Origin of the sequence: Stenotrophomonas africana (assembly GCF_013004645.1) — a bacterium.
GTDB classification, from domain to species: domain Bacteria; phylum Pseudomonadota; class Gammaproteobacteria; order Xanthomonadales; family Xanthomonadaceae; genus Stenotrophomonas; species Stenotrophomonas africana.
Genome location: NZ_JABEME010000006.1, coordinates 57672 through 169298, shown reverse-complemented (window position 1 = coordinate 169298; position 111627 = coordinate 57672). Strand labels below are relative to the sequence as shown.

111 protein-coding genes and 1 tRNA gene (1 of these 112 cut by a window edge) are annotated in these 111627 nt (G+C 65.0%); 52 read left to right on the top strand and 60 right to left on the bottom strand.

Going from position 1 to position 111627, the window contains the following annotated elements:
- The 17 genes from HLA98_RS12605 to hisS form a co-directional block, all read right to left on the bottom strand.
- Positions 1 to 240, bottom strand: partial view of a TonB-dependent receptor plug domain-containing protein gene (locus HLA98_RS12605; protein WP_057500683.1) — the 5' end (the start) only. It extends 2718 nt beyond the left edge of the window; 240 of the gene's 2958 nt are visible here — the first part of the coding sequence; it begins with the start codon at positions 238 to 240; its stop codon lies off the left edge, out of view.
- A 407-nt stretch (positions 241 to 647) separates the two neighbouring features.
- On the bottom strand, positions 648 to 1385 hold the full coding sequence (locus tag HLA98_RS12600; RefSeq protein ID WP_057500684.1) for a copper homeostasis protein CutC: 738 nt from the start codon (positions 1383 to 1385) through the stop codon (positions 648 to 650).
- Positions 1382 to 2380: a glycosylasparaginase gene (locus HLA98_RS12595; protein WP_057500685.1), complete on the bottom strand. Its 999-nt coding sequence runs from the start codon at positions 2378 to 2380 to the stop codon at positions 1382 to 1384. Before HLA98_RS12595 ends, HLA98_RS12600 begins: the two co-directional genes overlap by 4 nt.
- A 51-nt stretch (positions 2381 to 2431) precedes the next feature.
- A complete protein-coding gene (locus HLA98_RS12590; RefSeq protein ID WP_057500686.1) occupies positions 2432 to 3454 on the bottom strand; it encodes a glucokinase in 1023 nt (340 codons plus the stop codon).
- Between the two features lie 84 nt (positions 3455 to 3538).
- Entirely contained in the window at positions 3539 to 3823 is a 285-nt protein-coding gene (locus tag HLA98_RS12585; RefSeq protein ID WP_005409434.1) for a hypothetical protein, read from the bottom strand.
- A gap of 35 nt (positions 3824 to 3858) precedes the next feature.
- Positions 3859 to 5448 (bottom strand): calcineurin-like phosphoesterase C-terminal domain-containing protein, encoded by a 1590-nt coding sequence (locus tag HLA98_RS12580; protein WP_057500687.1) that lies wholly within the window; start codon positions 5446 to 5448, stop codon positions 3859 to 3861.
- Between the two features lie 97 nt (positions 5449 to 5545).
- Positions 5546 to 6166 (bottom strand): bifunctional phosphoribosyl-AMP cyclohydrolase/phosphoribosyl-ATP diphosphatase HisIE, encoded by a 621-nt coding sequence (gene hisIE, locus HLA98_RS12575; RefSeq protein ID WP_057500688.1) that lies wholly within the window; start codon positions 6164 to 6166, stop codon positions 5546 to 5548.
- Entirely contained in the window at positions 6156 to 6932 is a 777-nt protein-coding gene (hisF, locus tag HLA98_RS12570; protein ID WP_057500689.1) for an imidazole glycerol phosphate synthase subunit HisF, read from the bottom strand. Before hisF ends, hisIE begins: the two co-directional genes overlap by 11 nt.
- On the bottom strand, positions 6926 to 7660 hold the full coding sequence (gene hisA / locus HLA98_RS12565; RefSeq protein ID WP_057500690.1) for a 1-(5-phosphoribosyl)-5-[(5-phosphoribosylamino)methylideneamino]imidazole-4-carboxamide isomerase: 735 nt from the start codon (positions 7658 to 7660) through the stop codon (positions 6926 to 6928). The genes hisF and hisA overlap by 7 nt, the downstream gene beginning before the upstream one ends.
- A complete protein-coding gene (gene hisH / locus HLA98_RS12560) occupies positions 7657 to 8259 on the bottom strand; it encodes an imidazole glycerol phosphate synthase subunit HisH (RefSeq protein ID WP_057500691.1) in 603 nt (200 codons plus the stop codon). Before hisH ends, hisA begins: the two co-directional genes overlap by 4 nt.
- Positions 8256 to 9329, bottom strand: a complete 1074-nt coding sequence (gene hisB / locus HLA98_RS12555) for a bifunctional histidinol-phosphatase/imidazoleglycerol-phosphate dehydratase HisB (RefSeq protein ID WP_057500692.1) — start codon at positions 9327 to 9329, stop codon at positions 8256 to 8258. The genes hisH and hisB overlap by 4 nt, the downstream gene beginning before the upstream one ends.
- Positions 9326 to 10420, bottom strand: a complete 1095-nt coding sequence (gene hisC / locus HLA98_RS12550) for a histidinol-phosphate transaminase (protein ID WP_057500693.1) — start codon at positions 10418 to 10420, stop codon at positions 9326 to 9328. The genes hisB and hisC overlap by 4 nt, the downstream gene beginning before the upstream one ends.
- Complete coding sequence (gene hisD, locus HLA98_RS12545) at positions 10417 to 11712, bottom strand: histidinol dehydrogenase (RefSeq protein ID WP_057500694.1); 1296 nt, start codon at positions 11710 to 11712, stop codon at positions 10417 to 10419. Before hisD ends, hisC begins: the two co-directional genes overlap by 4 nt.
- Complete coding sequence (gene hisG, locus HLA98_RS12540) at positions 11709 to 12620, bottom strand: ATP phosphoribosyltransferase (protein WP_057500697.1); 912 nt, start codon at positions 12618 to 12620, stop codon at positions 11709 to 11711. The genes hisD and hisG overlap by 4 nt, the downstream gene beginning before the upstream one ends.
- A 34-nt stretch (positions 12621 to 12654) precedes the next feature.
- Positions 12655 to 12963 carry a YerC/YecD family TrpR-related protein gene (locus HLA98_RS12535; RefSeq protein ID WP_088025802.1) on the bottom strand — a complete coding sequence of 103 codons (309 nt, stop codon included), beginning with the start codon at positions 12961 to 12963 and terminating at the stop codon, positions 12655 to 12657.
- Positions 12964 to 13252: 289 nt separating this feature from the next.
- Positions 13253 to 13519: a hypothetical protein gene (locus HLA98_RS12530; RefSeq protein WP_232015538.1), complete on the bottom strand. Its 267-nt coding sequence runs from the start codon at positions 13517 to 13519 to the stop codon at positions 13253 to 13255.
- Positions 13520 to 13545: 26 nt separating this feature from the next.
- Positions 13546 to 14943 (bottom strand): histidine--tRNA ligase, encoded by a 1398-nt coding sequence (gene hisS / locus HLA98_RS12525; protein WP_057500696.1) that lies wholly within the window; start codon positions 14941 to 14943, stop codon positions 13546 to 13548.
- Positions 14944 to 15072: 129 nt separating this feature from the next.
- On the opposite strand from hisS, the gene HLA98_RS12520 reads away from it, so the two are divergent.
- Positions 15073 to 15825 carry a Crp/Fnr family transcriptional regulator gene (locus tag HLA98_RS12520; RefSeq protein WP_049445540.1) on the top strand — a complete coding sequence of 251 codons (753 nt, stop codon included), beginning with the start codon at positions 15073 to 15075 and terminating at the stop codon, positions 15823 to 15825.
- A 102-nt stretch (positions 15826 to 15927) separates the two neighbouring features.
- Here HLA98_RS12520 and thrC read toward each other — a convergent pair whose 3' ends face one another.
- The 3 genes from thrC to thrA are packed head-to-tail and all read right to left on the bottom strand — an operon-like array spanning position 15928 to position 20659.
- Complete coding sequence (gene thrC / locus HLA98_RS12515) at positions 15928 to 17214, bottom strand: threonine synthase (protein WP_129550530.1); 1287 nt, start codon at positions 17212 to 17214, stop codon at positions 15928 to 15930.
- A 29-nt stretch (positions 17215 to 17243) separates the two neighbouring features.
- A complete protein-coding gene (locus HLA98_RS12510) occupies positions 17244 to 18158 on the bottom strand; it encodes a homoserine kinase (RefSeq protein WP_129550531.1) in 915 nt (304 codons plus the stop codon).
- Positions 18155 to 20659, bottom strand: a complete 2505-nt coding sequence (gene thrA, locus HLA98_RS12505) for a bifunctional aspartate kinase/homoserine dehydrogenase I (protein WP_129550532.1) — start codon at positions 20657 to 20659, stop codon at positions 18155 to 18157. Before thrA ends, HLA98_RS12510 begins: the two co-directional genes overlap by 4 nt.
- A 27-nt stretch (positions 20660 to 20686) precedes the next feature.
- On the opposite strand from thrA, the gene HLA98_RS12500 reads away from it, so the two are divergent.
- Positions 20687 to 21010, top strand: coding sequence for a hypothetical protein (locus tag HLA98_RS12500; RefSeq protein ID WP_165284670.1), 324 nt, complete (start codon positions 20687 to 20689; stop codon positions 21008 to 21010).
- 9 nt (positions 21011 to 21019) lie between these two features.
- Here HLA98_RS12500 and HLA98_RS12495 read toward each other — a convergent pair whose 3' ends face one another.
- Together HLA98_RS12495 and HLA98_RS12490 are read right to left on the bottom strand one after the other, a co-directional pair.
- Positions 21020 to 21970, bottom strand: a complete 951-nt coding sequence (locus HLA98_RS12495; RefSeq protein WP_057500976.1) for a DMT family transporter — start codon at positions 21968 to 21970, stop codon at positions 21020 to 21022.
- A 166-nt stretch (positions 21971 to 22136) separates the two neighbouring features.
- The gene (locus tag HLA98_RS12490; RefSeq protein ID WP_057500975.1) at positions 22137 to 22832 is read right to left on the bottom strand and encodes a helix-turn-helix transcriptional regulator; all 696 of its coding nucleotides are present in this window, start codon (positions 22830 to 22832) and stop codon (positions 22137 to 22139) included.
- Positions 22833 to 22913: 81 nt separating this feature from the next.
- On the opposite strand from HLA98_RS12490, the gene HLA98_RS12485 reads away from it, so the two are divergent.
- Complete coding sequence (locus HLA98_RS12485) at positions 22914 to 23693, top strand: DUF6491 family protein (protein WP_057500974.1); 780 nt, start codon at positions 22914 to 22916, stop codon at positions 23691 to 23693.
- Here the strand turns inward: HLA98_RS12485 and HLA98_RS12480 are convergent.
- The 3 genes from HLA98_RS12480 to HLA98_RS12470 form a co-directional block, all read right to left on the bottom strand.
- Positions 23690 to 24739, bottom strand: coding sequence for a linear amide C-N hydrolase (locus HLA98_RS12480; RefSeq protein WP_049449134.1), 1050 nt, complete (start codon positions 24737 to 24739; stop codon positions 23690 to 23692). The genes HLA98_RS12485 and HLA98_RS12480 overlap by 4 nt on opposite strands.
- Positions 24740 to 24806: 67 nt before the next feature.
- Entirely contained in the window at positions 24807 to 25220 is a 414-nt protein-coding gene (locus HLA98_RS12475) for a DUF6691 family protein (RefSeq protein ID WP_057500973.1), read from the bottom strand.
- Positions 25217 to 25654, bottom strand: coding sequence for a YeeE/YedE family protein (locus HLA98_RS12470; protein ID WP_057500972.1), 438 nt, complete (start codon positions 25652 to 25654; stop codon positions 25217 to 25219). Before HLA98_RS12470 ends, HLA98_RS12475 begins: the two co-directional genes overlap by 4 nt.
- Positions 25655 to 25740: 86 nt before the next feature.
- On the opposite strand from HLA98_RS12470, the gene HLA98_RS12465 reads away from it, so the two are divergent.
- A complete protein-coding gene (locus HLA98_RS12465) occupies positions 25741 to 26061 on the top strand; it encodes an ArsR/SmtB family transcription factor (protein WP_057500971.1) in 321 nt (106 codons plus the stop codon).
- Positions 26062 to 26064: 3 nt separating this feature from the next.
- Here the strand turns inward: HLA98_RS12465 and HLA98_RS12460 are convergent, their stop codons facing one another.
- From HLA98_RS12460 to HLA98_RS12440, 5 genes are all read right to left on the bottom strand, one after another.
- A complete protein-coding gene (locus HLA98_RS12460) occupies positions 26065 to 26493 on the bottom strand; it encodes a BLUF domain-containing protein (protein WP_057500970.1) in 429 nt (142 codons plus the stop codon).
- Between the two features lie 83 nt (positions 26494 to 26576).
- On the bottom strand, positions 26577 to 27710 hold the full coding sequence (locus tag HLA98_RS12455) for a hybrid sensor histidine kinase/response regulator (RefSeq protein ID WP_057500969.1): 1134 nt from the start codon (positions 27708 to 27710) through the stop codon (positions 26577 to 26579).
- Positions 27707 to 28282, bottom strand: coding sequence for a chemotaxis protein CheB (locus HLA98_RS12450; RefSeq protein ID WP_057500968.1), 576 nt, complete (start codon positions 28280 to 28282; stop codon positions 27707 to 27709). The genes HLA98_RS12455 and HLA98_RS12450 overlap by 4 nt, the downstream gene beginning before the upstream one ends.
- Entirely contained in the window at positions 28282 to 29106 is an 825-nt protein-coding gene (locus HLA98_RS12445) for a CheR family methyltransferase (RefSeq protein ID WP_057500967.1), read from the bottom strand. Before HLA98_RS12445 ends, HLA98_RS12450 begins: the two co-directional genes overlap by 1 nt.
- Positions 29103 to 32207, bottom strand: coding sequence for a response regulator (locus HLA98_RS12440; protein WP_057500966.1), 3105 nt, complete (start codon positions 32205 to 32207; stop codon positions 29103 to 29105). The genes HLA98_RS12445 and HLA98_RS12440 overlap by 4 nt, the downstream gene beginning before the upstream one ends.
- 151 nt (positions 32208 to 32358) lie before the next feature.
- Here HLA98_RS12440 and HLA98_RS12435 point away from each other — a divergent pair, with 151 nt between their 5' ends.
- Together HLA98_RS12435 and HLA98_RS12430 are read left to right on the top strand one after the other, a co-directional pair.
- The gene (locus HLA98_RS12435) at positions 32359 to 33522 is read left to right on the top strand and encodes a two-component system sensor histidine kinase NtrB (protein WP_405052863.1); all 1164 of its coding nucleotides are present in this window, start codon (positions 32359 to 32361) and stop codon (positions 33520 to 33522) included.
- Positions 33512 to 33871, top strand: coding sequence for a response regulator (locus tag HLA98_RS12430; RefSeq protein WP_057500964.1), 360 nt, complete (start codon positions 33512 to 33514; stop codon positions 33869 to 33871). The genes HLA98_RS12435 and HLA98_RS12430 overlap by 11 nt, the downstream gene beginning before the upstream one ends.
- Positions 33872 to 33896: 25 nt before the next feature.
- Here the strand turns inward: HLA98_RS12430 and HLA98_RS12425 are convergent, their stop codons facing one another.
- On the bottom strand, positions 33897 to 34469 hold the full coding sequence (locus HLA98_RS12425; protein ID WP_057500963.1) for a TetR/AcrR family transcriptional regulator: 573 nt from the start codon (positions 34467 to 34469) through the stop codon (positions 33897 to 33899).
- A gap of 171 nt (positions 34470 to 34640) precedes the next feature.
- Here HLA98_RS12425 and HLA98_RS12420 point away from each other — a divergent pair, with 171 nt between their 5' ends.
- Entirely contained in the window at positions 34641 to 35471 is an 831-nt protein-coding gene (locus tag HLA98_RS12420) for a universal stress protein (RefSeq protein ID WP_057500981.1), read from the top strand.
- On the opposite strand, the gene HLA98_RS12415 is transcribed toward HLA98_RS12420, so the two are convergent.
- Positions 35419 to 36312 (bottom strand): helix-turn-helix domain-containing protein, encoded by an 894-nt coding sequence (locus tag HLA98_RS12415; RefSeq protein WP_057500962.1) that lies wholly within the window; start codon positions 36310 to 36312, stop codon positions 35419 to 35421. The two genes, HLA98_RS12420 and HLA98_RS12415, sit on opposite strands and share 53 nt — an antisense overlap.
- Before the next feature lie 143 nt (positions 36313 to 36455).
- Here HLA98_RS12415 and HLA98_RS12410 point away from each other — a divergent pair, with 143 nt between their 5' ends.
- The gene (locus HLA98_RS12410) at positions 36456 to 37013 is read left to right on the top strand and encodes a GNAT family N-acetyltransferase (protein ID WP_057500961.1); all 558 of its coding nucleotides are present in this window, start codon (positions 36456 to 36458) and stop codon (positions 37011 to 37013) included.
- Between the two features lie 7 nt (positions 37014 to 37020).
- Here HLA98_RS12410 and HLA98_RS12405 read toward each other — a convergent pair whose 3' ends face one another.
- Both HLA98_RS12405 and HLA98_RS12400 read right to left on the bottom strand, forming a co-directional pair.
- Positions 37021 to 37485, bottom strand: a complete 465-nt coding sequence (locus HLA98_RS12405; RefSeq protein ID WP_057500960.1) for a GNAT family N-acetyltransferase — start codon at positions 37483 to 37485, stop codon at positions 37021 to 37023.
- A gap of 286 nt (positions 37486 to 37771) precedes the next feature.
- A tRNA-Arg gene (locus HLA98_RS12400) sits at positions 37772 to 37848 on the bottom strand.
- Positions 37849 to 37957: 109 nt separating this feature from the next.
- Here HLA98_RS12400 and HLA98_RS12395 point away from each other — a divergent pair.
- The 6 genes from HLA98_RS12395 to HLA98_RS12370 all read left to right on the top strand — a co-directional run bounded on the left by HLA98_RS12395 (position 37958) and on the right by HLA98_RS12370 (position 43756).
- Positions 37958 to 38548 (top strand): phosphatase PAP2 family protein, encoded by a 591-nt coding sequence (locus HLA98_RS12395; protein WP_057500959.1) that lies wholly within the window; start codon positions 37958 to 37960, stop codon positions 38546 to 38548.
- A gap of 108 nt (positions 38549 to 38656) precedes the next feature.
- Complete coding sequence (locus HLA98_RS12390; protein ID WP_049421333.1) at positions 38657 to 38965, top strand: hypothetical protein; 309 nt, start codon at positions 38657 to 38659, stop codon at positions 38963 to 38965.
- Between the two features lie 88 nt (positions 38966 to 39053).
- A complete protein-coding gene (locus HLA98_RS12385; RefSeq protein ID WP_057500958.1) occupies positions 39054 to 40160 on the top strand; it encodes a polysaccharide biosynthesis/export family protein in 1107 nt (368 codons plus the stop codon).
- Positions 40161 to 40173: 13 nt separating this feature from the next.
- Positions 40174 to 40866, top strand: a complete 693-nt coding sequence (locus HLA98_RS12380) for a YjbF family lipoprotein (RefSeq protein ID WP_057500980.1) — start codon at positions 40174 to 40176, stop codon at positions 40864 to 40866.
- Positions 40863 to 41636, top strand: a complete 774-nt coding sequence (locus HLA98_RS12375) for a capsule biosynthesis GfcC family protein (protein WP_057500957.1) — start codon at positions 40863 to 40865, stop codon at positions 41634 to 41636. The genes HLA98_RS12380 and HLA98_RS12375 overlap by 4 nt, the downstream gene beginning before the upstream one ends.
- A complete protein-coding gene (locus HLA98_RS12370; RefSeq protein WP_057500956.1) occupies positions 41636 to 43756 on the top strand; it encodes a YjbH domain-containing protein in 2121 nt (706 codons plus the stop codon). Before HLA98_RS12375 ends, HLA98_RS12370 begins: the two co-directional genes overlap by 1 nt.
- Before the next feature lie 182 nt (positions 43757 to 43938).
- Here the strand turns inward: HLA98_RS12370 and HLA98_RS12365 are convergent, their stop codons facing one another.
- Together HLA98_RS12365 and HLA98_RS12360 are read right to left on the bottom strand one after the other, a co-directional pair.
- The gene (locus tag HLA98_RS12365; protein ID WP_057500955.1) at positions 43939 to 46167 is read right to left on the bottom strand and encodes a polysaccharide biosynthesis tyrosine autokinase; all 2229 of its coding nucleotides are present in this window, start codon (positions 46165 to 46167) and stop codon (positions 43939 to 43941) included.
- Between the two features lie 38 nt (positions 46168 to 46205).
- Positions 46206 to 46646, bottom strand: coding sequence for a low molecular weight protein-tyrosine-phosphatase (locus tag HLA98_RS12360; protein WP_057500954.1), 441 nt, complete (start codon positions 46644 to 46646; stop codon positions 46206 to 46208).
- A gap of 313 nt (positions 46647 to 46959) precedes the next feature.
- Between HLA98_RS12360 and HLA98_RS12355 the strand changes: the two genes are divergently transcribed.
- The 16 genes from HLA98_RS12355 to HLA98_RS12280 all read left to right on the top strand — a co-directional run bounded on the left by HLA98_RS12355 (position 46960) and on the right by HLA98_RS12280 (position 64751).
- Positions 46960 to 48381: an undecaprenyl-phosphate glucose phosphotransferase gene (locus tag HLA98_RS12355; protein WP_057500979.1), complete on the top strand. Its 1422-nt coding sequence runs from the start codon at positions 46960 to 46962 to the stop codon at positions 48379 to 48381.
- Between the two features lie 82 nt (positions 48382 to 48463).
- Positions 48464 to 49918: a flippase gene (locus HLA98_RS12350; RefSeq protein ID WP_057500953.1), complete on the top strand. Its 1455-nt coding sequence runs from the start codon at positions 48464 to 48466 to the stop codon at positions 49916 to 49918.
- On the top strand, positions 49911 to 50933 hold the full coding sequence (locus tag HLA98_RS12345) for a glycosyltransferase (RefSeq protein WP_197718339.1): 1023 nt from the start codon (positions 49911 to 49913) through the stop codon (positions 50931 to 50933). The genes HLA98_RS12350 and HLA98_RS12345 overlap by 8 nt, the downstream gene beginning before the upstream one ends.
- Positions 50934 to 50955: 22 nt before the next feature.
- Positions 50956 to 52155 carry a glycosyltransferase family 4 protein gene (locus HLA98_RS12340; protein WP_057500952.1) on the top strand — a complete coding sequence of 400 codons (1200 nt, stop codon included), beginning with the start codon at positions 50956 to 50958 and terminating at the stop codon, positions 52153 to 52155.
- Positions 52152 to 53279, top strand: a complete 1128-nt coding sequence (locus HLA98_RS12335) for an acyltransferase family protein (protein ID WP_160320755.1) — start codon at positions 52152 to 52154, stop codon at positions 53277 to 53279. The genes HLA98_RS12340 and HLA98_RS12335 overlap by 4 nt, the downstream gene beginning before the upstream one ends.
- A gap of 93 nt (positions 53280 to 53372) precedes the next feature.
- Complete coding sequence (locus HLA98_RS12330; RefSeq protein ID WP_057500951.1) at positions 53373 to 54593, top strand: hypothetical protein; 1221 nt, start codon at positions 53373 to 53375, stop codon at positions 54591 to 54593.
- Positions 54590 to 55768 carry a glycosyltransferase gene (locus HLA98_RS12325; RefSeq protein WP_129550533.1) on the top strand — a complete coding sequence of 393 codons (1179 nt, stop codon included), beginning with the start codon at positions 54590 to 54592 and terminating at the stop codon, positions 55766 to 55768. The genes HLA98_RS12330 and HLA98_RS12325 overlap by 4 nt, the downstream gene beginning before the upstream one ends.
- Positions 55765 to 56874, top strand: coding sequence for a glycosyltransferase (locus HLA98_RS12320; protein ID WP_057500949.1), 1110 nt, complete (start codon positions 55765 to 55767; stop codon positions 56872 to 56874). The genes HLA98_RS12325 and HLA98_RS12320 overlap by 4 nt, the downstream gene beginning before the upstream one ends.
- Before the next feature lie 25 nt (positions 56875 to 56899).
- Positions 56900 to 57934, top strand: coding sequence for a UDP-glucose 4-epimerase GalE (gene galE, locus HLA98_RS12315; RefSeq protein WP_057500948.1), 1035 nt, complete (start codon positions 56900 to 56902; stop codon positions 57932 to 57934).
- A 158-nt stretch (positions 57935 to 58092) separates the two neighbouring features.
- Positions 58093 to 59625, top strand: coding sequence for an L-piperidine-6-carboxylate dehydrogenase (gene amaB / locus HLA98_RS12310; protein WP_012480007.1), 1533 nt, complete (start codon positions 58093 to 58095; stop codon positions 59623 to 59625).
- Between the two features lie 41 nt (positions 59626 to 59666).
- The gene (locus HLA98_RS12305) at positions 59667 to 60476 is read left to right on the top strand and encodes an SDR family NAD(P)-dependent oxidoreductase (protein ID WP_057500947.1); all 810 of its coding nucleotides are present in this window, start codon (positions 59667 to 59669) and stop codon (positions 60474 to 60476) included.
- 160 nt (positions 60477 to 60636) lie between these two features.
- On the top strand, positions 60637 to 60921 hold the full coding sequence (locus HLA98_RS12300) for a DUF4190 domain-containing protein (protein ID WP_057500946.1): 285 nt from the start codon (positions 60637 to 60639) through the stop codon (positions 60919 to 60921).
- 4 nt (positions 60922 to 60925) lie between these two features.
- Positions 60926 to 61696: a class I SAM-dependent methyltransferase gene (locus HLA98_RS12295; protein WP_057500945.1), complete on the top strand. Its 771-nt coding sequence runs from the start codon at positions 60926 to 60928 to the stop codon at positions 61694 to 61696.
- A 9-nt stretch (positions 61697 to 61705) separates the two neighbouring features.
- Positions 61706 to 62761 carry a quinone-dependent dihydroorotate dehydrogenase gene (locus tag HLA98_RS12290; protein WP_057500944.1) on the top strand — a complete coding sequence of 352 codons (1056 nt, stop codon included), beginning with the start codon at positions 61706 to 61708 and terminating at the stop codon, positions 62759 to 62761.
- Between the two features lie 8 nt (positions 62762 to 62769).
- Positions 62770 to 63831, top strand: coding sequence for a UDP-N-acetylmuramate dehydrogenase (gene murB / locus HLA98_RS12285; protein WP_057500977.1), 1062 nt, complete (start codon positions 62770 to 62772; stop codon positions 63829 to 63831).
- Positions 63832 to 63863: 32 nt separating this feature from the next.
- Entirely contained in the window at positions 63864 to 64751 is an 888-nt protein-coding gene (locus HLA98_RS12280) for a DMT family transporter (protein ID WP_049449687.1), read from the top strand.
- 175 nt (positions 64752 to 64926) lie between these two features.
- On the opposite strand, the gene HLA98_RS12275 is transcribed toward HLA98_RS12280, so the two are convergent.
- The 3 genes from HLA98_RS12275 to HLA98_RS12265 form a co-directional block, all read right to left on the bottom strand.
- Entirely contained in the window at positions 64927 to 65934 is a 1008-nt protein-coding gene (locus tag HLA98_RS12275) for an aminoglycoside phosphotransferase family protein (RefSeq protein WP_057500943.1), read from the bottom strand.
- 99 nt (positions 65935 to 66033) lie between these two features.
- Complete coding sequence (locus HLA98_RS12270) at positions 66034 to 67068, bottom strand: DUF418 domain-containing protein (RefSeq protein ID WP_057500942.1); 1035 nt, start codon at positions 67066 to 67068, stop codon at positions 66034 to 66036.
- Positions 67065 to 67655 (bottom strand): TetR/AcrR family transcriptional regulator, encoded by a 591-nt coding sequence (locus tag HLA98_RS12265; protein WP_057500941.1) that lies wholly within the window; start codon positions 67653 to 67655, stop codon positions 67065 to 67067. Before HLA98_RS12265 ends, HLA98_RS12270 begins: the two co-directional genes overlap by 4 nt.
- Positions 67656 to 67798: 143 nt before the next feature.
- Here HLA98_RS12265 and HLA98_RS12260 point away from each other — a divergent pair, with 143 nt between their 5' ends.
- Positions 67799 to 68224: a DoxX family protein gene (locus HLA98_RS12260; protein ID WP_057500940.1), complete on the top strand. Its 426-nt coding sequence runs from the start codon at positions 67799 to 67801 to the stop codon at positions 68222 to 68224.
- Here the strand turns inward: HLA98_RS12260 and HLA98_RS12255 are convergent.
- Together HLA98_RS12255 and HLA98_RS12250 are read right to left on the bottom strand one after the other, a co-directional pair.
- Positions 68197 to 69000: an APH(3')-II family aminoglycoside O-phosphotransferase gene (locus tag HLA98_RS12255; RefSeq protein WP_057500939.1), complete on the bottom strand. Its 804-nt coding sequence runs from the start codon at positions 68998 to 69000 to the stop codon at positions 68197 to 68199. The genes HLA98_RS12260 and HLA98_RS12255 overlap by 28 nt on opposite strands.
- 41 nt (positions 69001 to 69041) lie before the next feature.
- Positions 69042 to 69545, bottom strand: a complete 504-nt coding sequence (locus HLA98_RS12250) for a DUF2938 domain-containing protein (RefSeq protein ID WP_057500938.1) — start codon at positions 69543 to 69545, stop codon at positions 69042 to 69044.
- A 55-nt stretch (positions 69546 to 69600) separates the two neighbouring features.
- Between HLA98_RS12250 and HLA98_RS12245 the strand changes: the two genes are divergently transcribed.
- The 3 genes from HLA98_RS12245 to HLA98_RS12235 are packed head-to-tail and all read left to right on the top strand — an operon-like array spanning position 69601 to position 71754.
- Positions 69601 to 70266: an ArsR/SmtB family transcription factor gene (locus HLA98_RS12245; protein WP_057500937.1), complete on the top strand. Its 666-nt coding sequence runs from the start codon at positions 69601 to 69603 to the stop codon at positions 70264 to 70266.
- Between the two features lie 14 nt (positions 70267 to 70280).
- On the top strand, positions 70281 to 71009 hold the full coding sequence (locus HLA98_RS12240; RefSeq protein ID WP_057500936.1) for a GNAT family N-acetyltransferase: 729 nt from the start codon (positions 70281 to 70283) through the stop codon (positions 71007 to 71009).
- A 28-nt stretch (positions 71010 to 71037) separates the two neighbouring features.
- The gene (locus tag HLA98_RS12235; protein ID WP_057500935.1) at positions 71038 to 71754 is read left to right on the top strand and encodes an SDR family NAD(P)-dependent oxidoreductase; all 717 of its coding nucleotides are present in this window, start codon (positions 71038 to 71040) and stop codon (positions 71752 to 71754) included.
- Here HLA98_RS12235 and HLA98_RS12230 read toward each other — a convergent pair.
- Positions 71748 to 73259 (bottom strand): MFS transporter, encoded by a 1512-nt coding sequence (locus HLA98_RS12230; RefSeq protein ID WP_057500934.1) that lies wholly within the window; start codon positions 73257 to 73259, stop codon positions 71748 to 71750. The genes HLA98_RS12235 and HLA98_RS12230 overlap by 7 nt on opposite strands.
- Before the next feature lie 120 nt (positions 73260 to 73379).
- Between HLA98_RS12230 and HLA98_RS12225 the strand changes: the two genes are divergently transcribed.
- Positions 73380 to 74282, top strand: coding sequence for a LysR substrate-binding domain-containing protein (locus HLA98_RS12225; RefSeq protein ID WP_057500933.1), 903 nt, complete (start codon positions 73380 to 73382; stop codon positions 74280 to 74282).
- A 63-nt stretch (positions 74283 to 74345) separates the two neighbouring features.
- Positions 74346 to 76292 carry an EAL domain-containing protein gene (locus tag HLA98_RS12220; protein ID WP_057500932.1) on the top strand — a complete coding sequence of 649 codons (1947 nt, stop codon included), beginning with the start codon at positions 74346 to 74348 and terminating at the stop codon, positions 76290 to 76292.
- Here the strand turns inward: HLA98_RS12220 and HLA98_RS12215 are convergent.
- Positions 76289 to 76900: a TetR/AcrR family transcriptional regulator gene (locus HLA98_RS12215; protein WP_057500931.1), complete on the bottom strand. Its 612-nt coding sequence runs from the start codon at positions 76898 to 76900 to the stop codon at positions 76289 to 76291. The genes HLA98_RS12220 and HLA98_RS12215 overlap by 4 nt on opposite strands.
- 104 nt (positions 76901 to 77004) lie before the next feature.
- On the opposite strand from HLA98_RS12215, the gene HLA98_RS12210 reads away from it, so the two are divergent.
- Together HLA98_RS12210 and HLA98_RS12205 are read left to right on the top strand one after the other, a co-directional pair.
- Positions 77005 to 78081 (top strand): MBL fold metallo-hydrolase, encoded by a 1077-nt coding sequence (locus HLA98_RS12210; RefSeq protein WP_057500930.1) that lies wholly within the window; start codon positions 77005 to 77007, stop codon positions 78079 to 78081.
- Positions 78082 to 78246: 165 nt separating this feature from the next.
- Entirely contained in the window at positions 78247 to 81366 is a 3120-nt protein-coding gene (locus HLA98_RS12205) for a discoidin domain-containing protein (RefSeq protein WP_057500929.1), read from the top strand.
- A 90-nt stretch (positions 81367 to 81456) separates the two neighbouring features.
- Here HLA98_RS12205 and HLA98_RS12200 read toward each other — a convergent pair whose 3' ends face one another.
- The 9 genes from HLA98_RS12200 to HLA98_RS12160 all read right to left on the bottom strand — a co-directional run bounded on the left by HLA98_RS12200 (position 81457) and on the right by HLA98_RS12160 (position 92078).
- Positions 81457 to 82434, bottom strand: coding sequence for an ABC transporter substrate-binding protein (locus HLA98_RS12200; RefSeq protein WP_057500928.1), 978 nt, complete (start codon positions 82432 to 82434; stop codon positions 81457 to 81459).
- Positions 82435 to 82449: 15 nt separating this feature from the next.
- Positions 82450 to 84195, bottom strand: a complete 1746-nt coding sequence (locus HLA98_RS21375) for an amino acid ABC transporter permease/ATP-binding protein (protein ID WP_080392895.1) — start codon at positions 84193 to 84195, stop codon at positions 82450 to 82452.
- Positions 84192 to 84743 (bottom strand): GNAT family N-acetyltransferase, encoded by a 552-nt coding sequence (locus HLA98_RS12190; protein ID WP_057500927.1) that lies wholly within the window; start codon positions 84741 to 84743, stop codon positions 84192 to 84194. Before HLA98_RS12190 ends, HLA98_RS21375 begins: the two co-directional genes overlap by 4 nt.
- Entirely contained in the window at positions 84740 to 85960 is a 1221-nt protein-coding gene (locus HLA98_RS12185) for a M20 aminoacylase family protein (RefSeq protein ID WP_057500926.1), read from the bottom strand. The genes HLA98_RS12190 and HLA98_RS12185 overlap by 4 nt, the downstream gene beginning before the upstream one ends.
- Positions 85961 to 85964: 4 nt before the next feature.
- Complete coding sequence (locus HLA98_RS12180) at positions 85965 to 87308, bottom strand: LLM class flavin-dependent oxidoreductase (RefSeq protein ID WP_057500925.1); 1344 nt, start codon at positions 87306 to 87308, stop codon at positions 85965 to 85967.
- Between the two features lie 18 nt (positions 87309 to 87326).
- Positions 87327 to 88304, bottom strand: coding sequence for an MsnO8 family LLM class oxidoreductase (locus HLA98_RS12175; protein WP_049449648.1), 978 nt, complete (start codon positions 88302 to 88304; stop codon positions 87327 to 87329).
- Between the two features lie 14 nt (positions 88305 to 88318).
- Positions 88319 to 88681 (bottom strand): DUF3088 family protein, encoded by a 363-nt coding sequence (locus HLA98_RS12170; protein ID WP_057500924.1) that lies wholly within the window; start codon positions 88679 to 88681, stop codon positions 88319 to 88321.
- A gap of 157 nt (positions 88682 to 88838) precedes the next feature.
- A complete protein-coding gene (gene msuE / locus HLA98_RS12165) occupies positions 88839 to 89420 on the bottom strand; it encodes an FMN reductase (protein WP_057500923.1) in 582 nt (193 codons plus the stop codon).
- A gap of 81 nt (positions 89421 to 89501) precedes the next feature.
- Positions 89502 to 92078, bottom strand: coding sequence for a TonB-dependent receptor plug domain-containing protein (locus tag HLA98_RS12160; protein ID WP_129550534.1), 2577 nt, complete (start codon positions 92076 to 92078; stop codon positions 89502 to 89504).
- A gap of 368 nt (positions 92079 to 92446) precedes the next feature.
- Between HLA98_RS12160 and ftrA the strand changes: the two genes are divergently transcribed.
- The 3 genes from ftrA (at position 92447) to HLA98_RS12145 (ending at position 94552) form a co-directional block, all read left to right on the top strand.
- Positions 92447 to 93448, top strand: a complete 1002-nt coding sequence (gene ftrA, locus HLA98_RS12155) for a transcriptional regulator FtrA (protein WP_057501478.1) — start codon at positions 92447 to 92449, stop codon at positions 93446 to 93448.
- A 95-nt stretch (positions 93449 to 93543) separates the two neighbouring features.
- The gene (locus HLA98_RS12150) at positions 93544 to 93987 is read left to right on the top strand and encodes a BLUF domain-containing protein (protein WP_057501477.1); all 444 of its coding nucleotides are present in this window, start codon (positions 93544 to 93546) and stop codon (positions 93985 to 93987) included.
- A 136-nt stretch (positions 93988 to 94123) separates the two neighbouring features.
- Positions 94124 to 94552: a chemotaxis protein CheW gene (locus HLA98_RS12145; protein WP_232015540.1), complete on the top strand. Its 429-nt coding sequence runs from the start codon at positions 94124 to 94126 to the stop codon at positions 94550 to 94552.
- A gap of 11 nt (positions 94553 to 94563) precedes the next feature.
- Here the strand turns inward: HLA98_RS12145 and HLA98_RS12140 are convergent, their stop codons facing one another.
- From HLA98_RS12140 to HLA98_RS12125, 4 genes are all read right to left on the bottom strand, one after another.
- Entirely contained in the window at positions 94564 to 95064 is a 501-nt protein-coding gene (locus HLA98_RS12140; protein WP_057501475.1) for a hypothetical protein, read from the bottom strand.
- 92 nt (positions 95065 to 95156) lie between these two features.
- Positions 95157 to 95744: a TetR/AcrR family transcriptional regulator gene (locus HLA98_RS12135; RefSeq protein WP_057501474.1), complete on the bottom strand. Its 588-nt coding sequence runs from the start codon at positions 95742 to 95744 to the stop codon at positions 95157 to 95159.
- An 86-nt stretch (positions 95745 to 95830) separates the two neighbouring features.
- A complete protein-coding gene (locus HLA98_RS12130) occupies positions 95831 to 97600 on the bottom strand; it encodes an oleate hydratase (protein ID WP_057501473.1) in 1770 nt (589 codons plus the stop codon).
- A gap of 121 nt (positions 97601 to 97721) precedes the next feature.
- Positions 97722 to 98816 (bottom strand): FAD-dependent oxidoreductase, encoded by a 1095-nt coding sequence (locus HLA98_RS12125; RefSeq protein ID WP_057501472.1) that lies wholly within the window; start codon positions 98814 to 98816, stop codon positions 97722 to 97724.
- Positions 98817 to 98896: 80 nt separating this feature from the next.
- On the opposite strand from HLA98_RS12125, the gene HLA98_RS12120 reads away from it, so the two are divergent.
- The 5 genes from HLA98_RS12120 (at position 98897) to HLA98_RS12100 (ending at position 101803) form a co-directional block, all read left to right on the top strand.
- Complete coding sequence (locus HLA98_RS12120) at positions 98897 to 99352, top strand: MarR family winged helix-turn-helix transcriptional regulator (protein WP_057501471.1); 456 nt, start codon at positions 98897 to 98899, stop codon at positions 99350 to 99352.
- Between the two features lie 141 nt (positions 99353 to 99493).
- Complete coding sequence (locus HLA98_RS12115; RefSeq protein ID WP_057501470.1) at positions 99494 to 99949, top strand: SRPBCC family protein; 456 nt, start codon at positions 99494 to 99496, stop codon at positions 99947 to 99949.
- Between the two features lie 11 nt (positions 99950 to 99960).
- Positions 99961 to 100275 carry an ArsR/SmtB family transcription factor gene (locus HLA98_RS12110; protein WP_005416268.1) on the top strand — a complete coding sequence of 105 codons (315 nt, stop codon included), beginning with the start codon at positions 99961 to 99963 and terminating at the stop codon, positions 100273 to 100275.
- Positions 100276 to 100277: 2 nt separating this feature from the next.
- On the top strand, positions 100278 to 100736 hold the full coding sequence (locus HLA98_RS12105) for an SRPBCC family protein (RefSeq protein ID WP_057501469.1): 459 nt from the start codon (positions 100278 to 100280) through the stop codon (positions 100734 to 100736).
- 50 nt (positions 100737 to 100786) lie between these two features.
- A complete protein-coding gene (locus HLA98_RS12100; RefSeq protein WP_129550535.1) occupies positions 100787 to 101803 on the top strand; it encodes a DUF6896 domain-containing protein in 1017 nt (338 codons plus the stop codon).
- Positions 101804 to 101828: 25 nt separating this feature from the next.
- Here the strand turns inward: HLA98_RS12100 and HLA98_RS12095 are convergent, their stop codons facing one another.
- Entirely contained in the window at positions 101829 to 103115 is a 1287-nt protein-coding gene (locus HLA98_RS12095; protein WP_057501468.1) for an alpha/beta hydrolase family protein, read from the bottom strand.
- A 146-nt stretch (positions 103116 to 103261) separates the two neighbouring features.
- On the opposite strand from HLA98_RS12095, the gene HLA98_RS12090 reads away from it, so the two are divergent.
- Together HLA98_RS12090 and HLA98_RS12085 are read left to right on the top strand one after the other, a co-directional pair.
- The gene (locus HLA98_RS12090; protein WP_057501467.1) at positions 103262 to 103639 is read left to right on the top strand and encodes a DUF4180 domain-containing protein; all 378 of its coding nucleotides are present in this window, start codon (positions 103262 to 103264) and stop codon (positions 103637 to 103639) included.
- Positions 103640 to 103747: 108 nt separating this feature from the next.
- The gene (locus tag HLA98_RS12085; protein WP_057501466.1) at positions 103748 to 104512 is read left to right on the top strand and encodes a COG4705 family protein; all 765 of its coding nucleotides are present in this window, start codon (positions 103748 to 103750) and stop codon (positions 104510 to 104512) included.
- Here the strand turns inward: HLA98_RS12085 and HLA98_RS12080 are convergent.
- Positions 104509 to 105291: a 3-hydroxybutyrate dehydrogenase gene (locus HLA98_RS12080; RefSeq protein WP_057501465.1), complete on the bottom strand. Its 783-nt coding sequence runs from the start codon at positions 105289 to 105291 to the stop codon at positions 104509 to 104511. The two genes, HLA98_RS12085 and HLA98_RS12080, sit on opposite strands and share 4 nt — an antisense overlap.
- 251 nt (positions 105292 to 105542) lie before the next feature.
- Between HLA98_RS12080 and HLA98_RS12075 the strand changes: the two genes are divergently transcribed.
- From HLA98_RS12075 to HLA98_RS12060, 4 genes are all read left to right on the top strand, one after another.
- Positions 105543 to 105890 (top strand): hypothetical protein, encoded by a 348-nt coding sequence (locus tag HLA98_RS12075; RefSeq protein ID WP_232015541.1) that lies wholly within the window; start codon positions 105543 to 105545, stop codon positions 105888 to 105890.
- A 433-nt stretch (positions 105891 to 106323) separates the two neighbouring features.
- The gene (locus HLA98_RS12070; protein ID WP_232015542.1) at positions 106324 to 106548 is read left to right on the top strand and encodes a hypothetical protein; all 225 of its coding nucleotides are present in this window, start codon (positions 106324 to 106326) and stop codon (positions 106546 to 106548) included.
- Between the two features lie 138 nt (positions 106549 to 106686).
- Complete coding sequence (locus tag HLA98_RS12065) at positions 106687 to 106983, top strand: hypothetical protein (protein ID WP_057501464.1); 297 nt, start codon at positions 106687 to 106689, stop codon at positions 106981 to 106983.
- A complete protein-coding gene (locus HLA98_RS12060; RefSeq protein ID WP_057501463.1) occupies positions 106980 to 110189 on the top strand; it encodes a zeta toxin family protein in 3210 nt (1069 codons plus the stop codon). The genes HLA98_RS12065 and HLA98_RS12060 overlap by 4 nt, the downstream gene beginning before the upstream one ends.
- An 89-nt stretch (positions 110190 to 110278) precedes the next feature.
- Here HLA98_RS12060 and HLA98_RS12055 read toward each other — a convergent pair whose 3' ends face one another.
- Complete coding sequence (locus tag HLA98_RS12055) at positions 110279 to 110758, bottom strand: hypothetical protein (protein ID WP_232015543.1); 480 nt, start codon at positions 110756 to 110758, stop codon at positions 110279 to 110281.
- Between the two features lie 79 nt (positions 110759 to 110837).
- Complete coding sequence (locus HLA98_RS12050) at positions 110838 to 111572, bottom strand: hypothetical protein (protein ID WP_057501460.1); 735 nt, start codon at positions 111570 to 111572, stop codon at positions 110838 to 110840.
- Positions 111573 to 111627: the final 55 nt, after the last annotated feature.

Genomic DNA, 111627 nt, shown 5'->3' with positions numbered 1-111627 from the left:
CTTCAGCGCGTCGTACACGCTGACGAAGCCTTCCTTCTGGATCTGCGCGGCGGTGATCACGTTGACCGGTGCCGGGCCTTCGACGGCGGCGCGCTTGATGCGTGAACCGGTGACGGTGACTGCGTCCAGATCCTTGGTGGACGCACTGGCAGCTTCCTGTGCACTGGCAGCCAGCGGCAAGAGGGCGAGGATCAGGGCCTGGGACAGCAGGTGACGGCGCTTGCGAACGGACTGAGCCATGGGTGGTTGCTCTTCGAAAGTGTGGACGCACGGACGGGTGGTGGCGCGGCACTACGGCTGATCCGGGCATCTGGATCGGTTCAGGACCGACGCGGCGCCCCCTCCTGTGGATCGATCCAAACTAAAGCACGGCTGAACCACGCCCGGCATGCGGCAACGCAGCAACACCCGAGGGAATGCCGCTATCGGCTGCCGGCATCCAGAACAATCAAAGGGTTGCGAAACATCGCTGAGAGAACGGCGCACGAAGTAGTGACACGATCACGACAGCCGCGCGCGGAACGGTTTTGTCCGCGTGGTCGCGTTCGGCCGGCAGCGGGTCGTTGTAGAGCCGAGCCTGTGCTCGGCTGCTGTTGTTCGTCGCAAAGAGCAGCCGAGCGAGGGCTCGGCTCTACAGAAGAAGCGGGTTACTGCGCGCCGTCCAGCGCCTGCCGCAGCGCGGCCACAGTGGCGGTGGCGGTCTGGCTCCAGTCCGGGTCCAGCCCTCGCAGGTCCGGGTTCTGGAACTGCATGGCCGAGCGCCGCAGGCCTTTGGCCGAGGCGTGCAGTTCGGTGCAGCCGCTGCGTCGTGCGACGGCGGCGACATTGGCTGGGCCCAGCCCGGCGCCGGCCATCACCGTGATACGTCCCGCCGCCTGGGTGACCAGGCCCGCCAGCACATCGGCACCGGCCTCGGCGCTGACCTGGCCGCCCGAGGTCAGCACGCGCTGGCAGCCCAGCCCGATCACCTGCTCCAGCGCTGCCGGCAGATCGCGGGCCGCATCGAAGGCGCGGTGGAAGGTCACCTGCAACGGCCCGGCGGCCTGCACCAGTTCGCGACACAGCGCCACGTCGATGCCGCCCTGCACATCCAGCGCACCGATCACCACGCCATCGCAGCCGAGCGCGCGGCACTGCGCGATGTCACGCAGCATCAGTTCGGTTTCCAGCGCGTCGTAGTGGAAGTCGCCCGGGCGTGGCCGCACCAGCACGAACAGCGGAATCGACAGGCGCTCACGGGCCATCGCGATGCTGGCGAACGACGGCGTGGTGCCGCCCTCGGCCAGGTTGTCGAACAGCTCGATGCGGTCAGCGCCACCGGCCTGAGCGGCCAGCGCCGAGGCCAGCGAGTTGCTGGCGATTTCCAGAGTGAGCCGCCTGCTCACGCCTGGGTGCTCGTGTAGATCGACGGCGAGTCGCGCAGGTCATCCTGGCGCTGCCCATCGCACACGGCGTAGACGAAGCCGCGATGCAACGCGTAGGCACCCACCTCGCCCTGCTTGTTCATGGCCAGGAAGCAGACCTGCAGTGTCTTGCTCGCTTCGGGGCGCTTGCGCACCACGCGGTCGATGGCTTCGCGGCAGGCCTGCGCCGGCGAGCGCCCCTGGCGCATCAGTTCGACCACCAGGAACGAAGCGGCGTTGCGGATCATCTCCTCACCCACGCCCGACGCGGTGGCCGCACCCACGTCGTTGTCGACATACAGGCCGGCACCGATGATTGGGCTGTCGCCAACCCGGCCGTGCAGTTTCCAGGCCATCCCGCTGGTGGTGCAGGCACCGGCCAGATGGCCCTTGGCATCCAGCGCCAGCATGCCGATGGTGTCGTGGTTGTCGCTGTTGCCGGGAATACCACGGCGCTCGGCATTGATCTGCGGCTGGTACTTCTCGGTCTTCAGCCACTCGCGCCAGGCCGCTTCGGCCTGCGGCGTCAGCAGGTGCTTGCGCTCGAAGCCCTGCTGCACCGCGAACTGCTGCGCGCCGTCGCCCACCAGCAGCACGTGCGGGCTGTTTTCCATCACTTTGCGGGCCACCGACACCGGATGCAGGATGTCGACCAGCGCGGCCACTGCACCGCAACGGCCATCACCATCCATGATGCTCGCGTCCAAGCTCAGCACGCCGTCGCGATCCGGATTGCCACAATGGCCAACGGTGGGGTTGCACAGCTCGCTCTCGGCCCAGCGTGCGCCTGCTTCCACCGCATCCAGCGCGCTGCCGCCCTGGGCCAGCACCTCCCATGCGGCCTGGTTGGCCGGCACGCCGAAGTCCCAGGTCGAAACCACTTTGGCCCCACCCTGCGTGCGCGCCTGCACGCCCGGTAATGCTGCGATGCCAGCGGCCAGTGCGCCGGCCTGCAGGAACTGCCTGCGATCCACCATCTTCCCCTCCCAGTCTGCAATGTGCGGCCGGCCCGATGCCGGCCGTGCCGATCAGTCGTGCGTGGGCTGTCGAGCGGCGTGCCAGACCGCTGCACCGAGCACGCCCAGCTGGCCATGCTCCACCCGCCACACCGGTACCTGGCGGAGCACCTCGGTCAGCACGCCCTTGTTGAGGAAGCGCTCACGGAAGCGGCCATCGGCCAGGAAATCCTGCACATGCGCGGAAATGCCACCGGCCAGGTACACCGAACGTGCACCGACGGCGATGGCTGCGTCGCCGGCCAGACTGCCCAGCCAGGCACAGAACACCTGCAGCGTTTCCACCGCCAGCGCGTCTTCACCGCTGCGCGCGGCACCGATCAACGCTTCGGTGCTGGTCCACACCGGGGTGGCACCGCGCAGCTCGCACAGGCACGGGTACAGGTTCATCAGGCCACTACCGGACAGCACGCGCTCGTTGTCCACGTGCGCCCAGCGCTGCAGCAACTTGCCCAGCACCTGCAGTTCCAGCGTGTTGCCGGCGCCGAGCGCGGCATGGCCGATCTCGCTGGCCAGCACCGGGCGCTCGCCATCGGCAAAGCGCAGCGCGGCGCCCAGGCCGGTACCGGCGCCCAGCACCAGTGCCGGGAACGCCTGCGCCGGATCGGCATCGCCGTTCAGCGGCACCAGCGTGTCGGGCTGCAGATAAGGGATGGCCAGCGCCACCGCCTCGAAATCATTGATCAGCTGCAGTTCGCCCAACCCGGACTGCGCGCGGGTGGCCGACAGCGAGACCCTCCACGGCAGGTTGGAATTGATCAGCACATCGCCATCGAGCAGGCCGGCGATGGCGACCACCGCGGTCTGCACCGGCTGGCCAAGGCCTGCGGTGAAATCGGCCAGGATCGCCGCCAGGCTGGGGTGCTCGGCGCAGGCGTAGGTGCGATGGCTGCCCAGCAGCGGTGCCTGGCCGGGTTGGGTTTCAGCCAGCGCGAGGCGGGCAAAGGTGCCGCCGACATCGGCGACCACCAGACGGCGCGGAAGACCGCCGCGGGCGGAGTCGGAGGAAACCGGGGACGCTGCTGCGATGGTCACGCTGGCCTGCTTGGATCGATTGAATCGCCCCGATTCTCAGGCATCGGGGTAGCTTTGCCTAGCACACCGATGGTTCAGGTTAGCCTACATGCCTTCCTGTTCGGCCACCTGCACACCATCCACCAGCACGCGCAGCCGCTGCGGGCGGAAACCGGCAAACAGCAGCGGCCGGGTGCGCTCAACCAGCACTTCATGGCCGGCGATATGGCGCAGCCACGACTGTACCAGCGAGAACGAGAAGTGGGTGCCGGGATGCAGCGGATGCTGCACCCAGACCTTCTCGGTGGCGCTCTGCAGCAGCATCGCGCCGGTGAACCAGTGGCGGCTGAGGGTCACCGGCGTGGTGCCGGCCATGAAGCGGATATCCATGCGGGGTCCTTTCGCTGGAGAGGCCTTGCGGCGTGTCAGGGCTGGGCAGTCTGCAGGCTGTAGCGGGTGCTGGCGGTGAACACCGCTCCGTCGGGCTGGGTGGAGCGCACCTCGACCTTGTGACTGCCCACGGCCAGATCGGTCGGCAACGCGCCGCGCCACAGGTGCGGCGATGCGGTGGCCTCCGGCGAGCGGTCGTAGCCGCGCAGGTTATTGGCAAGATCGTCGGCCACGTTTTCCACCATCAGGCGCGGATCGGGCTGGCTGACCTGCTTCATCGGCTGCCAGGTGCCGCCATCGACGCGGTACTCGACCACGCTGGCATCCTCACCCATGTAGACGTTGGCATAGATGCCCCACGCCGGGTAGGCCCCCTGGCGCAGCACCTTCGGCGCATGCAGGCCGATCTGCTCGCTGGCCGGTTTGCCGGCCACGCGGTACTGCAGTTTGTAGCTGCCATTGCCGGCCACATCGAGCAACGCATAGCCCTTCGGGGTGCCATCGCTCATGGTGCTGTCCGGCACGCCGGCGGCGTCCTTCACCCCCGACCAGAACGCACCGCAGTTGGCACCCACGTTGTACTCGTGCAGCGGCTTTTCGCCGTTCCAGCCCTCGGCCTTGCCGTGGTAGACGTGCTGCTGGGTGTGGCTGTGGCCGCTGAGCACCAGCACGTTGCGGAAGTCCTTCAACAGGTCGAACAGCCGCTGGCGATCGGCATGGCGGAAGGTCTCGCGTCCCGGCGCGGCGTCGAACAGCGGGATGTGCATGCCCAGCACCAGCAGGCGATCCTTGTGCAGCCCCTTCAGGTAGCTGGCGAGGAAGGCGAACTGGTCTTCGCGCAGGCCGCCGACGTACTTCGGCCTGGCCTTGGGGTCGTACACCACGTCGTCCAGGAACACGAAACTGGCGCCGCCCTCTTCCACCGCGTAGGTGTCCGGGCCGTAGATGTTGCGCCAGCTGTCCAGCGAGTGCTCATCGCTGGCGGCATCGAAATCGAGGTCGTGGTTGCCCGGCACATGGAACCACGGCACGCCAAGTTCGGCGGTGACCTTGTTGATCGCCGGATACAGGGTCAGGTCATCATTGACGATGTCACCCAGAGTGGTGCCCATGCGCGCCCTGGTCTGGCCGACCAGCGGCGCCACGATCGACTGCTGGTAGTAGCCGATGTCCTTCAGGCTGGCGGTCTGCGAATCGGTGAACACCAGCATCTGGAAACCATGGCGGCTGTCATGGCGGTCCGACTGCAGAGCGAAATCCCAGTTGCGGGTGACATCGCTGGTGGCGGCGATGCCGCCGTACTTCAGCGCCGGCGAGCCGTTCGGGCGGTAGTGGCGCCAGAACGACGGCAGGCCGTCGGTCGCCTTCGGGAAGGCGTAGGCATCGGGCTTGATCACGAATACGGTCTGGCCGTCGCGCACTGGCAAGCTGTAGCTGCCGTCTGCAGCCGTCTTGACGATGGTCTCGCCGTTGGAAACCTGCACCCCGGCCAGGCCCGGATCGGTCGCGCCGCGCCCCGGCCGTCCGTCACGCTCCAGATAGACCTTGCCGCTGACCACGGTGTCCGCGGCCCAGGCCGGCGAGGTCAGCAACAGGCAGCACAGCCAGGCGGCAGGCAGTTTCATGGGCGGTCCGGGAAAGAAGAAGACCGCCTATTGTAGAGCCGAGCCACGCTCGGCTGCATTGCAGAGGCAGGTGCGGACCATTGGTCCCACGCCTCCCTCAACGATGGCGCTTTTCCAGCACCGCCCGCGCATCCTCCAGCGACAGCCCGCGCGCGCGCAGCAGCACCAGCAGGTGGAACAACAGGTCCGACGCCTCGCCCAGCAACGCCTCATCATCCTGCGCCACGGCGGCCAATGCGGTCTCCACGCCCTCCTCGCCCACCTTCTGCGCGATGCGGCGGATACCACCCTCGAACAGGCTCGTGGTGTAGCTGCCCGGTGGTCGCTGCGCCTCGCGCATCGCTACCAGTTGGCCCAGCCCGCCCAGGAAGTCCTTCGGCGCGCCATCGAAGCAGCTCTCCGCACCGGTGTGACAGGTCGGCCCGGCCGGCCGTGCCATCACCAGCAGCGTGTCGGCATCGCAGTCGACACTGATCGACTGCACCACCAGCACGTTGCCGGACTGCTCGCCCTTGGTCCACAACCGCTGCTTGCTGCGACTGAAAAAGGTCATATGGCCGATGGCGAGCGTGGCCGCCAGCGATTCAGCACTGACATAGCCCAGCATCAGCACCTGCAGGGTATCGGCATCCTGCACCACCGCCGGCAGCAGGCCGTCACCCTTGGCCCAGTCAAGTGCCTGCAATGCGTCCAACGACGGCCTGACTTCAATAGACATCCCGCACCTCGATCTGCTGTCCGCGCAGGTAGCGCTTCAATTCCGGAATGGCGATGGCGCCCCTGTGGAACACACTGGCCGCCAGCGCGCCATCCACATCGGCCTGGTCGAAGGCCTCGGCAAAGTGCTCCATCGCACCGGCGCCACCGGAGGCGATCAGCGGCACCTGGCAGAGTGCCCGCGCCTGCTGCAGCTGCACGACGTCGTAGCCACGGCGCACGCCGTCGCTGTCCATGCAGTTCAACACGATTTCGCCGGCGCCACGGCGCTGCGCTTCGACGATCCAGTCCAGCGTGCGCAGCGGCACCGCCTGGGTCTTGTCCGGGTCGCCACTGAAACGGCGCACCCGCCACTGGCCATCGGTCTCGCGTACCGAATCGACACCGACCACCACGCACTGCACGCCGAACTCGTCGGCCAGTTCGGTGATCAGTTCGGGACGGCCCAACGCGGGCGAGTTGATCGACACCTTGTCGGCACCGGCGAACAGCACGCGGCGCGCGGTTTCCACGCTGTCGATGCCACCGGCCACGCAGAACGGAATGTCGATCAGCCGCGCGATGCGCTCGATCCAGGCGACGTCCACCGAGCGCGCCTCGGGGCTGGCGCCGATGTCATAGAACACCAGCTCGTCGGCACCCTGGTCGCGGTAGCGCTGCGCCAGCTCGGCGATGTCGCCCATGTCGACATGGTCGCGGAAGCGCACACCCTTGACCACGCGACCATCGCGCACATCCAGGCACGGAATGATGCGCCGGCTCAACATGCCAGCGCCTCCGCCAGGTCCATGCGCTGCTCCAGCAGCGCCTTGCCGAGGATCGCGCCGCCGCAGCCCACATGTCGCGCTTCGGCCACATCGGCCACGTTGCGGATGCCGCCGGAGGCCTGCACCGCCACGCCCGGCAGCAGCGCCGACAGTTGCTGGTAGAGGCTGATGTTGGGCCCGGCCAGCATGCCGTCGCGGGCGATGTCGGTGCACAGCAGGTGGCGCATGCCGGCGCGCGCGTAGCGCCGGGCCAGGTCATCCAGGGTCACCCCGGCGTTCTCGGTCCAGCCGTGCACCGGCAACTGCCACTGCCCCTGTGCGTCCTGGCGCGCGTCCAGCGCAATCGTGATGCGCTCGGCGCCGAATTCTTCCAGCCAGCCCACCACCTCATCGGGGCGGCGCACGGCCAGTGAACCGACCACCACGCGGTGGGCGCCAGCGTCGAGGATGCGCGCTACATCGTCGCGGCCGCGCACGCCACCGCCGGTCTGCACCTGCAGCGGGGTCTGCGCACGAATGGATGCCAACAGCGGCGCCAGGGTGTAGCCACCGGCGCGTGCGGCATCCAGGTCGACCAGATGCATCCACTGCGCACCCCGCGCGGCAAAGGCCTGCGCGCGCGGCAGAGGGTCATCCCCATAGGAGGTTTCCTGCGCGTAGTCGCCCTGGCGTAGCCGCACCACGCGGCCATCACGGATATCCAGCGCGGGGTAGACGATGAAACTCATGCAGCAGTGCCCTCGAGGAAGTTGCGCAGCATCAGCGAACCGGTCTCGCCGGAGCGCTCGGGATGGAACTGTGCGCCGTAGTAACGCCCCTGCTCCACCACGGCGGTGAACAGGCCACCGTGGTCGCAGGCAGCGACGGTATGGGTATTCAGCGGCGCCGCATAGCTGTGCACGAAGTAGGCGCTGGCGCGTTCCGGCACGCCTTGCAGCAACAGCGATTCGCGTAGCGGCAGCAGGCGGTTCCAGCCCATGTGCGGCACGCGGATGCCGCAGGCCGGTACCAGCCTGCGCACCACGCCGGGAATCAGCCCCAGCGTTTCCACGCCGGCTTCCTCGGAGCGTTCGAACAGCAGCTGCATGCCCAGGCAGATACCCATCAGCGGCACTTCCAGCCGCTGCAACGGTTCCACCAGCCCCTGCGCGTGCAGGCGCTGCATGCCGGGACCGGCCGCGCCGACGCCGGGCAGGATCACCCGCTGCGCACCGACCAGGCCGTCCGCATCGCGCACCAGCCGCACCGTCGCACCCAGGCGCTCCAATGCGTAGCGCACCGAGCCCAGGTTGGCGCCGCCGGCATCGATCAGCGCAACGTCGCTCACAGCGCCCCCTTGGTGGAAGGCAGCGCCGTGCCCTGGCGGGCCAGCGCCGGACGCAGTGCGCGGGCCAAGGCCTTGAAGCAGGCTTCCACCTTGTGGTGATCGTTGTCACCGCGTACCTGCAGGTTGAGGTTCAACCCGCTGGCATCACACAGCGAACGGAAGAAGTGCGGCACCAGCTCGGTCGGCATGTCGCCCACGCGCTCGCGCTTGAACTCGCCCTCGAACACGAAGTACGGGCGGCCACTGAAGTCCAGCGCAGCGCTGGCCAGCGTCTCGTCCATCGGCAGGGTGAAGCCGTAGCGGCCGATGCCGCGCTTGTCGCCCAGCGCCTCGCGCAGCGCCTGGCCCAATGCGAGACCGGTGTCTTCGATGGTGTGGTGCTCGTCGATGTGCAGGTCGCCCTCGGCCTGGATGTCCAGCGCGAACCCGCCGTGCTTGCCGATCTGTTCCAGCATGTGGTCGAAGAACGGCAGTCCGGTGGCGATGCGCGCATCACCGGCGCGGTCCAGATCCAGTTCGACGCGGATCTTCGTCTCTTTCGTGTTGCGCTGGACCACTGCGGTACGCGGCGCATCGGCCAGCACATGGGCGATGCCCGGCCAGTCCCACTCGCCACCAAACTGTTCGGTGCGCAGCTGGAAGCCTCGGATGTTGAGGTTGTCAGCGAACTGCAGGTCGGTGATGCGGTCACCGACCATGCCCGAGCGCGCCCAGTCGATGCTGCGGTCCTGCAGGTAGGCGGTCATCAGGCCGATGCCCGGCTTGCGGGTCGGCGCGTTGTCCTGCGGCCAGCTGCAGTCGATCAGCACGTCACGGAAAGTGATGCCCTGGCTTTCGAAGATCTGCAGCATCAGGTCGTTGGGGCCATCGAAGCTGGCGCGCGGGTAGCTGTCGCTGCCGAGGCCATCCTGATTGGTGACGATCACGAACTGATAGCCGGCGTCGCGCAGCTTCAGCAGCGCCGGGATCACCTGTGGCACGAAGCGCAGCTTTTCGTAGGCGTCGATCTGGAAGTCGGACGGCTCCTCGATGAGGGTACCGTCGCGGTCGATGAACAGGATCGGGGTCATGCTGCGGCCCTCCGCGCCGACAGGGCCGCAAGCACGCGGTCATTCTCTTCGGGGCTGCCGATACTGATGCGCAGTGCATCACCCAGCTGCGGCGCGGCGCGCTGGTCGCGTACCACCACACCGGCATCCAGCAAGGTGTCGAACGCTGCCTGCGCATCAGTGAAGCGGACCAGCAGGTAGTTGCCGGCCGAGGCATACACCCGGCGCACGCCGGGCAGGCCCGGCAGCGCAGCGAACAGGCGTTCGCGCTCGGCGATGACCGTCGCCACGCGCTCGGCGGTACGTGCCAGTGCGGCCGGCTGCAGCGCCTGCACGGCCAGCTCGGCGCACGGGGTCGGCACCGGGTACGGCGCCTGGCAACGGCGCAGTACGGCAATCAGTTCCGGCGCGGCGATCAGGGTGCCGATGCGCGCGGCCGCAAGTGCGTGCGCCTTCGACAACGTGCGCAGCACTGCCAGATTGGCGTGCGCGGCCAGCAGCGTGGTCGCCGACGCACGCTGCGCGTACTCGACATAGGCCTCGTCCACCACCACCAGTGCCTGCCCGCGCAGCGCGGTGGCCACGCGTTCGACCTCCTCCAGAGCGATGTCACTGCCGGCCGGGTTCGACGGTGCGCACAGGAACACCAGCTTGGCATTGCGCGCCTTGGCGGTGTCGATCACCGCATCCAGATCAGCGCGCAGGCCGTCCTCGCTGTCCACCAGGGGCACTTCAATCAATGCGGCGCCCTGCAGGCGCGCGCAGACCGCATACATGCCGAACACCGGCGGCGTGACCAGCACGCCATCGCGGCCCGGCACGCACAGGGCGCGCACCAGCAGATCAATGGCTTCGTCGCTGCCGCGGCCGACCAGCAGCTGCGGCGGCGTCACGCCGTACAGAGCCGCCAGGCCCTCACGCAACGCCAACGGCTGCGGTTCCGGATAGCGCCGGCTGTTGCCCGCCACATCAGCCGGATTGGCCCAGGCCGACTCATTGGCATTCAACCAGACCTCGCCCTGCACCGCCGCACTGCGCGCCGAGCTGTAGCCGGCGAACGTCTGCAGATCCGGACGCACCAGTGCCAGCACATCATCGATAGCCGCGCTCATGCAGCCACCTCCATGCGCACTGCGACCGCACGTTCATGTGCATCCAGGCCTTCGGCGCTGGCGATGATGCGCGCGCAGCCGCCGATCGCTGCCAGGCCGGCGGCGCTGGCGCTCTGCACGCTGATCAGGTTCTGGAAACTGGCCACGCTGACACCGCTGTAGGCACGTGCGGCACCGGCGGTAGGCAGCACGTGGTTGGTGCCGCTGCAGTAGTCGCCCAGTGCCTCGGGGGTGTAATCACCCAGGAACACCGAGCCGGCCGCCTGCACCTTGTCCAGCCACGCACGCGGATCACGCAGCGCCAGGATCAGGTGCTCTGGCGCATAGCGGTTGCTGATCGCGAAGGCTTCGTCCAACGAATCGACCTGGATCAGCAGCGAGGCCGATAGCGCTTGGCGTGCGATCTGCTGGCGCGGCAGCAAGGCCACCTGGCGCTCCACTTCGGCCTCGACCGCCGCCAGCATCGCGGCATCGTCGGTCAGCAGCAGAACCTGAGAATCCGGGCCGTGCTCGGCCTGCGACAGCAGGTCGGCGGCGACGAACGCCGGATTGGCGCCGGCATCGGCAATCACCAGCACTTCGGAGGGGCCGGCCGGCATGTCGATGGCGGCCGCGCCATCCTGTGCGACCTGCTGCTTGGCTTCGGTGACGAAGCTGTTGCCGGGCCCGAACAGCTTGTCACAGGCCGGAATGCTGGCCGTGCCGTAGGCCATCGCGGCGATGGCCTGGGCACCGCCCAGCTTGAACACGCGCTGCACCCCGGTCAACCGCGCGGCCACCAGCACCGCCGGATCGGCCGTGCCGTCGGCGCGCGGCGGCGTACACAGCACCACCTGCGGGCAGCCGGCCAGCCGTGCGGGAACACCCAGCATCAGCGCGGTGGACGGCAGCGGTGCGCTGCCCGCCGGCACATACAGGCCCACACGGCCGATCGGACGCAGCATGCGCTCGCAGACCACCCCCGGTGCGGTTTCCACCGCATACCCCGTCCCCATGCCGGCGGCGTGGAAACGCGCGATGCGTTCGGCAGCTTCCACCATGGCCTGGCGCAACTCAGCCGGCACCGCAGCTTCCGCCGCGGCAAACTCGGCTTCGCTCACTTCAAAGGACGACAGCTCGACACCATCGAAGCGCGCGGTGATCGCGCGCAGCGCGTCGTCGCCCTGTGTGCGCACCTGTGCAATCAGCGTCGCCACCGCGTCGCGGGTCTGCTGCGCCACGGTCTGCACCGGGCGGGTCAGCGCCGCGCTGCGCGCGGTCTCATCAAGTCGGGACCAGATCAGACGGTTCATGCCAGCGACCGCTCCACGCTCAACACCATCAGGCCCTGCGCGCCAGCGCGCTCGAGTTCTTCCATGCGCTGCCAGCTCAGCGGGCCGGGGCACATGGTCTGCAGGCGCAGCGCGCCGCCATCGGCCGGCAGCCGCACCAGCGGCTCGGCATCGACCAGCAGCTGCGCCAGCGCGTCGACGCGGTCCTCGCTGGCACGGAACATCAGCAGCTTGCGGTCCTGGCGCTGCACCACGCCGTCGAGGCGGCGCAGCAGCATCGCGCGCAGCGATGCGCGTGCGTCATCCGGCACGCGCACCGCGCCGGCCAGCACCGCCTCGCTGTCGAGCAGGTTGTGCACCGGGGTCAGCTGATTTGCGCGCAGGGTGGCGCCGCTGGACACCAGATCACAGATGAGGTCGGCGGTGCCCAGGCGCGGGGCGATTTCCACCGAACCGGACAGCTCGACCACCTGTGCGTCCACGCCCTGCTCGGCCAGCCACTGCTTGAGGATGGCCGGGTAGCTGGTGGCGATGCGGGTGCCGGCCAGCTGCGCCGGACCCTGCCACTGCCATTCCTCGGGCACCGCCAGCATCAGCCGGCACTGGCCGAAGCCCAGCCCGCGCAGCGCCTGGTAGGCGTCAGGCAGGCCGATCTGACGGCGTGCCGCGGCCTGCTCGTCCAGCTCGTTGCGGCCGACGATGCCGAGGTCGCAGACGCCGTCAGCGATCAGGCCGGGGATGTCGTCGTCGCGCACCAGCAGCAGGTCCACCGGAAGCGACTCGCCGTAGCAGAACAATTTGTCGCGGCTTTCGCGCCAGCTCAGGCCACAGGCGCTGAGCAGGTTGCGGGCGGGCTCGGCCAAGCGGCCACTCTTCTGGATGGCGATACGCAGCCGGTCTCGTGCCGGCGCTGCCTGGGTTGCACTCATGGAGGAGGTCTCGAAGTTCGGAACGGGGCGCGGATCAGCGCGAAGCAAGGCGGTCGATGGCGGCGGCATAGCCTCGATGGCCATGCTCAAGCGTTCGCGCCACCCGTCCGGTGGTGGTCACGCTGACGCCGGTGCGCTCGTGGATCTCGCGGTACGGCACACCCTGCTGCAGCAGCGGCACCACCTTCCAGCGGTCGGCCATGGCTTCCAGCTCGGCCGGGGTGCACAGATCACGCAGGAAGGCCTCGACCTGTTCCGGCTCGCGCAGGGCGGCAAAGGCTTGGGCCAGGGCTTCCAGGTCGGCCTTCGGGTCTTTGGCGGCAATCTCGGGGCGGGCTTTCACGGGGTCGTTTCCATGCATCAATGTAATAGCGCGTTAGTACATTAGCGCATTCTTGCGCAGTGCGTCAAATCGTGGGTTGGGGTTACGGCAGGGCGGCCGCCCTGCACCCGCAGAGGCAAGAGCCAGAGCAACAGCAGAAGCTGGTTTTCTGCAGGTTGTCAGAACAGCATGGATCGGATCGGAACCGGCTTTTGTAGAGTCGAGCCATGCTCGACTGCTGTTATCCACAAACGCAAAACGCCCACCGAAAGGCGGGCGTTCTGCTTTCAAATCAACAATCTGGCCCGACTCAGGGCAGGCAGCGCACCTCGGCCTGCAGCGCTCCGCGGCGCAGGCATTCACCGAACAGGCTGCCCTGCCGGCTCGGTAGGGGCTGGATGTTCTCCAGTGACCCCACACCCGCGGGACACCTGCGCGAGGCCAGGGCCTGCAGGTCACCCTCCAGCTGCGCGCGGTCGATCACGTGGCAGCGATCAACCTGCAGCCGGTACTGCGCCGGACCGATCCGTGCACTGCGCAGCATCGGGTCGCTCTGGCAGCCCGCCAGCAGGAGCACGCACAGCGCCCCTGCGGCGGCCCGCATTACGCCATCGCCCTGGACTGCTCCAGCTCCACCAGCAGGGTGCTGGCCAGCTCGTCACGGGAGACTTCGAACTGCTGTTCGCGCAGCAGGTCCTTCACCGCCACCACGCCGCGCGCCAATTCGTCCTCGCCGGCCAGCACCACGAAGCGGATGCCGGCCTTGGCGGCGTACTGGAACTGCTTGCCGATCTTCTTCGGCTCCATCTGCACTTCGGTGTTGATGCCACCGGCGCGCAGGCGGCGCGCGATGTCCAGCGACTGCGGCATGCCCTGCTCGTCCATCAGCGCCACCAGTGCCTGCACGCTGCTGGCTTCGATGCCGTCGATCAGGCCGGCTTCGCGCAGCTGCCAGAACAGGCGCGACAGGCCGATGGAGATGCCCACGCCCGGCAGCTTCGACTTGCTGTAGTGGCTGGCCAGGTCTTCGTAACGGCCGCCCGAGCAGATCGAGCCGATCTGCGGGTGGTCGGTCAGCGTGGTCTCGTAGACGGTGCCGGTGTAGTAGTCCAGGCCGCGCGCAATGGAGAAGTTCAGGCAATACGCGGTTTCCGGCACGCCCAGCGCCTGCACCAGCTGCAGCACTTCGCGCAGTTCGGCAACGCCGGCACGCAGGGTCTCCGACGAATCCGCCGCTGCTTCCAGCGCGTCCAACTGAGCCATCGCATCGTCGTGGCCCTTCGAACGCACGGCGACGAAGGCCAGGATCTTCTCGACCTGCTCGGCCGGAATGTTGAAGCCCTCACCCACCAGCGTCTCGCGCACGTAATCGGGGCCGCGTTTGTCCAGCTTGTCCACTTCGCGCAGCACCGCCAGCTGGCGCTCGCCCTCGGCCACGCCCAGGCTTTCGAAGAAGCCGCGCATCAGCTTGCGGTTGTTCAGCTGGATGCTGAAATCACCAATGCGCAGTTCCGAGAACACGGCGTGGATGACCGCCAGCACTTCGGCGTCGTATCGCACGCTCAGGCTGTCCTTGCCGATCACGTCGATGTCGCACTGGTAGAACTCGCGGAAGCGACCGCGCTGGGCGCGCTCGCCGCGATACACGCGCTGCATCTGGTAGCGGCGGAACGGGAAGGTCAGTTCGTGTTCGTGCTCGGCCACGTAGCGTGCCAGCGGCACGGTCAGGTCGAAGCGCAGCGCCATTTCCGGCAGCGAACGGTCGCCCGACTCGGCCGCGTTGGCCAGCGCGCCGGTGGACTGCACGAAATACACCTGGCGCTCGGTCTCGCCACCGGACTTGGTCAGCAGTACATCGGACAGCTCGAACACCGGCGTCTCCACCGGCAGGAACCCGAAGCGCTCGTAGTTGCGGCGGATGACGTCCAGCATGCGCTGGAACGCAATCTGCTCGCGCGGCAGCAGCTCAAGGGTGCCGGGCGGGGTACGGGGCTTGATCACGGGCGGAACTCCTGCTGGAACGGGACGTGGGAGGGGGCAACATTCTAGCGCCCCCGCCTCGGGCAGGGTCGAACGGCCGCTTGAAGTATCATAAGGCCCTCCCCCGCCCGCGATACGCCCCCCCGCAACATGTCACGGCCTTCCGGCGCTCCGCCCGCCACCAACGATCCCGCCGCGCCGTCCTGCATCACGCTGGACTGCCTGCACTGCTCGGTTCGCCACCTTGCGGTGTGCTCGGCGTTGTCGCCCGATGAAGTGCAGGCACTGGAACAGGTCACCGTTTCACAGCAGGTCAGCATGGGCAGCACGCTGGCCCGCACTGGCGAGGAACGCCAGCATGTCTATACATTGACCGCCGGCGCACTGCGCCTGGTGCGCACCCTGGCGGATGGTCGCCGCCAGATCAACGGCTTCGTGCTGCCTGGCGACTATCTGGGCCTGAGCGGCAGCGACCACCATCGTTACGACATCGAGGCGATTGCCGACAGCCGCGTGTGCCGCGTCGCACTGCCGCAGATGAAGGCGCTTCGCAGCCGCTTCCCGCACCTGGAGCGCAAGCTGCTGCAGCGCGCCTGCCAGGAACTGGATGCCGCACAGGATGCCGCGCTGGCGCTCGCACGCCTGCAGCCGGCCGAGAAACTGGCCGATTTCCTGCTGCGCCTGGCCGCACGCGAGGCCAAGCTGGGCGGCGACGGCCTGCGCGTGTCGCTGCCGATGGGTCGTGGCGACATCGCCGATCATCTGGGCCTGACCATGGAAACGGTCAGCCGTACCTTCACCAAGCTGCGCCAGCAGGGGTTGATCGCCCTGCCCCACCTGAACGTGGTGGAGATCCTCGACGAGGACGGGCTGCGCACGCTGGCCGGTGAAGGGTTGATCTGACCGCATTGCGGTTTAGGGGGTTGCCGGCCTGCGGCCGGCACTACCCGTGTTGCATCCACCCGGTAGTGCCGGCCGCTGGCCGGCAACTGCGTCCATCTCCGATCAGCGCAGCAACACCTCACGCAACGCCGCGTAATCCGCGGCCAACGGTTCCGCGTGCGCGGGCCGCTGCAGCAACGCATCCAGCGCCGGCGGCACGGCCACTGATTCGCCAATCAACGGCTCCACCACTGCCTCGAACTTCGCCGGATGTGCGGTAGCCACCACCGCCCAGTCGCCCTTGGCTCCGCGCGCGCGCAGGTCCTGCAGCACCTTCACCGCCGTCGCCGTGTGCGGACAGAACAATTCACCACTGCTGGCGTGCGCTGCCGCAATCGTCGCGCGGATTGTCACGTCGTCCACCGCGAACGCGCGGAAGGCTGCGCGCAGCTCGGCGTCATCTCCTTGGTAAAGCCAGCGCAGGCGCTCGAAGTTGCTGGGCGCCCCTACGTCCATTGCGTTTGCAACGGTGGCCACGCTGGCCTGCGGCTGGTAGTCGCCACCATTGAAGTACGCCGGCAGCACCGCATTGGCATTCGTGGCCAGCACGATCTGCCCGATCGGCACGCCCAGCGCGCGCGCCAGCACGGCCGCCATCGCATTGCCAAGGTTGCCGGTCGGCACCACCAGGTTGAGCCGGCGACGGTGCGTCGCGTAATGGGACAACGCCGCATGCGCGTAATAACTCATCTGCGGCAGCAGGCGGCCGAGGCTGATGCTGTTGGCCGAACTCAACGGCACCTGCGCCTGCAGTTCGCGGTCGGCCAGCGCCTGCTTGACCATCGCCTGGCAGTCGTCGAAGGCACCGGCCACGCGTAGCGCCTGGATGTTGTCGCCGAAGCAACCGAGCTGGTGCGCCTGCCGCGGCGACACGCGGCCGTCTGGATACAGCACCACCACACGCACGCCCGGCTGGCGATGGAAGGCCGCAGCAACGGCGGCACCGGTATCGCCAGAGGTGGCGACAACAATGGTCAGGTCGCGGTTCTTGCCGGCCTGCAGCCGCGACAGTGTTCCGGCCAGGAAGCGCGCACCGATATCCTTGAACGCCGCCGTCGGCCCATGGAACAGCTCCAGCACATGGTCACCTTCGCCCAGTGGCCGCAGCGGCACCGGAAAGTCGAACGCCTCACGACAGATCGATGGCAGGGCTGCCTCCAGAGCATCACCGGCGAAGAACGGTGCCAGTAGATCCGCGGCCGTATCGGCCAACGTCGCGCCGGCCCGCAGCTCACTGGCCGCGGGCAGCAACTCCGGTACATACAGTCCGCCGTCGGGCGCCAATCCTGCAGCGATCGCCGCACTGAGGCCAACAGCCGGCGACTGGCCACGGGTCGAAACAAATTGCATGGGTTGAGTATCCAGTAGAGGGGAAGGATTCAGCACAAGCGGGCTCCCGGTGCATCCAGCGGCGACACCCAGGCATCGCTGTCGAAACCGGCAGCGGCGAATGCCGCCTGCACCGGTGCGGCAGCGGCGCGGGCCTGGTCGGCATCCTCGAACCAGGCGAACACGCTCGGACCGGCACCGGAGATGCCTGCCCCCATTGCCTGTGCCGACAGCGCTGCATCGCGTGCTGCCTCGAAGCCCGCAATCAGGCCGGCCCGCCGTGGTTCCACCAGCACATCGCGTAGTCCAGCCCGCACCAGCGCCGCATCACTACGATGGCAACCACTGAGTACCAGCGCGAGGTTCGCACTCTGTGCCACGAATTCACCCAGCGCGTAGCTGCCCTGCAGCACCTGGCGTGCGCGGCGTGTTTCCAGCACCGCATGCGGATGCACCAGCAGGCTGTGCCAGGTTGCCGGCACCGGAATCGGCAGCAGGCGGTCGGCCGTGCACAGTGCAAGACCGCCCAGCAGCAGCGGCCCCACGTTGTCGCCGTGACGGCCACCGCTGGCCACAGCCTCGCCATCGAGCGCAAACGGGTACAGCGCTTCGCGCGACAGCGGCGCATCCAGCAGTGCGTTGGCGGCAACCAGCGCAGCGACGCACGACGCTGCCGAACCGCCCATGCCGGAACCGAACGGAATGCCCTTGTCGATCTCCACCGCGAAACCGAAGTCCAGGGCCAGCCCTGCGCGCAGCGACATCAATGCAGCACCCGCGGTGTTTCCAGCCGCATCCAGTGGCAACTCGACGACGCTGCCGCGAATCGCTTCGATGCGCACCACCGGCTCATCGATGCGGCGCACGATCACGGTATCGCCAACACCGGCGATGGCATGACCAAGAATATCGAAGCCCACCGCCACGTTGGCCACCGAGGCGGGCGCGAACGCACGTGCGATCACAGGCGCGCTCCTTCGCCGGCAGCCACCCGCAGCAGGTCCGCGAACACGCCAGCCGCCGTGACTTCCGGGCCAGCCCCCGGCCCCTGCACCACCAACGGGTTGTCGCAGTAACGGCGGGTGCGGAACTGCACCACGTTGTCGGTCAGCCGCAGGTTGGCGAAGGCGTGGTCGGCAGGCAGCTCCTGCAGGCCCACCGAGGCGCCGCCGGCACCCAGCTGTGCCACATAGCGCAGCACCGCACCACGGGCCCGCGCGTCCTGCAGGCGCTGCAGCAGGCTGGCATCGGACTCGCCCAGCCGCGCCATGAAGTCATCCACGCTGCCATCACGCAACAGCGCCGGCACCAGGCTTTCCACCTGTACCTGTTCCAGGCTGAGTGCGTGGCCGGCCTCGCGGGCCAGGATCACCAGCTTGCGCGCCACGTCCACGCCCGAAAGATCATCGCGCGGGTCCGGCTCGGTGTAGCCCATCGACCGCGCCTGCGCGACCAGCTGCGAGAACGGCTGACTGCCATCGAAGCGATTGAACAGCCACGCCAGCGTGCCGGAGAAGATGCCTTCAATCGCCAGCACTTCATCACCGGTATCGACCAGATCACGCAGCGTGGTGATCACCGGCAGACCTGCGCCCACCGTGGCCTCGTAGCGGAAACGCGCGCCACTGGCCGCCGCGGCGGCGCGGATGCGCTGATAGCGCGGCAGAGGCCCGGCGCCGGCCTGTTTGTTCGGGGTGACCACGTGGATGCCGGCCGCCAACCAGCCCTCGTAGCGCTCGGCCACATCGGCACTGCCACTGCAGTCAATCACCACCGCATGCGGCAGGTGCGCGGCCAGCAGGTGTTCGGTGAAGCGATCCAGATCGCTGGACTCGCCCGCGTCCTGCAATGCCTCCCGCCAGTCGGCGTGCAGACCATCCACTTCCAGGCGCATGCGCGAACGCGAGGCCAGCGCGCGCAGGCGCAGATCCACATTGGCCTTGGCCAGCAGCTGCGGACGGGCCGCCAGCAGCTGGTCCAGCAGCGCGGCACCGACATTGCCCGGCCCGATCACACCGACCGCAAACGTCTGCGGCGACAGCCAGAAGCCTGCATGCGCCGCGCGCAGCGCACGGGTGGCATCGGCACTGTCCACCGCCACCGAGATGTTGCGTTCGGACGAACCCTGCGCGATCGCCAGGATGTTCACCTGCGCACGCCCCAGTGCCTCGAACAGGCGTGCGGCCACACCCGGCTGCCCGGCCATGCCGTCACCCACCGCCGCCAGGACGCTGACGCCCTCACTGACCTGCACGCGCTGCACCTGGCCCACGGACAACTCATGCGCGAACGCGTGCAGCAATGCCTCACGGCCACGCGCTGCTTCGGCGGCGCGCACCACGCAGCAGATCGAATGTTCCGACGAACCCTGCGAAATCATCACCACCGACACCTGCGCTTGGCGCAGGGCGGCAAACACGCGCTCGGCGGTACCGGGAACGCCGATCAGGCCGGTGCCTTCCAGGTTCAGCAGAGCCAGACCGGGGCTCAGGGTCAGGCCCTTCACCGGCCCGCGCGGCGAGCGTTCGGCACTGATACGCGTGCCCGGATGCGCCGGCTGGAAGGTATTGCGGATGAAGATCGGCAGGCCGAGGCGGATAGCCGGCGACATCGTCTGCGGGTGCACCACCTTGGCGCCGAAATACGCCAGTTCGCAGGCCTCGTCGTAGCTCAGCGACTCCAGCTGCACCGCCTCGGGCACAAGCCGCGGGTCGGCCGACAGCACGCCGTCGACGTCGGTCCAGATGTGCAGTTCATCGGCGTTGAACAGCGCGGCGAAGATCGCGCCGGAGTAATCGCTGCCGTTGCGACCGAGCGTGGTGATGCGGTCATCGCGGTCGCGCGCGACGAAACCGGTGGCGACCAGGCGCGATTGTGGGTGCTGCAGGCGCCACTTGGCCAGGCGGTCGGCACTGGCTTCCCAGTCGACATCGACGCCCAGTTCACCGTGCCCGACCACCAGCACATCTCGCGCATCGAGCACCGCGCACTCTTCGCCCAATGAACGCAGGTGGGTGCCAAGCAGCTGCGCGGAGAACACTTCGCCCAGCCCCTGCACGCGGTCCAGCACCTCGCGCGGCAGTTCACCGATCACCGCCAGCGCCGCCAGCACTTCGGCCAGCTGCTCGAAACGGGCGTCGATCCATTCCACGGTCTCGCCCACCTGCTCGCCCAACAGCGCCACGGCAGCGCCACGATGGCGTGCGCGCAGCGCATGCCAGGCCTCGCGCCAACTTTCGTCGCCCCTGGCCGCCAGCTGCGCCAGTTCAATCAGGGCGTCCGTGACGCCCTTCATCGCCGAGACGACAGTGACCTGCAGCGATTCGGGACGGGCCCGCAGCAGGCCGGCAACATGGTGATAGCGTTCGGCATCGGCCACCGAGGTGCCGCCGAACTTGTGCACGACAGTGGACGGCGCAGCCAGGTCGGCCGGGGCAACGGGATGAGCGGGGGCGTGGGAAGACATGCAGACCTCGGTAGGAGGCCCCGTCGCATGCAGGTGTCGAGTTTCCCCGCCACCTGTATGGTGCGGGGCCGTGGTTTTCGGGAGTTACACGAAGACGACGGGCCGCACCAGGGCAGTGGTGGCGGTGGTGGTGGTGGTAATGGTGGTGGTGGCGACCGGCGCAGTCGAACGGCCCGCAATGGCGGGGGCGATCAGGCTGGCGTGGGCGGCATCAAGGACCATGACGCACAGAAAACACTGTGCGCCGGCCCGCTGTCAAGTGCTGCGATGCAAAAAATCATTGCCGCGATCATCGCCCAACGTGCCGGCAATTGGTTGCATCTGAGACCAAGCCGGCATCAGCACGCCTGACGAGGGCATTCAGCCCGCATGTTCGGCGATCGCGCGCGGCGTGCGGTGCGCGTGCGCACACATCATCACGCCGGCCACCAGGAACACGATCGCCAATGCTTCCAGCAGCGAGGGCCAGCGCTGTTGCCAGGCGAAGGCATACGCCAGCGCGAACAGCGTCTCGAACACGATCATCTGGCCCGTCAGGGTCAGCGGCAGGAGGCGGCTGGCGCGGTTCCAGAACGCGGTGCCAAGGATCGAGGCCACCACCGCCACGCCTGCACTGATCGCCCAGAAGCCCCCCCACTGTGCCGTCGTGTGGCTGCTGGTGTGGCCGAAGAAGGCCATCGGCACCAGCAGCAGGGCCAGGCCGCCGGTGGTGACGCCGGTCAGCAGCGACCAGTCATAGCCGGACAGATCCGGCCGGCGCGCCAGCCAGCGGCTGTTGCCGATCGAGTACAGCGCCCACGAGAACAGCGCGCCGAATGCACACAGCAGGCCGATCAGGCGCTGCCGCCACGGGGTTGCCAGGTGCTCGGACATCAGCGCTTCCCAGCCAACCAGTGCCACGCCCAGCACGCACAGCCCAAGTGCCGGCAACAGCTGCTTCAGTGGTACAGCGCCCTGCTCGCGCACGCCAACCAGGGTGACCACCACCGGAATCAGGCCGACAATCAAGGACGCCGCCGCGCCACCGGCCCACTGCACCGCCGTCGCCAGCAGCAGGAAGTACACCAGGTTTCCGGCCAGGCTCAACCACAGCAGGCCGATCCATTCGGCGCGGCCCAGCCGCGGGGCCAGCCGCTTCCAGCGCGGCAGCAGCAGGGCTACAGCGATCAGGCCGTAGACCAGATAGCGACCTGCTGACAGTTGCAGGGCATTGAACGACTGCAGCACGGCGGGCGCGAGGAAAACCACGCCCCACAGCGCGCCGGCGGCAACGCCATTGGCGATGCCCAGGGCCATCGGGTTGTTGCGCATTCGGGTTCTTCGGGGGGAGAGAACGGGCCGCGCAGTGTAAGCGCTGGCCGACAGGCACTCTTGACCGAGGCTACTGCCCTGTCATCTCTGTAGAGCCGAGCCATGCTCGACTGCGATTGGCCACTGTGCAGACAAGGACAGCCGAGCGTGGGCTCGGCTCTACAAGTCAGCCGCCGCCCCTGCGCCACGCGGCCGGGGTCTGGCCACACTCGCGGCGCAGCGCGCGGGTCAGTGCGCTCTGCTCGGAATAGCCTGCGGCCAGCGCGATATCGCTGATCGGCGCCGTGCTGGTGCGCAGCTGATGCTTGGCCCAGCGTAACCGGCACGCGCTCAGCCAGGCCTGCGGGCTTAGCCCAAAATCACGCTGGAACAGCGCGTGCAACCGGCTCTCGCTGACCCCGACGAATCCGGCCATGCGCGCCACCGGCCACGCCTGGCCCGGATCTTTCTGCACCGCCGCGCACAGTCCCTGCATGCGCGCGCCACTGCCGGCCGGTGCAAACAGCTGCAGCAGCTGCGGCAACAGGGCCGGCACCGGCTGCCCAGCCTGCACCTCGGCCAGGCAGCGGCGCAGCCCCAGCGGCAGATGCAGCCAGCGCTGACGGCACAGATGCTCCTGCGTGCCGTCATCAAGCACGCCCGGAGGACAGTCAACGATCACGAAACCATTGGGACCATCCGCCATCTGGTCATGCGCTTCGCCAGCGGCAACGAAAGCCCCCTGCAGCAGGTCCAGCCGACCACCGCGCCCTTCCATCTCGAACTGCAGCTCGCCCTGCAGCGGCAGCACCCATTGCGCATAGTCATGCCGGTCCAGGCCAGTGGCCTGTCCGTAGTGCCGCAGGTGAAAGATGGCGCCCATCCGGGCAGTGTGCGCGTGTAACTACGGCCGTGCAAACCGCTGCTATAGTCGATCCGTCATCCAACGCAGGGAGTGCAGGACATGACCCATCAGCACGTACTCGCGGTATTGGCCGCCAGCCTCGGCCTGGCGCTTGCTGTTCCGGCCCTGTCACAGGAACGCACCCCGCCCGCCCCGCACTGCATGGACGCGGTCGGCGTGCAGGAAGTGGAACAGGCCTCGCCGCGCTCGATCGCGCTGCGCGCGGCCTCCGGCCAGGCCTACCGCATCGACTTCAGCGAGGATTGCCCCGGTGTCCGCACTGCCACCACGCTGAAGCTGGAAGCACCCGCCGGCTGGGCCTGCGGTCGTCCCAGCGAGCGCGTGGTGGTCGATGGCCGCAGCTGCGCCGTCAGTGCGGTCACCCCGGTGCAGGACCGGGACTTCGCCGGCGTGGCCCGCGACAGTGACCGCCTGCGCACAGCCACCCTGCCCGCCGTGACCATCCGCGAACGCAAGGATATCCGCCGCGGCTTCGGCGGCTCGCCGTCGTACTGCTTCGCCACCCGCAACGTCCGCGCCTGGTCATCCGACGCGCAGGGCATGCTGGTGGAGACCAATCCGCGCCGCAATGGTGGCCACCGCTACTACCGTGTCGAGCTCGGCAGCCACTGTCGCCAGCTTGATCGTGCGCCGCAGCTCAGCTTCCGCTCCGGCATGCAGAACGGCCTGATCTGTGGCAATGCCGGTGACCGCATCCTCACCGCCGATTTCGAGAACGGTGACCTGCGCAGCGATGGGCTGGCCCCGCTGCCGCAATACACGCACGGCGCCTGCACGATCCAGGCGGTCTACCCGGCCTCCAGCCAGGCGTCGAATTAACCGTCGACGCCGAGGAAGGCAAAGGGTGCGCTGGGCACGAAGTGACCCAGCGCATCGCCGGCAAAGGTGTTTCGCTGGTCCTTTCCAAGGTCGAGCTTGAGTACCTGCCCGCCGAAATCGACCTTGTTCAGGTCGACCCAGAAGGTGTTCGGGGTCAATGCCGATTCGAAGAAGTACAGCCGCCGCTTGTGGTCGGCCACGGTACGCCAACGCGTGGATGAGATGTTCGGCTCACCTGGCGTGGTGATGCCGTACGGCACCGACGCGTTGCGGATCACGCTGAACACGCTGGCCAGGGCCTCCACCGGATCCTCGGCCTTGGGAATGGCGTTGATGTAGAACGACGCGCGCGCGAAGCGGTCGGACGAGCGGTTGGTACCCGGCAGCATCACCGTGCCACCGATCTGCTGCCAGTAGCTGTTGAGTGCCAGCTGCTGCTCGAAGATCGGCGAATTGGTCATCACCTGGTAGCGGCGGTCGTGATGGATCACCTGGCGGCCGCCGATGTATTCGACAATGGCACTATCGCCGGTCGCGTCGGACAGCGACAGATGCAGCGTTGCCTGCCGATCTTCGCCGGGCACCTTGTCGGTGACGATCGAGTATGGCTCACGCTTCAGCGCCGCCACCGCCTCGTCCACGGTCGCGAAATTATCCAGCACATACTGCGCCCACAGCGAAATCGCCAGGCCCGGCTTGTTGCCGCGCTGCTGCGGATACTCCGATTCGACCAGCCACAGCAGGTTGGCCACCAGGCCCTTTTCGTTCATGCCATCGGTGGTAGACACGTCGTATCCGGTCGCCACCACGCTGCCATAGCGCGCGGTCCAGGCCAGCGACTTCGGACCGGCCTGGCCGGTGCGTGCAATGCCACGCGGCAGCACGTAGAGGTTGGTCGCTACATCGACCTTCCAGTCCATCGAGCGCGCGGTGATCACATCACCGTTGTCGCCCAGGTACACCGCACGCGTGCAGGCCAGCGCCGGTGCTGCTGCGACCAGTGCAGCCGCAAGCAGTGCCATTTCCTTCCACTTCATCCGTGCCATGTCATTACGCTCCTTTCCCCGTGGTCCATGGATATGACCCCATGCGGGGTGACACAGCGGTGAAACCTCAGCGAAGCACGCGATCATGGAGCCAGAAACCCGCAAGCATCGCCGGCACGAACCACAGCGCCTCGCGCGACCCCACCGCCAGCCCGGCGATGGCAGGGCCCGGACAATAGCCTGCCCATCCCCAGCCGATGCCGAACAACGCCGCGCCCAGCACCAGGCGCGGATCGATACCGCGCGCAGCTGGCAACTGGAAGCGCGTTGCGCACAACGGACGCGCGCGCCGCAGCACCCAGCGCTGGCCAACCGCGCTGACCAGCAGCGCAGCGGCCAGCACCCAGGCCAAAGTGGGGTCAAAATCGCCGGCGATGTCGAGGAAACCAAGGATGCGGCGAGGATCGGTCATGCCGGCCAACGCCAGGCCTGCGCCAAACAGTGCTCCTGCGGCGCCGGCAGCCACCGACACGCGGCTCATTCCAAGCCCCCACCGTGGCGGATCAGGAACGTGGTCAGCATCGCGCAGGCCATGAACACCAGCACCGCCAGCAGCGACCGCTTTGAGCCGCGGGCCAACCCACAGACGCCGTGTCCACTGGTGCAACCATTACCCAACCGCGTACCGAAGCCGACCAGCAGGCCGGCGCCGACCAACTGCCACGCAGGCAAGGCGTCACGCAGCAGGACGCCGGGCGCTTGCCCTGGCGCGGCCTGCCACCACAGCACCAGCCCTGCAGCGGCAAGCAGGCCGAGCAGGAAGGCCCAGCGCCAACCACGCTCAGCCGGCGCGGCACGCACGCTGCCAGCGGCAATGCCACTGATGCCGGCCACCCGCCCGGTTGTGGCCAGCAACAGCACCGCCGCCGCACCGATCAACGCGCCCCCCGCCACCGCGGCCCACGGCAGGGTCATGACCTGCCTCCGCCCGATGCGTTCATTCGTTTGCCTTTTGATTTAGCTTTTTCTAAATTAGCTTCTTCTAAATCAAAAGGCCAGCCATGGCTAGCACCGAGCTCGACAGCGCCGCGATGGCCGAGCATGCCACCCAGGCCGCAGCGCTGCTCAAAAGCCTGGCCCATCCTGCGCGGCTGCGCGTGTTGTGCCGCCTTGTCGAAGGTGAGGCGCCGGTAGCGGAATTGCAGGAGTTGACCGCCCTGAGTGCATCGGCGCTTTCGCAGCATCTGGCGGTGCTGCGGGCGATGGAGATCGTTGCGACCCGGCGCGAAGCACAGGCGATCCACTACCGCGTGATTGAAGGCCCCGCACTGGGCGTGCTGCAGGCACTGCATGCCGCCTACTGCGGCCGCAGACCGCGTTGATGCTCAGCCAGCGTGCAGGAGTGGCTGCACGACGTTGTCGAGCAGATCCACCGGCGTCGGCGCTGACAGATCCCCGTCCAACGCGCGGGTAAAACCCGACCAGTCGCTGGATGAGAGCTGGCGCAACAGCGCCTCTTCCACCGGCAACGCGCGCATCGACCAGTACGGAAACTGACGCTGACCGAGGCGGCCGCGTGCCAGCTCGATGATGTCGACATGACTGCCAGCCTGCAGGATGCGCTCGTAGACCGAGTCGATCCCGTCCGGCGGCCCCTCGATGTACTGCAGGAAACGCTCGCCGTCACACAGCAGCACGCCGGTCACGCCCGCCATCTTGTTGAAGCGGGCTGCATCGTCGACCAGCACCCGCAACCGTTCAGCGGAAAGATCCGGCAGCGCCTGGCTGACGTAGGCGATGGCGCGCAGTGGCATGGTGCTTCCTTGACAAGATGTACACCCACGGTAGCAGTTGCGGACGAGTCCGTCTCAGCACCCGCGGGCATTTCCTGAAGAATTCAGGTTGCCGCTGCAGGCGGCCCTTCTGCGCGCCTCGGCAACAGGGCTTCGAACACCACCTGCCCGGCCTCGTTGCGCGCTGCGATGCGCCCCCCGTGCGCGCGCACGAACTGATCGACGATGTACAGGCCCAGCCCCAGGCCCTTGCTCTGGTGGAAGCTGGCCTTGAACGGCTCGAACAACCGCGGCAGCAGCGCGTCGTCGATCCGGCCGGCGTTGCTCACCCGCAGCAGCACGCTGCGGGGGTCGCGTCCGTCCACCTCCACCCTCGCCTCGCTGCCATGGGTAAGCGCATTGCCGACCAGGTTGGCGGCAACCTGGCCGAGACGGTCCAGATCGCCCTGCAGCCGCGTATCACCATGCATGTCGAGGTGGATCCGGTCCGCCCCATGCGCGCTGCCCGCTTCGGCTACTACCGCGCGCGTCACGTCGGCCAGATCGCAGGCACTTGCCTCCAGCCTCAGGCCACCGCTGCGGATCCGCGAGAAATCCAGCAGCTGTTCGACCATCCGCGCCATCCGCAGGGTGCTGGCTTCCAGGTACTGAAGGGTCTGCTGCGCGCCTGCGTTGTCTTCCGGAAGCTCCAGCGCCAACTTGTCGGTGCACAGCAGGATCGCCGACAGCGGCGTGCGCAGATCGTGGGTCAGCACCGCGGCCATTGTTTCGTTGAGTTTGAGCGCGCGTTCCAGCGCCTCGTTGCGCGCCTTCAGCAACTGCCGCTGCTGGTAAAGCTCGATGAAGACGTTGACCTTGCTCAGGATCACCTGCGGCGCCACCGGCTTGTGCAGGAAATCCACTGCACCGCTCTCGTAGCCTTTGAAGGCGCGCAGCGGATCGTCAGGCGAGGCGGTCAGGAAGATGATCGGCACGTCGCGGCTGCGATGGGAACCGCGCATCAGTTCGGCCAGGGTGAAACCATCGATCTCCGGCATGTGCACGTCAAGCAGGGCCAATGCCACCTCGTGCTCGAGCAGCAACTCAAGCGCCTGCGCGCCGGAGCCGGCCAGCAGCAGGTTGACCCCTTCGCGCTGCAGCAGGGCCTGCATGGCTACCAGGTTCTGCGGCACGTCATCGACGATCAGCAGGTTGACCGGGGTCTGCGACTGCGCAGGGTCCGGTGGCAGCAGGTTCATGCAAACAACTCCTTCAGGCGACGACACATCAGTTCAAGGGGCAGCACGGCATCGGCGCCGGCGTGCTGCAGGGCGGAAGCCGGCATCATCGACGCCTCGGCCTCCTCGGGACATTGCAGCCAGGCGTGGCCACCGGCATGGCGCACGGCGGCAACGCCCTCACTGCCATCACTGCTGGCACCGGTCAGCAGCAGGGCCAGTACCTGCGCGCCGAACACCGCGGCAGCGGAGTCGAACAGCGGGTCGATGGCCGGACGCGAAAACAGCACTGGCGCATCCACCGACAACGCCACCGATCCCGCGTCCTCCACCAGCAGGTGGTAATCCGGCGGCGCGAACGTCACCGTGCCCGGCTGCAGCGGCTGCTTGTCTTCGGCTTCACGCACCGGCAACGCGCAGTACGGCGCCAGCACCTCGGCAATGCGGCTGCTGCGGTCACGCGGCAGGTGCAGCACGGCCAGTACCGGTACCGGCAGCGTCGCCGGCAGCGCACCGAGCACCGCCTGCAGAGCCGCCACGCCACCGGCGGACGCGCCGATCACCAGCACGGCCGGACGCACCCGCAGCGTCATCAGGCCACCTTCCGGTACAGACGGTGCTCTCGCGAACAGACCTCGAAGGCGTCGTGATGGCACCCGAACTGCAGCGACTCCTTGCTGCCCAGGCCAAGGAAGCCACGGTGCACCAGCGCTTCGCGGAACAGGCCGACGGCGCGGTCCTGCAGATCGCGGTTGAAATAGATCAGCACGTTGCGGCACGACACCAGGTGCACTTCGGAGAACACGGTATCGGTGGCCAGGCTGTGGTCGGCGAACACCACGTTGCGGCGCAGCTGGCGGTCGAACACCGCACCGTCGTACGCCGTGGCGTAATAGTCGGACAGCGACGCCGTGCCGCCGGCGGCCAGGTAGTTGCGACTGAACTGGGCCATCCGGTCGATGCCATAGGCCCCCGCCTCGGCGGTGGCCAGCGCGGCCGGATTGATGTCGGTGGCATAGACGATGCTGCGATCAAGCAGGCCTTCTTCGTGCAGCAGGATCGCCAGCGACCAGACTTCCTCACCCGTGCTGCAACCGGCCACCCACAACTTCACCGAGGGATAGGTGCGCAGTACCGGAACCACCTGCTCGCGCAGCTCACGGAAGTACGCGGGGTCACGGAACATCTCCGAGACCTGCACGGTGAAGAACTGCATGGCCTGGGTGAACAGGTCCGGCTCGTGCAGCAGGCGGTACTGCAGGTCGACCAGCCGTTCGCACTCATAGCGCTGCATCGCCTGGCGCATGCGCCGGCGCAGCGACGACACCGCATAACTACGGAAATCGTAGTGGTAGCGCTGGTACAGCGCTTCCAGCAGAACCTTCAGTTCCAGGTCGAACAGCCCCTGCTCGTTCATTGCCGCGAGCACCAGACCCGGCACAGCGAGACCAGCTTGTCGACGTCGATGGGCTTGGCGATGTAATCGTTGGCACCGGCCTGCAGGCAGCGCTCGCGGTCATCGGGCATGGCCTTGGCGGTCAACGCGATGATCGGCAGGTCCTGCAGGTGACGCTGCGCGCGGATCTCGCGCATCGCGGCCAGGCCATCCTTCTCCGGCATCATGATGTCCATCAGCACCAGGTCGACCTCGCGCTCGGCCAGGCGGTCCACTGCCTCCTGTCCATTGCGCGCGATCTCCAGCGTCACGCCCAGCGGCTCGAGCACGCTGGACAGCGCGAAGATGTTGCGCACGTCGTCCTCGGCCAGCAGCACGGTGCGTCCATCGAGCACGGTGTCGCGCCGGCGCGCCTCGCGCAGCAGGCGCTGCTGGTCGGTCGGCAGGCTGGCCTCCACGCTGTGCAGGAACAGGGTCACCTCATCCAGCAGGCGCTCGGGCGAACGCGCGCCCTTGATGATGATGCTCTTGGAATAGCGGCGCAGGCGCTGTTCTTCCTCACGGCCGAGCGCGCGACCGGTATAGACGATCACCGGCGGAAAGCCGACGTCATCGTTGCCGGCCATGTGTTCGAGCAGGTCGTAGCCGCTGCCGTCAGGCAGCGACAGGTCCATCACCATGCAGTCAAAGGTCACCGTGCTGAGCTGCTCCAGCGCGCCGGCAAGGGTTCCCACGGCGACGATCTGCAGCTGATCACGGCCCAGCAGCAATTCCAGGTTGTGGCGCAGTTCGCTGTCGTCCTCGACGATCAGCAGGCGCCGCACGTCGCGCTGGCTGGTCTGTTCCAGCTGCTCGATGGCGGTCACCAGGCGCTCGCGCGTGGTCGGCTTGATCGCGAAACCGATCGCGCCAAGCTCACGCGCCACCTGGCTGCGATCCGTTGCGGAGACCACGTGCACAGGAATGTGGCGGGTGTCTGGGTTGCGCTTCAGCCGTTCCAGCACGCTCAGACCGGACACGTCCGGCAGGCCGATATCGAGCAGGATGCCGTTTGGCCGCAGTTCGCTGGCCAGGGCCAGGGCCTCTTCCGCCGTGCCGGCCACCACGCAGTCGAAATCCAGTTCATGGGCCAGGGCCACAAGGGCCTCGGCGAACGTGGCGTCATCCTCGACGGCCAGGATCAGGCGGCCGGGGTGCTGGCGACGACCGCGGTCATCGGCCACGCTGGGCGCCGTCGTCGCCGGTGCCACCGCAGCAGCCGTTGCCGGCACCGGATTCGACGGCACAGCGGCCTGAACCGGCGACACCACGGGGGCGGCGGCGATGTCAGCCACCTTCGAGGCGGGCGCGCCCTGCAACGGCAGCTCCAGGATGAAGCAGCTGCCGCGGCCCGGTTCGCTGTCGACCTGGATGCTGCCGCCCATGCGCTCGGCCAGATCGCGCGAGATCGACAGCCCAAGGCCGGTGCCACCGTAGCGGCGGCGGGTGCTGCCATCAGCCTGGCGGAATGCCTCGAAGATGACCTGCAGCTGCTCGCGGGCAATGCCGATACCGCTGTCGCAGACCTCGAAACGGATGCGCCCCTGGCCGGCCGCGCGCACGTGCAGGCTGACCTTTCCGTGCTCGGTGAACTTCACCGCGTTGGCCAGCAGGTTCTTCAGGATCTGCTGCAGCCGCTGGCTGTCGACCACCAGCTGGCTGGGGGCGAGCGCATCGGCCTCGATCTGCAACGCCAGGCCCTTCTGCCGCGCCATCGGCTCGAAGGTCTCGCGCAGGCGCTGCAGCACGCTGCCCGTCACCACCACTTCATCGGCCAGCTCGACGTGGCCGGCCTCGATGCGCGACAGGTCCAGGATGTCATTGATCAGCGCCAGCAGATCGTTGTTGGACGACAGGATCGCACGCGCGTACTTCACCTGTTCTTCGGTGAGCGTGCCGTCCTTGTTGTCGGCCAGCAGCTTGGCCAGGATCAAGGAGCTGTTCAGCGGCGTGCGCAGCTCGTGCGACATGTTGGCCAGGAATTCGGACTTGTAGCGCGAGGTCGCGGCCAGTTCGTTGCTGTTGCGCACCAGCTGGCTCTGCGCGACCAGCAGCGCCTGCTTCTGTGCCTCCAGCTCGTGGGTGCGCTCTTCCAGCTGCACGTTGCTCTGTTCCAGCTCGGCCTGCTGTTCTTCCAGATGGGCCTGCGACTGCTGCAGGCTGCGGCTCTGTTCCTCCAGTTCCTCGTTGGCCACGCGCAGCTCTTCCTGCTGGGCCTGCAGCTCCTCGCCCTGGCGCTGGGATTCCTCCAGCAGCACCACCAGTTGCGCGCGCAGCAGCGATGCACGCAGCGCCATGCCGATGGTCTCGGCGCAGCGTTCCAGCAGTTCAATATCGAGTCGCTGCTGCTCGCCAGCGCGGGTGCGCCCCAGCTCAATGATGCCCACCACCGCACCATCGCTGCTAATCGGCGCCAGGACACGCTCGCGCACCGGCAACCGGCCCAGGCTGGTCTGCAGCTCAAGCACCGCATCGTCGCCCCCGTGCAGGTGGCGGATGCGTTCATCCCGCGCCACCTGCCCGGCCACGCCTTCCTGCAATGCCAGCGACGCCGGCATGCCCGACGGCAACGCCAGGCCGCCGGTCAGCTGCAGTCGCCCGCCTTCCAGGCGGTAGACGGCGGCGACGTCTGCCTGCAGCTGGGCACCCAGGCTGGTTGCCGCCGCTTCGGCAATCTGCTCGGGACCCAGGTCACCGCGCAGGCTCGTGGCCACCGCGTTCTCCGCTTCCTGCAGCCACAGCGCCCGCATTGCTTCGCGACGTGCCTGGATGGCACGGGAGACAATCAGCGCAATCATCAGGAATGCGACGCCACCGATGCTGCGGTTGACGAACGAGAACGCCGAGTTGGAGCTGGCCGGCGCGACGTTGTAGCCAATGATCAGCAGGATGCAGGCAAGGACGGCCACGATGAACGGCGCCCGCGCACTGCGCTGGAACACGGTCACGCCAACGGCCAGGAAGTACGCCAGCCATACCGCATAGCCGAGCGGCACCACCAGCTCCAACGCGATGGTCGCGGCCAGCAGCACGGCGGAGGTCATCCAGATCCAGCGGTCACGCGTAGTCGCACCAGGACGCATGCAGGTCGGTTCCAGAACACAGAGGGTGGGTGATGGTACTCCGTGTCGTATTCAGCCGCACAGGACAAATGGCACGTGTCGCGCCTCCACGCTCCCTTCACACTTGAATGCCTAGTTTCACGTGCCTCTCAGGGGTAACACTCATTTTTACGTGGACGCTGCCGCCTCTACGACGTCCGTGCTGACGGACCCTTCCCGCCAACTGCGACTGCTGATCGACAGCGTGCGCGACCATGCGCTGTACCTGCTTGATCCTGATGGCATCGTCTGCAGCTGGAACCCCGGCGCGGAGCGCATCAAGGGCTATTCAGCCGATGAAGTGGTAGGCACCTACTTTGGTCGCTTTTACCTGGCCGCCGATCGCGAGGCCGGGGAACCACAACGCCTGCTCCGCCATGCAGCGCAGCATGGCCACGTTGCCAGTGAAGGCTGGCGGGTTCGCCGCGATGGCTCGTCCTTCCGTGCCAGTGTGGTGATCGAGCCGGTGGTTGAAGCGGGCGAGCTGCTCGGCTTCGTCAAGATCACCCGCGACATCACCGAGCAGTGGCAGGCACAGCGCCTGCTGCGTGATGCCCAGCGAGCACTGCGCAATACCCAGCAGTTCGAGACCGTCGGCCGTCTCAGCCGCGGCCTGTCGCACGAGTTCAACAACCTGCTGACCACCATCGGCAACGCACTGGACCTGCTGTCGCTGCGCGTGAACGGTGACGATGCGCGCGCCGCCGAACTGCTTGATGCGGCGCAGACCGCAACTGATCGCGGTGCTCTGCTGACCCGCCAGCTGCTGGCCTTCAGCACCGGACAGACCCTGATCCGCGAGGCTCTGGACCTCAACGCGCTGATACAGCAATGGCTGCCAGGCCTGCAACGCGCCTGCCCGCCCACGGTGGTGCTGGATGCCCAGCTGGCGCCCGGCCTGCCGGCGATCAACACCGATGCGCTGCAGCTGCAGACGGCGCTGGCCAATCTGGTCGCCAATGCTGCCGACGCTACCCTCGAAGGCGGCCGCATCCTGATCGGCACCGCGCTGGAGCATCGCCTCGACCCGGATGCAGACTCCACGCTGCAACGTGGCTATGTCACCCTCAGCGTCTGCGATGAGGGCCACGGGATGGCGGCCGACATCGCAGAACGGGCGACCGAGCCGTTCTTCACCACCAAGGACATCGGCAAAGGCAGCGGCCTCGGCCTGAGCCAGGTGTTCGGATTCACTACCCAGAGCGGCGGCTTCGTCGACGTGTCCACCACGCCCGGTGTCGGCACCACGGTCAGCCTGCTGCTCCCCGCAATGGAGGACCCTGCCGATGACCGATGACCCGATCCGCGTATTGATGGTGGAAGACCAGACCGATCTGCGTGAAATGATCGGCCTGGCCCTGCGCGACCTCGGCATCGAAGTGGCCACGACCGCCGATGGCCACGAGGCAGCGGAACTGCTCAAGGGCGAAGCCCGCTTCGACGTGGTGTTCAGCGACGTCAGCATGCCCAACGGCATGTCCGGCATCGAGCTGAGCGAGCATGTGGCGCGCGAACAGCCGCAGGCACGGATGATCCTGTCGTCCGGCTACGCCCGCTCTCAGCTGCCGCCGCTGCCCGAGCAGGTCGAGTTCCTGCCCAAGCCCTATCGCCTGCGCCAGCTGGTGCAGCTGCTGAAGCAGGCGTAAGTCACGGCGCCCCGGCCGGGCGCCCCTACGGCCAACCTTTCATCGCCCCCCGCTGGAACGAAGCCAGCAGCGTAGAGGCTGCCGCCGCCGGCGCCAGCCGACCGCGTGCCAGTGACCAGGTAATGCCGTAGAAGCAGGTCCAGTAGAAATCGGCCAGCCACACCGCACTGAACTCGACGTTGAACACGCCGGCCTTCTGGCCGCGCAGGAAAAAGGCCTCGAAACGCTCGCCGATCGGCGCCCAGCGCTCGGGCAGCAGGTGCAGGTCCCCCTGTCGCTGCTGCTCTTCCATCATCCGCGCGAACAGCAACGTCACAAGCTCCCAGTCCGCCAACAGCGTGGCGGTGACCTGCTCCAGCACGTGGCGTGCATCACCGCCCTCATCGAACCAGGCCCCCGCCGCTTCCAGACGCTCGAACCCGGCTGCGAACAGGGCCACGTCGATCGCCTCCCGGGTCGGCGCAAACCGGTACAGGGTCGCGCGGCTGATGCCCGCCCCGCGCGCGAGTTCGCTGAGGGTGCAGCGTGGATGGCTGACCAGGGTAGCTGCCAGGGCGTGGTGCAGGTCGCGGCGGGTGCGTGCTGCGGCAGGTCGCATGAAAGCACTGAGGTGTAGGCTCGCCCTCACGCTAGCATGAATCATCAATTAATAAACTGAATCAAAGATGATTCATCCGAATCACGGATGCGCTACAACGGTGATGCGTCCGGTGCACCCGGGTCGGTGCACGGCAGGGAACGCGTCACAGGCATCGAAGGAGCCAACGCCATGCTGCATCCACTACGTGATATCGCCGTGCTGTTCGACGCCAGCGACACCGGGCACCGCGTTCTCAACATCGCCGCCCATCTGGCGCAGGCGCAGCAGGCGCATCTGGTCGCAGTCTCCACGGCCCTGCATCCCACCGACATCGCCAACGGCTTCGCGCGCGGTGCCGGCATCGCCGCCGCGCTGGACCATGAGGCGCGCGCGGATGCCGCCTGCACCGCGCAGTTGATGCAGAACCTGCGTGCCGTGTCCGAGCCGCTGCAGATCAGCACCGAACTGCGCATCGTCTCGGACTATCTGGGCGGCGCCGACCTGGCGCTGCAGTCGCTGTACTGCGACCTGATCATCGCCGGCTATCCGCACACACCAGGCGCGCCCACCGGCTGGCATCCACTGGGCACGCTGCGCCAGACCGGCGTGCCGATGCTCCTGGTGCCACCGCACTGGCAGGGCGATCAGGTCGGCCGTCGCATCGTGGTGGCCTGGAATGCCAGCAAGCAGGCGCGCCGCGCGGTGGCCGATGCGTTGCCATTGCTCGCGCGTGCGCAAGCGGTGCACCTGTTGATGGTCGACACCCCCAAAGCCGAGGCCACACCGGGCGCAGAGATGGCCCAGCATCTGTCGCGGCATGGCGTTGAAGTGGAGATCCAGACGATCAGTTCGAGCCAGGGCGGCGTTGCTGCAACCATCCGCCAACACGTATTGGATGCCGACGCCGACCTGCTGGTGCTGGGCCCTTACAGCCGCAGCCGGGTGGTCGAGCGCGTGCTCGGCGGAGTTACCGAGGATCTGCTGGCCGAAGTACCGGCGCCGCTGTTCGTATCACATTAGTGCCGCCCTGCCCCGCCCGGCGGTAACCGGTCAGCGATTGGCCGGTATGCCGCCGGAAATAGCGGCACAGGTAGGACGCATCCTCGAAACACAGGCGCTCGGCGATGCGACCGATCGGTAACTCGCTGTAGGTGAGCAGTGCCTTGATCTCCAGCACCACCTGGCGATCAATCAACGCCTTCGGCGTCTCGTCGAAGCACTCGCGGGTCAACTGCGAGAGATAGAACGGGGTGATGCACAGCGCCTCTGCATAGGACTGCACGTCACGCTGGCGGGTACTGCGCTGCCCGACCAGCTCCCAGAAGTTCCAGGCCAGGCGCTCGCGTCGGCTGACCTGCGCAAGCGCCCTCTTCTGCTTCGGCAGCAACATGGCCATCTTCAGGAAGAAACTCTGCAGCAGATTGCGCAACATCACGTGGCGATGCCGTCCACCGTTGTGCTGCGCGTCCATCATCAACTGCAGCCATCCCTGCAGCAACGGCACATCCAGCGGTGACGGCCGGCAGTGCGGCTGTTCGTGCAGGAACTGGAACAGCGCATTGGGCAGCACATAGGCCACCTCCGATGCCAACGCCTTGGGCATCAGGCAGACCATCGCCAGAAAGCCGCGCGAGCGTTGCCGCAGCAGCGCCAGCGTGTCCTCGGCCAGCACCAGCACGTCATGGCGCTGCACCGCTACCTCGCGGAAGTTCAGAGCAAAGCGCGCGCGCCCCGAGACGCATACCAGCACCGCCAGATAGGCGTGACCGAACGACAACGGGACGCCCTGCCCTTCGGCCAGCGTGCTGAACTCCAGGCGCATGGATTCGTCCTGGTCCAGAAGCTGCGGTACGCGGTCCATGGGCCGATCCGGCTGTATTCCGGGCCCCAGCATACCGGGACGGCGGTGGGTTGCGAAAAGTACCGAAACCATCAAGGTCCCGCTCTGGGCCGCACGCGCCTGGCGACCTAGCCTGTGCACTCTCTTTGCCCCCTGGAATCGACATGCAGTTGCACACCGAACGCTTGATCCTTCGCCCCTGGCGAGACACCGACGCCGCCGATCTGTTCGAGTATGCCCGCGACCCGCGCGTGGGTCCGATCGCCGGTTGGCCGGTCCACACCAGTGTCGAGGAAAGTACCGAAATCATCCGCACCGTCTTCAACCGGCCGGAGGTCTACGCACTGCAGAACCGCGAAGACGGCCGCGCCATCGGCTGTGTCGGGATCCTCATCGGCGCCGACAGCAACTTCGAGATCAGCGACCGCGAAGGCGAGATCGCCTACTGGATCGGCGTACCGTACTGGGGCCGCGGTTTGGTACCCGAAGCGGTGCGCGAAGTGATGCGGCATGCATTCGTGCAGCTGGAGCTGGAAGCGCTATGGTGCGGCTACTTCGCTGACAACCTGCAATCACTCACCGCGCAGAGCAAATGCGGTTTCCAGCATCACCATACCGAAGTGAACAAGTTCAACAGCTTCCTTGGCGATTACCGTACCGAGCACATCAGCCGCATCACCCGGGAGCAATGGTGTGCCCTGCAGGCCGCCACACCGGCTTGAACGGGATTCAGCCCGACCTGCGCTGCATGAACAGAAGTTCCGGCGTTGAGGACGCTTCAACCTGCTGGAAACCGAGATCGCGGTACAGGGCCACGGCGGCCGTGTTGTCACGATAGACGCGCAGGGTGAGCCGCTGGATACCGTCTTCGCGCAGCGCCTGTGCACTCAAGGCCTGCATGAGCAGCCGGCCAAGGCCGCGCCCGCGCGCCAGTGGGGAAACAATGATGCGGCCCAGGTGCGCGGTGCCGGCGTCGGTCATCCAGTACTGGCCAAAGCCTACACAAAGGTCCTGCTCGTCCAGCAGCGCCCAGCCCGGCCGCGACTCGAGTTCGAGCACCTGCGCGAACCGTTCCGGCGGCAAGGGAAACGGCACGCCCGGGCCCGCCCAGCGCTGGGTGGTTTCGGCGGATTCGGACCAACGGGCGACGGCGGCGTAGTGGGAAGGCTGGACGGGGCGAAGGTTCGGTTCCATGACACTCATGGTGCGCCATTTGCACTGGGCAGACACGCTGCACGAGAAGGGTGCCATGGCCCTGTGGGCACGACTGGCGCCGGTGTGGTCTTTGTATGACCGGCTTGATGGGAATCGCGTCATGGCCTGCGCGGCGGCCCTGCTGGGCTGTGCGGCGAAGACTGCCTGTCACTGCCACTGCCTTTGCAGGAGCTGCGGGGCGGTGAGCGTGAGGAGGTGGCGGCGGTGCTGGGCGGGCTGGGGTGTTGTAGAACACCGGACTGCGGTTGCCATGCGGTATGGCGGGTGGTGACCCCGGCCCGATTCGAACGGGCGACCTTCCCCTTAGGAGGGGGACGCTCTATCCAGCTGAGCTACGGGGCCATTGGCAGCAGCAAAGGATACCGCGTCTGGCTGAATGGACCAAGCGCGGGGCGTTCTGCGCAGCCCTCGGAGTAGATATGCTGGCCCGCCGCGACCCGTTGTGAACTGGATGTCCGACGTCTGGCGAACCCTCTCCACCCTCGGCGACAGCCGCTGGCTGCTGCCGATGGCCCTGGTGCTGCTGATCACCCTGCCCCGCACAGATGTACGCATGAAATGGCGATGGCTGCTGGCCATCGCCGCCACCGCCGGTGTCACGCTTGCCTCAAAGCTGGCCTTCATGGGCTGGGGGATTGGCATCAAGAGCGTGCACTTCACCGGGTTTTCCGGACATGCGGCGATGTCCAGTGTCGTCTATCCGGTCGTTGGTGCGCTGCTCGCCGGACCTGGCAAGCGCGCACGAGCGATCGGCCTGGCAATCGGCGTGCTGCTGGCCATCGCCATTGGCTGGTCACGAATCCCGTTGCACGCGCATAGCCTTTCGGAGGTCATTGCCGGGCTGATGCTTGGATTGGGTTGCAGCACATGGGTAGTGCACACCGCGCACGCCTCGTCTCGTCCGAACTTAGTGGCAGCTGCTGCTGCCGTACTCGCGGGAATGGTTCTGCCCCTCGCGTTGCCCGATATCCACACGCACCAACTCGTCATCGCGCTGGCAAAGTTCATTTCCGGCAGGGCCGAGATCTTCCAGCAATTCTGAAACCGCCAACACAACTGCACAATTTCTTCACGTTCCTTGACAGGGCAAATGAATAGCCGCCAACATAGCGGTGGAAAAATTTCCCTCACGGAGTAGGAGACCCCGTAGATGAAGAAGATGATTGCCGCCCTGGCCCTGCTGGGCCTGTCCTCGCCGGTGTTCGCTCAGGAAGCTCCTGTCGCTGCCGAAACCAGCGCTGAGGTTGCTGGCGCTGAAGCTGCTGGCGCTGCCGCCACTGGCACCCTGACCACCGTCGCCACCGTGGGCCTGGGCGTTGCCGCTGCTGGCGTGCTGTACAGCGTTGCCGCTGACAGCAGCAAGGATGATGCGGGCAACAATGGCGGCACCGGCACCACCAATCCGCCGACTGGCACCACCGGCACCACCGGTACGACCGGCACCACCGGCACCAACTGACCGGTCAGCCGAAGCAGTAACCCCGCCCTCGCCGGGCGACGTTCGGCGAGGGTTTTTTCATGCCCGTTCGGGCCAGGAACAGATTTCGATGGACTGCAAGCGTTTCGTAGCCACAATGACGGTGGCACTCACCCTGACCGGCTGCATGTGGGCGCCAGGCCAGCATCTTCGCTCGAGCACCTTCGCTCGCGATGATCAGCCCATCGGCAATGACCAGATCGAACTGATTCCGATCACGCCCAAGCTCATCGCCATGGAGCGCGCCACCCGCGACGTCGCGGCGCTGCCCGCTGCCCTGACCCAGTATCAGCCAGGCCCCTACCGCATCGGCGCCGGCGATATTCTCTATATCACGGTCTGGGATCACCCCGAACTGACGGTGCCAGCCGGCCCGCAGCAGCAGCTGAACGCCGCAGGCCGCCTCGTGCAGTCCGACGGAACGCTGTTCTATCCCTACATCGGCAAGATCACCGCAACGGGCAAGACGCCCGGCGAACTGCGCGAGGAGATCTCCACCAAGCTGGCCCGCTACATCGAAGCGCCGCAGGTGGACGTCTCCATGCTGACCTATGCCAGCCAACGCGTCTGGGTCACCGGCGCCTCGCGTCAGGCCGCCACTGTTCCTCTGACGGTAACGCCGCTGACGATGGGCGATGCCATCAGCCAGGCAGGCCTTGACCCTGCGCAGGCCGACCTGTCCGGCATTCGCCTGACGCGTGATGGCACCACCTACACCATCGATCTCGACCGACTGGGTCGCAGCGGCGGCGGTGACACCAATGTGTTCCTCAAGTCCGGCGATCACATCTACGTGCCCTATCTCGACCACAAGGAAGTATTCGTGGTCGGCGAAGTCAATCAGCCGGGCGCAATGAACTTCAAGACCGGCGAGATTTCCCTGAGCCAGGCACTTGGCCGTGCGCGCGGCCTGCTGCAGACCACGTCGAATGGCAACGCTGTCTATGTGATCCGCGGCTCGAACGACCTGCAGAGCACTCCGTCACAGGTGTTCCATCTGGAAGCCAAGTCACCAACCGCATTTGCCGTGGCCAGCCAGTTCGACCTGCAGCCCGGCGATGTCGTGTTCGTCGGCGCCGCTGGCGTGACCCGCTGGAGCCGGTTCGTGAACCAGCTGCTGCCATTCACCGCCATCATCAGCAACGCCGCCAGCGCGCGCAGCGACCTGGACAAGTAAGGTGGCCCGCACCATGAGCAGGATCGCTCAGGCCGCCACCCGACACGCAAACCGCCAGCGCCCCGTGGCACTGGCCTTGCTTGTACTCATCACCGCAACCAGTTGCGGCGTTGTGGGCAAGACCAGCGTCAAGTCGGTCCAAATGGCACTGCAGGGCAAGCCCGACGTGGAGCCTACGGCCGCCGAGGTGGCCGCCAATCGATTCCCGCAGATCAAGGTCACCGGTCCGGCAGGCGGCGCTGTTCTGGTGCTTGGCAACATCGACTCCGGGCGCCAGGCCTGGTACAGCTCCGAGCGAAGCATCGTCTTCCTCAATGATGGTGTCGTCGTCGGCACCCACGGCAGCAGCCCGGAACTTCAAGACATGACGTTCGAAGGGGACTCCCCCTTCCACGCGCTGCACCGGATAGCAAACGGCACGACCGTGCAGCGCCGTTACGATGTCATGCCTGATTACCGCTATGGAATCAGCGTCACCGGCACCCTGGCCACCGTGGGCAAAGAGAAGGTCCATATCTTGGGGAGCGAGCGCGAGCTGTTGCACGTGCGGGAGCGGCTTCAGGGCGACGGCTGGAAGCGCGACAACCACTACTGGGTCGATCCTGCCAACGGGTTCATCTGGAAGAGCATCCAGGCCATCGCACCCGACACCAGCCTTGAAGTTGTCCAGCTCAAGCCCTACTCGCAGGACCTGCAGAACCGATGACACTGCGACCGATCATCCTTGGGCTGGCACTGGCGCTGGCCACCCATGCGCACGCCTCATCGCCGATTGGCGTCGAAGCGGTCGGCCATGTTCGCAATCCCGGCATGCACACGCTTCCCGCCGATGCCCGCCTCAGCGCAGCCGCACTCGCTGCAGCGCCGGAAGAAAAAGCCTATATGCTGGGCGCCGCCCTTCTTCGGCAACGTGCACTGACGCCACAGACCCGCCTCAAAGCGGGGCTGCTCTTCGATCTTGAAACGCTCGCTTCCCAGCAGGATGCGCCGGAGCTTGCCGACGCAGCCGCACAGCTGGCGCGCGATCTCGGTGATCTGCCAGTGACCGGACGCGAACCGCAGCTTCTTGATCCGCGCCGCCTGGAAGCCAGTGCATCGGAGAATCGGCCCGCGCTGGCGGGCGACCGCATCGTCTACCCTGGCCGACCCGAATCCGTGCAGGTTGTTGGCGCCGTGGTACAGCCTTGCAAGCTGCAGCATCAAGCCACAGTCGACGCACGAAGCTACCGCAACGCGTGTGCCTTGCTGCCAGCGGCGAGCCGGGATGATCTCTACGTCATCCAGCCCGACGGCAAAGTGCAGCAACTCGGCGTGGCCCTGTGGAACCGCAGCATGCCCGTGCACCTTGCTCCTGGGGCGGTGATCTACGTGCCGCTGGACGCCACAAAGATCCGCACGATTGCCCCCGATGTCAACGAGGATGCCGTGCGCTTCCTTGCCACCCAGGTGCTGGATGCACCCGGAGTTTCGTACTGATGCGCCATCGCTCCATCCCACTGGCACGCGCCGGTGTCGCCCTTCTCAGCCTCAGCGTCAGTGCTGTATTGCACGCACAAACTGCCCCTTCTCCCACCGCAAGCGATTGGGGCGGCGTTGGCCTGCTGCAGACCCCCACCGCACGCATGGCCGACGACGGCGAGGTGAGCTTCACCGCAAGCCATACCTCGCCCTACAGCCGCTACAACGTGGTGATGCAACCTCTGCCCTGGGTCGAAGGCGCATTCCGCTATGTTTCAGTAGCGAACCGCCGCTATGGTCCGGAATGGCTGAGCGGCAAGCAGAACTACAAGGACAAGTCGATCGACCTGAAGGTCCGGCTCTGGCAGGAAAGCCGGTGGGCGCCCGAGCTGTCCGCAGGCTTCCGCGATATCGGTGGCACCGGCCTGTTCTCCAGCGAATACCTGGTTGCGAGCAAGCGGTTCGGACCGATCGATGCAAGCCTCGGCGTTGCCACCGGCTACATTGGCAATCGAGGTGATTTCTCGAATCCGCTTCGGGTGATCAGCGATCGCTTTGAAGAGCGTCCGCGCGCGCAGGGCACCGGCAACTTCAACAGCAAGGGCATGTTCCGCGGTCCCGTCGGCATCTTCGGCGGCATCGCGTACCAGACACCGTGGGAACCCCTGCAGCTGAAGCTTGAGTACGACGGCAACGACTACAAGCGCGAACCACAGAACAACAATCAAACACAAAAGAGCCCGATCAATCTGGGCGCAAGCTATGCCGTGAATCCCAACGTGCAACTGCATCTTGGCTGGGAGCGCGGCGACACAGCCATGTTCGGCATTACCCTGCGCGGCAATGTGGCACGAGCGAAATCCACGCCCAAGCTACTGGATCCGCCTCCGGTTGCGCGAGCATCCGCGGCACCCTCTGCGCAGTCAATGGATGACATCGACTGGCCCGCCTTGAGTCGGACCCTGGAAGAGAACGCCGGCCTCCGTGTCACAGGCATCAGCCGACGTGGATCGGAAATCATTGTCAGCGGCGAACAACGTCGGTTCTACTACCCGGCACAGGGCGTTGGCCGTGCGGCGCGGATCCTGGATTCCGAACTGCCATCCGATACCACCTGGTTCACGATCGAGAATACCCGTCTGGGCGTACCCGTCGTGGAAAGCAGCATCGAGCGCAGCACCTTCAACAGTTACCTCGACAATCGCACCCCGCTGAGCGAATTGGCCGGACACATCGAGCAGGCAGCGCCTGCGCAGCAGCGCCGTGAGAGCCTCTATGCGGCGCCACTTCGACGCTACGACGGCGCGTTCAATATTGGATACCAGCAGCAGCTTGGCGGTCCTGATGGCTTCTTCCTGTTCCAGGTCGCAGGCACCTACTCGGCCAATTTCCACTTCACGCGGAATAGCTGGCTGAGTGGAACAGTCAGCTACAACGCGTACAACAACTACGACCGCTTCCGCTACGACGCGCCAAGCAACCTGCCTCGGGTTCGCACCAACATCCGTAAGTACCTGACTACGGAAGACCTGACCCTGACCAACCTGCAGTTCACAAGCAATCATCAGCTGGGCAAAGACCTGTATGGCTCGGCCTATGCCGGCCTGTTCGAGGCCATGTACGGCGGCGTGGGTGGCGAGATCCTCTACCGCCCCCTCAACGAGCGCTGGGCCGTGGGCGCCGAACTGAACTGGGTGAAGCAGCGCGATTTCGATCAGCGCTTCAGCTTCCGCGACTACAGCACCACCACCGGCCACGCCAGCTTCTACTATCAGTGGGGCGACGAGCACAAGATCACCAGCATGATCAGCGCCGGCCGCTACCTGGCGAAGGACTGGGGTGCCACAATCTCAGTTGCGCGCGCGTTCGACAATGGCGTCAACATGGGCGCATACGCCACCAAGACCGATGTGTCGTCCAAGGATTTTGGCGAAGGCAGCTTCGACAAGGGCATCTTCATTTCGATTCCCTTCGACTTCCTGTTGCCACGTTCAACCCGCGCGCGTGCGACGTTCGCTTGGAATCCGCTGTATCGGGATGGTGGCGCGCGGTTAAGTCGAAGCTATGCGCTGTACCAGCTGACTTCAGAGCGGGATCCGGACTTCTTCTTCGATAATCTCGACAGAATCGACGACTGACGACGGGCTTCCAAGCCACTCGACAGAGACCAGGGAAGGGCCGGCTGCCAGCGCAGCCGGCCCTTCTCGTTTGCCTGCGCTGCCCTGGTGTCCTGCAGCCAAAAGAAAGGGCCGGTTGCAATGCAACCGACCCTATCTGTCTTTCCGAGGGGAAGGCTCTTCAGCTCACCCCATCCAAGCAATCACTTCTCGCTTGAGGCGTACTCGTAGTAGCCATAGCTGTAATAACCCGTGGCGCGTTTCTCCACTGCATTGAAGATCGCGCCCTTCACCTTCACGCCATTCTGCTCGAAACGCTTCATCGAGAGCTCGATCTCCTTCGGCTGGTTCACGCCGAATCGAGTCACCATCAAGGTAGAGCCTGCATGGTTGGCCACAATTGCGGCGTCTGTGACCGCAAGAATCGGCGGCGTATCGACGATGACCAGGTCATATTCCTTGGCCAGACCCTCCAGCAGCTGCAAGAACCGCGGGTGCATCAGCAGCTCGGACGGGTTCGGCGGAATATCACCCCGAGTAATGTAATGCATGTTCTCCAAGCCCGGGACGGCATGAATCGCATCCTGCAGCGGCACCTTGCCGGCCAGCACGTCAGACAAGCCCCGGGAATGCGACACGCCCAGCACCTTGTGCAGGGTGCCCTTTCGCATATCAACGTCCACGACAAGAACCTTCTGGCCCGCCTGGGCGACGACGGCCGCCAGGTTCGCCGAAATGAAGGTCTTGCCGACGCCGGGCCGCGGGCCCGAGATGGCCAGAATGTTGTTCTTGGCCTCAAGCATTGCAAAGTGCAGGCTTGTGCGGAGGCTGCGCAATGCCTCCACCGCCAGGTCGGCGGGCTCGGCGGCGGCCAGAAGATGGGAGCGGCCATCTGCCACCACACGCTTCTTGCCCCCTTTGCCCTTCTGAACCTTCAGAAGATTCCGCGAGTTGCTGAGCGGAATGGCGGCATACACCGGCAGTCCCAGTTCCTCGATCTGCGCCGGATCCTCCACGCCAGGATTCAGCATGCGGAGAAGGAAGGCGGCAGCAGTGGACAGGAATGCGCCCAACAGGAACGATACAAGCACAATCAGCGGCTTGCGAGGTTTCACCGGCTTGCTGATATCGACGATTGCATCGTCAACGATCCGCACATTGCCAACCGTACCGGCCCGCGCAACATCCAACTGCTGCGCCTGATTCAACAAGGCGGTATACAGCTCATTGCTGACCTGCAGATCCCGGGTATGACGCAGCAGCTCCTGCTGCGTATCGGGCAGTGCGCTGACCTCGCGACGGAAACCACTCTTGCGCGCCTCAAGCTCGCCGATCTGGTTCAGCATCGCACGGTAGGCCGGATGCTCACGGGTGAAGCTTCGGTCCATTTCCGCCTGCTTCAGGCGCAGCTGCTGGATGCTTGCCTCAACGGCGACCTCCTGCTCGAGCAGCCCCTTGGTCTGCATCGTAATGTCGACGGAATTCGAACGGGACTGGTAGGCAGCCATGGCCGCCTGCGCATCCTCAACCTGCTTGCGAACGGTGGGGAGCTGGTCCTTCACAAACGCAAGCTGCGTTGCCGCCTCGGCGGAGCCTCGATCAACATTCTGCCGGACGTACGCTTCGGCAATGTTCTGCACCAGCAACTGTGCACGATCCGCATCGGTGTCTTCGTAGCTGACGCGAAGGATGCCCGAGTCTTTGCCCTGTTCGGATGCACGGATGTTTTCCTGCAGCCCGGCGATGACATCAAGGCGGCGCTGCTTGGTCAGCGTGAAGCGCATGCCCGGATTGGCGTTCAGGCTCGCGACTTCAATCTTGATTCCCTGCGCCTCGGCAGGCATACCGACCTTGCCGTTGACAATGGCCTCGCCCTCGTCATCAAGCAGCGAGTACTCCCCAGCCTTGTCACCTGCGACAAGCGTCATCGGCTCGTCGAGCAACCGGGCCGGAACATCCAGGCGATGAATCTTCAGTTCATCGCCGCCCCAGCCGTAGCTGGAAAGCCCCAGAACCGGAGCCGCCACTTCGCCCTCGGTCTCACCCGAGAAACGGCGTGCGATCAGCCCCCCCACCAATGGGAAACGCCGGGGTTCGATGACCGTCTCGAGCTGCATCTTGTCGACCGCGGTACCGACGATCGTGCGCGAGGTCAACAGCGCAACTTCAGTGGTGGACGCGGTACTACCTCCGCCGCCAAGAGAGGTCAGATCTGCAAGACCCGGAATGGTCGGCATCTTCGACTCAACCTGCACCGTGGCCTCGGCCCGATACACCGGCGGCGTCAGGATCGCGTAGGCGGCGCCAACCATCGCGAACAGGAAGGTTGTTCCCAGGATCCACCACTTGCGGTCAATCAGAACGCCCAGCAGATCCCGCAGATCAATCTCGTCGTCTTCGCGGGTGGGCCGCGCACTGGTTTCCTTGGTCATAGCTTCCGTTTCGTGAAAAAACCGCACCAGTGCGGCAATTACTTGATGTGGCTGGCCCAGCGGGCAACGCCCTGCTCGATCAAACCGTAGACGTGTTCAAACGCGATCCGCTGCTGGCGGTAGGGATCGGGGATCTCCGCCCTTCCATCCCAATGCCCCAACAGGAATGTCTTGCCGCTTACCTGAGGAACCTCGCGGGCGATTCGCGCCACGTGGGACTGTTCCATCACCAGCACCAGGTCAGCCGCTGCCAGCACGGATGGCGTCGCCAGACGCCCTCGATGGGCGCTGGGATCATGCCCCTTCTCCCGAAGCAGCTCTCCTGCGGTCTCATCTATCGGCCGACCGACCAACGCCTGAAGCCCTGCGGAAGAGACCTCTACCCCTGTGCGATCCCGAAGCTGATGCCGCATGAGCACTTCTGCGGTTGGGCTTCGGCAGATGTTTCCGATGCAGACCAACAGCACCTTGTTGAACATGAGCCAATCCTCTGGCGGGGCGACGTGAGGTGCATACGTCAGCCACCAACGCTTCGCATACGAAAGTTAGCCAAGCAGCATACCTGACATGAGGGTGTAACTGAACCCAGCCCCACCAGGCTGATGGGGCGGCGCCCTCGGACCTACCCCCGGAAATCAGGACGCAGGTCACGCCTTGGTGAAGGTTCTGTTATCATCGTGTGATCGATTGTAACAGCTAACGGGTTGGACTGACCGCCGGATCGGCGCCACCAGCCCCCGGGCAGCGAGGCGATTGCTGGATGCACGGATCCTCTACAAGGAAGAAATCGACATGTCTTACATGCCTGCACGGCACCACGCCGGGCTCTGGAATGCTTCGGGAAACAGGTTTGCCCCTGCACTCAGCCTGGCGTTGAGAATCGGAGATCCTCTCATCCTGGTGGCCGCTGCACTGGCGGCCTATGCGATGAGATTCGGCGATCTGCACATGCCGATGAACTACGCCCGATTGGTCTCCATCACCGTTCTTTTCGCACTTCTCGTCCTTGGATCCTCATCATTGTACGAGAGCTGGCGCGGACGTGGACTGCTCGCCGAGTTCGGCAAAGTCCTGATGAAGCTCGCCGTGATTTTCGGCGGCCTTCTCGCCTACTCGACCGCAATCCAGGTAACCGATGAGCTTTCGCGCATATGGCTTGCCTCGTGGTTTGGCATGAGCCTGGCTGGCGTAATTGCACTCCGCGTTGGCGTTCGCGGCATCGCGGGCTGGATCCGGGCCCGAGGTGCAGATTTACGGAGCGCCGTCATCGTGGGCGCCACGACCGATTCACAGCACATCGTCAGCTCCCTGAGGTCGGCAACCTGGGCAGGAATTGAGGTGCGCGGCTGGTTCGGAACCCCGTCTGACCGCGGCAGCGTGCAGCATGCAAGCAAGCTGGGAGAACTTGATGGGCTCGGCGCATACGTGGAGGCCAATCATATCGACCAGGTGTGGATTGCCCTGCCGATGCGCGACGAAGACAACATCGCAATTGCCCTGAATCAGCTGCAGCACTCCACTGCCGATATCAAGTTCGTGCCTGACATGTTCGGACTGCACCTGCTGAACCACTCCGTCGAGCAGGTCGCGGGCCTTCCCGTCATCAATCTTCAGCAGACCCCCCTTCAGGGCGGCGCCCGCCTGATCAAGGCTCTGGAAGACCGCATCCTTGCCGGCCTCATCCTGCTCATGATCTCACCGATCATGCTTGCGATCGCGGTGGCTGTGAAGCTGAGCTCTCCAGGCCCTATCTTCTATCGGCAGGAGCGGATGAGCTGGAACAACAAGACGTTCTGGATGCTGAAGTTCCGCTCGATGCCGGTCGATGCCGAAGGCGCGTCTGGCGCAGTGTGGGCGAAGGCCGGCGAGAATCGCGCCACCCGCGTGGGCAGCTTCCTTCGCAAGACCAGCCTGGACGAATTACCACAGTTCATCAACGTCCTGCTGGGCGACATGTCGATCGTTGGACCGCGGCCGGAGCGGCCGGTGTTCGTGCACAAGTTCAAGCACGAGATTCCGTCCTACATGAAGAAGCACATGGTCAAGGCGGGCATCACCGGCTGGGCGCAGGTCAATGGCTGGCGGGGCTCTACCGATCTTCACAAGCGCATCGAATGTGATCTCTTCTATATCGAGAACTGGTCGCTTTCGTTTGATCTGAAGATTGTCTTCCTGACGATCTTCAAAGGGTTCATCAACAAGAACGCCTACTAGCTAACGAATGTGGCGTTCAAGGGAGTGCGCCTCCCACCTCCCACCCTTCAGTAGAGCTACACCACGCAGCATGCCGGGCTCAATGAGAAAGCAAAATCGCTCCTTCGCCCATAGCATCGCCTGGAACTTGGCCGGAGCTGGGATTCCGCTCGCCTTCGCCTTCTTTGCCATCCCAAGCCTTTTGGCCGGCTACGGCAACGAGCGCTTTGGACTATTGACGATAATCTGGGCGCTGATTGGTTACTTCAGCATCTTCGATTTCGGCATTGGGCGCGCACTTACAAAACTCGTCGCCGACAGGCTTGGAAGCAATAGCACAGAAGACATTCACGACGTCATAAAGACGGCTCTGTCAACCATGGCTGTCCTCGGCTTGCTGGCATGCACACTACTGATTGCCACTGCCCCGCTAATTGCGGAGGCGCTCAAACTTGGAGCCAGCCTCCGAGATGAAAGCGTACTCAGCCTCCGAATTCTTGCGCTCGGCATACCCTTCGTGATTCTGTCGGCCGGCCTTATTGGACTACTGGAAGCACGAGCGGAGTTTCATGCAATCAGCCAGGTTCGCCTCCTAATGGGAATGCTGAACTTTGGGGCCCCCCTGCTGATGCTCACATGGTCCCATAGCCTGGTACCAGCTACGATTGCGCTTGCTGTGGCCAGAGCCGCCACAGCGGCACTTTATTATCAAATTTCCATACGCAAAGGCGCACTGGATGCAGGCGTCGGTCGGTTCAACCGTAGCAATCTACGCGAGCTCCTCGGGTTTGGCAGCTGGATCACGCTGAGCAACCTGATCAGCCCTCTGATGGCGCAGCTCGATAAGGTTGTAATTGGCAGCGTGGTTGCACTACATCTCCTGCCCTACTATGCAGTGCCAGGCGACCTGGTCAATCGCCTCAGTTTCATTCCCATTGCACTCATAGGCGTATTTTTTCCAGCATTCGCGGCACATTGGAGTGCACGGGAAACAGACAAGCTGACGTCACTTTACAAGAGTGCGTCCTTTGTAATGTTCTCTGCCGTCTATCCGATTGCACTGGGCATATACCTCCTGGCACCTGAAGGCCTCTCGCTGTGGATCGGCGAACAGTTCTCACAGCAATCGACGCCACTCTTGCACTGGCTATGCGTCGGTCTGATTCTGAATTCCATCGCCAGAATTCCCCACGCACTTCTGCAGGCAGCAGGCCGCCCAAGCATCACCGCCAAGCTGCATCTGATAGAACTCCCCATCTATGCAATCGCGCTATGGCAGCTGCTAAACCATTTCGGCATCATTGGCGCTGCGATAGCGTGGTCCGGGAGAATGGCGCTCGACTATATTCTCCTCAGCGCATGCTCGAGCATATCCATCCCGGAAGTGCGCCGCCCCTCAGCATTCATGCTAGCTGCGATGATTGTAGGAATTGCGGCGATGACAACCGCAGCACTTATCCCATCCCCCGTGCTCAGGCTTACTCTTGCGGTATTTTTCGGAATAGCGGGAATAGCCCTGGCAGCACCCGTCGCTTTGCGCCTACGTCACAATGATTGAGTCACTGAAAATCGACACCACTATGCGTTCAACCACATTGGTGACGGTAACCTATGCGGACCGCATCGGGTATCTGCGCGAACTGCTTCGCCGCGCCTTCGAAATCGAAGGAGTCAATCGAGCCATCGTTGTGAGCAACGCATCGACTTCCGACCTAAAAATCATCGAGAATGAATGGGGGAATAAACTTCGTGTTGTCCGACTGAGCAGCAACAGTGGATCTGCAAATGGATACTCGGTGGGAATCGAGGCAGCCCTCGCTGACAACGCTGAGTTCATTTGGCTCATGGACGATGACAACGCACCGCGACAGGGAGCACTGGGAAGGCTTCATTCACAACTTGAAATCACCGCCAGGGCCTATGGAGCCGAGAGATCGGCAGCTCTTGGATTTCGGCCGAGCCACCAAGCAGATATTGCACAAGGCGTGAATCCAGAGCGCGCATATCCTCTGCGCTCAAGTTTCTTCGGATTCCACTATCGGCAACTCTTCTTCAAAATCAAGCGTCGCATTGGGCCCAAGGGGCCACTCGGCGCAGCGCCCTCCTCCGTCCAGATTCCCTATGCTCCCTACGGCGGACTAATGGCTTCACGAAAGTTGTTCGAAACCATTGGACTCCCGAACGCCGACTTCGTTTTATATGCCGATGACACCGAGTACACAAGGCGCATAACCTCACGAGGCGGCGCGATCTGCCTTGCCACGGACGCGGAGCTTGAAGATCTCGAGGAGTCTTGGAATTTGAAGGAAAGCTACCCCAACACTTTCTTAGGCTGGCTGAAGGGCGGATCGGATTTTCGGGCGTTCTACGCCGCGCGCAATCAGACCTACTTTGACAGAAAAATCTGGATGAGCTCACGGATCGAGTACAAGTTGAACCAGTGCATTTACCTCGGACTATTGACGTTCTTTGCGATCAAGACACAGAGCTTCCCGCGATATCGCCTCCTACTCAGGGCAATCCGCGATGGCAAGAACTCTCGACTTGGAATTTCCAAGAGCTTCCCGCTTTGAATCGTCCGAAACCAATGCAACTATGAAAATACTGTTCCTGAATACATATGACGATCCGGCAGACGGCGGCGGCGTGGAGCTTACTGTTTGGACGTTGATCCGCGCTCTGAGGGAGAAGGGCCACGAGTGTATTCTCGTCTCGACCCAGTCAGGACGGGCGCTTGACCTCCTCGAGCGCGAAGGCGTGCGCATCTGGCGCGCCGGCATCCGTAACTTGTACTGGCCAACAAAGGAGAAGGTCGCATCTTCGCTATCCAAGCTCGCTTGGCATACGGTGGATGGCTACAGCAGATTGATGCAGAGCCAACTAAAGCAGGTCCTCGAACTGGAGCAGCCGGATGTCGTGTCAGTACACAGCCTGCCTGGCTGGTCAGCCTCTTCTTGGGCGACGATAAAATCGTTGGGCATCCCCGTCGTACAGGTTTTGCATGACCAGTACGCAATCTGCGCCCGGAGCTCAATGTTCCGCAATGAGCACAACTGTGAGACTCAATGCACGGACTGCAAGTTGCTACGTCTTCCCCACCGAAAAGCGAGCAGTCTGCCCTCTGCCGTCGTCGGGGTCAGTCAGTTCATTCTCGATCGCCATCTCCAGCACGGGTATTTCCGAGAGGTGCCGATCAAAGCTGTCATCAACAATACGCGCAACCCACAATCTCTCGACGTTAGTGCGCTTACGACTGAACATAAGGGCACTCGCTTTGGTTTCATCGGCCGCCTGGATCCAAGCAAAGGCGTGGAGGTGCTTCTACAGGCTTTTTCACACTTCGAGCACGAGGACGCGCAACTCTGGATCGCAGGCGATGGCGACCAGAAGTATGTCGCAGCTCTCAAGAAGAAAACCAAGGATTCACGGGTAGCATTTCTGGGCAGAGTCAAACAGCGAGACTTCTTCCCGGAAGTCGACGCCGTCGTCGTCCCTTCTCTCTGGAATGACACTTTCCCGGGCGTGGTTTTTGAGGCTCTCGCCTTCGGCAAGCCCGTTCTGGGTTCGCTCAGGGGAGGGATACCTGAAATGATCCAGCACGGCCAGAATGGCTTCCTCTTTGACCCAGACAACGACGGCGAACTTCTCAGCCTTCTGAATCAAGTTGCCAGCAACCCGGAAGAGCGTATGACGATGGGAGCCGCGGCCAAGGTTTCTTCGCATCCATTCATGGATACCGAAGCGTGGCTGGACAAGTATCTTGCTCTATACGCACAGCTCGGATGCGCCGCATGAAACAAGTCGCGGCTCCTTCGCCCGTCGCCCAAGTCGATCATGGAAAGCTTGACTCCATTCAAGCACTCCGAGCCGTCGCAGCATTTGCAGTGATAGTTCATCACGTTGGACTGACGCTCAACAGCTACTACCCCGCTCCTCTCAGCTCCACGCTCACCCTGCTGACAGGGCTTGGGGCAGCAGGCGTCGACCTGTTCTTCGTCATTAGTGGCTACATTATTTTCAGAAGCACTTCCAAGTTGGAGCCAGGCCTCTCTTCGGCACGGAGCTTCCTGCGGAAGCGGGTGCTTCGCATCTATCCTGCCTACTGGATATGGACCTCAGTGCTGCTTCTCATGTGGATCGGCGGACTAGCACTTAAATCCCATCAATACTCTTTCTCCGTCATCGCGGGCTCATATCTCCTTGTGCCAGTGGCCCGAGCAGATGGATCGTTGCACCCCGTCCTCGACCAAGGATGGACGCTGTCATTTGAAATGTATTTCTACCTGATTTTCTCTTCCATCATCCTTCTGGGTTGGCGTAAGAAGGGAATTGCATGGATTGCACTCCCGTTCCTGCTGATTGCCTTGGCAGGGCTTCTTCCCGCCATCCCTGCCAGCATACAAAGCGTGGTTTCGTCACCCTTGGTCATGGAGTTCCTCCTTGGCGTGTGCATTGGATGGGCCCTATCCAAACACCCGCCCGCGTCCCGATCCATCCGGCCTATCCGGTGGGTTCTGACAGCTATCGGAGCAAGTCTCTTGGCGTTCGCCTTTCTGCAGGGAGAAGTTGAGGGGACGGGTATTGACAGGCTGTTTATATATGGCGCCCCCAGTGCGGTATTGGTTACGCTTGCGCTTCTTGCCCCCTCAGCAACATTACTGCGTCGAACAACCTGGCTGGGTGATGCGTCATATTCGATATATCTGACGCATGGCTTCTTCACTTTGGCTCTTGGAACATTATTGAAAGGCGGCCTCAGTCTCGGGGGTGCCCCGGCAGGCGTCGTACTGGCTGTAGCATCACTCGCCATCCTGCTGATCTCCTCCACTACCTATTGGCTTGTGGAAAAGCCCGTCGCAAGACTGCTTTCCGGAACCGGAAAAACAGGCAAACCAGTTGCCGCATCCCCACTTGCCTAGTCCATCCATGCCCCGCAACCATCGACCAATAGTCATTGCATCGTGAAAATTCGTACGTCTCGAATCATACTGATCTCACCGGTTGGCTTTGCCATGATTGCCTATGCATTCTTCTGGGCGTGCACCATGGTCCCGCCATCGGCCTATCAGGGCATCATGCATGAGAACAACTACATGTTCATGCATCTGCCATCCCACCTTTTGGTCGGTGGATGCGTTGTCGCGTTCATATTTGGTGCCACGGTCCTACGAGCCAGGGCTTCCGGTCCTGCGGATCACTTGGACAACCGTCGAACCATGCGGGCTTCGTTCATTGCGCTCCCCATATTGGGACTGTCGATGATTAACATCATCTCCATTGCGCTTCTACTGGAGAACAACCCAAATCTACTTACCGGCTGGATCAGTGATGGGCGAAGTGCAAAAATGGACCTTGATGCGACAGGCGCCATGACAAACGCGCTCCCTGCACTTTATGCCACCTGCTGGTGGGGCCTGTGGCGAATTATGGATAGGGAACACATTACCGGCACACGCCAATTGACATTGCGCGCCATACTGGTGATCGCCACCTTCATTTCGATCTACAGCGCGCTTGTCAAAGTCGCAAGATACGATCTACTCCCGTGCGTCTTTGGCCTTGCTGTTGTCTATCTTTCCCATAAGTACAGCACTGGAAAGCTCAAGCTATCCGGAAGCTTTACATCATTTGCTGCCATTGCATTGATCGTCGTAGGCCTCTTCCTTGCAATGGCCTGGCTTCGAGGAAGCGATGAAGTGGCCATTCTAGGGAGGAACGTCGCGGGCTATACCGCTGCCAGCTATAACCGGCTTGCGGCGATACTCGACGGAGCCATGAAACTCCCATACTCTGACACCGGCGTACACGCTTTCAAGTTCCTGACATACATTCCAATCGCCAATAGATGGATTGATTTCCCTGCACTTTTTGGAATGCCCACCAAGGAGGATGCTTGGCTGAGCGAATTCGGAGCGGTAGCGCAATCAGGACTTGATGGAAGTTATATCTGGTCCTCTGCATTTGGATACGTCTATTCCGACATTGGAATCTTCTCCATCGTCTACTTCCTGATCATCGGCATGCTCTCCCAGAGAGCTTGGAAAAGCGCGATTTCCGGCCGATCCTTCGGGCTTTTCACTTATCCATGGATTGCGTTTTCCATCCTCTTCTGGATGGGCGATAATTTCATAGCACACTCCAAAATCATTGTTTTCATTGGAATGGGCATTGTGTTCACAATCTATGACCGACTGACCCTGCGAAGAGAGAATGTCCTGCGGATGATGAAGTGAAGGAATACCTTCATGAACCACAATTCATAGGCAATCGAGTTTTGCAGCGCATGAAATCGCACGAGCCCATCCCCATGACAAAAGTTCTGATGATCACGGCTCGCGCAGACCATGGCGGTGGGCCGCGACATCTGGAATTGCTTCTTCGTGATTGCGAAGACTGGATCATCCCCTACGTGGCCTGCCCCGAGGACGATCCCTACTGGGCGAGATTCAATGACATTGCTGGCGGCCGCGTATTTCGAATCCCCCATAGGAAATTCGAGCTCCGTCAGGCTTGGCGTCTCGCAATGCATGCGCGCCGCGAAGGAATTCATCTGGTTCACGCACATGGGAAAGGCGCAGGTCTTTATGCGCGCTTCGTTTCTGCCATGGCGAGAATTCCAGGCATTCATACTGCGCACGGAATCCATGTCGGAGAGTACGGACGGATTAGCAGAAAGATCTACAGCCTCTATGAGAACGCAAGCTCACTCTGGGTGAATCACGTAATTCACGTGTCAGACGAAGAGAAGTCGCAGGCGCGGGCAATTGGATTGTGGCAGAAACGGCCATCGACCGTCATCTCAAATGGCGTAGTCAGCCACACGCCAGGTGCGATCAAGGATATGCGCGACCGAGCCCGTCGAAAGTTGGGCGTTCAGGACGGTAGGCCCATTGTCGTCACCGTCAGTCGATTCGATTATCAGAAGAACATGGCGGAAGCATATGCCATTGCAAAAGCCCTGCCAGAAATGCACTTCATCTGGATCGGCGCTGGCGCCGACTCGCCGAGGCTGGAAGAGCGTGCAACATCAGAGATAGTGTGCAATATCAGCTTTCTCGGCCAGGTTGATAGCCCTCTGGATTATTTGGCGGCTGCAGATGTCTATCTCTCAACTTCGCGCTGGGAAGGCCTTCCTTTGGCAGTACTGGAGGCAATGTCTCTGGGCATCCCTTCTGTTTTGTCAAATGTGATTGGCCATGTCGAGCTTGTCCGTACCCATGGCGTAGGACTTCTCTACTCACTGGGAGATGTCGAATCGGCCTCCGATGCATTGCAGCGCGTTGCATACGGAGAATCACTCAGGAATGAACTCTCGAAGCAGGCTCTTCACTCGCAGACGCGTGAGTTTTCATCAAGGGCCGTCGCGACGGAGACCGCCACCATTTACAAGAAAGTACTGAAGGCATGAAAGTAGCGATCATTCACTACTGGTTCGTTACATGGCGTGGCGGCGAGAAGGTAATTGAGCAACTGCTCAAGCTCTATCCAGACGCCGACATATTCACGCACGTTGCAGCACCGGAGATAGAACATAAGCATCTTGCTGGGCATCGGGTGCAAAAGACCTTTATATCCAGACTGCCTGGGGCTCGAAAGCGCTATCAGAAGTATCTTCCATTCATGCCCATCGCCTTGGAGCAGCTGGATCTTACCGCGTACGATCTCATCATCTCGAGCGAGTCCGGGCCCGCGAAGAACGTCATTACGCATCCTGATGCAGTACACATCTGCTATTGCCATAGCCCGATGCGGTATGTCTGGGACATGTATCGGCTATACCTCGCCGATGCTGGATGGCTGACCAGGCTGTTGATGCGACCATTAATGCACTACATGCGAATCACCGATTCCGTGTCAGCCTCTCGCGTTGATCACTTCATTGCAAACTCGAAGTTCATCGCACGCCGCATAGACAAGTGCTATCGCCGAAGCGCTGAGGTCATCCACCCTCCGGTTGAGGTAGACGACTTTGAAGTGCGCGCCGAGAAACAGGACTATTACCTGCTCCTCGGCCAGTTAACTGCCTACAAGAAAGCTGATCTGGTAATGGATGCGTTCCTTCGCAGCGGAAAGCGCCTGGTCATCATCGGCGAAGGCGAGCAGCTGGCAGCCATGCAGGCGCGCGCAACGGATCGAGTCATCGTTCTTGGGCGACAACCCTTCTCTGCACTGAAGGAACACTTGGCCAATGCGAGAGCCTTGGTGTTTCCTGGCGTAGAGGATTTCGGCATCGTCCCGCTTGAGGCAATGGCATCCGGAACTCCTGTCATTGCATTTGCCAAGGGAGGCGCGCTCGAGACAGTTGTGGAAAGTGACGACCCCGATGTGGCCTCGGGATTGTTCTTCCATGAGCAATCCGTTGAAGCGATCAATGAAGCTATCGCTCGTTTTGAGGGACTTCCAAGGCCCATCTCGGCCACCGCATGCCGTGCGAGAGCTGAGCAGTTCGGGCCTGACCGGTTCAGGGAGGATCTCTCGTCTTTCATCCAGGCAAAGATCCGCAAGGAAGCCTGATCCAGTTAGCTTTTAGGGAAGAATCATGAAGGTCCTCATCTGCGGCGGCGCCGGCTACATCGGCAGCCACATGGCCCAGTATCTGGCCGAAGCCGGCCACTCCGTAACCGTGCTCGACAACTTGTCTACTGGTCACCGCGATGCCGTCCGCTGGGGTGAACTGCTGGAAGCCGATCTACTGGCCCCCGAAACACTCGAGCGCGCCCTCCAAGGCCGTCACTTTGACGCCGTGATGCACTTCGCCGCACGTTCGCTGGTGGGCGAATCGGTTTCCGCTCCTTATACCTACTACGCCAACAACGTCACCGGCACGTTGAACCTGCTGGAGGCCATGCGCCGCCACGACATTGATCGCATCGTGTTCTCCTCCACCGCTGCGGTATTCGGTAATCCACAGTCGGATGTGATCGACGAGGACCACCCCAAGGCGCCGATCAACCCCTACGGCGCCAGCAAGCTGATGGCAGAGCGGATCCTCGCTGACGCAGCCACAGCCTACGGCCTGCGCTCGACCTGCCTGCGCTACTTCAATGCCGCTGGCGCCCTGCCCGACCACGGCATTGGCGAGGCCCATGCCTGCGAAACCCACCTGATCCCCAATGTCCTGCGTGCCGCATTGGGCATCGGCAACGCCATGAGGGTGTTCGGCGATGACTACGCCACGCCCGATGGCACCTGCGTGCGCGACTATGTACATGTGCAGGACCTGGCCCAGGCCCACGCGCTCGCTCTTGAGTACATGGACCACACGCCCGGCGCGCATGCATTCAATCTCGGCAATGGCCAGGGCTTCTCTGTCCGCGAAGTCATCGCCGCTGCAGCAGAGGTGAGCGGGCGCAGCATTCCATTTGAGTTGGCAGAACGCCGGCCGGGCGATCCAGCCAGCCTCGTCGCCTCCTCCACCCGCGCTCGCCAATTGCTGGGGTGGCACCCCAGATGGACCGAGCTGGCACCGATCATCGAGAGCGCGTGGCAGTGGCATCGCAACCCGCCCGCATGGTCGCCACAGCCGGCCATTCCTGACACCGCGCGCAGCCTGGACGAAGCCCTGCCAGCCTGAACAGGCACCCTGTACAGGGATGGCCTATCGGTGCGGTTCCACCCCGCACCGCACCAAAGCTCAACCACCGCCCTCTGCTACCATCGGCGGTTCTGTTCATCGCGTCCCCCACCTGCCCGCGATGGCGCCAAACAACGTAACGAAACACAGGAGTCTGCATGTCTTCCGAGCTGCTCAAGTCCCTTGGCCTGGACGCGATCAACGCTGGCACGTACCTGGGCAACGGGGAGTGGTCGAGCGCGACCAGCGGTGAGCTGATCACCCCGGTCAACCCGACCACCGGCGAGCCGATCGCGCAGGTCCGCGCGACCACCGAGGCCGAGTACGAGACCGTCGTCGCCCGCGCCCAGGAAGCCTTCAAGATCTGGCGCACCACGCCGGCCCCGCGCCGCGGCGAAGCCGTGCGCCTGTGTGGCGAAGCACTGCGCAAGCACAAGGACGCCCTGGGTTCGCTGGTTGCGCTGGAAATGGGCAAGAGCAAGCCGGAAGGTGATGGCGAAGTGCAGGAGATGATCGACATCGCCGATTTCGCCGTGGGCCAGAGCCGCATGCTGTACGGCTACACCATGCATTCCGAGCGCCCCGGCCACCGCATGTACGAGCAGTACCACCCGCTGGGCCTGGTCGGCATCATCTCGGCCTTCAACTTCCCTGTGGCGGTGTGGAGCTGGAACTCGTTCCTGGCGGCCATCTGTGGCGACGTGTGCATCTGGAAGCCGTCCAACAAGACGCCGCTGACCGCCATCGCCTCGCTGAAGATCTGCAACGACGCCCTGCGCGAAGCCGGTTTCCCGGACATCTTCTTCCTGATCAACGATGCCGGCACCGCGCTGTCGGAAAAGATGGTCGATGACCGTCGCGTGCCGCTGATCAGCTTCACCGGCTCGACCCAGGTCGGCCGCACCGTCAATGAAAAGGTCGCACGCCGCCTCGGCCGCTGCCTGCTGGAACTCGGCGGCAACAACGCCATCATCCTGGACGAAACCGCCGACCTGAAGCTGGCCGTGCCGGGCATCGTGTTCGGCGCCGTCGGCACCGCCGGCCAGCGCTGCACCACCACCCGCCGCCTGATCGTGCACCGCTCGATCTATGCCGACGTGCTGGCCACGCTGGTCAAGGCCTACAAGCAGGTGGAAGGCAAGATCGGCGACCCGACCGATGCCGCCAACCTGATGGGCCCGCTGAACAGCGATGGCGCCGTGCAGCAGTTCCTCGATGCCATCGCCCAGGCCAAGGCCGCCGGCGGCACCATCGAAACCGGCGGCACCCGCATCGACCGCGCAGGCAACTTCGTGCTGCCGGCAATCGTCTCCGGCCTGAAGAACAGCGACGCCGTGGTCCAGCACGAGACCTTCGCGCCGATCCTGTACGTGATGCCGTACGACACCCTCGACGAAGCCATCGACATGCAGAACGGCGTGCCGCAGGGCCTGTCGTCCTCGATCTTCACCCAGAACCTGAAGACCGCCGAGAAGTTCCTGTCGGCGGCCGGCAGCGACTGCGGCATCGCCAACATCAATATCGGCACGTCCGGTGCGGAGATCGGCGGCGCCTTCGGTGGCGAGAAGGACACCGGTGGTGGCCGCGAGTCCGGTTCGGACGCCTGGAAGGTCTACATGCGCCGCCAGACCAACACCATCAACTATTCGGATTCGCTGCCGCTGGCCCAGGGCATCAAGTTCGACCTGTAACGCTGTTTTGTAGTGCCGAGCCATGCTCGGCAGGACGGGCCATGAACACTGCAGGAAGTGCCGCCGAGCATGGCTCGGCGCTACAGGCTGGCAAGCCGGTGATTGATTTCACCGGCCGCCGCGTGCTCATCGCCGGCGGCAGCAAGGGCATCGGCCGTGAAATGGCCCTGGCCTTTGCCGGTGCCGGTGCGCAGGTCTCGGCCTGCGCCCGCGGCCAGGCCGGCCTGGAGGCCCTGCGCGCCGATGCACAAGCGCAGGGCACGCCATTGCATGCGTTTTCCGCCGATCTGGCCGACCCCGGCCAGATCCAGGCCTGGCTGCAGGCCGCCGCCGATGCCCTCGGCGGCATCGATGTGCTGGTCAACAATGCCACCGGCTACGGCATGGCCAACGACGAGGACGGCTGGGCCGCCAGCCTGCAGATCGACCTGATGGCGGCCGTGCGTGCCTCGCGCCTGGCGCTGCCCTGGCTGCGCGCGTCCAGCGATGCCTGCATCCTCAATCTGTCGTCGATTGCCGCGCAGCAGCCGCGCCCCGGTGGCGCGCCGTACGCCGCCGCCAAGGCCGCGCTTTCGCACTACACCACCTCGCAGGCACTGGCCCTGGCCAAGGACCGCATCCGGGTCAACGCCATCGCACCGGGCTCCATCGAGTTCGATGACGGCCTGTGGGACCGCCGCCGCACCGAAGATCCCGCCTTGTACCACGGCACCCTGGCGAAGATTCCGTTCGGCCGCTTCGGCCATCCGCGCGAGATCGCCGATGCCGCCCTGTTCCTGTGCTCGCCGCTGGCGCGCTGGGTCACCGGCAGCGTGCTCAACGTGGATGGTGGCCAGGTGTTGATGGGCTGAATCTGTAGAGCCGAGCCCATGCTCGGCTTGCGCGCAAAGCGCGGTCCATACCGCATCGGCCCAGAGTTCAGCCGAGCATGGGCTCGGCTCTACAGGGCACTGCCCATGGGATTGCCCGGGCAGAGGCACTATCATGTGCACACTGCCAAGGAGGACCCCGATGAGCGTGGCACCCCGACAGACAAGCGCCCTGGCCGTGGTGAGCCTGGTCATGGGCATCGCCAGCTGGACCGTCCTGCCCTTCGTGGCCAGCATCGTGGCCATCGTCACCGGCCACATGGCCCGCGCCGAGATCCGCCGCCGCCCGCATGAACTGGAAGGCGATGGCCTGGCCGTCACCGGCCTGGTACTGGGCTGGGTGATGGTCGGCGCCGTGCTTGCCGCCATCCTGGTCTTCATCCTGTTCTTCGGTGGCCTGGCGTGGCTGGCGGCGGTGTCGAACTGACGCCATGACCGCCTCCGACAGCACTGAACGCTTCAGCAGCCGCGTCGCCGACTACGTCCGCTACCGGCCCGATTACCCGCCGGCCCTGCTGGAATGGCTGCACGGCCCGATGGGTGTCAGCCGCGAGGCCCGGGTGGCCGACATCGGTGCTGGCACCGGTATCTCCAGCCGCCAGTTTCTGGCCAGCGGTCACCCGCTGGTGGCGGTCGAGCCGAATGCCGCCATGCGCGCCGCCGCCGAACACTGGCTGGCGCCACAGTATCCGGACTTTTCCGCCGTCGATGGCCGCGCCGAGGCCACCGGCCTGGACGATGCCAGCGTTGATCTGGTCAGCGTCGCGCAGGCCTTCCACTGGTTCGACACCGTGGCGGTGCGCGCCGAGTGGCAGCGCATCCTGCGTCCGGGTGGCCTGGCACTGATCTATTGGAATTCACGGCTGCTCGATGCCAGCCCGTTCCTGATCGGTTACGAACAGCTGCTGCTGGACTACGGCACCGACTACACCGCCGTGGCCGAGCGCTACCAGGACGACGCCACCATGCAGGCCTGGTTCGGCCCTGGCCTGCGCGGCAGGGTGGAGCTGCCGAACGTGCAGCATCTGGATTTCGATGCCCTGCGCGGGCGCCTGCTGTCCTCCTCCTATGCCCCGCAATCCGGTCATCCGCGCCACGCGCTGATGATCGACGCTCTGCAGGACCTGTTCGCCGCCCACGCGGTCGACGGCCAGGTCGCTTTTGAATATCGAACCCGAGCCTTCCTCGGCACGCTGGACTGAAACCTACGCATGTATTCGCTTGCCCGCCCCTTCCTGTTCTCGCTCGACGCCGAGCGCGCCCACGGCCTCGGCCTGTCCGCACTGGACCTGGCCTATCGCACCGGCACCACGCCGCTGCTGGCCGCACGCATCGCGCCGATGCCCAGCACGGTGTTCGGGCTGACCTTCCCCAATCCGGTCGGCCTGGCCGCCGGCCTGGACAAGAATGGCGAGCACATCGATGCATTGTTCGCGCTGGGTTTCGGCTTCGTCGAGATCGGCACCATCACCCCGCGCCCGCAGGCCGGCAATCCGCAGCCGCGCCTGTTCCGCCTGCCGGCGCACAACGCGATCATCAACCGCATGGGCTTCAACAATGCGGGCGTGGACGCGCTGGTGCGCAACGTCGAGCGCGCGCGCAACCGCCGCGGCATGCTCGGCATCAACATCGGCAAGAACAAGGACACTCCCAACGAACAGGCCGTGGACGATTACATCGCCTGCCTGGACAAGGTCTATCCGCTGGCCGACTACATCACCGTCAACATCTCCTCGCCCAACACCGCCGGCCTGCGCGAACTGCAGGAAGAGACCGCACTGCGCCAGCTGGTCAGCCAGCTGCGTGACCGCCAGGAAGACCTTGCTGCCCGCCACGGCCGCCGCGTGCCGATGCTGGTGAAGGTGGCGCCGGACCTCAGCGAGCGCGACATCGACGCCGCTGCCCGCGTGCTGGGCGAGCTGCAGGTGGACGGCGTGATCGCCACCAATACCACCATCGACCACAGCAAGGTGGCCGGCGATCCGCTGGCCAACGAGGCCGGTGGCCTGTCCGGCGCGCCGGTGCTGGAGCAGTCCACGCTGGTGCTGCGCCGCCTGCGTTCGCGCCTGCCCGAATCGGTGCCGCTGATCGGCGTCGGCGGCATCCTGTCCGGTGCAGATGCGGCGGCCAAGATGGCGGCCGGCGCGGCGCTGGTGCAGTGCTACAGCGGCCTGATCTTCCGTGGCCCGGCGCTGGTCTCCGAATGCGTGGAGGCGATCCGCCGCCGCCGCGAAGCGCCGAGCCGCGGCGCGGTGGCCCCACTGTGAGCGCGCCCATGGATACCGTCGACGGCAACGCCCCGCTGCGCTGGACGCTCACCCGCAATGCGCCACTGCAGGCGCTGAACACCTTCCATGTACAGGCCAGCGCAGCGCAGCTGCTGGAACTGCACGATGCTGCACTGCTGCCGGAAGTGCTCGCGCTGCCCGACGTGGCCAGTGGCCCGCTGCTGGTGCTGGGCAGCGGCAGCAACGTACTGATCGCCGAAGACCTGCCCGGCACCGTGCTGGTGTTCGGCAACCGTGACATCAGCTTCCTGGAACACCGCGCCGACCATGCGGTGATCCGCGCCGGTGCCGGTGTGCCGTGGCACGGCCTGGTGATGTGGTCGCTGCAGGAAGGCCTGTCCGGCCTGGAGAACCTGGCCCTGATTCCCGGCACCGCGGGTGCCGCGCCGATCCAGAACATCGGTGCCTACGGCGCACAGGTCGGCGAGTTCATCCAGGCCGTTGAAGCCTGGGACTGCCAGGAACAGGCCTGGGTGCGGCTGGACAACGAACAGTGTGGCTTCGCCTACCGCGACAGCGTGTTCAAGCAGCAGCCGGATCGCTACCTGATCACCGCCATCGAGCTCAAGCTGCCGCTGCTGCACGATCTGCGCATGGACTACGCCGGCATCCGCGAGGAGCTGCAGGCGCAGGGCGTGGATCTGCCGAGCGCGGTGGACGTGGCCAACGCGGTGATTGCGATCCGCCGCCGCAAGCTGCCCGACCCGGATGTGCTGGGCAACGCCGGCAGCTTCTTCAAGAACCCGGTGCTGCCGCTGGAACAGGTCGACGTGCTGCTGCAGCACTTCCCCGAACTGCCGGTGTTCCCGGCAGACCGCGAGGACAAGCGCAAGGTCTCGGCGGCATGGATGATCGAGTCCTGCGGCTGGAAGGGTTTCCGCGAAGGCGATGCCGGTGTTGCACCGAGCCACGCACTGGTGCTGGTCAACCACGGCAACGCCACCGGCGCTGAGCTGCTGGCGCTGGCGCGCCGCATTTCCGCTTCGGTGCTGGAAAAGTTCGGCGTGCCCATCGAACCGGAGCCCCGCCTGCTCGGCGCACAGTGGTGAACACCCCCGCCTTTTCCCCCAGCGCCACCCCGATGCGGGCGGCGCTGCTGATGCTCGGCAGCACCATGGCATTCGGCCTGATGGCGGTGGCCATCCGCTATGCCACGCGCTACGTGCCGACCCAGGAAGTGGCGTTCTTCCGCAATGCCTTCGGTCTGCTCGCGTTGCTGCCGATGTTGCTGCGTCCCGGCCACGCGCCGCTGAAGACCCGGCAGCTGCCGCGCTATTTCGTGCGCAGTGCGATCGGCCTGGGCTCGATGCTGTGCGCGTTCTGGGCACTGGGCCACCTGCCGTTGGCGCAGGCGGTTTCGCTCTCGTACTCCACGCCGCTGTTCGTCACCATCGCCGCCGTGCTGTGGCTGGGCGAGACCGTGCGCGTGCGCCGCTGGGCCGCGGTCGTGGTCGGCTTCATCGGTGTACTGGTGATCGTCCGCCCCGGCACTGCCGGCTTCACGGCCGGCAGCCTGGTCGCTGTCGGTGCGGCCGTGCTCAGCTCGCTGGTGGCAATCCAGATCAAGCAGCTGACCCGTATCGACAGCGCGGACACCGTGGTGCTCTATACCTACGTGTTCTGGGTACCGCTGTCGCTGGTCCCGGCATTGTTCGTCTGGGTCTGGCCCACCGGCATGGCGTGGCTGTGGTTGCTGGCCACCGGCGTGCTCGGCACCGTCGGTCAGCTGTTGTGGACGCGTGCGCTGCGGCTGGGCGAAGTCTCGGCGCTGACCCCGATCAGCTTCCTGCAGCTGCCGCTGGTCACGCTATGCGGCTGGCTGCTGTTCAACGAAACGGTGGACCGCTGGACGATCATCGGTGCCGGCATCATCCTCGCCGCCAACGCGTACATCGCCCATCGCGAGGCCGTGTTGTCGCGTCGCGCCGCAAGCGCTGCTGCCTCGGCAGCAGCCAAGCCCGCAGAATGAAAACCATCTGCATGGACAAGCCATGGGGCCTGCACGGGCAAGCCACGGGTCGTGCATGGACAGGCCATGGGTAGAGTCGACTGTTAGTCGACTGCTTTTCGTTCGGAGCGGGCAGAAACCGCGCTGCGCGCGATAGTCGACTCTACCCGGGGCGATGCTGGCAACGGCCCAGAACCTAATCCAGCACGCGATACACCCGCTCCGCCGCATCGAACACATTGCCCGGTGCGAACTGCTCCCCCAGGTAATGCAGTGACTGCCGGCGCAACTGCGGCGAACGCTCCTCCCCATCGCTGCCCAGCAGCACCTGCTGGAACTCGATCAGGTCCTGCAGAATGCGCCAATGCCGGTACCAGGCGATCCAGCGCGGGTCGCCGCGGTCGCTGCCGTAGCCCTCCTCGAAGCCCAGCGGATTCTCGCGCCCCCAGCGCCCACCAACGGCAGCACCGATGAACATCAGGTCGCGCTCACGCGGTGCCAGCGACAGGCCATCCCAGTCGATCAGGTGCAGGCCACCGTCATTGCCCATCAGCAGGTTGCCGGCATGCAGATCGGTGTGGCACAGATACAGATCTACCGGCACGTCCTGCAATGCCGCGAACAGTTCCCGTGCCTGCGCATGCAGCGCCGCGATGCGCGCATGCTGCTGGTCCCATACCGAAACGAATGCGCGGCCCAGCCCGTCCTTCGCGGCCGCCAGGTCTTCGCCGGCCAACCATTGCCCGACGGTCTCCAGCGCCGCGGTTTCCAGCCGGACGATCGGCAGCGCCCGCTGCAGTTCCGCCGGCAGCTGTGCGCCGTGCAGGCGCCGCAGCACCTCCCCCAGCCGTTTCCACTGCGTGCGGCTCAACGCCGCCTCGAACCCGGACTGGCCTTCCACATAAGGGAACAGGGTGAACTGCAATCCCCAGCGCTGCACCGACGCACCACCGGTCAGTGCCGGCCACGGCGCGACGATCTCATCGATTCCCAGCGTGCCACGCAACCAATGCAGGCTGTCCCACACGGCCGGGTCGACCTGGTAGGTGCGGCATTTCAACCACCACTGCCCGTGCCGCGCATCGACGCGATACACGCTGGCATTGGCGTCGGCGCCCACCGGGCGTGGCACCACAGCGGTGGGGGTGATGCCATAGGATTGTTGCAGGACTTCGCCGAGATGCTGCGCCGAAGCGAATGACATGGATGCAAGCGGAAAGTGTTACCTGCCACCACTATCGCAGATGCGCTCGCCACGACACAGACATGTCCGTCACAACATCGCCTCGCCACGACCGGAGAACTAGCCTGCGATGCGCCGCATCACCGTCTCCAGCGGGCCGCGTGCGAACTGCCACGACAACAGCCATGCCGCGCCGGTCGCCAGCATCAGGAACAGCAGTGCCCAGAGCAGCACCGACGCGAGCGATGCACTGCCATCGAGCAGGCCCAGGCTTTCCAGCGTACCCATGCCCAGCAGGATGTGGCCGACGTACAGGGTCAGGGTCATGCGCCCGGCCGCGGTGAACGGTTCCAGCCAGTCACCCGGTCGCACACGTGTCAGCCACAGGCAGGCGGCAATGACACTGCACGCCGCGCCCGCACCGGTGAGTACATAGGCGGGCCCCGGCGGCATCGGCTGCGTTCCCAACCACACCTGCCAGGGCGTTCCCTGCGCAAGCTGCTGCACGCCATGTCCAGCCGCGGTCAGCAGCAGGCCCAGCACCAGCAGCGCGCGCTGGACCCGCGGTTGCGACAGCTGCAGGCGTGCCAGCAACATCCCCAGCAGGAAGAAGCACAGCCACGGCAGCAGAGGATGGAAGCCATTGAACAGCAGGTTGCGGGCCGCGCCCGGCCAGTGCCACAGACCGGCGTACTCCAGCGTCTGCCAGTTCCACCCCTGGCTGTAGTCCCAGTGCAGCAACGCCCAGAACGAACCCACCGCCAGAGCGATGATGCTGGCCAGCAACACCCGCGGCGAGGCCCGCAGCCACAGCACCGCCAACCCGAAATACACCGCGTAGTAGTGCAGGATATCGGCCGGGAACAAGGTCAGGTTGAGCAGGCCCAGCGCCAGCAGGAACGCCGCGCGGCGCCAGGTCTGCACACTGGCTGGCCACCACCCCTGCCGCTGCGTGGCCAGCACCAGGCCAAGACCGGCCAGCGTGACGAAGGTCGCCGAGGCTTTGCCTTCCAGCAGATGGAAGAACCCTGCCAGCCAACCCTCTCCCTCTGCGGGCACGGCCATCGCCAGGCGGAAGTTGACCAGCACCATGCCGGCCAGCGCCAGGTAGCGCGCCAGATCAAGGCCGTGCAATCGCCGGTCAACGGTGCTCATGCTCGCGCCCCGAGCAGCAGCGCGAGCAGGCCTGGATCCAGCGAAGCCCCATCGCTGCCATCGGCTTCGCCCAGCCCTCGACGCAGCGCATCGCTTTCGATGGCATCCAGCAGCACCTGCGCCTGCAGTGCCGGGGCCAGCACGGGACGCCGACGTTCGCGCTGTGCCACCAGCTGCAGGGCTTCGGCCAGCGTCGCCTGCAATTGCCTGCGATTGGCCGCAAACGCCTTGGCCACGGAAGGATTGCGTGCGCTCTCGGCCAGCACTTCGACGGCGAGTGTTGCCCATTCCGGCTGCCGGCACAGTGCGTGGAAGTCCTGCAGGAAGGCCATCACCTGTGCGCGCTCGCCTTCGGACGCGGCCAGTCGCTGCAGCAACGGTGCCAGCTCTTCGCTCTCGGCCACCGCCACGGCAAGGATGATCGCCTCCTTGCCCGGGAAGTGGTTGTAGAGATTGCCCAGGCTGACACCGGCCGCCTGCGCGATGTCACGCATGCTGGTCTGGTGGAATCCCTTCGCGAGGAAGCACTGCAGGGCGGCCTGCAGAATCTGCGCAATGCGTTGCTCGTTGCGGTCGGCTCGGTTCATGGCGCAAATAGTGAACGAACGTTCGTCCAATTAGAAGGCAGCAACCCGACCACCATTGGGCCTCGTTCAGCCAGCCTTGACCTCAACTGCGGTTGAGGCCCGATGCTGCGCGGCCTGTCCCACGCTCAACCCGGAGTTCCTGCATGCCACGGATGATCACCCCCCTGCTCGACAGCCGCGTGCTGTGGTTCCTCGCCCGACTGCTGCTGGCCGTGGTGTTCGTGTCCTCGGGCCTTGCCAAGCTGCTGGCGTGGGACAACAGCGTGGCCGAAATGCAGGCGGCCGGGCTGCAACCGCCTGTGCTGTTCAACCTCGCCAGCGCCGTGGTGCTGCTGGGTGGCTCACTGTGCCTGCTGCTTGATCGCCTGCTCTGGCTGGGCGCCGGCGCGCTGGCGGTGTTCCTGCTGCTGACCATCGTCATCGTGCATACCTTCTGGACCAAGCACGGTGCGGAACAGCAGCTGGCCCTGTTCTTCGCGCTGGAGCACCTGAGCGTGGTCGGCGGCTTGATCTGCGCGGCCATCGCCAGCCATGCGCGGGCTCAGAAGAACTCGTCGAGCAACCGGTAGAACGCGAGCCGGCGCTCGTCGGCCACCGCGCCGTAGCGCTGGAACAACGGCGCGACCCAACGCGTGTCGCCGAAGTTGTGGACCAGGCTGCGCGCGGCCAGCGCCAGGTCCTGGTAGCGGTCGGCCACGCCCAGTCGCCCACAGTCGATGAAACCGCTGAAACGCCCCTCGACCACCATCAGGTTCGGCAGGCAGGCATCGCCATGGCTGACCACCAGGTCTTCATGATCGGGCCGGGTGCTGCACAGTTCGGCGAAGACCTGCTGTGCGCTCTGCCCCAGGCGCTCGTCATCGAAGTCATCGGCGTCGACCAGGCCCGCCTCCACCCTTGCCTGCGCAGCCTGCAGGCGCGAGGCCAGTCGCTGGTCGAACGGACAGGCTACCACCGGCAACGCGTGCAGCCCACGCAGCGCGTCGGCCAGCAGTTCCACCAGCTCCTGCGGCGCGAGTTCCGGCGACGAGGCCAGGTCGTGGCCGGGCAGCGCGCTCATCAGCAACCAGCGCCGGCCCGCTTCTTCGGTGGTGGCAATCACCGTTGGCGCCGGTTGTCCCTGTGCCTGCAGCCAGCGCAGGCGCGCGATCTCATCACCGAGCTCACTGAAGGCGTCGATCACTTCCGACTTCACGAAGGCATCGGGCTGGCCTGGCCGATGCACACGGGCAACATCCGCGCGCGACACGCCGATCGACTGCCGCTCGATGCGCGCATTGGCCAACGCTTCCCGCCACGCCCAGGGCAGCGGCAGGCCATCAGTGAAGGGATTGGGTGCTTCCATGCCGCGGTGTTCCTGTTGCGGGTGACCCCACGGATTCTCGCTCATCCTGCACGGACCGCGGCCAACAGCAGCGCGGAAAGGTACATGCCTGCGCCGAACACGCTGTGCGCCACCAGGCTGCGCAGGCGCGCCTTGCCCGGCGCCGGGGTCTTTGAAGCGGCAATGCCGGCACCCATGCCCGGTTGCAGGATGAGGAACGGCGCGGCAACGCTGAGGATGCCGAAGGCCAGCGCCGGCCACAGGGTGGGTGCCTGCACCCAATCGCTCCCTATCACGGCCAGCAACAACGTCGCGAACACCACCCCGATCACGTAATGCGCGGTCCAGCCCAGCGCGCGCTCGCCACTGACCGCTGCCGCGCGGCCGATGCCGTCGTGGCGGAAGCGCCCGCGCGGCAGGTGCCCCAGCCAACGCCCGACCATCGCGAAGTCCAGCGAAGGAATACCGAGCAGCCGCCGCTGCACCAGTGCCCACAGGTCCATTACTGCGGTTGCTCCCACGCCGACTACTACCGCATCCATCACGAATGTCGCCACGCCAGCCATATCGCACACCTTCAATTGTTTGCTTGAATGATAGAGCGATGCTAGCGTGCCCCGCATGAACGCTGCAACAGAGCCACCACCCTCACCGCTGGAGGCCTTGGCCGAGATCGCCCGCACGCTCGGCCATGCCCATCGCCTGGCCCTGCTGGAGCACATCGCCCAGGGCGAGCGCGCAGTGGAACGCCTGGCCGAACTGACCGGGCTGTCGGTGGCCAATACCTCCCAGCACCTGCAGCAGCTGCGCCGTGCCGGCCTGGTACAGACCCGCCGGGATGGCAAGCGCATCCTCTACCGCAGTGGTGATGGCCCGCTGGGCAACCTGCTGGCCGCGCTGCGCGACTATGCCGACCACCAGCGCAGCGAGATGCACGGCGTGATCCACGACAGCCTGCAGCGCCGCGATGCACTGGAAGGGCTGACCGTGGAGCAGCTGCTGGAACAACGCAGCAGCGTGGTACTGCTGGATGTGCGGCCGCGCGAGGAATTCGATCTGGGTCACCTGCCCGGCGCGCTGAACATTCCCGTTACGGAACTGCGCGCACGGATGGACGAACTGCCGCGTGCCGTCCACATTGTCGCGTACTGCCGCGGTCCCTACTGCGTGCTGTCCAACAATGCGGTGGCGATGCTGCGCGAGGCCGGACTGACCGCGCAGCGGCTCGCTGCCGGTTACCCCGAATGGAAGGCCGCCGGCCTGCAGGTGGACCTGCCCCGGCACTGAACGAGACACCGGTCATGGATGATGTGTTTGCCGCGTTGATCGATGCGACCTGGCGCGGCGTGTTCTCCGGGCAGCGCACGCTGCAGGATGATCCTCTGCTGCAGTTGGCGTGCAGCGATGATTTCGATGAGGGCGAGGACGGCATGCTGCTGCAGCCACTCGTCGGCCCTGCGCGCGCCCTGCTGCGCCCTGCCCTGGCGGCTCGCCTGCAACTGCACGTGCAACCGCACTGGACGCTGGCGCAGCTGCAACAGCGCCTGCAGCAGCTCGGCCAGCGCACGCATGGCGCGGATCGTATCTTCTACTTCCCTGCCGCAGAACTTGCGATCCTGGCCGCGCGCCCTGCACCCTCCCATATCCACCGTCTCGGCCCGGCCGACGCAGCCGTGTTCGACGTGTTCCAGGCCAGCGCCAGCGAAGAGGATCTCGACGCCGCCTGGGTCGAGCTGGACCACTGGCAGGTGTTCGGCGCCTTCGATGGCGAGCGGCTGGTTGCCGCGGGAAGCATGTACCCGTGGAGCCTGGATCCAGCCCTGGCCGACATGGGCGTGCTGACCCTGCCCGAGGCCCGCGGTCGCGGGCACGCGCGCCAGCTGGTACACGCCATGGCGGTGTCCGCGCAGGCGGCCGGGCTGCAGCCTCAGTACCGTTGTCAGCTCGACAACACCGCCTCGGTCATTACCGCCGAGCGCAGCGGCCTGCGTGCGTTCGCCAACTGGGACACCGTTCTGGCAGCCGATTGAGGCTGCCGCAGTACCACAAGGAAGCAACATGAAATTGATGGTCATCGGCGCCAGCAGGGGCCTCGGTCGAGCGTTCGTGGAAGGCCTGTGCAGTGCGGGCGACACCGTCATCGGCGTTTCGCGCAAGCGTCCACGCGATATTGAATGCCCCGAGGGTGTCACCCTGCAGTGGATCGAAGCCGATCTGTCCCAGCCCACCCTGGCTGCCAATCACATCGCAGCGCAGGCACCGGCCGATCTGGATGTGCTGATCCACAACCTGGGCATCTGGGAAGACACCGCCTTCAGCGATCAGTACGCCTTCCTCGACGAGAGCGATGCCGCGCTCAGCCGACTGGTCGACGTCAACATCACTGCCACCCTGGTGCTGCTGCAGCGCCTGCTGCCGCGGGTGCTGGGCGCACCACGCCCGCAGCTGGTGCTGACCGGCTCGACCTCGGCACTGCCACGCAGCGGCCGCCCGGAAGTGGCGTTCGGTGCATCCAAGTTCGCGCTCAACGGCATCGCCGATGCACTGCGCGAGGGTTTCCGCGATCGGCGCCTGGCGGTGACCAGCCTGCAGCTGGGCTACCTCAACACCGACGATGCACTGTCGGTGCCGGTGGCAGAGGCCGCAGCGCGCGGCGAAGGCGAACTGGTGCCTGTGCATGACGTGGTAGCGATGGTGCGCGCGTTGCTGCAGTTGTCGCCGTCCGGCTTCGTGCGCGAACTGGTGCTGCCGGCCATCGGCGACCCGCGTTACTGACTACCGCTGCGCAGGCCAGGCTCGACCTCTTCGCGCAACAGGTACCCCAGCACGATGGCGGTCAGCACGGTCGCCATCGCCAGGACAAAAAGCTGGCCACGGACGGCCTCCCTGTACGCCTGGGCCAGCACCGTTCTCGAAACGCCGGGCAACGCCTCCACCGCTCCGCCAAGGTCGCCCATGGACAGCCTGTGCACGGCGGCACGGGCCACGACGCCGGCCTCCAGCATCATGTTCCCGCCAATCCGGGCCGAGAGCATGATGCCGACAAGCGCGAGGGCAATGGAATCGCCTGCCAGTCGCATCGCATTGAAGATGCCAGCGGCCATGCCCGCCTGCTCCTTGCCGACCACGCTGACCGCCAGGCCATCCATGATCCCCCAAGGCAAGCCGATGCCGATCCCGATGACCAGCATCGGCATCCAGCGCACCGACGGGAACTGGAACACCTGCGCCAGCCATGCCAGCCCAAGCGCGCCGATCAGCAGGCCCGCACAGCACAGCGTCCGCGCCGGAATCCAGCGCAGCAGGTAACCGGCAACCAGGGGAACCACCAGCAAGGGTGCAGACAGTGCTGCCATCGCCAGTCCAGCCTCGGTGGGTCGCAGTCCTTCAACACCGATGAAGCCAGCCGGCAGCACGACCAGAAGGACGACGTAGGAGAACGCAGGGGCAGCGGCCAGAATCTGCACGCCAACAAAACGCCGGTTGCGGAACAGCCCGAGATCCAGCAGGGGTGTTCGATGGGAGCGCTCAACGGCAATGAACACGCGCAGCAGCACCACCGAGAGCGCCAGCAGCACCAGCGTCTGCGGATGCAACAGGCCACGTTCCGGCAGCACGATCATGGCGTAGGTGAGTGAGCCCAGCGCCAGCATGAAGGTGATGGCCCCCAGCCAATCCAGACGTGGCGAACCGGCGCTTCTCGATTCAACGGATGACAGGGCGACCAGCGGTACGGTCAGGGCGGCCAGCAACGCAGGCAGGAAGAACACCCATTCCCAGCCCAGCGCATCGATCAACCCGCCTGCCAGCAGCGGACCGCCTGCGGCCCCTGCACCAAAGGTGGTGCCGATCAGGCTGAACACCCTTGCCCGCGCCGGACCATCGAACACCTGCGCCAACGACGCCATCGCGCCGGCAAACGCTGCCGATGCCGCCATCCCCTGCAGCAATCTCAGGGCGTTGATCCATGCCACATTTGGCATCAAGGGAATCAGGCCGGTGACGAGCGCAAACGACGCGCCGCCCAGAATCCAGATCCGGCGCCTGCCATGCAGATCGGCCAGTCCACCGGCCACCAGCGTGGTGCAGCCGTAGGTCAGCAGGTAGGCGTTGATGATCCAGGACAACGCCGCAGGGGAACCGCCCAGCGCGTCCCGGATGGCAGCAATGCCCACGGCGGGGCTGGCAATGCTCAAGGGAATGGTGAGCGCCGTCAGACAGCCCGCCAGCACCACGCCAAAGCGCGATGATCCGGCCGTCTCAGCAGAGGCAACAGACATGTCGATGAGACTCGAGCGTGGCCAAGCGCCACCGCATTGATGCTATCGACGACCCTATTGCGTAAGAATCCCTTATTTGGTCCATGCTTTAATGACACGAACGTCATCAATGGCCATGTCATGGACAGCTTTGCCGGTCTCAGCCTCTTCGTTCTGGTCGCCGAGGCACGCAGCTTCGCGGCCGCAGCACGACATCGTGGCATCACCCCTTCAGCAGCCAGCAAGACCATCGCCCGGCTGGAAGAGCGCCTGGGCGCCCGCCTCCTGAATCGCAATACCCGCAGTGTCAGCCTGACTGCCGAAGGCGAGCAGTTCCTAGAACGCTGCCGTCGCATCATGATCGAGGTTGCCGCGGCAGAGCGCGAACTGACCGACGCCCAGGCCGCGCCCAGCGGTCGTCTGAAGGTCAGTCTTCCACTTGCCAGCGGACTGATGCTGCCGGTGCTTTCAGCGTTTGCGCACCGCTTCCCCGCCATCGAACTCGACCTGCACTTCAGCGACCGCCTGGTCGATGTCATCGAGGAAGGCTTCGACGCCGTCGTCCGCACAGGCAGCCCTGCCGACTCCCGGCTGCACGGCCGCAACCTCGGCAGTACCCGGCTGTTGTGCGTGGGCGCGCCTGCGTACTTCGCCAGACACGGGACGCCACAGCACCCGGACGAGCTGAGCGGCCACGCATGCCTTCTCCATCGCTTTCCCGGCACCGGCCTGATCGAACGTTGGCCACTGCCCGTGCATGAGGGAAGCTCTGAAACGCGGCTGACTGCCGCGATGACCGCCAATCATCTTGAGACGATCCTGCACATGGTCATCGATGGCCATGGCATTGCGTGCCTGCCCGACTTCGCCACGCGGGATGCGCTGGACCGCGGTGCGCTCGTCAGCGTCCTGGACCCATGGAGCACTGAGCGAAGCACCTTCTGGGCCCTCTGGCCGAGCCATCGCCATCAGCAGCCGCGTGTGCGCGCGTTTGTCGATTTCATGGCCGAACACCTCCTGCCCGAACGCAGCCAGTGCAATTGAACCTGCGCCCTGCTGCGACTACGCTGCTGGTCACTGGCCGTCGGTCACAGGCGGGAACCTGCTATGGATGCGCTTTCACGGGTCTCGGCCCAGGTCCTGGACAGCGCCCTGCCCAGCCTGCCGCTGTACCTGCTGCAGGCCACGGCGGTGATCGGCATGATCGGCGTGCTGCTGATCGCCACCCGCCGCGCCGGGCACGCCATTGAAGGCCGTCGCCTGTATGTCGGCGTAGCGCTGGGCCTGATCTACCTGTTCAACGCCTGGTGCGTGGCCCGCTACACCCAGGGCGTGGTCAAGCTCCACCTGGGTTTCGACATCCTGCTGGTCAGCGGACTGCTCGGCGGCTGGCGCGGCGGCCTGGCCTGCCTGGGCGCCAGCCTGCTGGCCCGCTACCAGTTCGCCGGCACCCAGTACTTCCTGCCCGCCGGCCTCGAGGCCACGCTGCAGATGCTGGCCGGCGTCTGGCTGCGCAGGCGCCTGCACCCGCGCATGCTCAATGAACTCTCGCTGCGCATGATCCTGCAGGCCTGGGGCGTGCGTATCGTCGTCACTGCGTTGGGCCTGGCACTGGGCGTAGTTATCATCGGCGCCCATCAGCTGCCCGTGGAGGAGTTGGCGATCCAGCGCCTGCTGGCACTGCCGCTATCACTGCTGATGCTGGGCGCAGTGTTTGCACTGGTCTACAACGATGCGCAGATCGATGCACAGCGTCAGCGCGAACACGCCTGGCTGCGCGTCGATCCGATCAGTGGCCTGCCCAACATGCGTGCGCTCGGCGAGCGCCTGCAGCACTACTGGCGCGACAATGACGGCGTCGGCAAGGCCTGCCTGATCGTGGCCGAGATGGGCAACCTGCGCGATCTGCGCCTGCGCTATGGCCCGCTGCAGGACAACGGCCTGTGGCAGCGCGACAGTACCGAAGAGGTGCATCGGCTGCTGCCCTCGCTGCCGGCGGGGCAACTGGAGATCTACCAGTTCGGCGATGCCGCGCTGGCGATCCTGGTGCGCGATCTGACCTTGTCCGAACTGCGCACGCAACCGCAGATCACCGAGCTGGCCAGCAACCTGGCCGATCGGGTCGGCCGCGATTGGCCCGGTTTCCGGCCGCTGTTCCGCTGTGCCGTGGTCGAACTGAAGCCACCGGCCGCCGCAGATGATGGCCACCTTCCTTTCCGGGCAATCACCGTGGCGCTGAGTGCGATCGAATCCGGCGTCGTGTTCTTCGACGACCCGATCCAGCGCGACAGCGAGATCGACGCCCTGATCGAAGTCGCTCTCGAACGTTGGCTGCAGCAGGGCGACGCACCGCTGTGCTACCAGCCCAAGCATCGCCTGCAGGATCGCCAGCTGGTCGGCGCCGAAGCACTGCTGCGCATGCGCGACGGCGAGGGCCGGCTGATCGCGCCGATGCGGGTGATCTCCCTGCTGCGCCGGCAGGGACGGCTGGCTGAACTGGAATGGGCCACGCTGCAGTCGGCCATCCATTTCCTGCAGCAGTGCCGACGCGATGGCACGCAACTGAAGATCGCCGTGAACGTCTCGGCCGAGTCACTGCGCCTGCCCGACTTCGGCCTGCGCCTGCAGGAACTGCTGCAGCTGCACGATGTGCCCGGCATGATGCTGCGCCTGGAGATCGTCGAATGGACCGAAATCGTCGAGCGCGACGTCGTCGATGCCAACATCGCGCAATTGCTGGCGGCCGAGGTCACCCTGTCGCTGGACGATTTCGGTGCCGGCTATTCAACCCTGATCCTGCTCTCGCAGCTGGCCATCGCCGAGGTCAAGATCGAGCAGGCGCTGATCGCCACGCTGTCCGACGCCAAGTCGCAGTCGATCGTGCGCTTCATCGTCGAAGTCGCGCACCGCTGCGGCGCCATCGTGGTGGCCGAAGGTACCGAAACCCTGGCGCAGGAACAGCAACTGCGCGCACTGGGCGTGGATGTCGGCCAGGGCTATCTGTACTCGGCGGCGCTGCCGGCCGACGAGTTCCGCCGCTTCGCCGCCAGCTAGACCGCGTAGAACCCCAGGAACATCGCCACCGCCGACTCGGCCACGCGTGCACGCTCCTGTGCGTTCAACGGCGCCTGCCCCATCGTCACCTGTGGCCAGAACGCAAAGCTCTTCACCAGCCCGTGCAGCTGGTGGCCGGCGAACTCCGGATCGACCTCGCGCAGCCGGCCATCAGCGATGGCCGCGCGGATCCAGGCACTCTCGCCGCTTTCCTTTTCACCCATGCGGCAGACGATGGCCTGCGCACGCTCCGGTGAGTGGATGATCTCGGCCATCGCCACCCGCGCCAGGTCGATGAAGTTGGCATCACTGAGCAATTCCAGCTTCTGCCCCAGCAACTGCAGCAACTGCGCCTGCAGCGGCTGGTCGGCGCGGTACGGCAATGTGTCGCTGGCAACGCTTCGCTCCCACAGCTCCTCCAGGATCATCGAGAACAGCGCTTCCTTGCTCGGGAAGTGGTTGTAGACGGTGCGCTTGGAGACCCCGGCCGCCTCGGCAATGCGGTCCATGCTGGTCGCCTCGTAGCCCGAGGCACGGAACTCCTCCACCGCCGCGCGCACGATGGCTTCGCGTTTGCGGTCTGTCAGGCGTTGTGGGGCACGGGACATGGCGGGAACCGGATAACTGAACGGACGCCACTATTTTACACCCATCAGTGTACTTTTGAAAAAGACGAAACTACACTGTGCAGTGTACCCAGCGGACGTCACCCATGAAGCGCCTGCTCCTTGTCCTCCTGCTTGGAATCCTCGCCGTGACCGCCTACACCTTCTGCAAGTCCTGGTCCCTCCCCGACTTCCCCGATTCGCCGCAGTACCGTGATGGCAAGTTCCGCAATGCCCTGCCCCGTCCGGCGATGGGCCTGCGCGACGGTGCGGAGATCTGGTGGACGTTCCTGTTCAACAAGCCCAAGGGCACCGTCCCGGCCCACCCCATTCCGGTGCAGCCGCTGGACCGCGCTACCCTCGACGCTGCGCCGGACCGCAGTCTGTTCCGGCTGGGGCACTCCACGATCCTGCTGAAGCTGCGCGGCCAGTACTGGCTGACCGACCCGGTGTTCTCCGAGCGCGCCTCGCCGGTGCAGTGGATGGGCCCGGCCCGCTTCCATGCGCCACCGATCAGCATCGACGATCTGCCGCCGATCGCCGGCGTGATCCTCTCGCACAATCACTACGACCACCTCGACCACGCTGCGGTGATGCAGCTGGCCGGCAAGACCGCGCGCTTCATTGCACCGCTCGGCGTCGGCGACCAGCTGATCGCCTGGGGTGTGGACGCCAGCAAGGTCGAACAGCTGGACTGGTGGCAATCGACCGAAGCCAACGGCCTGCGCCTGACTGCCACCCCGGGCCAGCATTTCTCTGGCCGCGGACTGGGCGACAGTGATCGCAGCCTGTGGGCGTCGTGGGTGATCCAGGACGGTGACTTCCGCATCTTCTTCAGCGGCGACACCGGCTACTTCGACGGCTTCAAGGCCATCGGCGAAAAGTATGGTCCGTTCGACCTGACCATGATCGAGACCGGTGCTTACGATCCGCGCTGGGCGTTCGTGCACATGCAGCCGGAACAAACCCTGCAGGCGCACCTGGATCTGCGCGGCAAGTGGCTGCTGCCGATCCACAACGGCACCTTCGATCTGGCCCTGCACGCATGGCAGCAGCCGTTCGAGCGCATCACCGCATTGGCGGCCGCAAAGAATGTGCCGGTGGCCACGCCGATGATGGGCGAAGCACTGGACATGCAGGCGCCGCAGGCGGGTACGCGCTGGTGGGAGACGGTGGAGCTGTAGCGTGCGGTGCGCTTGACCTGCCGGAAACCATGTAGAGCCGAGCCATGCTCGGCTGCGTCAACCACAGAAGTGGCCTGCGACGCTGCAGTGCGTCATGTAACCGATTACATCCCTTGCTAGCGTAGCGCTCGCCCGATTCCGGTCGAACCTGCGAGGCTGTCCGTAATGACGTTGCGCGCCGAACGCTCCAAGGTCTCCACACCGCGTTTCCCATTGCGCCCTGCCGCTGCCCTGCTGTTGGCCGCCCTGGCCTCCAGCGCACAGGCACAGACCCTCCCCCCGTGCAGCCAATGGCAGGCCAGCAGTTCCTCGCAGCAGGTACCGGCGATGGCGATCAGCCACCTGATCGACGGCGACCCGAAGACCGTCACCGGCGGCGCCTTCAGCCCCGGCCATTGGTTCCAGATCGATCTGGGGGCCCCCGCGATGATGGCCGGCGTACGCCTCACCTGGGATGTCTCCAACCCGGAAGGCTATTCGCTGCAGACCTCGCTGGACGGCCAGCAGTGGCAGACCGCGTACACCATGGCCGATTCGCTGGGCGATGTGGAAACGCTGTACTTCGCGCCGCGGCAGGCGCGCTACCTGCGGCTGGCCAGCCCGCAGCGCACCTCCGACTGGGGCGTGTCGATCTTCGAAATGGAGCCGTTGGACAGCACGCTCAGCGCACGCATCAGGGGTGTCGATGCAGCGCAGGCGGCGGCGCTCTGGCAAGGCGGTGGCACCGTTGCGGTTCCGGCCGGAACAGGAGGCACTCACGCGTTGGAGATCACCCTGCCCCGCGCGCAGGCAACGGCTGGCCTGGTAGTGGAATGGGCCGATGGCGCGCGCGGCGCCGCCCGCTTGCAGGCGCAGGACGCACAGGGCCGCTGGCAGGATCTCGCACACGATGCACAGGCGGCCAGCCATCGGCAGAGTTGGCTGGCCGCCGACACGGCACAACCTCTGCGTGCATTCCGCCTGAGCGTGGACGGCGCTGCCCCGCAGATCGCGCGCCTGCGCCTGCTCGGCCCGAAAGCGGTGATGACGCCGATGAAGCGCTACCAGATCGCCGCCAGCGGCGCGCAGCGTGCGTTGTTCCCGGCGTCGCTGCAGATGCAGCAGACCTATTGGACCGCCGTCGGCGTGCACGCAGGGCGGCAGAAATCCATCTTCGACGAATACGGCAATCTGGAAGCCTTCAAGGGCGCGCCGCTGCTGCAGCCGATCTGGCGAAATGCCGACGGCCAAACCGCCGGCGCCGCCGGGCAGCCCGTACAGCACGCCCTGCGCGACGGCTGGAAGCCTATGCCTTCGGCCACCTGGTCGCCGCAGCCCGGGCTGGAGCTGCGCAGTGAGGTATTCGCCATCGATCGCGATGGCCAACCGGTCACCTTCCTCCGCCACCGCCTGCACAACACCGGCAGCACCCGGATCGACGGCACGCTCAGCCTGGTCGTGCGCCCGATGCAGATGAATCCGCCGTGGCAGAACGGCGGGCTGTCACCCATTCGCGATGTGGCGATCGATGGACAGGCTGTGCGCGTCAATGGGCGCACGCTGCTGCGGTCGCTCACGCCGGTGGCTGCGTCTGGTACGGCGCCGTTCGGCACGGATGGCGCCACGGAAATCACCGCGAACATTGCTGCCGGCCAACTGCCTTCCGCGCAACAGGCGCATGATGACCAGGGTCTTGCCTCGGCTGCGTTGAACTACCGCGTCTCGTTGGCGCCGGGCGCCAGCGATGCCATCGTGGTCGCGTTCCCGTTGGGTACCGCCGCCGCCGATACCAAGGGCGCACTGCCCGAAGCGCCTGCGCTCGATCTGGCCACGCTGCCCCGCGATGCCAATGCGGCGTTCGATTCCCTGGCCACGCAGGCCTCCGCCGACTGGCAGGCACGGCTGGGCCAGGTCGGCCTGCGCCTGCCCGATCCCTCACTGGTCGACATGCTGCGCGCGCAGGCCGCCTACATGCTGATCAACCAGACCGGCCCGGCGATGCAGCCCGGTCCGCGCAACTACAACCGCTCCTTCATCCGCGACGGCATGGCCACCTCGGCGGTGCTGCTGCGCATGGGCGAAGCACGCGTCGCGCGCGACTACCTGGCCTGGTACAGCGAACACGGCGTGCATGCCAACGGTCTGGTCTCGCCCATCCTCAACGACGATGGCACTGTCAACACCGGCTTCGGTTCGGACATCGAATACGACAGCCAAGGCCAGTACGTGGCGCTGGTGGCCGATGTCGCGCGCCTCGATGGCGGACCCGAGTCGGTACGTGCCTATCTGCCGAAAGTGAAAGCGGCGCTGCGTTTCCTGCAGGAACTGCGCGAACGCACGCTGGTGCCCGGCTACAAGGCCGACCAGCCGGCGCCGGAGCGCTTCGCCGGCATCCTTGCGCCGTCGATCAGCCATGAGGGCTATCCGTCGCCCACCCACAGCTACTGGGATGACTACTGGGGGCTGAAGGGCTGGCATGACGGTGCGTGGCTGGCCGAATCGCTGGGCGACCACGAGACCGCAATGTGGGCACGCGAGCAGCACAAGCTGCTCTACGACGCGCTGCACGCCTCGATCCGGGCGACGATGGCGTGGAAGGGCATCGACTTCATTCCCTCTTCGGCCGACCTGGGCGATGGCGATCCCACCGGCGTCTCGATTGCATTGGATCCCACCGGCGCGCAGAGCGTGCTGCCCGCCGAGGCACTGCGGACCACCTTCGCGCGTTATCTGGAGGACGTGCGCAAGCGCAGCCAGCCCGGCGCGCTGTACGCCTATACGCCGTATGAGATCCGCAACGTGCTGAGCTATGTGCACCTGGGCCAGCCGCAGGTGGCCGATGAGCTGCTGCAGGGGCTGCTGCATGACCGGCGCCCGCTTGAGTGGCAGGTGCTGGCCGAGGTCGTGCACTCGCGCCTGCGTTTCCCGCGCTACCTGGGCGACATGCCGCACACCTGGATCGGCGCCGAGTACGGCCGCACCCTGTTCGGCATGCTGATGCGCGAGGACGATGATGCGCTGTCGCTGCTGCCAGGTACGCCACCGTCGTGGGTGGCTGGCGATGGGCTGGCGGTGGAACGCCTGCCGACGGCGTACGGCACGCTGCAGATGCAGGCGCGGCAGCGCGACGGCGCGCTGACGGTCACGCTGGGCAAAGGGCTGCGCAGCGGGACGGCGGTGAAGGTCTGGTGGCCGGCGCGCACGATGCCGAAGACGGTAAGTGTGGATGGGCGCAGCGTTTCAAACTTCGATGCCGAGGGGGTGCGTTTGGCAAAGCCGTTCAAAACGCTGGAGGCGCGTTGGTAGAGGCGAGCTTGCTCGACCGCATGTCGCCGATCACCATGCGCCAGTCGAGCAAGCTCGACTCTACAGGGGCCCTCCGGGCCACGCCCGGCGTCATTGCAGCGTCGGCAATCCCGGCGGGTTGGTCTGCGACTGCGGCACCGCTTCCTCGGCCACGTTCCATCGTTCCAGCGCCTGTGCGTAAGTGCCGCTGCCGATCTGGGTGTTCAATGCCTGCGTCACCGCGTCAGCCAGGCCGCTGCCCTTACGGGTGGTCACCGAGATCGCCGCGGCGTTGGGCCAGCCGCCAGGGAACAGGCCCACACGCCGCACCTTGCCGTCGCGTGCCGAGTAGGCGCCGGTGGCATTCGGTTCGAACGACACATCCGCGCGACCAGTAATCACCGCCAACCGGCCGACCACGGCGTCATCGAAGTACTGGTACTCCACCGGCTTCAAGCCGGCGGCAATGTTCTGCTGGTCCCACTGCCGCAGGATCTGGTCCTGATTGGTGCTGGCACCCACCACCACCTTCAGCCCCGCCACATCCGCCGGTTTCTCGATCTTCTGGATCGGCCCATCGGTGCGCGTGTAGATGCCCAGCAGGTCGTAACGGTAGCTGGAGAAATCGAATTTCTTCTTGCGCTCCTCGGTGACCGTCACGTTCGACAGCACCGCATCGTACTTGCCCGATTCCAGCCCCAGCGGCCAGTCGGCCCAGGCCACCGGTACGATCACCAGCTCCAGGCCCAGCGCATCGGCGATCAGGCGGGCGATGTCGGGCTCGATGCCGACTACGTCCTTGCTGTCGGCCCCATAATCGGCCAGAGGCAGCTGTCCCGGATGGGTCGCCACGGTGAACGTACCGGGGGTGACGAAGCGATAGTCGGCCGGGATCAACGCCTGCGCCTTCGGGTCAAACGTGCCCTTCAAGGCAACGGTGTTGCCGCTTGCCAGGCTGGTCGCGGCCACGGCGCCTGCATCCGGCCCCTGGCGTACGCGCGAATAGACTATGCCGGCGATGCCGATGACCAGCACGCCCACAATCAACAGGGTGCTGCGCGAGGGACGACGGGGTGCTGCAGGGCTCATGGCATTCCTTGAGGGTTACAGGGTCTTGGCCAGGAAATCGGCGGTGCGTTGCTGGCGCGGGCGCTCGAACAGGGCCTCGGGCGTGTCCTGCTCGATCACCCGTCCCTGGTCCATCATCACCACGTGGTCGGCCACGCGGCGGGCGAAGCTCAGTTCATGGGTGACGATCACCAGCGTGGTACCGGAGCGGGCCAGCTCCTCGATCACGCTCAGCACCTCGGCCACCAGCTCCGGGTCCAGCGCCGACGTGGGTTCGTCGAACAGCAGCACCTTCGGCTGCAGCGCCAGTGCCCGCGCAATCGCGATGCGCTGCTGCTGGCCACCGGACAGCTGGCGCGGGAACGCATCGGCCTTGTCGGCCAGGCCAACCCGCTCCAGCAGCGTCCGCGCCTGCTGCTCGGCCTGCGCGCGCGGCACGCCACGCACCGCGATCGGTGCCTCGATGATGTTTTCCAGCGCGGTCAGGTGCGGGAACAGGTTGAAGCCTTGGAACACCATGCCCACTTCCGCACGACGGCGGCGGATCTCACGCTCGGGCAGTTCGTACAAGGTGTCACCCTCGCGGCGGTAGCCGATCAGCTGGCCGCCGACAGTCACGTAACCGCCGTCGGCGCGTTCGAGGTGGTTGATCAGCCGCAGCAGCGTGGACTTGCCGGCGCCGGACGGGCCGATCAGCACCGTCACGCTGCCGGCGCGCAGGTCCAGGTTCACGTCTTCCAGCACTGGCTGGTCGCCGAACACCTTGCCTACGCCATGCAGCGACACCGCAGCTCCCTCGCCCGCTTCCACCTGCGTGGCGATGCGCGGGCGGCTTGCCACGCGCGGCGCGGCTTCGCTCTGCACACGCGGGGGCGATGACACCCGCGACACCGAGCGCTCGCACTGCAGCTGGCCACGCGCGAAGCGTTGCTCCACGCGCCGCTGCAACAGCGACAGCACGGTAAGGATTACCAGGTACCAGACCGTGGCCACCATCAGCAGCGGCACCACCTCCAGATTGCGGCGGTAGATTACCTGCACGGTATAGAACAGCTCCGGCAGCGCCAGCACGTAGACCACCGAAGTGCTCTTGGCCAGGCCAATCACATCGTTGAAGGCGGCCGGCAGGATCGAACGCATCGCCTGCGGCAGGATGATGCGGCGCACCTGGCGGCTACGCGGCAGGCCAAGCGCGGCGGCCGCTTCGTACTGTCCGTGGTCCACCGACAGAATCCCGCCGCGGATCACCTCGGCCGAGAACGCCGCCTGGTTCAAGGTAAGACCCAGCACCGCCGCAGTGAACACACCGATCAGCTGCGTGGTCGGGTAGGAGAACAGGCTGATGCCGGTGAAGGGAACGCCCAGTTCGATGGTGCTGTACAGATAGCCCAGGTTGTTCAGCAGCAGCAACAGCACCAGCAGCGGAATCGAACGGAACAACCACACGTAGCCCCACGACACCGCCGACAGCAGCGGCGAGCCGGACACACGGGCCAACGCCAGCAAGGTGCCCAGCGCGAAACCGAGGCCAGTTCCGAGTGCAGTCAGCAGCAGCGTGCGGCCCAGGCCTTCCAGCACCGGGCGTGCGAAGAACCACTCGGCGAAGGTGCCCCAGCCCCAGCGCGGATTGCCCAGCACGGACTGCAGCCCGATCAGGATCAGCGCCAGTGCCAATACTGTGCCGAACACCTGCAGCGGATGCCGGGCTGGCACGATCTTCAGTGCAGGCGCTGGCGCAGGACGGGCGGCAATGCCATCCAATGCGGTCGAAGGCGTGCTCATGCGTGGGCTCCGTGCAACACGGTCTGCGTAGGCGCAACAACAGGCGCCGGCGCACGTAGATGCTTCTCGAACGGCAGATGCGCAATGGTTTCCAGGTCGGCCTCCAGGTCGAACAGCGCGGTGTAGCCATGGCTGAGGTACAGGCCAACCGCTTCAGGCTGGCGGAAGCCGGTGGTCAGGAACACCCGCCGGTACCCTTGCCGCGCCGCCTGGTCTTCCAGTTCCTGAAGCACGCGACGCGCGATGCCCTGCCGGCGCAGCCCGGGCAGCGTCCAGATGCGTTTGAATTCGGCGGTTTCCGGATCGCGATGGGGCATGAAGGCGCCGCCGGAGATCGCCACGCCGTCTCGCAGCAGCAGTACGAACGCCCCTACCGGGGCAGCAAAGGCCTGCGCCGGGTAGCGCTGCAGCTCCTCGCGGGCGCTGCCGCCGATGCGTCGGCGCACGTCGGCGTAGCGGCTGTCGTACTCCTGTTCCAGGCCATCGAACAGGGGCCGTGCCAGCGGATCATCCACCGAGGTATAGAGGAAGCGTTCGTCGCTGCTCATGCCACGTCCTTCACCAGATAGTCTTCGGCCAGCCGCGCCCACAGGCTGGCGGCCGGTGCAATGGCGGCATCGTTGAACACGTAGCGCGGGCTGTGCAGCGGCGCACTGTCGCCGTTGCCAACGAATACGAAGCTGCCCGGCCGCGCCTGCAGCAGGAATGCGAAGTCTTCGCTGGCCGTGCGTGGCGCGAATTCCGGCACCACCTGTTCACTGCCGAAGCCCTGCAGCGCCACCTCGCGGATGTAGGCGGTCTGCTGCGGATGGTTGATCACGCTGGGGAAGCCGCGCGGGAACTCGATCTCGGCACGTGCGCCGAACGCGGCGGCGGTCTGCTCGGCAATCCCGGTGACCCGGCGCCGCAGGGTGTCGCGTACCTCGGGCAGGTAGGCGCGCACGGTCAGCTTCAGCTCGACCACGTCCGGAATCACATTGGCTGCCTGGCCGCCATGAATCGAACCGACAGTGACTACGCCCATCTGCCGCGGATCGACGTTGCGCGACACCACGCTCTGCAGCGCGGTGATGATGTGCGCCGCCACCAAGATCGGATCGACGCTACCCTGCGGCTCGGCGCCGTGACCGCCCTTGCCGATCACCTTCAGCCGCGCCCAGTCCACCGACGCCATCGCCGGGCCATCGACGAAGCCGAAATGGCCCACCGGCACACCCGGCCAATTGTGCAGGCCGTAGATGGCATCCACCGGGAAGCGCTCGAACAGGCCATCGGCAATCATCTTCGAAGCACCCGAACCGGTTTCCTCGGCCGGCTGGAACACCAGCTGCAGGGTGCCATCGATAGCACCGTGATGGGCCAGATAGTGCGCAGCGGACAGCAGGATCGCGGTATGCCCATCGTGGCCGCAGGCATGCATCAGCCCCTCGGTCTGGCTGGCATAGGCCAGGCCGGAGTCCTCGTGGATCGGCAGTGCATCGATGTCGGCGCGCAGACCGAGACGACGGCTACCCTGCCCGCGCTGCAGCGTACCGACCACGCCGGTGCCACCGAGGCCGGTGGTCACCTCATAGCCACACTGCTGCAGCAGTTCGGCCACTCGGGCGCTGGTGCGGTGCTCCTCGAAGGCCAGCTCCGGGTGCCGGTGCAGGTCATGACGGATCGCAATGGCGGCCTCGGCGCGTGCTGCGATTTCGGGCAGCACGCCGATGGACGCGGGATCTCGCCGGGCATGGCCCAGCGCTACCGAATTCTCTCCGCTCATCGCCTTACCCCACCTTCCGCGCCGGTTCGGCATCGGTCGCATGACGGCTGGCCTTGTACGGCAGGCCCAAGTGCTCGCGCAGGGTCTGCCCTTCCAGCTCGCGCTGGTGGTAGCCGCGCGCCTGCAGGATCGGCAGCACCTGGGTCACGAAATCGTCCAGGCCTTCGCGCTGTGCGGCGAAGCCGAGAATGAAACCGTCGCTGGCACCGGCGTCGAACCAACGGATCAGCTCATCGGCCACGTGCTCCGGCGTGCCGATGAAGTTCGGTCGTGGGCTCACCGCCTCCAACGCCACCTGGCGCAGGCTCAGGCCCTTCTCACGCGCATCCTGCTTGATGCGGTCGGTAGTGGAACGGAACGAGTTGCTGCCGATGTCGCCCAGCTCCGGGAACGGTGCATCCGGGTCGTACTGGCTGAAATCATGGTGATCGAAGAAGCGCCCCAGGTACGCCAGCGCATCCTCCAGCGTGGCCAGCGCGGCGATTGCCTGGTACTTGGCTTCGGCCTCCTCGGCAGTGCGGCCGACGATGGGGCCGATACCCGGGAAGATCTTCACGTCACTGCCGCCGCGGCCGTGCGCGATCGCCGAATTCTTCACCTTCTGGGTGAATGCGCGGGTCTCTTCCAGCGACGGCGAATGGGTGAACACCGCATCGGCGTACTTGCCAGCCAACGCAATGCCATCATCGGAAGAACCCGCCTGGAAAATCACCGGCTGGCCCTGTGGCGAACGCTGGATGTTGAGCGGGCCTTCCACCTGGAAGAAGCGCCCCTTGTGATCGAGCCGGCGGAACTTCTCTGGTGCGAAGAACGTGCCGCTGTCGCGCTCGCGCACGAAGGCATCGTCATCCCACGAATCCCACAGCCCCTGCACCACCTCCAGATATTCGTCGGCGATCTGGTAGCGCAGCGCATGCTCCGGGTGTGGCCGGCCGTAATTGCGACCGGAGCCTTCCAGCGGCGAGGTCACCACGTTCCAGCCAGCGCGGCCGCCGCTGAGCAGATCCAGCGAGGCGAACTGGCGCGCCACGGTGAACGGATCGCTGTAGGAGGTCGACAGCGTACCGGCCAGGCCGATCTTCTTCGTCGCCGTCGCCAGTGCCGACAGCAGCGAGATCGGCTCGAAGCGGTTGAGGAAGTGCGGAATCGACTTCTCGTTGATGTACAGGCCGTCCGCCACGAAGCCGAAGGCGATGCCGTTGTCCTCGGCGGTGCGCACGATGTCGATGTAGAACTGCAGGTTGACGCTGGCATCGGCCGGGTTGGATGGATGCTTCCAGGCATGCATGTGACTGCCGGGACCCTGCAGCATGATGCCGAACGGAATGTGGCGCGGGGTCGTGCTCATGGGAATCGCTCCTGCAGGTCAGGCCACCGCCGCGCGCGGCGCGGGCGACAGCAGTTCAAGGGATGTCAGGCGTGCGTCGAGGTCGGCCACCGGCGCATCGAGAATGAACTCACCCACGCCGAAGCGCCGGTGCAGCGCATCCAGTTCGTCACGCACGTGCTGCGCATCGCCAGACAACACGCTCGGGCGGGTTTCCTCGATGCGGAAGTCGGCCACGCCCACCTGGCGCGCGTACTCGGCAGCCGCCTCCGGGCTGGGCAGGTTCACCGCTTGCCCGGGACCGAGGTGCAGCTTGTAGACCCGCAGCGCACCGATGTGACGCGCTGCGGCTTCAGCAGTCGGTGCGGCGAAGGCCACCGTGGCCAGCAGCGGTGGCTGCGAGGAGACGCTGCGATAGGCATCGAACGCAGCCTCGATGTGTTTCGGGTCGCCATCAAAGTGCGCGGCGTAAACGAAACGCCAGCCCAGCTCGGCCGCCTGCTTGGCGCTCTGCGGGCTGGCACCGAGCAGGAAGCGCTCCGGCGCCTGCTGCGGGATCGGGCGCGCCTGCGCCTCGGCGTCGGTACCCGACAGATAGCCCTCCAGGTCGCGCAGCTGCTGGTCGAAATCGGCAAACGCCGGCCGCCCCGCTGCCAATGCAGCCGTAGAGGCCGGCAGGCCACCGGGTGCCTTGCCCACGCCGAGGTCAACACGCCCCGGCGCCAGCGCCGACAGCAGGTTGAAGTTCTCCGCGACCTTGTACGGCGCGTAGTGGCGCAGCATCACCCCACCGCTGCCGATGCGGATGCGCCGGGTCTGCGCCAGTACCCAGGCCGCGAGCACTTCCGGTGCGGGGCTGGCCAAGGTCGGCGCGGCATGGTGCTCGGCAAACCAGTACCGGTGGTAACCCAACTGCTCGGCACGCTGTGCCAGCTGCAGGCTGTTGCGCAGCGCCTGCTCCGGCGAGGCACCTTCGGCCACCGGGCTCTTGTCCAGCACGCTGATCTGATAACTCATGGTCGCGTCCTCGCTCAGGGGTGGGCCACGGGAATACCGAGCAATCCGTTCAGCGCGGCCAGGATCGGCTCGGCACCGGAGATGTACTGGCGGTCCTGGTGCGCGCCGCTGGCCAGGTCGCTGCGCACGCCCTGCGGCAGCACCAGCTTCGGCAGCGACTGGTCCTGCTCGCCGATCGCGGCGATCACCTCGTGGCGCGGCCGCGCAAAACCGACGTGGCGCACGTCCAGCTGCGCGTCCAGGCCGTCGATGCTCGACAGCGCCCCTTCCAGCAACAGGCTGTGCCGGCAGAAGAAGCGCTGGCCGGGAATCTGTCCGTCCTCGAACTCACGGTCGAGCAGGAACAGGATGGGCTTATCGTTTGCGTCCAGACTCACGGGGTCGTCCTCATCGGGGGGCGGCCATGCGATGCCGCGTCGATATCGATGCTAGAGATGACAGCCGTCGGCACGGCGATGCCAGGCGACAATCGGCGGTCACATCCGGCCATGCAGATGCGCCTTGGCCATAAGCAAAGCGCCGCCGGTTATGGCGTCAGGCGATGCGTCGCAGCGGCGCCGCTACCGCCAGCGACTGCGTGGCCAGATGCCCGGCCGCACGCTCGGTCGCCAGCGCGATGCGCGCCTGCAAGGCCACACTGGTGATGTGCTCACCGTCGAAGTCGGCCGGCGTGGCGTACACCCCGATCGGCAGCGTGTGCGCCTGCAGGAAACTGAACAACGGCCGCAGCTGGTGATCGATCACCAGCGCATGGCGCTCACTGCCACCGGTTGCCGCCAGCAGTACCGGCGTATCCACCAGCGCTTCCAGCTCGATGAAGTCGACCAGGTGCTTGAACAGGCCCGGATACGATCCACGGTGCACGGGCGCTGCCACCACGAGTAATTCGGCGGTCTCGATGGTCCGCAGCGCCTGTTCCACTGCCGGTTCCACTTCACCCCGCGACAGTGACTGGCCCAGCGAGCGTGCAATCGGCGCCAGCTCCACCCGCTCCACGCTGGCATGCACCTGCTCCTGCAGAGACGCCAGCAGGTACCGCACCAGCAGCAACGTACGCGACGTCACCGAACTGGTCGGCGACCCCACCAATGCAACCACCTTCAATGCAGAAGACATGAACTGCTCCTCGATGATGCCGGACTACGTCCGGCCGCCCTTCGCCTTTTGTAGAGTCGAGCCATGCTCGACTGCTCCAGATCAGAACCGGTAACTGACCCGCCCGTACCAGTACGCCCCAACGTTGCTCAGCACATCGCCGTTGTCCCAGGTCGTCTCGATACTGGCCACATCAGTGGCGCTGCGCGCGTACTCGGGCACCTTGCGCGTGCGCTTGTCGAACACGTTGTTGATGCCCAGCGCCGCGCTCCAGCCCGCCCCCAGTTCCACGCCACCGGACAGGTTGGTCACCAGCACCGGCGGCTGCTTGTACTCCACGCCGTTGTTCAGGCGCTTGATCGGGCCGTAGTAGGTGAAGTCCAGGTTCGAGCGCCAGCGCCCGTTCTGCCAGCCCAGCCCGGCCACCTGGGTGTAGCTGGGCGTGCGGAAGCGCAGCGCGTACTCGCTGGACCTGGTCAGCAGGTTGATGTTCGGCAGCCCCTGCAGCGCCGCCGGAATGTCGCTGACCTTCTGGATGGTGGTACGGCCGACGTTGGCCGCGTAGCTCCAGCGCAGCTTGCCCCACGTGGTTTCCTGGTTCGCCTCCAGCGTCAGCTCGACACCGCGTGTACGCGTGTTGCCCACGTTGGTGAAGTAGCTGGCATAGAACGCATCACCCGGCAGAATGCTGATGCCGGCCGAGCCCAGCAGCGCATCGATGGTGTTCTTCTGCGCCGCACTCAGCACCGTGCCGCTGTTGTCGGTGACGCGCGCCGGATCCTGCGCGTTGTAACCGATCTGGCTTGACTGACCGAGCTGGCCGCGGATGTCGATCTGATAGGCATCCACTGCCAGGTGGAACGCCGGGCTCGGGTCCCAGGTCACGCCCAGGCTGTAGTTGGTGGCTTTCTCGGGCTTCAGCGGCGTGGCACCCAGCGCGATCGCCGCCGGCGAAGACACCTGCGCCACCAGCGTGGTCCCGCACGGGCAGCTGCCAGTGGCCTGGTAGAACTGCGCGCCCAGGCTGGGCGCATGGAAGCCGTTGCTGACCGTGGCGCGCACGCCCAGCGCATCGGTGAAGTCGAAACGTGTGGTCAGGCGGCCGGTGGAGACACTGCCGAAGTCGGAATGGTCTTCCCAGCGCGCGGCCGCATCCAGATACCAGCGCGAGGTGATGTTGGTGGCCGCGCCCACATAGACCGCCTTGCTGTTGCGGGTCGCCTTCACCGCATCGGCGGTGGAATAGCCGACGAACGCCGCGGCACCGAAGCCGGTGTACGACTCCCACTGCCCTGCCCCGCGTTCGTACTGTTCGTGCTGGTACTCGGCGCCCGCGCTCACTTCCAGTGGCGAGGCGAACGCTGCCACCTCGAAGCCACGCCGCAGGTCCAGGTTGGCGATGCCCTGCTGGTAGTCCAGCTTGCCGTCATAGAAATCAGTGGGCGAGCCGGGGTACGGCAGCGAGTAGTTCACCGAGTTGCGCGTATAGGTACGCACTGTGCTGCGGTTGCCGGTCAGGCTGGCGTCGTAGTCCCAGCCCGCGACCTGGCCTTTCACGCCTGCGGTACCGGTGTACTGCTTTTCCTTGGTTTCCAGCACCGGCAGGAAGCCATCGGGAAACACGCCCAGCACGCCGGGTGCCTTGTAGGTAGTGAAGATGGTCGCCGGCAGGCGGAAGTTCTGGATCGCCTGCGCGGTGCGGTCGCTGGCGGTGGCATTGGCGTAGAACTGCGCGCTGTCGCCCAGGCCATGGCCCACGTTCACCGCGAAGGCCTTCAGCGCATACGACGGCGAGCTGAGGATGGTATTGGCCTCGGCATTGCGGCTGGCTTCGGCCGGGTTCGGCGTTGCGCCGGCCGGCAACCGGTTGTTCGGACGCAGCGCCACCCGATTGCCATTCGCATCCACGGCCGGGTAACTCAGGTAGCCATCGATGTAGCGGCGGGTACGAATCGCATGATGCTGGCGGGTGATCTCGCCGGACAGGTTGATGAAGCCGTCCTGGCCCCACGGCAGGCCGACATTGGCGCGCACGCTGGTACGCGAGCCATCGCCATCGATGCTCTGTCCGCTTTCCACGGCAAACTCGCCACCGTGCGCCTGCGATTTCAGGATCACATTGACCACACCGGTAATCGCATCCGAGCCATAGATGGCCGATGCACCATCGCGCAGCACTTCCACATGGTCGATGGCCGAGACCGGAATCAGTGCCAGGTCTGCCCAGGCGTGCCCTGGGAAGCCGCCGCCATTCGCCCCGCTCACATAGGCGCTGGCATTGCGGCGCTTGCCGTTGACCAGCACCAGGGTGTAGCCGGGCGACAGGTTGCGCAGTTGGTAGCCGCGGATCAGGCTCTCCTGGTCGCTCTGGTAGCCGCCGATCTGGCTCAGTGACGGCAGCGCACGCTGCAGCGCTTCCAGCAGGTTGGCCTGGCCGGTGGAGGCAAGGTCCTCGGCGGAGATCACATCGATAGGCGTGGAGCTGTTCTTCACCGTACGCGTGCTGGTGCGCGAGCCGGTCACCACCACCGCATCCAGCGTGGATGCCGCGACATTGGCGGAGGCTGCCGTGGTGGCAGGATCCGCATCGGCTTCAGCGGCATGGCTGGACGACGCGGCAAGGACGGCTGTGATCAGAACAGCGAGAGAGCTCAGGACAGGGGCGTGGGCGGCAGGCATGGGGGCTCGTGGGGGTGGGCCGGAAACACGCTTCCATTCAAGGGCCTGTTCACCCACGGCAACAGGCGGGATCGCGTCACCCAACCGTCATATCCGGCCACCCACATGACTGCTGGTAATGAGGTTAGGCGGGGCTGCGCACGCGGCCGGCGGCGGACGACACCCGACGGTGTAGAGTCGACTGTTAGTCCACTGCTGTTGGCGATACCGCCTGGAAGCCCGCGCTGCGCGCGATAGTCGACTAACAGTCGACTCTACCCCGTCGGGTGCCCAAGCCAGACGAATGCCCCCGTACACATGCTCCACAGGCATCACCTCATGCCCGCGCAGCACTCTGCGGCGCACATCACCACCCGTAGCATCAAGCCATGCCCAGCCCATCCGCCGATCCCAACGCGCCGCTCGTCGCCATCGTCGCCTGCCACGGCCAGGGGCTGTTCGAGTTCGGCTGCGCGGTCGGCCTGTTCGCACCCGTGCGGCCGGAACTCGGCGTGGCCTGGTACCGCACCCAGCTCTGCGCAGGCGAGCCCGGTGCACTGCGCATGCTCGGTGGTACCCAAGTGCAGCTGCCCTACGCGCTCGATGCCGTCGACGACGCCGACATCATCGTCATCCCCGGTTGGCGCGAACCCAGCGAGCGCCCAGCGCAGGCACTGCTCGATGCGCTCATCCGTGCCCATGCCCGTGGCGCGCGCATCGCCTCGATCTGCTCCGGTGCCTTCGTGCTGGCCTGGGCCGGGCTGCTCGATGGCCGCCAGGCCACCACCCACTGGCGCCTCACCGAAGCGCTGGCACGCGACTTCCCGCGCATTGATGTGCGCGAGGATGTGCTCTATGTGGATACTGGCAGCATCATCACCTCGGCCGGCTCAGCCACCGGCATGGACATGATGCTGCACATGGTGCGCAAGGACTACGGCGCACGCGTGGCCAACCTGGTCGCCGAGCGGCTGGTGCTGGCACCGTGGCGCGATGCCGGGCGCAGCCAGCGCGTCAGCCGCGCGATCCCCAACGGGGAACCGACGCGTCTGGCGAAACTCATGGAGTGGATGCGCCGCAACCTGCGCGAGCCCCATTCACTGGGCAGTCTCGCCGAGCAGGCTGCACTCAGCCAACGCACCTTGCAGCGGCAGTTTCTGGAAGCCACGGGCCTGTCGCCGATCGACTGGCTGATCCGCGAGCGCGTGGCCTTCGCCCGCGAACTGCTGGAAACCACTGACCGGCCGCTGCAGTGGATTGCAGAACAGGCCGGCTTTGGTTCGCAGGAATCCTTCCGACGGCACTTCCGAGGTCAGGTCGCTGCGAGCCCTACCGAGTACCGCAGCCAGCATCGCGGCGGTATTGGCGCGGATCGGCTGGTGGGCTGCTGATCCAACTCAGCGCTCTCCAGCGCCACGTGAGAAAAGGCTCACGGCGGACGGTGGAGACCCACGTATAGTGATGGGCGTCACACGAAGCCCCTTCCATGCTCCACGCATTTGCTTACTCCAGCCACAGGTCGGCTGGGCTTTCCGATGAAACCCTCCGCCAGATCGTCTCGGGCTCTGCCGCGTTCAATCGCCGGGTGGACGTCACCGGAGCGCTGCTCGTCGACGGGCAGCGGTTTTTCCAGTACATCGAAGGCCCGCCCGACGGCCTGGAGGCGGTCAGGCGCCGCATCCATGACAGCCGTTCGCATGCTGCCATCGTGCCGGTACTGGACATGGCGATCAGTACCCGTGCCGTTCCGTACTGGGCCATGACCCACATCGAGACCGGGCAGATCGTGGTGTCCGGCCTGGTCAATGCGCGATGGGACGAGTTTGGCCACTCCGTTCCCGGCATGGATCAGCTCGTCGGCCTGCTGCGTCCGCACTTTCCGCGCATCGGCACCGCCGGTGCACGACGCGCAACCGCCGGATGCACCTGAACCGCCGCCGTGCGCGCGCGGGCCCGCGCGGCCATGTAACCCCTGCGGCCGTCATCATTCAAAGCGTCCTCCCCACGGTCTTCTCCACGCCCACAGCATGTCTCCACCCGCTCATTCATCAACGAACGCACGCGAATTGCCCGCTGACCTGTTCGAAATCGTCGTCATGCGTGCAGGCACGGCCCTGTTCGCGATCGACGTGCGGGCAGCCATCGAAATACGCGGCCCGGAAAGGTTCGGCCCGGTAGATCATCCGGGCAGGCCGACCCTGGAGGTGCGCGGGCAAGCGTTGCCGGTGGCCGACCTGTGCAGCATGAGCGGTCAACCGGCATTCGAGGGTGGATGCCCGGCCATGCTGTTGATCAAGGCAGGCACTTCAACGCTGGCACTGGCTGTTGACGAGGTGCTGCAGATCGAGACGCCAGACGCATCTCCAGACGTATCCGCGCCTGCCCAAGGTCGATCGTTCAACTTCTGCAGCCGCCACGTCCAGATCGATTCCGCACGTTCGGCTGCGCTGATCGAACCGCAGTCGCTGCTGGCTGCACTCGCGGTGCGGGACTGAGGCGCATCTGCTCAAGTTCGCCTGCAAACCGCCTGAAACCGCATGCGCCAGCACTGCGCCGCAAAGCCGATCACAAACGCCACCGCCAACCCCAGCAGCGTCTGCAGCACCACCGGGGACATCGGCGCCGCAGCAATCGGATGCGCTGCCGGCAAGCGGGTCAGCGTTTCATTGACGCCGGGTACCAACGACAGCAGGAAGCTGAAAGACAGCGCGAACGTTGACAGGTAACGCGCTGCGCGCCCCAGCCAGCGCAGCCGGGCGGCCAGCACGCCGCCGAATGCCACCAGCAGCACGATCACCCCAAATGCGTGGCCGGGGTTGATCCCGCCCGTGCTGGACACGGTGAACGACGTGGCCACCGACAGCACCAGTCCGAGCAGGTACAACTTGCCGGAACGTGTGGCTGGGTCGATCGCGCGATGGCGAATGAAGGCATACAGGCCGGCGAACACCGGTACCAGGCTGACTGCCGTGTGGATCACGCCCAAGGGGGACAGAGAGTGCGACATGGAACATCTCCAGAGTTAAATATACCTACTAGTAGGTAGGCTAATGGTTCAAAAAGAAGGCCCACGTCGCCGCAGGCCCCACCACAGTCATGTCAGGCAGTCGCGCTCACCCGCGCAATGGCCAATCGCGCCAGTGCCGCGAACGTCGCCGCATCACCGAAACCGCGCGCGGCCAGCATCGCACCATGCACCGACGACATGAACGCCTTGGCCTCGTCTGCAGGGGAACCCTGCAGGCGCAACTGGCCCTGCGCCGCGCCCTTCTCCAGCGTCACCGTCAGCCACCCGCTCAGATCCTCGAAATGCCCGCGCACCTCATCGGCAATCTCAGCAGGGATCATTGGTGCCTCTGCCGCCAGCATCGCGCAGATGCAGAACGACGACGTGCCGCCCGCAATACAGCTGGACCAGTAATCCACATAGGCGTTGAGCTCCTGCAGCGGGTCGGCCAGCTGCCGGTCCAGCAGCGCCAGGCCTTCGCGCGCCTCGGCCCGGTACAGTTCAACCACCGTGCGCACCAGGTCTGCCTTGCTGGGGAAGTGGTGATGGATGCTGGCCTTGCTGATGTTCACCCGCGCCGAAACGTCCGCATAGCTGAAGCCGTTGTAGCCACCGGCCTCCAGCAGCGTACGGGCGTGGGCCAGGATCTCCTGGGCCTTGGGCGAGAGCGACTCTTTCATGTCGCCAACCTACTAGTAGGTTGACTCGCTGTCAACTTCCCGCTGCTGGGCTCGCCGGGCATGGCCCGGCGCTACCCGCGCCCCGCTCAGTCCTCCTGCACCAGCTTGAACTCGCGAAGCAGCCCGCCGATCTGGGTCTTGTCCAGCTTGTTCATCAGCAGGTTGCGCAGGAACGCTGGCCCGGGAATGTCCAGTTCCTTGCCATCACGCAGGCGTCCGGTCGCGGCCAGCAGCGAGCGCACGTCATACGTGGAATTGAACACCTCCGGCACGCCACGCTCGATCCCCAGCAAGGTGTACACCGCCTCCATCGGCGTGCGCACCGAGTACTCGGTAGTGAAGATGCAGTCGCGCTGTTTCGATTCAGCGAACTGACCGATGAAGGCGAAGTTCACCGCACCTTCCGGCACCACGTCCGGGCGGTCACCTGCCTGGCGTGGCATGAAGAACGCCGTGATGTACGGCATCATCACCGGCACTGTCTTCGCGCCGGTCGCGGCCAGCTCATCGATCTCTTCCACCGGCACGCCCAGGTGATACAGCCATTCCCGGGTGATCTCCTCGCCGGTGCAGTCCTGCATCGGCTTCTTCACGTAGTCGCCGGGCGTATCCACAAACAGCGAGTACACCCAGACCACGATCTGGTCCCTGGGCTGGTTCTTGAAATGCGGCTGACGGTTCACCGTCCAGCTCATCAGCCAGCGCGAGTCACGCACGCTGACGATGCCGCCGGTCACTACCTTGCCACTGAACGGATCGCGCTTGGCGATCTTCTGGATGTAGGCCGGAATGCGTGCATCCAGCGTGGTCACCGTTGCCGATTCCCACTTGGTTTCCGGAATGTGCGCGCCGAACACATCCGGACGCCCGAACGCGGCATCCTTCGCGGCAATGCGTCGCCACAGGTCCCAGGCAGGCGCCGGGCCTTCGTTCAGGCGCGCTGCGGTGTGGTGATCGCCGTTGTCCGAATTCTCGGTCAGCGAACCGATGGTCATGAACAGCAGATCATCCTTGCCGAGATCCACGCCACCGGCTACACCGTCATGCATCCAATGGATGCGCGTGGCCTGCTTGCGGTCCGGCTGCAGATCGAAGTCGACGTCGGTCACTTCGGTGCCGTACTGGAACACCACGCCCTGCTCCTGCAACCATTTCACCAACGGCAGCACCAGCGATTCGTACTGGTTGTACCTGGTGAACTTCAACGCCGAGAAATCCGGCAGGCCGCCGATGTGGTGGATGAAGCGATGCAGGTACAGCTTCATCTCCAGCGCTGAATGCCATTCCTCGAACGCGAACATGGTGCGCCAGTACAGCCAGAAATTGCTGTCCAGGAAGTCGCGGCCCAGCACTTCGTTGATGCGCTTGTTCTCCATCTCCTGCCGGGTGGCCAGGAACAGCGCGATGATGTCCTTCTGTGCCTGTTCGCTCAGGGTAAACAACCCATCGGTGTGTGCATCTTCGCCGCGATTGATGGTGGCGCGCTGCAGCGAATAGTTCGGGTCGTCCTTGTTCAACCAGTAGAACTCGTCCAGCACGCTGGCATCTTCAATCTCCAGCGATGGAATCGAGCGAAACAGGTCCCACAGGCACTCGAAATGATCTTCCATCTCGCGGCCGCCGCGGATCACAAAGCCCTTTTCCGGCACCTTCAGGCCATCCAGCGCGCCGCCGGGAATCTGCTGCTGTTCAACAATGGTGATGCGCTCACCGGCCATGCGCCCATCACGCACCAGGAACGCGGCGCCAGCCAGCGAGGCCAGACCCGAACCGACGAACCATGCGCGCTTGTCATCGACACCGGCGGGCTTGCGCGGGCGCGCGAAGGCTTCGTAATTGCCACTGCTGTAGTACATGCGTTGCTCCTTCCTGGAGGGGGATCGTTCCCACTCTAGCGCCGAACCGATGTACCGCATGCTTCAGCCCGCCTGCGACCCAGTGACGCAGGCGCGTGGAGACCCATGCTTCGACCGGTCATCAACCGCGTGGCGCATCCCTTTCGCTAATGAACCAGCGCTGGAACCCCTCGATGGCATCGGGCATCAACGCGCGGGCGCGTTCGCAGACCACCGCTTCGGCATCGTGCATCGCGCTGATCGCATCCGGCTGCGCACACAACGCCATCGCCACATCCGACGCGTCCAGCATCGCCAGGTTCACGCCCACGCCCACCGGCGGCATCAGATGCGCCGCATCGCCGATCAGGGTCACACCATCGCGCGGGGGCCAGTGGAAATCCGCCGGCAGGCTGTAGATCGGGCGCCGCACGAAGTCCGTGCAAGCCTCCAGCACGCGCCGAAGATTCGGGGCCCACCCGGCATAGCGGCCTGTCACCAGCGTACGCATGCCGTGCTGCGCGATCTGCGCATCGAGCCACTCGGAAGAGCACTTCAGCGCCGCATAGACGCAGAGTCGATCGCGGCTGTTGCGCTGCACGAACAGGGCCTCCTCGCCGCCAAAGCAGAACAGGCTGCCCTGCCCGACCATCGCTGCGATGTCCGCTGCTGGCCGCTCGATCCAACCCTCGAAAAACGTAATGCCGGTGGGCAGCGGCTGGCACGCACTCAAGGCCGCGCGCACTTTCGACCACGCGCCATCGGCACCGATCACGATGTCCGCCTCGCGCTGCACGCCGTTGGCGAAACGCAGGCTGTGGCCGTTCGCCTGCGCAGGGACCAGCTCGGTCAGGCTGTGGCCCCACTGCACCGTTTCCGCCGGCAGCGCGTCCAGCAGCAGCTGGCGCAGGTCGCCGCGGTCGATCTCCGGCTTGTCCTTGCTCCCCTCCGGCCCGAACCCGCCGATGGTGATCTCCCCGGACCACGGGTCGCCCATCCGCGCCTCCTGCCCCTCATGCCGTGCGACCGCACGGAAGGCCTCCAGCAGGCCCGCGCGCCGCAGTGCCACCTGCCCGGAATCGTCGTGCAGATCCAGCGTGCCGCCTTGTGTGCGCTGCTGCCCGGATGCTTCGCCCTCGTACACGCTCACGCGGTGACCGCCGCGATGCAGGATGAGCGCAGCGGTCAGGCCAGCGGGGCCTGCGCCGATGACGGCGATGCGGGGAGGGTGCTGCATGGCGCAATCCATGTGAGTTGATACGTCAACCGTAGATCGGGCGGGTTGACATGTCAACCTTCTCGCGGCAACGTTCGGCCATGACCTCCCCCAGCATCACACCCGACGAATGGGCCGCCTGGCGCGGCTTCCGGCGCATGGCCGAGATCACCTCCGGCCGCATCGTCCAGGACATCACCCGCAGCACCGGGCTCTCAAGGGCCGACTTCATCGTGCTGATGGAGCTGAACCAGTCCAAGGATCGCTGCCGCCGTCAGCGCGAACTGCTGGACTACCTGGAATGGGACAAGACGCGCCTCTCGCACCAGCTGACCCGCATGGCCGGCCGTGGCCTGATCGAACGCGATACCGACAGCGAAAACGTCGTAGTGATCCGCATGACCGCAGAAGGTCACGCGCAGCTGCGCGCGGCACGGCCGGTGCACGCTGCCGGTGTCCGCCGGTATTTTCTCGACCATCTCTCCGCCGATGATCGTGCCGCATTGCAGCGGATCACCGACACACTGCATGCCGCCCTTCAGGACGCGGAGAACTGAAGCATCGCCCCACCGGGATGCTGGCCAGCGGCCGGCACTACCAGGGCCGGAAGTCCCTGGGCCGGATTTGACATGCAGGTATTTACCTGCATATAGTCCACTCAAGGGCGGCGCCTGCCGGCCCATCGCGAGGAACCTGCAATGGTGGATATCGCACACAGGGTCGGCATCAAGGCCCCCGCAAGCCAGGTGTACCAGGCGCTGGCAACCCCCGAAGGCGTGGCCGGATGGTGGGCCGACGACATCCATGGCGACCGCGAGGTCGGCGGCACGGTCAAGGCGCGTTTCACGAACAACGGCCAGGAGATCGGCGCCATGGAAATGAAGCTGGAACAGCTCATTCCTGGCGAGCTGGTGCTCTGGAAGTTCCTGGCTGGCCCCGCCGAATGGATCGGCACCCATGTGCGCTTCAAACTCAAACAGGAAGGCGACTACTGCATCGTGCTGTTCACCCACGAAGGCTGGAAGGAACACGTCGAGTTCACCTCCCACTGCAGCACCAAGTGGGCGGTGTTCCTGATGAGCCTGAAGGCACTGCTGGAAAACGGCAAGGGCCAGCCCAACCCACACGACGTCAGGATCGACAACTGGAACTGAAGACGCCCCGCATGAATGCAGACAAGGTGTTCAAGGCCCTGGCCGATCCCACGCGCCGCACGCTGCTGGACCTGCTCTGCGAAGACAACGGCCAGACCCTCGGTCAGCTGTGCGAGCACCTGGACATGGCCCGGCAATCGGTCACCCAGCACCTTGGCCTGTTGGAAGACGCGAACCTGATCAGCACCGTGCGCCGTGGTCGCGAAAAGCTGCACTTCATCAACCCGGTGCCACTGCATGAAGTCTATGAGCGCTGGGTACGCAAGTTCGAGCAGCAGCGCCTGAGCCTGCTGCATGACCTGAAACGCGAACTGGAAGGAGAATGACGATGTCCGCAGAGTCCACCCGCTTCATCCACGTGATCTATATCGCGTCCACGCCACAGAAGGTGTTCGAGGCCATCACCCGCCCCGAGATCGCCAGCCGCTATTGGGGCCACGAGAACGTATCGGACTGGAAGCCCGGCTCGCGCTGGCAGCACGTGCGCGCCAACGAAACACGATCGGTCGAGCTGGTCGGCGAAGTGGTGGAAAGCACGCCACCCTCGCGGCTGGTCATCACCTGGGCCGCCGCCTCGCAGGCCGACAACCCGGATGCCTACAGCCGCGTCACCTTCGACATCGTGCCCTACCAGGACATGGTGCGGCTGACCGTCACCCACGACGCACTGGAACCCGGCAGCGGCATGGATACCGGCATCCGCCAGGGCTGGCCGATCGTGCTGTCGAGCCTGAAGTCGCTGCTGGAGACGGGCAAGGGGTTGGATGTGTTCGCGAAGCCGAGATGAGCAGAATAGATTCACCAGAATCAGACATCGCCAATCATTGACCACAGACCATGGAACTAGCCTTCGCGAATCTCATTCGCGACTATCAGAAGCAAGTATCGTACGCAGTAAAGATTCTGAGAGAATCTGGCATTGAAATGCCATATAGCAGCCACGAGTGGACCCTTCGGAACGATCCCCGAGAGGGAAAGCTCGTCGGAGGTGTGAGCTACCAAAGGCATGGCCGCGGAATCTGGCTGGATCTACCTGACGGACAAGTTGATTTTGACTTTGGAGATCAAGGAGAGACCACTGGATTTGACAGATGGCGTCTTGAATGCTTCTTGGACAGCAGGCGCGATGCCTACCCAACCTCGACTCGCCCCGAGCTCGGAGTATGGCTGAAAGATGGGATCATCAAAGGTGAACTAATTCAAGCCCCCTATGGCCTGTATTACGTTGCAGACATTGCAATCAGCAAGAGCCAGGATGTAAATCGAATCCTGACGGATGGCTGTGGCCTGCCCCACCAGTCTCAGGACAGGATACTAACCCTGCACTCTGAATGCTTTCTCTCGGCCGACGTGATGCTCGGACACTACAATTCAACCGTCCGTTACGCAGAGAAGCATAATGGACTGAGCCGATTGAAGAGAATAGGACTCCGCGTCTACCTGCTGTCATGGCTGGGATATCTGCACTCAACAATGGAAGGCATTCAGTCGATCGGGGTAAGACTACTACTTCAGAGAAGGCGCCATCACTCTTTTCAGGAAGTGATTCCGCTGCTAGACGAACTGAACAGCCTATTCAAGAAGCACGCTAATTCCCTAAGAATTCTGCGAAACAATGTCTTCCATCTACTCACTGATGCCAAGGCTCTAGAAGCGTTTTTCTCGCAGGATGGTCAAAGATTGAGATGGGCAATGGAGCTACATCGTCAACTTGCAGAGTTCTTCTCAAATTACAGAATAACGGCCGAGGTGTACTACTTGGAAACCGGAAGAATGGCAGAGAGTGTAGTGAGGAGCGTGGCTCGGGAGCGAAAACGACGTAGATCAACTACCATGCCTGCTTCAGAAAAATAGGTCGCAATCGAGGCTCCCTATTTTTTCATTTCGCCAATCTGCGCGCACGCCCATAACTGCCATGCACATCCTGCTTGATCCAATCGGCCAGCAGGCGCAGATAGCCGTCGGTGATCCGCGTCGACACGCGGTTGCCCTCGGCATCGGTACGGAACTCGACCATGCCGTGATCGGTATCCGGGAACAGGTAGGTCTCGATCGGCTGCCCCGACGCGCGCAGGCGCGACAGGATCGAACGCGTGGCGGCAATCGGCGCGGCGCGGTCCTGCTCGGCCAGCACCCACAGCAACGGTACCTTCAGGCGGCGCAGCGCGGCCTCGGCGTCGTAGTCCCAGATCAGCTCCAGGTTGTCGAAGCGCGCGCGGCCGATCCGACGCAGGTCGGCGTCACTCATGCGCAGCATGTCACCGCTGTATTCGCCTCTGATCGTCCTTGCCCACGGTGCGGCACCGATCTGCGTACGCGCCTTCGCCAGCGCCTCGAACCCTTCATTGAAATGCGTGCGCATCAACTGCGCGGTCGCACCTGAAAGCTGTCTGACCTGCACCACCGCCGCCGCATCCAACTGCATGCGCTGTGCCTCATCGAACAACTGCTCGCGGTCCTCCTGGATGGGCGACACCACCAGCCCGAAACCGATCGCCACGAAATCCGCCTGCGAGCGCGTCGCCGCCAACGGTGCGATCCACCCGCCCTGGCTGCCACCGAAGTAGCCGGCCCGGCCGAAACGCCCCGCTGCCAGCGCGCGCGCCTTCGTCAGTGCCGCCGCCGCGTCGTCAGCCAGCAGCTCGAAGTTCTGCGTGTACTCGCCTTCCGAATCGCCGGTGCCACGCTTCTGGTAGGCGAACACTGAAATTCCCTGCGCCACCAGCATCCGCTGGTAGATCGCCGCCACCGCCATCGTGCGTTCCGAGCCGTGCACCAGCACCACCAGCGGCCGCGTCGGATCGGCCGGGCCGGCCGGCTCGATCAACTGCCCAACCAGCGTGGTTCCCGCACTGATGAAGGTTGTCTCGGTATCGCGGGTCGGCAGTCGCTGCCAGCGCTGCGTGGCGCCGGCACGCGACCTGAAGCTGACCACATCGCCGCTGCAGCTCACCGGTGCGTTGGCATCGCCGGTGGCGCCACGTCGCCCGTCCAGCATCAGATAGCGCTGCCCCGTGGCCGGTGCCGCAGCGGGTGCGCCCAGCACCACGATGCTGCCCTGCCCGTCACCGTAGGCGCTGGCCGTGCACAGCTCGGCGGCTGCAGCCGGCAGACCCGAACACACCAGCACCGCGGTCAACAACGAACGATTCTTCCACCCTGCCATGCCCTTCCCCGTTGCAGTGAACCCGCGTTGCGCAGGCGCCGGGCGCAGCCTAACGCGTCCATTCGCCAGATTCATGCTGCAACCGCTCGCCGTCGCTCCCCTTCCACGGCCATACTGGGCGGACGATACGGACTTCAGAGCGCACCATGCACACCCATCTCGAACAGATCGGCAGCACCCGCATCCTGCGCAGCGCCGATACAGGCCCCCAGCTGGATGGCAACGCCCTGCGCGACCTGGTCGGCGATGCCCTCGGGCACCAGGCCGAGTGGATCGCCGTGCCGGTGCAGCGCCTCTCTCCAGACTTCTTCGAGCTGCGCTCCGGCATGGCCGGGCAGTGGCTGCAGATGCTGGTGAACTACCGCCTGCGCTTCGCCGTACTGGGCGACGTCAGTGCCTACCGCGCGCAGAGCGAATCCCTGGACGCGTGGATCACCGAATGCAACCGCGGGCACAACGGCTGCTTCGTGGCCGACTGGGACGCCCTGCTGGCTCACCTGCCGGCCCCCGCCAGCGCCGGCTGAACGCCGCCCGCACGCCGCCCGCACGCTCACCCTCGCCAGACCCGGTTCCGACCCCGCTCCGACGCCCGCCACCACAGCATCGCCCACAGGCATCCTTGGCGACGTTCGATGAGTGCTTCAGACGCAGACTCCCTGCACAGCAAAGTGGCGGCGATCACCCTCGGTTTCTGGGTGATGAAGATCGCCGCCACCACCCTCGGCGAGACCGCCGGAGACCTGCTGTCGATGACGCTCAACCTGGGCTACGTGGCCAGCTCGGTCATCCTGCTGACGATCTTCGCCGGCCTGCTGGGCATGCAGTTGTCGGCACGGCGCTTCCACCCGGTGCTGTTCTGGTCGGTGGTGCTGGCGACCAGCACCGCCGGCACGACCCTGTCGGACCTGATCGACCGCACCCTGGGGCTGGGCTACGCCACCGGCGCCAGCCTGCTGGCCGGCTGCCTGGCGCTGGTGCTGCTGGCCTGGCGCATGTCGGAAAAGTCGATCTCGGTCAGCAACATCGCATCGCGCCGCGCCGAAGGCTTCTATTGGACCGCCGTGCTGTTCTCCAACACGCTCGGCACCGCGCTGGGCGATTTCCTCGCCGACGACTCCGGGCTCGGCTTCACCGGTGGCGCGCTGCTGATCGGCAGCCTCATCGCGCTCACCGCACTGGCCAGCCGCATCAAGGGCATCGACCGGGTCATCCTGTTCTGGATCGCCTTCGTACTCACCCGCCCGTTTGGCGCCACTTTCGGCGACCTGCTCACCAAGCCGCTGGAAAAGGGCGGCCTGGGCTTCGGCACGGTAGGCTCGTCGCTGGTGCTGTTCACCATTCTCGCCACGCTGGTGGCATTGCCCATGCTGCAGCGTAAAGCACAGCCAGCCAGCTAGCGCGCCGTCCAGCCCCCATCCACCGGCAGCGCCATGCCGGTAATCTGCGCAGCGGCGTCCGAGGCCAGGAACACCACCATTTGTCCCAGCTGCTCAGGCGTCACGAACTGCAACGACGGCTGCTTTTCAGCCAGCAGCGCACGCGCGGCGGTCTCCTGATCCGTGCCTTCGCGCTCGGCCAACGCGGTGATCTGCCGCTCGACCAGCGCCGTCCGCACCCAGCCCGGGCAGATGGCATTGGCGGTGATGCCGGTGCCCGCATTCTCCAGTGCGGTCACCTTGGTGAACCCCACCACGCCATGCTTGGCCGCCACATAGGCCGACTTGTTCACCGAGCCCACCAGGCCGTGCACGGATGCGATGTTGATGATGCGGCCGGCGCCCTGCTGCTTCATGTGCGGCAAGGCCGCCGCCGTTGCATGGAACACCGCCGAGAGATTCAGCGCGAGGATCGCATCCCACTTGTCGACCGGAAATTCCTCGATCGGCGCGGTGTGCTGGATGCCCGCGTTGTTTACCAGGATGTCGATGCGACCCATCGTCGCGACGGCATGCTCAATCATCCGGCGCACTGCCTCGCCACGGGAAAGATCGGCGCCGTCATGCGCCACGCGCACGCCGAACTCGGTTTCCAGCTTGGAACGGATGCGTTCGATCTCCGCCGCATCGCCGAAGCCATTCAGCACGATATCGGCGCCTTGCCGCGCCAGCGCGGTGGCAATGCCAAGACCGATACCACTGCTGGAGCCGGTGACCACCGCGACCTTTCCACTGAACATGGGTGAGCTTCCATCAAGTACAGGCAACCAGTGTAGCCCCGCAGATCCACGCCACACGTGACTGCCGCGCTTCCAGTAGATCCACGCCATGCGTGGATGCTCTGCCTCAACGTCGCCTAAACTAGATGATCCCAAGGACCGAGGTCGCTCAGGCACTCCGCCTGATGTCGCAAATGACATTGGACCCACCAAGGAATGTGCGGATACTCTTGAATCCGCATGGATATTCCAAAGAGGTAGAGGTGGCAGCCATGGATTTCCCGTCCCCGCCTGTTCCGGCGAAGCTCCGGGAAATGCTTACGGACTATCCGAGGCATATCGAGATGTTGCAGGAAGCGCTCAATTCGGTTAACAACAGAACCATGGAGTCTCTACCGCCATTTGAGGATGCAGTGTGGAAGCTGGAGGATTGTCTCGACAGCTTTATCAATGACGCTCAGGCTGAGCTGACGGCAGCCAAGGCATCGGGTGATGCTGAATTGATTTCTGCGACTGACGAGAAATTCAAGCTGATGTTCCAAGCGCGATCCGGCAATGGCGGAATGAAAGGTCTCCATGAACTTCGCGATTATTTCAAGACATCGGAGAAACGGCGCTAGGTGGAGCCGCATCTGCAGTTGAGACCCGCAGGTCATTTCGCCCGCATCTCTGATGTCATCCTTCCGGAAAGCCGTTCTGACCAAATCACAAGCCAGCTGATGCCTCATGCCTTCATTCTTACGGAGTAGACATGACCCAGATGAAGGAGAATTGATCCGTACCGTTGAGTTTGAGCTTCCCGAGCCGGAATGCTGAACGTCAGCGATATGGGGGCTACTTCTTGGCCAAAGACCGAGGCACGTGAATGCTCTTGTGGTGGCCGGCCAGCGCTGACAAGCGCGAAAAGCAACCGAATAGGTGTCGACTATGCTTCAAGCCCTCCCACCAGTCCCGGCCAAGCTCCGCGAAATGCTTAAGGACTATCCCGAGCATATCGAAAGACTGCAGGAAGTCCTAAATCGATCGGTTGATCGATCTCGCAAGATCCCACTCATGCCTTTCGATGACGCAATCTGGGCACTGGAAGCACGACTGGAGACATTCATCTTCGAAGCGCGTGACGAGTTGGCCGCTGCCAGGGCTGCAGGCGACCCGAAAGCCATTGCCCAGGCTCAAGAAAAGGAAAGGCTCATGTCCTTTGCGAAGTCCGGCAATATCGGCATGGCTCACCTCGACGATCTTTGGGAGTACTTCGATGGCAGTCAGATGGGTGTCTAACGGCGCCTTCCAATAGTCGATTGGCTAGGGCATTGAACTCATCACTCCAAGTACTGATACTCCTTAACGTGTCAAACCGCTGAACAGGTATCGACCATGCCTCAATCCCACCCTCCCGTTCCAGCGAAGCTCCGGGAAATGCTCAAAGACTACCCGGATCATATCGAACAACTACAGCAGGCCCTCAACTCTGTAAAGAACAGAAGAATAAAGTCCACCCCTCCTTTTGAGGCCGCAGTCTGGGCTTTGGAAGACAAGCTTGATGGGTTCATCCGCGAAGCTCGCATTGAGCTTGCCGATGCCGAAGCGTCTAACAACCCGCAGGCCGTTGTCCGGGCCAAGGCAAAGGAACAGCTGATGTTCACCTCCTCCCTCAAGCGCCATTGGCTGGGAGATGAATCGCTTCACGCATTTTTTGAGACTACTGAGAAATGAGCGCTCCGGACAGCCGCCTGGATCATGAAACTCATGCTCGGCTGCTCCAAGAGAAGGTGATCCCCAATGGTGGCGTGAATGAAACCAGTTCTCAGATTCACCCCAAGGCAGTCGTTCTAGCTGGCCAGCCGGGAGCAGGCAAGAGCAAAGTGAGCGGGGCGCTTCTTCGCGAATTCGACGGAGATGTGGTGCTAGTTGACCCCGACGAACTGCGTAGGACGCACTCCGAGTTTGTAAGTCTAAGTCAACAGCATCCTTACACATGGGCGGGCCACACCCACGAAGACGCCAGCCAATGGGCAAAAGAGCTGCGATCGGCAGCAATCGGTGGGCGTAGAAATCTCATCCTCGATACCACGCTCGGCAACGGTGATAGCGCGGTCACACTGATCAAGGACCTTCAGGCCAAAGGCTACGACGTAGAGATTCGAGGCGTCGTCGCGCACCGACTGGAAAGCGAACTTGGCGTGGATGCCCGCTTTGCGGACTCTTTGGATAGCGCCGGCTTCGGCCGCTACGTCCCCGAAGACGTGCGCAAACACGTTTACGATGCCCTGCCCGGCAATCTGGACAAGGTCCAGGCCGAGACCGGCATCCAGATTCGACTCTACGGACGCGAAGGCGTTCAGGTCTACGACAGCCATAGCGATACCCGTCTACCGGGCGCAGCGCTGGAAGCCGAACGCGAGGCTCGACTGAAAGACCCTCGAATCACCCAATCATTGCGCGATGGCTGGCGCGCACAAGGCCGCTGGCACGCCGAGCTTGGGGACACCCTGCCCCTCAACGACAAGATCAGTCCACCAACAGCGGCAGCCGTTCTCGATGAGCGAGCAACGCTCAAGGTTGTTGAAGGCATTACGCCCAACATCCAGGAAGCACGCGGCATCGACCACACCATCCGCGTGCGTCCAAACATGGTGCGGGGCGCTGTCATCGGTGGCGTCGCCGCGACGGTCGTTGAAGCCGCCACGGAAGGAACAAAGATTGCCGACCTGTACGCGCGCGACAACCGAACGGGCGCGGAAGCCGCGCTGCTGGACTTCGGAGCACGCAGCGTCGGCGGTTGGACCGGCGCGGCAGTGGGCGCCAAGGTCGGTACGCTGCTGGGCATCGAGTCCGGCCCCGGCGCCATTGTTACCGGCATCATCGGTGGCGGGTTAGGCGCCTGGGGTGGCAGTGAGATCGTCGATTGGATCGAGAAGTACCAGATCAACAATCAGGCCGACAGCACCGGTAGGGTCTGGACGTTTGACCCGGCGCATCCCGAGAATGGCTGGACACACAGCGAACGGGAGATCGTAGGCACCGTCGGTACCCTGGCCGATCGCCCGATCTACGGCGCGACCACGCTGCTCACGGCCGACGCCGAATTGACCCAGCAACTGAACTACCAGGCCTCAAGCCGGGCCGTCGGGCTGCGGCTGTCCGAGCCTGATCAACCGATCAATCCCTTCAGCATTGCCGGCGACGCCAGCGATACACCCAGCGCCCTTCCGCGCTCCTGGGAGCGCAACCCGGAGACCGGCGAATGGCGGCGCGAGGTCGTCCATCAGGTCCTCGAGCACGGCATCAAAAACACCACGGTCGAAGTAGCCGACGCCACCAAGGCTGCCCAGCTTGATGAAGCTGCACAGGGCATCATGGCCTTCAATGCCGCCCGCAGCTCGGCGGCCTTTGCCAAGCAGTATGAGGAGGCCTACACCGCACAGGGCTGGTCCCAGTACGGAGCTATTCCTGATGAAGTGATCTGGGCCCGTGAGCATCCCGATCACGTACTCGCCTCCGACGGACGCACCTATCAGCAACAGGGCGACGGCGAATGGCTGCATGACGGCTGGATCTACGATTCGCTGGCCGAGGGCAACATCCGCGACGAGTTGAACCGAACCTACCCGCAGATCCGCGCCATCCAACAGATGGAGGCGCCCGTACCCGGCGCCCACGAACGCAGTATCGAGGCACTGACCGTCAACGAACGCGAAGCCCGCGACCAGGCCATGCAGGAAGCCAATCGACTGGGTGTCGCTGCACCGCAAGCGCAGCAGGTTGCCGCCGCTGCCGTGGCTGAGGTTCGCGGCGAGCACGCCGAAGAACGGCTGACGCGACAAGCCGTGATCGATGCGCACAGCGTTGAACGCGCTGCACTGTCGCCCAACGCACCACCCTTGGTGCAGGAGCATCGCGCACCTGCGCCTGCAGCGCCGACGCCTTCGGATCGTGTGGAATCCGTGCAGGAACCGGCTCGCCGCGAAGCACCACGACGGGAGCCGATCGCGGCCGCTGCAACGCAACCTGCACCGGATGAGTCAAGCGAGCGGCAAGCGCACACCGAGGCAAATCCTCCTGCGCACCCGATGCCGGCAGCCCCCGTGCCGTCACCCGGCATTCCCTCCCCTGAGCGATCTCCCGCACAGCCAGAAGTGAGTGCATCATCTACGTCGGATGTCGGGCACCCCGCTCCTGCGCAGGAGCCCGTTGCAACTGACACCCACTCCCCCACCCCGTCGATCCAGACCGAAGTGGCTGAAGCCGCGCCGGTTACTGCTCGTCTCCACGAAGCCGAAGCAACACCAGCGCCAGTCCAGCTTGAGCCAGACGTTCCAGCCCCCCTCGCAGCAGCCGAGCCCGCTGTGTCCCCGCTGATAACAGACGCCGCGCCCAAGGTCTCGGAGCACGAGCCTCCTCACGCGCCACCACCCGTGGAAGCACCGGCGGCACCACCCTCAAGCGCAACGGCCCAGCAAGAGCCCGAAGCGCCGCCAGCCCCCCTGCTACCCAACCAGCCTGAGCATCCCGATCACGCCCTCTACCAGCAGGTGCGCACAGGCGTAGCCACATTAGATGCAAAGCACGGCCGCACGTTCGACGAAGCCAGCGAGCGCATGACTGCCAGCTTGCTGGTGCTCGCCAAGGACAACGACCTGGATCGCGTGGACCACGTACTGCTGAGCAACGCCACCGCGGACAAACCCGCCGGTCATACTCTGTTCGTCGTACAGGGCGAGCCCAGCGACCCCGCACACCAGCGCGCTGCGATGCCGACCGAACTGGCCGCACAGACCTCAGTCGAAGAATCAATGCAGCAGTTCGACGCCGTCAGCCGCGAAGCGCATCAGCGCGCCATCGCCAACCAACTGGAGCAGCAGCTGGAAGATCAGCGCGTGCAGCAGGATATCCAGATCCGTGCCGCCAGCATGGGCTGAGTGGGTGAGACACGCGCGAAATCATTCACAACAACCCGCCCTCCTGGCCCCTCTGTTTGCCAATCGGTGCCACTGCTATCGCCGCACAATCAAAAGAACAGACCGGCCCGATCAACGGTCGCCAGCGGATTGGCCTTCCGCACCGCCTCCAGGAACAGCAGGAAATCGCGGTTGAACAGCGTCAGGTTGTTGGTGAACGTCACGCACTTTCTGCCCGACGCTTTGCTGAAGCACACCCGCCAGACATAGCGTGAATAGATGACGTCGGACGTTCGTGTGACTGAGGTGATCTGCGAAAGCGGAACCGCCGTGGGCACCGGCCCACGCCGCAGGTAGAAGGATTCTGTATCAAAGAAATAGTGCTCGCGATCCTCTTTTCCATCCACCATCACCAAGGTCATGGACCTGCCGGAAATCCTGCGCGGGGCATGCAAATGCAGCCCCGATTTCACGTACGAGCGAGCAGTTGCTGACATCCGCCGAAGGGTGAACCAGAGGATCACCAACGGAAGGGCCGCGAGGACAATGAAACCTACAGTCTTCAAAACAGTTTCCAGCGTGCTGGGCACACAGATCTCCAGGATGAACTTTCAGGCGATACCCAAGTAGATCCACGTCACGCGTGGATGGCTCTCCCCCAACGCCCTTTCACTTCCAGTGATCCGGCCCCAGGAACGGCAGGCTCAACACAAACACCGGAACCGCCACAGGGATCAACGCCGCGCCGAGCACCTTGCCCGCCGCCGAACCCACACCCGGCTTGTCCTCCCTCTCCGGCAGGATCCGCTGCGCCCGCGCATTGATCGGCTGTGCCAGCTTCCCCTTCTCCGCCAGCGCCGCAGCATCCGGCAACTGCACCCGCTCGCCTTCGCCCTCGAACAGCGCGCTGTAATAGCTGCCGCCCTTCCTTGAAAGATTGCAGGCGCGGTCAAACGCCAGCGCGTAGCGGGTCCGGTCCATCGGCAGGTAGTAGCGCGACCGCTCCTCCACGGCCTTGGCCTCACGCGGGAGTACCTCAATCCGCTCCAGCTTGAACTGCGCGGCCTGTTCCGCCGTCACCTGCTCCGGCCGCAGCAGCAGCGCATAGCTGCCGTGCACCTTGGACTTGTTAGCCGGGTCGCGCCAATCCTCATGGAAGTACATCTGCGCGCAGGCCACCGCCTCGCGCAGCGGGCTGTCCATCAGCGCGCGGTACTCGCGGAACGGCGCGGCATTGAAGCGCATCGGCTCGTCATAGCGCGGCAACAGGTACAGCTGGCCGTCGTCGGCCACGAACGCACTGGTGATCTCGCGGCTTGAGGCGTGCTCCTCCGGGCCACTGGCACAGCCGGACAGCAGGCCAAGGCACAGGGCGGAGAAGGTGAAGAGGATGGACGTTCGCATGTCGTGTTGGTGGGCTTCCCTGGGAAAACGGCCCCGGCCGGAAGGACGAGGCCAG

Excerpts from the sequence above, each read along its gene's own strand:
- HLA98_RS12595 (WP_057500685.1), bottom strand. The coding sequence starts at position 2,380 with ATGGTGGATCGCAGGCAGTTCCTGCAGGCCGGCGCACTGGCCGCTGGC.
- HLA98_RS12585 (WP_005409434.1), bottom strand. The coding sequence starts at position 3,823 with ATGGATATCCGCTTCATGGCCGGCACCACGCCGGTGACCCTCAGCCGC.
- HLA98_RS12580 (WP_057500687.1), bottom strand. The coding sequence starts at position 5,448 with ATGAAACTGCCTGCCGCCTGGCTGTGCTGCCTGTTGCTGACCTCGCCG.
- hisIE (WP_057500688.1), bottom strand. The coding sequence starts at position 6,166 with ATGTCTATTGAAGTCAGGCCGTCGTTGGACGCATTGCAGGCACTTGAC.
- hisF (WP_057500689.1), bottom strand. The coding sequence starts at position 6,932 with ATGTTGAGCCGGCGCATCATTCCGTGCCTGGATGTGCGCGATGGTCGC.
- hisA (WP_057500690.1), bottom strand. The coding sequence starts at position 7,660 with ATGAGTTTCATCGTCTACCCCGCGCTGGATATCCGTGATGGCCGCGTG.
- hisB (WP_057500692.1), bottom strand. The coding sequence starts at position 9,329 with ATGACCCCGATCCTGTTCATCGACCGCGACGGTACCCTCATCGAGGAG.
- hisC (WP_057500693.1), bottom strand. The coding sequence starts at position 10,420 with ATGAGCGCGGCTATCGATGATGTGCTGGCACTGGTGCGTCCGGATCTG.
- hisD (WP_057500694.1), bottom strand. The coding sequence starts at position 11,712 with ATGAACCGTCTGATCTGGTCCCGACTTGATGAGACCGCGCGCAGCGCG.
- hisG (WP_057500697.1), bottom strand. The coding sequence starts at position 12,620 with ATGAGTGCAACCCAGGCAGCGCCGGCACGAGACCGGCTGCGTATCGCC.
- HLA98_RS12520 (WP_049445540.1), top strand. The coding sequence starts at position 15,073 with ATGTCACGGCCTTCCGGCGCTCCGCCCGCCACCAACGATCCCGCCGCG.
- thrC (WP_129550530.1), bottom strand. The coding sequence starts at position 17,214 with ATGCAATTTGTTTCGACCCGTGGCCAGTCGCCGGCTGTTGGCCTCAGT.
- thrA (WP_129550532.1), bottom strand. The coding sequence starts at position 20,659 with ATGTCTTCCCACGCCCCCGCTCATCCCGTTGCCCCGGCCGACCTGGCT.
- HLA98_RS12500 (WP_165284670.1), top strand. The coding sequence starts at position 20,687 with ATGCAGGTGTCGAGTTTCCCCGCCACCTGTATGGTGCGGGGCCGTGGT.
- HLA98_RS12495 (WP_057500976.1), bottom strand. The coding sequence starts at position 21,970 with ATGCGCAACAACCCGATGGCCCTGGGCATCGCCAATGGCGTTGCCGCC.
- HLA98_RS12490 (WP_057500975.1), bottom strand. The coding sequence starts at position 22,832 with ATGGGCGCCATCTTTCACCTGCGGCACTACGGACAGGCCACTGGCCTG.
- HLA98_RS12485 (WP_057500974.1), top strand. The coding sequence starts at position 22,914 with ATGACCCATCAGCACGTACTCGCGGTATTGGCCGCCAGCCTCGGCCTG.
- HLA98_RS12480 (WP_049449134.1), bottom strand. The coding sequence starts at position 24,739 with ATGGCACGGATGAAGTGGAAGGAAATGGCACTGCTTGCGGCTGCACTG.
- HLA98_RS12475 (WP_057500973.1), bottom strand. The coding sequence starts at position 25,220 with ATGAGCCGCGTGTCGGTGGCTGCCGGCGCCGCAGGAGCACTGTTTGGC.
- HLA98_RS12470 (WP_057500972.1), bottom strand. The coding sequence starts at position 25,654 with ATGACCCTGCCGTGGGCCGCGGTGGCGGGGGGCGCGTTGATCGGTGCG.
- HLA98_RS12465 (WP_057500971.1), top strand. The coding sequence starts at position 25,741 with ATGGCTAGCACCGAGCTCGACAGCGCCGCGATGGCCGAGCATGCCACC.
- HLA98_RS12460 (WP_057500970.1), bottom strand. The coding sequence starts at position 26,493 with ATGCCACTGCGCGCCATCGCCTACGTCAGCCAGGCGCTGCCGGATCTT.
- HLA98_RS12455 (WP_057500969.1), bottom strand. The coding sequence starts at position 27,710 with ATGAACCTGCTGCCACCGGACCCTGCGCAGTCGCAGACCCCGGTCAAC.
- HLA98_RS12450 (WP_057500968.1), bottom strand. The coding sequence starts at position 28,282 with ATGACGCTGCGGGTGCGTCCGGCCGTGCTGGTGATCGGCGCGTCCGCC.
- HLA98_RS12445 (WP_057500967.1), bottom strand. The coding sequence starts at position 29,106 with ATGAACGAGCAGGGGCTGTTCGACCTGGAACTGAAGGTTCTGCTGGAA.
- HLA98_RS12440 (WP_057500966.1), bottom strand. The coding sequence starts at position 32,207 with ATGCGTCCTGGTGCGACTACGCGTGACCGCTGGATCTGGATGACCTCC.
- HLA98_RS12430 (WP_057500964.1), top strand. The coding sequence starts at position 33,512 with ATGACCGATGACCCGATCCGCGTATTGATGGTGGAAGACCAGACCGAT.
- HLA98_RS12425 (WP_057500963.1), bottom strand. The coding sequence starts at position 34,469 with ATGCGACCTGCCGCAGCACGCACCCGCCGCGACCTGCACCACGCCCTG.
- HLA98_RS12420 (WP_057500981.1), top strand. The coding sequence starts at position 34,641 with ATGCTGCATCCACTACGTGATATCGCCGTGCTGTTCGACGCCAGCGAC.
- HLA98_RS12415 (WP_057500962.1), bottom strand. The coding sequence starts at position 36,312 with ATGGACCGCGTACCGCAGCTTCTGGACCAGGACGAATCCATGCGCCTG.
- HLA98_RS12410 (WP_057500961.1), top strand. The coding sequence starts at position 36,456 with ATGCAGTTGCACACCGAACGCTTGATCCTTCGCCCCTGGCGAGACACC.
- HLA98_RS12405 (WP_057500960.1), bottom strand. The coding sequence starts at position 37,485 with ATGGAACCGAACCTTCGCCCCGTCCAGCCTTCCCACTACGCCGCCGTC.
- HLA98_RS12395 (WP_057500959.1), top strand. The coding sequence starts at position 37,958 with ATGTCCGACGTCTGGCGAACCCTCTCCACCCTCGGCGACAGCCGCTGG.
- HLA98_RS12390 (WP_049421333.1), top strand. The coding sequence starts at position 38,657 with ATGAAGAAGATGATTGCCGCCCTGGCCCTGCTGGGCCTGTCCTCGCCG.
- HLA98_RS12385 (WP_057500958.1), top strand. The coding sequence starts at position 39,054 with ATGGACTGCAAGCGTTTCGTAGCCACAATGACGGTGGCACTCACCCTG.
- HLA98_RS12380 (WP_057500980.1), top strand. The coding sequence starts at position 40,174 with ATGAGCAGGATCGCTCAGGCCGCCACCCGACACGCAAACCGCCAGCGC.
- HLA98_RS12375 (WP_057500957.1), top strand. The coding sequence starts at position 40,863 with ATGACACTGCGACCGATCATCCTTGGGCTGGCACTGGCGCTGGCCACC.
- HLA98_RS12370 (WP_057500956.1), top strand. The coding sequence starts at position 41,636 with ATGCGCCATCGCTCCATCCCACTGGCACGCGCCGGTGTCGCCCTTCTC.
- HLA98_RS12365 (WP_057500955.1), bottom strand. The coding sequence starts at position 46,167 with ATGACCAAGGAAACCAGTGCGCGGCCCACCCGCGAAGACGACGAGATT.
- HLA98_RS12360 (WP_057500954.1), bottom strand. The coding sequence starts at position 46,646 with ATGTTCAACAAGGTGCTGTTGGTCTGCATCGGAAACATCTGCCGAAGC.
- HLA98_RS12355 (WP_057500979.1), top strand. The coding sequence starts at position 46,960 with ATGTCTTACATGCCTGCACGGCACCACGCCGGGCTCTGGAATGCTTCG.
- HLA98_RS12350 (WP_057500953.1), top strand. The coding sequence starts at position 48,464 with ATGAGAAAGCAAAATCGCTCCTTCGCCCATAGCATCGCCTGGAACTTG.
- HLA98_RS12345 (WP_197718339.1), top strand. The coding sequence starts at position 49,911 with ATGATTGAGTCACTGAAAATCGACACCACTATGCGTTCAACCACATTG.
- HLA98_RS12340 (WP_057500952.1), top strand. The coding sequence starts at position 50,956 with ATGAAAATACTGTTCCTGAATACATATGACGATCCGGCAGACGGCGGC.
- HLA98_RS12335 (WP_160320755.1), top strand. The coding sequence starts at position 52,152 with ATGAAACAAGTCGCGGCTCCTTCGCCCGTCGCCCAAGTCGATCATGGA.
- HLA98_RS12330 (WP_057500951.1), top strand. The coding sequence starts at position 53,373 with ATGATTGCCTATGCATTCTTCTGGGCGTGCACCATGGTCCCGCCATCG.
- HLA98_RS12320 (WP_057500949.1), top strand. The coding sequence starts at position 55,765 with ATGAAAGTAGCGATCATTCACTACTGGTTCGTTACATGGCGTGGCGGC.
- galE (WP_057500948.1), top strand. The coding sequence starts at position 56,900 with ATGAAGGTCCTCATCTGCGGCGGCGCCGGCTACATCGGCAGCCACATG.
- amaB (WP_012480007.1), top strand. The coding sequence starts at position 58,093 with ATGTCTTCCGAGCTGCTCAAGTCCCTTGGCCTGGACGCGATCAACGCT.
- HLA98_RS12305 (WP_057500947.1), top strand. The coding sequence starts at position 59,667 with ATGAACACTGCAGGAAGTGCCGCCGAGCATGGCTCGGCGCTACAGGCT.
- HLA98_RS12300 (WP_057500946.1), top strand. The coding sequence starts at position 60,637 with ATGAGCGTGGCACCCCGACAGACAAGCGCCCTGGCCGTGGTGAGCCTG.
- HLA98_RS12295 (WP_057500945.1), top strand. The coding sequence starts at position 60,926 with ATGACCGCCTCCGACAGCACTGAACGCTTCAGCAGCCGCGTCGCCGAC.
- HLA98_RS12290 (WP_057500944.1), top strand. The coding sequence starts at position 61,706 with ATGTATTCGCTTGCCCGCCCCTTCCTGTTCTCGCTCGACGCCGAGCGC.
- murB (WP_057500977.1), top strand. The coding sequence starts at position 62,770 with ATGGATACCGTCGACGGCAACGCCCCGCTGCGCTGGACGCTCACCCGC.
- HLA98_RS12280 (WP_049449687.1), top strand. The coding sequence starts at position 63,864 with ATGCGGGCGGCGCTGCTGATGCTCGGCAGCACCATGGCATTCGGCCTG.
- HLA98_RS12275 (WP_057500943.1), bottom strand. The coding sequence starts at position 65,934 with ATGTCATTCGCTTCGGCGCAGCATCTCGGCGAAGTCCTGCAACAATCC.
- HLA98_RS12270 (WP_057500942.1), bottom strand. The coding sequence starts at position 67,068 with ATGAGCACCGTTGACCGGCGATTGCACGGCCTTGATCTGGCGCGCTAC.
- HLA98_RS12265 (WP_057500941.1), bottom strand. The coding sequence starts at position 67,655 with ATGAACCGAGCCGACCGCAACGAGCAACGCATTGCGCAGATTCTGCAG.
- HLA98_RS12260 (WP_057500940.1), top strand. The coding sequence starts at position 67,799 with ATGCCACGGATGATCACCCCCCTGCTCGACAGCCGCGTGCTGTGGTTC.
- HLA98_RS12255 (WP_057500939.1), bottom strand. The coding sequence starts at position 69,000 with ATGGAAGCACCCAATCCCTTCACTGATGGCCTGCCGCTGCCCTGGGCG.
- HLA98_RS12250 (WP_057500938.1), bottom strand. The coding sequence starts at position 69,545 with ATGGCTGGCGTGGCGACATTCGTGATGGATGCGGTAGTAGTCGGCGTG.
- HLA98_RS12245 (WP_057500937.1), top strand. The coding sequence starts at position 69,601 with ATGAACGCTGCAACAGAGCCACCACCCTCACCGCTGGAGGCCTTGGCC.
- HLA98_RS12240 (WP_057500936.1), top strand. The coding sequence starts at position 70,281 with ATGGATGATGTGTTTGCCGCGTTGATCGATGCGACCTGGCGCGGCGTG.
- HLA98_RS12235 (WP_057500935.1), top strand. The coding sequence starts at position 71,038 with ATGAAATTGATGGTCATCGGCGCCAGCAGGGGCCTCGGTCGAGCGTTC.
- HLA98_RS12230 (WP_057500934.1), bottom strand. The coding sequence starts at position 73,259 with ATGTCTGTTGCCTCTGCTGAGACGGCCGGATCATCGCGCTTTGGCGTG.
- HLA98_RS12225 (WP_057500933.1), top strand. The coding sequence starts at position 73,380 with ATGGACAGCTTTGCCGGTCTCAGCCTCTTCGTTCTGGTCGCCGAGGCA.
- HLA98_RS12220 (WP_057500932.1), top strand. The coding sequence starts at position 74,346 with ATGGATGCGCTTTCACGGGTCTCGGCCCAGGTCCTGGACAGCGCCCTG.
- HLA98_RS12215 (WP_057500931.1), bottom strand. The coding sequence starts at position 76,900 with ATGTCCCGTGCCCCACAACGCCTGACAGACCGCAAACGCGAAGCCATC.
- HLA98_RS12210 (WP_057500930.1), top strand. The coding sequence starts at position 77,005 with ATGAAGCGCCTGCTCCTTGTCCTCCTGCTTGGAATCCTCGCCGTGACC.
- HLA98_RS12205 (WP_057500929.1), top strand. The coding sequence starts at position 78,247 with ATGACGTTGCGCGCCGAACGCTCCAAGGTCTCCACACCGCGTTTCCCA.
- HLA98_RS12200 (WP_057500928.1), bottom strand. The coding sequence starts at position 82,434 with ATGAGCCCTGCAGCACCCCGTCGTCCCTCGCGCAGCACCCTGTTGATT.
- HLA98_RS21375 (WP_080392895.1), bottom strand. The coding sequence starts at position 84,195 with ATGAGCACGCCTTCGACCGCATTGGATGGCATTGCCGCCCGTCCTGCG.
- HLA98_RS12190 (WP_057500927.1), bottom strand. The coding sequence starts at position 84,743 with ATGAGCAGCGACGAACGCTTCCTCTATACCTCGGTGGATGATCCGCTG.
- HLA98_RS12185 (WP_057500926.1), bottom strand. The coding sequence starts at position 85,960 with ATGAGCGGAGAGAATTCGGTAGCGCTGGGCCATGCCCGGCGAGATCCC.
- HLA98_RS12180 (WP_057500925.1), bottom strand. The coding sequence starts at position 87,308 with ATGAGCACGACCCCGCGCCACATTCCGTTCGGCATCATGCTGCAGGGT.
- HLA98_RS12175 (WP_049449648.1), bottom strand. The coding sequence starts at position 88,304 with ATGAGTTATCAGATCAGCGTGCTGGACAAGAGCCCGGTGGCCGAAGGT.
- msuE (WP_057500923.1), bottom strand. The coding sequence starts at position 89,420 with ATGTCTTCTGCATTGAAGGTGGTTGCATTGGTGGGGTCGCCGACCAGT.
- HLA98_RS12160 (WP_129550534.1), bottom strand. The coding sequence starts at position 92,078 with ATGCCTGCCGCCCACGCCCCTGTCCTGAGCTCTCTCGCTGTTCTGATC.
- ftrA (WP_057501478.1), top strand. The coding sequence starts at position 92,447 with ATGCCCAGCCCATCCGCCGATCCCAACGCGCCGCTCGTCGCCATCGTC.
- HLA98_RS12150 (WP_057501477.1), top strand. The coding sequence starts at position 93,544 with ATGCTCCACGCATTTGCTTACTCCAGCCACAGGTCGGCTGGGCTTTCC.
- HLA98_RS12140 (WP_057501475.1), bottom strand. The coding sequence starts at position 95,064 with ATGTCGCACTCTCTGTCCCCCTTGGGCGTGATCCACACGGCAGTCAGC.
- HLA98_RS12135 (WP_057501474.1), bottom strand. The coding sequence starts at position 95,744 with ATGAAAGAGTCGCTCTCGCCCAAGGCCCAGGAGATCCTGGCCCACGCC.
- HLA98_RS12130 (WP_057501473.1), bottom strand. The coding sequence starts at position 97,600 with ATGTACTACAGCAGTGGCAATTACGAAGCCTTCGCGCGCCCGCGCAAG.
- HLA98_RS12125 (WP_057501472.1), bottom strand. The coding sequence starts at position 98,816 with ATGCAGCACCCTCCCCGCATCGCCGTCATCGGCGCAGGCCCCGCTGGC.
- HLA98_RS12120 (WP_057501471.1), top strand. The coding sequence starts at position 98,897 with ATGACCTCCCCCAGCATCACACCCGACGAATGGGCCGCCTGGCGCGGC.
- HLA98_RS12115 (WP_057501470.1), top strand. The coding sequence starts at position 99,494 with ATGGTGGATATCGCACACAGGGTCGGCATCAAGGCCCCCGCAAGCCAG.
- HLA98_RS12110 (WP_005416268.1), top strand. The coding sequence starts at position 99,961 with ATGAATGCAGACAAGGTGTTCAAGGCCCTGGCCGATCCCACGCGCCGC.
- HLA98_RS12105 (WP_057501469.1), top strand. The coding sequence starts at position 100,278 with ATGTCCGCAGAGTCCACCCGCTTCATCCACGTGATCTATATCGCGTCC.
- HLA98_RS12100 (WP_129550535.1), top strand. The coding sequence starts at position 100,787 with ATGGAACTAGCCTTCGCGAATCTCATTCGCGACTATCAGAAGCAAGTA.
- HLA98_RS12095 (WP_057501468.1), bottom strand. The coding sequence starts at position 103,115 with ATGGCAGGGTGGAAGAATCGTTCGTTGTTGACCGCGGTGCTGGTGTGT.
- HLA98_RS12090 (WP_057501467.1), top strand. The coding sequence starts at position 103,262 with ATGCACACCCATCTCGAACAGATCGGCAGCACCCGCATCCTGCGCAGC.
- HLA98_RS12085 (WP_057501466.1), top strand. The coding sequence starts at position 103,748 with ATGAGTGCTTCAGACGCAGACTCCCTGCACAGCAAAGTGGCGGCGATC.
- HLA98_RS12080 (WP_057501465.1), bottom strand. The coding sequence starts at position 105,291 with ATGTTCAGTGGAAAGGTCGCGGTGGTCACCGGCTCCAGCAGTGGTATC.
- HLA98_RS12075 (WP_232015541.1), top strand. The coding sequence starts at position 105,543 with ATGGATTTCCCGTCCCCGCCTGTTCCGGCGAAGCTCCGGGAAATGCTT.
- HLA98_RS12070 (WP_232015542.1), top strand. The coding sequence starts at position 106,324 with ATGCCTTTCGATGACGCAATCTGGGCACTGGAAGCACGACTGGAGACA.
- HLA98_RS12065 (WP_057501464.1), top strand. The coding sequence starts at position 106,687 with ATGCTCAAAGACTACCCGGATCATATCGAACAACTACAGCAGGCCCTC.
- HLA98_RS12060 (WP_057501463.1), top strand. The coding sequence starts at position 106,980 with ATGAGCGCTCCGGACAGCCGCCTGGATCATGAAACTCATGCTCGGCTG.
- HLA98_RS12050 (WP_057501460.1), bottom strand. The coding sequence starts at position 111,572 with ATGCGAACGTCCATCCTCTTCACCTTCTCCGCCCTGTGCCTTGGCCTG.